At 39.7% G+C, this 115,343-nt stretch carries 117 protein-coding genes, 2 tRNA genes and 1 pseudogene (2 of these 120 cut by a window edge); 108 read left to right on the top strand and 12 right to left on the bottom strand.

Annotation, left to right across the window (positions count from 1 at the left end; genetic code table 11):
* Positions 1–470, top strand: partial view of a GGGtGRT protein gene (locus AC27EF_RS01740; protein WP_487108448.1) — the 3' end only. 541 nt of this gene lie to the left of the window's left edge; 470 of the gene's 1,011 nt are visible here — the last part of the coding sequence; its start codon lies beyond the left edge, outside the window; it ends in the stop codon at positions 468–470.
* 476 nt (positions 471–946) lie between these two features.
* Here AC27EF_RS01740 and AC27EF_RS01735 read toward each other — a convergent pair whose 3' ends face one another.
* From AC27EF_RS01735 to AC27EF_RS01725, 3 genes are read right to left on the bottom strand one after another with little or no spacing between them, the layout of a single operon-like run.
* On the bottom strand, positions 947–1,471 hold the full coding sequence (locus AC27EF_RS01735; RefSeq protein ID WP_487108447.1) for a hypothetical protein: 525 nt from the start codon (positions 1,469–1,471) through the stop codon (positions 947–949).
* The gene (locus tag AC27EF_RS01730) at positions 1,461–2,507 is read right to left on the bottom strand and encodes a site-specific integrase (protein ID WP_487108446.1); all 1,047 of its coding nucleotides are present in this window, start codon (positions 2,505–2,507) and stop codon (positions 1,461–1,463) included. Before AC27EF_RS01730 ends, AC27EF_RS01735 begins: the two co-directional genes overlap by 11 nt.
* Positions 2,504–3,643 (bottom strand): tyrosine-type recombinase/integrase, encoded by a 1,140-nt coding sequence (locus AC27EF_RS01725; protein WP_487108445.1) that lies wholly within the window; start codon positions 3,641–3,643, stop codon positions 2,504–2,506. Before AC27EF_RS01725 ends, AC27EF_RS01730 begins: the two co-directional genes overlap by 4 nt.
* Positions 3,644–4,306: 663 nt before the next feature.
* Between AC27EF_RS01725 and AC27EF_RS01720 the strand changes: the two genes are divergently transcribed.
* From AC27EF_RS01720 to AC27EF_RS01670, 11 genes are all read left to right on the top strand, one after another.
* A complete protein-coding gene (locus tag AC27EF_RS01720) occupies positions 4,307–4,480 on the top strand; it encodes a hypothetical protein (RefSeq protein WP_487108444.1) in 174 nt (57 codons plus the stop codon).
* 817 nt (positions 4,481–5,297) lie between these two features.
* A complete protein-coding gene (locus AC27EF_RS01715) occupies positions 5,298–5,888 on the top strand; it encodes a hypothetical protein (protein WP_487108443.1) in 591 nt (196 codons plus the stop codon).
* 218 nt (positions 5,889–6,106) lie between these two features.
* Complete coding sequence (locus AC27EF_RS01710) at positions 6,107–7,675, top strand: hypothetical protein (RefSeq protein ID WP_487108442.1); 1,569 nt, start codon at positions 6,107–6,109, stop codon at positions 7,673–7,675.
* A 194-nt stretch (positions 7,676–7,869) separates the two neighbouring features.
* On the top strand, positions 7,870–9,792 hold the full coding sequence (locus tag AC27EF_RS01705) for a hypothetical protein (protein ID WP_487108441.1): 1,923 nt from the start codon (positions 7,870–7,872) through the stop codon (positions 9,790–9,792).
* Complete coding sequence (locus AC27EF_RS01700) at positions 9,789–10,517, top strand: hypothetical protein (protein ID WP_487108440.1); 729 nt, start codon at positions 9,789–9,791, stop codon at positions 10,515–10,517. Before AC27EF_RS01705 ends, AC27EF_RS01700 begins: the two co-directional genes overlap by 4 nt.
* Positions 10,518–10,631: 114 nt before the next feature.
* Positions 10,632–11,084, top strand: a complete 453-nt coding sequence (locus AC27EF_RS01695) for a hypothetical protein (protein ID WP_487108439.1) — start codon at positions 10,632–10,634, stop codon at positions 11,082–11,084.
* 19 nt (positions 11,085–11,103) lie between these two features.
* Positions 11,104–12,039, top strand: coding sequence for a hypothetical protein (locus tag AC27EF_RS01690; protein WP_487108438.1), 936 nt, complete (start codon positions 11,104–11,106; stop codon positions 12,037–12,039).
* Between the two features lie 42 nt (positions 12,040–12,081).
* On the top strand, positions 12,082–12,846 hold the full coding sequence (locus tag AC27EF_RS01685) for a hypothetical protein (protein WP_487108437.1): 765 nt from the start codon (positions 12,082–12,084) through the stop codon (positions 12,844–12,846).
* 66 nt (positions 12,847–12,912) lie between these two features.
* A complete protein-coding gene (locus tag AC27EF_RS01680) occupies positions 12,913–13,407 on the top strand; it encodes a hypothetical protein (protein ID WP_487108436.1) in 495 nt (164 codons plus the stop codon).
* A 50-nt stretch (positions 13,408–13,457) separates the two neighbouring features.
* A complete protein-coding gene (locus AC27EF_RS01675; protein ID WP_487108435.1) occupies positions 13,458–13,847 on the top strand; it encodes an HD-GYP domain-containing protein in 390 nt (129 codons plus the stop codon).
* A 21-nt stretch (positions 13,848–13,868) separates the two neighbouring features.
* Entirely contained in the window at positions 13,869–14,564 is a 696-nt protein-coding gene (locus AC27EF_RS01670) for a hypothetical protein (RefSeq protein ID WP_487108434.1), read from the top strand.
* A gap of 54 nt (positions 14,565–14,618) precedes the next feature.
* Here the strand turns inward: AC27EF_RS01670 and AC27EF_RS01665 are convergent, their stop codons facing one another.
* Complete coding sequence (locus tag AC27EF_RS01665) at positions 14,619–14,831, bottom strand: helix-turn-helix domain-containing protein (RefSeq protein ID WP_487108433.1); 213 nt, start codon at positions 14,829–14,831, stop codon at positions 14,619–14,621.
* A gap of 117 nt (positions 14,832–14,948) precedes the next feature.
* On the opposite strand from AC27EF_RS01665, the gene AC27EF_RS01660 reads away from it, so the two are divergent.
* The 50 genes and pseudogenes from AC27EF_RS01660 to AC27EF_RS01415 all read left to right on the top strand — a co-directional run bounded on the left by AC27EF_RS01660 (position 14,949) and on the right by AC27EF_RS01415 (position 57,194).
* On the top strand, positions 14,949–15,215 hold the full coding sequence (locus AC27EF_RS01660) for a hypothetical protein (protein WP_487108432.1): 267 nt from the start codon (positions 14,949–14,951) through the stop codon (positions 15,213–15,215).
* Positions 15,216–15,355: 140 nt separating this feature from the next.
* Positions 15,356–15,613, top strand: a complete 258-nt coding sequence (locus tag AC27EF_RS01655) for a hypothetical protein (RefSeq protein ID WP_487108431.1) — start codon at positions 15,356–15,358, stop codon at positions 15,611–15,613.
* A gap of 151 nt (positions 15,614–15,764) precedes the next feature.
* Positions 15,765–17,105, top strand: a complete 1,341-nt coding sequence (locus AC27EF_RS01650; RefSeq protein WP_487108430.1) for a PIN domain-containing protein — start codon at positions 15,765–15,767, stop codon at positions 17,103–17,105.
* A gap of 22 nt (positions 17,106–17,127) precedes the next feature.
* Positions 17,128–17,340 carry a hypothetical protein gene (locus AC27EF_RS01645; RefSeq protein ID WP_487108429.1) on the top strand — a complete coding sequence of 71 codons (213 nt, stop codon included), beginning with the start codon at positions 17,128–17,130 and terminating at the stop codon, positions 17,338–17,340.
* Between the two features lie 12 nt (positions 17,341–17,352).
* On the top strand, positions 17,353–17,859 hold the full coding sequence (locus AC27EF_RS01640) for a J domain-containing protein (protein ID WP_487108428.1): 507 nt from the start codon (positions 17,353–17,355) through the stop codon (positions 17,857–17,859).
* A 261-nt stretch (positions 17,860–18,120) separates the two neighbouring features.
* Positions 18,121–18,501 carry a hypothetical protein gene (locus AC27EF_RS01635; RefSeq protein WP_487108427.1) on the top strand — a complete coding sequence of 127 codons (381 nt, stop codon included), beginning with the start codon at positions 18,121–18,123 and terminating at the stop codon, positions 18,499–18,501.
* A 1-nt stretch (position 18,502) separates the two neighbouring features.
* Positions 18,503–19,027: a hypothetical protein gene (locus AC27EF_RS01630; protein WP_487108426.1), complete on the top strand. Its 525-nt coding sequence runs from the start codon at positions 18,503–18,505 to the stop codon at positions 19,025–19,027.
* Positions 19,028–19,282: 255 nt separating this feature from the next.
* A complete protein-coding gene (locus AC27EF_RS01625; protein ID WP_487108425.1) occupies positions 19,283–19,750 on the top strand; it encodes a JAB domain-containing protein in 468 nt (155 codons plus the stop codon).
* A gap of 183 nt (positions 19,751–19,933) precedes the next feature.
* On the top strand, positions 19,934–20,434 hold the full coding sequence (locus AC27EF_RS01620) for a hypothetical protein (protein ID WP_487108424.1): 501 nt from the start codon (positions 19,934–19,936) through the stop codon (positions 20,432–20,434).
* Positions 20,431–20,589: a hypothetical protein gene (locus AC27EF_RS01615; protein ID WP_487108423.1), complete on the top strand. Its 159-nt coding sequence runs from the start codon at positions 20,431–20,433 to the stop codon at positions 20,587–20,589. Before AC27EF_RS01620 ends, AC27EF_RS01615 begins: the two co-directional genes overlap by 4 nt.
* A gap of 44 nt (positions 20,590–20,633) precedes the next feature.
* Positions 20,634–20,843, top strand: coding sequence for a hypothetical protein (locus AC27EF_RS01610; RefSeq protein ID WP_487108422.1), 210 nt, complete (start codon positions 20,634–20,636; stop codon positions 20,841–20,843).
* A 415-nt stretch (positions 20,844–21,258) separates the two neighbouring features.
* Entirely contained in the window at positions 21,259–21,591 is a 333-nt protein-coding gene (locus AC27EF_RS01605; protein ID WP_487108421.1) for a hypothetical protein, read from the top strand.
* A gap of 14 nt (positions 21,592–21,605) precedes the next feature.
* Complete coding sequence (locus tag AC27EF_RS01600) at positions 21,606–22,019, top strand: YgiT-type zinc finger protein (protein ID WP_487108420.1); 414 nt, start codon at positions 21,606–21,608, stop codon at positions 22,017–22,019.
* Positions 22,020–22,112: 93 nt separating this feature from the next.
* On the top strand, positions 22,113–22,364 hold the full coding sequence (locus tag AC27EF_RS01595; RefSeq protein WP_487108419.1) for a phosphoribosylformylglycinamidine synthase: 252 nt from the start codon (positions 22,113–22,115) through the stop codon (positions 22,362–22,364).
* Between the two features lie 171 nt (positions 22,365–22,535).
* A complete protein-coding gene (locus AC27EF_RS01590; RefSeq protein WP_487108418.1) occupies positions 22,536–22,727 on the top strand; it encodes a hypothetical protein in 192 nt (63 codons plus the stop codon).
* A gap of 24 nt (positions 22,728–22,751) precedes the next feature.
* Positions 22,752–23,636 (top strand): AAA family ATPase, encoded by an 885-nt coding sequence (locus AC27EF_RS01585; RefSeq protein ID WP_487108417.1) that lies wholly within the window; start codon positions 22,752–22,754, stop codon positions 23,634–23,636.
* Positions 23,637–23,794: 158 nt separating this feature from the next.
* Positions 23,795–24,400 (top strand): hypothetical protein, encoded by a 606-nt coding sequence (locus AC27EF_RS01580; RefSeq protein ID WP_487108416.1) that lies wholly within the window; start codon positions 23,795–23,797, stop codon positions 24,398–24,400.
* Between the two features lie 221 nt (positions 24,401–24,621).
* Positions 24,622–26,037: a hypothetical protein gene (locus AC27EF_RS01575; protein WP_487108415.1), complete on the top strand. Its 1,416-nt coding sequence runs from the start codon at positions 24,622–24,624 to the stop codon at positions 26,035–26,037.
* A gap of 264 nt (positions 26,038–26,301) precedes the next feature.
* Positions 26,302–26,765, top strand: a pseudogene (locus tag AC27EF_RS01570) (DUF5688 family protein).
* 684 nt (positions 26,766–27,449) lie between these two features.
* Positions 27,450–28,175: a reverse transcriptase domain-containing protein gene (locus AC27EF_RS01565; RefSeq protein ID WP_487108414.1), complete on the top strand. Its 726-nt coding sequence runs from the start codon at positions 27,450–27,452 to the stop codon at positions 28,173–28,175.
* Positions 28,172–28,834, top strand: a complete 663-nt coding sequence (locus AC27EF_RS01560; protein ID WP_487108413.1) for a group II intron maturase-specific domain-containing protein — start codon at positions 28,172–28,174, stop codon at positions 28,832–28,834. Before AC27EF_RS01565 ends, AC27EF_RS01560 begins: the two co-directional genes overlap by 4 nt.
* A 151-nt stretch (positions 28,835–28,985) precedes the next feature.
* Positions 28,986–29,861, top strand: a complete 876-nt coding sequence (locus AC27EF_RS01555; RefSeq protein ID WP_487108412.1) for an RNA-dependent RNA polymerase family protein — start codon at positions 28,986–28,988, stop codon at positions 29,859–29,861.
* 374 nt (positions 29,862–30,235) lie between these two features.
* Positions 30,236–31,381, top strand: a complete 1,146-nt coding sequence (locus AC27EF_RS01550) for a glucosaminidase domain-containing protein (protein ID WP_487108411.1) — start codon at positions 30,236–30,238, stop codon at positions 31,379–31,381.
* A gap of 9 nt (positions 31,382–31,390) precedes the next feature.
* Positions 31,391–32,899, top strand: coding sequence for a C39 family peptidase (locus AC27EF_RS01545; RefSeq protein ID WP_487108410.1), 1,509 nt, complete (start codon positions 31,391–31,393; stop codon positions 32,897–32,899).
* A gap of 178 nt (positions 32,900–33,077) precedes the next feature.
* Entirely contained in the window at positions 33,078–35,021 is a 1,944-nt protein-coding gene (locus AC27EF_RS01540) for a SpaH/EbpB family LPXTG-anchored major pilin (protein WP_487108409.1), read from the top strand.
* A complete protein-coding gene (locus tag AC27EF_RS01535; RefSeq protein ID WP_487108408.1) occupies positions 35,022–35,900 on the top strand; it encodes a class C sortase in 879 nt (292 codons plus the stop codon).
* A gap of 4 nt (positions 35,901–35,904) precedes the next feature.
* The gene (locus AC27EF_RS01530) at positions 35,905–36,732 is read left to right on the top strand and encodes a class C sortase (protein WP_487108407.1); all 828 of its coding nucleotides are present in this window, start codon (positions 35,905–35,907) and stop codon (positions 36,730–36,732) included.
* The gene (locus AC27EF_RS01525) at positions 36,729–38,213 is read left to right on the top strand and encodes an InlB B-repeat-containing protein (RefSeq protein ID WP_487108406.1); all 1,485 of its coding nucleotides are present in this window, start codon (positions 36,729–36,731) and stop codon (positions 38,211–38,213) included. Before AC27EF_RS01530 ends, AC27EF_RS01525 begins: the two co-directional genes overlap by 4 nt.
* Before the next feature lie 12 nt (positions 38,214–38,225).
* Positions 38,226–44,657, top strand: a complete 6,432-nt coding sequence (locus AC27EF_RS01520; RefSeq protein WP_487108405.1) for a SpaA isopeptide-forming pilin-related protein — start codon at positions 38,226–38,228, stop codon at positions 44,655–44,657.
* A 43-nt stretch (positions 44,658–44,700) separates the two neighbouring features.
* Complete coding sequence (locus tag AC27EF_RS01515) at positions 44,701–44,862, top strand: hypothetical protein (protein ID WP_487108404.1); 162 nt, start codon at positions 44,701–44,703, stop codon at positions 44,860–44,862.
* Positions 44,863–45,067: 205 nt separating this feature from the next.
* On the top strand, positions 45,068–45,406 hold the full coding sequence (locus AC27EF_RS01510; RefSeq protein WP_487108403.1) for an STAS-like domain-containing protein: 339 nt from the start codon (positions 45,068–45,070) through the stop codon (positions 45,404–45,406).
* A gap of 132 nt (positions 45,407–45,538) precedes the next feature.
* Positions 45,539–48,535 carry an Ig-like domain-containing protein gene (locus tag AC27EF_RS01505; RefSeq protein WP_487108402.1) on the top strand — a complete coding sequence of 999 codons (2,997 nt, stop codon included), beginning with the start codon at positions 45,539–45,541 and terminating at the stop codon, positions 48,533–48,535.
* A gap of 111 nt (positions 48,536–48,646) precedes the next feature.
* Positions 48,647–49,594, top strand: a complete 948-nt coding sequence (locus tag AC27EF_RS01500; protein WP_487108401.1) for a DNA adenine methylase — start codon at positions 48,647–48,649, stop codon at positions 49,592–49,594.
* A 164-nt stretch (positions 49,595–49,758) separates the two neighbouring features.
* A complete protein-coding gene (locus tag AC27EF_RS01495; protein WP_487108400.1) occupies positions 49,759–50,388 on the top strand; it encodes a single-stranded DNA-binding protein in 630 nt (209 codons plus the stop codon).
* A gap of 5 nt (positions 50,389–50,393) precedes the next feature.
* On the top strand, positions 50,394–50,903 hold the full coding sequence (locus tag AC27EF_RS01490; RefSeq protein WP_487108399.1) for a Holliday junction resolvase RecU: 510 nt from the start codon (positions 50,394–50,396) through the stop codon (positions 50,901–50,903).
* A gap of 167 nt (positions 50,904–51,070) precedes the next feature.
* Positions 51,071–52,069, top strand: coding sequence for a nucleoid-associated protein (locus AC27EF_RS01485; protein WP_487108398.1), 999 nt, complete (start codon positions 51,071–51,073; stop codon positions 52,067–52,069).
* A gap of 85 nt (positions 52,070–52,154) precedes the next feature.
* Positions 52,155–52,229 (top strand) — tRNA-Ile (locus AC27EF_RS01480).
* 4 nt (positions 52,230–52,233) lie between these two features.
* Positions 52,234–52,305 (top strand) — tRNA-Gln (locus tag AC27EF_RS01475).
* A 249-nt stretch (positions 52,306–52,554) separates the two neighbouring features.
* The gene (locus AC27EF_RS01470) at positions 52,555–52,842 is read left to right on the top strand and encodes a type II toxin-antitoxin system HicB family antitoxin (RefSeq protein WP_487108397.1); all 288 of its coding nucleotides are present in this window, start codon (positions 52,555–52,557) and stop codon (positions 52,840–52,842) included.
* Positions 52,843–52,963: 121 nt separating this feature from the next.
* Positions 52,964–53,221 carry a hypothetical protein gene (locus AC27EF_RS01465; RefSeq protein ID WP_487108396.1) on the top strand — a complete coding sequence of 86 codons (258 nt, stop codon included), beginning with the start codon at positions 52,964–52,966 and terminating at the stop codon, positions 53,219–53,221.
* A gap of 9 nt (positions 53,222–53,230) precedes the next feature.
* The gene (locus AC27EF_RS01460; RefSeq protein ID WP_487108395.1) at positions 53,231–53,410 is read left to right on the top strand and encodes a hypothetical protein; all 180 of its coding nucleotides are present in this window, start codon (positions 53,231–53,233) and stop codon (positions 53,408–53,410) included.
* A 20-nt stretch (positions 53,411–53,430) separates the two neighbouring features.
* Positions 53,431–54,093, top strand: coding sequence for a hypothetical protein (locus tag AC27EF_RS01455; protein WP_487108394.1), 663 nt, complete (start codon positions 53,431–53,433; stop codon positions 54,091–54,093).
* Positions 54,094–54,115: 22 nt separating this feature from the next.
* Positions 54,116–54,424 (top strand): hypothetical protein, encoded by a 309-nt coding sequence (locus AC27EF_RS01450; RefSeq protein ID WP_487108393.1) that lies wholly within the window; start codon positions 54,116–54,118, stop codon positions 54,422–54,424.
* Positions 54,421–54,627 (top strand): hypothetical protein, encoded by a 207-nt coding sequence (locus tag AC27EF_RS01445; RefSeq protein ID WP_487108392.1) that lies wholly within the window; start codon positions 54,421–54,423, stop codon positions 54,625–54,627. Before AC27EF_RS01450 ends, AC27EF_RS01445 begins: the two co-directional genes overlap by 4 nt.
* 3 nt (positions 54,628–54,630) lie before the next feature.
* Entirely contained in the window at positions 54,631–55,212 is a 582-nt protein-coding gene (locus tag AC27EF_RS01440) for a hypothetical protein (protein ID WP_487108391.1), read from the top strand.
* A gap of 43 nt (positions 55,213–55,255) precedes the next feature.
* A complete protein-coding gene (locus AC27EF_RS01435; RefSeq protein ID WP_487108390.1) occupies positions 55,256–55,924 on the top strand; it encodes a DUF488 family protein, N3 subclade in 669 nt (222 codons plus the stop codon).
* Between the two features lie 26 nt (positions 55,925–55,950).
* Positions 55,951–56,121: a hypothetical protein gene (locus AC27EF_RS01430; protein WP_487108389.1), complete on the top strand. Its 171-nt coding sequence runs from the start codon at positions 55,951–55,953 to the stop codon at positions 56,119–56,121.
* Positions 56,122–56,324: 203 nt separating this feature from the next.
* Positions 56,325–56,654: a DUF551 domain-containing protein gene (locus AC27EF_RS01425; RefSeq protein ID WP_487108388.1), complete on the top strand. Its 330-nt coding sequence runs from the start codon at positions 56,325–56,327 to the stop codon at positions 56,652–56,654.
* 18 nt (positions 56,655–56,672) lie between these two features.
* Positions 56,673–56,897: a hypothetical protein gene (locus tag AC27EF_RS01420; RefSeq protein WP_487108387.1), complete on the top strand. Its 225-nt coding sequence runs from the start codon at positions 56,673–56,675 to the stop codon at positions 56,895–56,897.
* Between the two features lie 126 nt (positions 56,898–57,023).
* The gene (locus AC27EF_RS01415) at positions 57,024–57,194 is read left to right on the top strand and encodes a hypothetical protein (RefSeq protein ID WP_487108386.1); all 171 of its coding nucleotides are present in this window, start codon (positions 57,024–57,026) and stop codon (positions 57,192–57,194) included.
* Positions 57,195–57,341: 147 nt separating this feature from the next.
* Here AC27EF_RS01415 and AC27EF_RS01410 read toward each other — a convergent pair whose 3' ends face one another.
* Positions 57,342–58,622 carry a hypothetical protein gene (locus tag AC27EF_RS01410; RefSeq protein WP_487108385.1) on the bottom strand — a complete coding sequence of 427 codons (1,281 nt, stop codon included), beginning with the start codon at positions 58,620–58,622 and terminating at the stop codon, positions 57,342–57,344.
* A gap of 517 nt (positions 58,623–59,139) precedes the next feature.
* Between AC27EF_RS01410 and AC27EF_RS01405 the strand changes: the two genes are divergently transcribed.
* The 6 genes from AC27EF_RS01405 (at position 59,140) to AC27EF_RS01380 (ending at position 64,947) form a co-directional block, all read left to right on the top strand.
* Positions 59,140–59,706, top strand: coding sequence for a spermidine synthase family protein (locus AC27EF_RS01405; protein WP_487108384.1), 567 nt, complete (start codon positions 59,140–59,142; stop codon positions 59,704–59,706).
* Between the two features lie 50 nt (positions 59,707–59,756).
* Entirely contained in the window at positions 59,757–60,971 is a 1,215-nt protein-coding gene (locus AC27EF_RS01400) for an RtcB family protein (RefSeq protein WP_487108383.1), read from the top strand.
* 110 nt (positions 60,972–61,081) lie between these two features.
* The gene (gene srtB, locus AC27EF_RS01395; RefSeq protein ID WP_487108382.1) at positions 61,082–61,807 is read left to right on the top strand and encodes a class B sortase; all 726 of its coding nucleotides are present in this window, start codon (positions 61,082–61,084) and stop codon (positions 61,805–61,807) included.
* 160 nt (positions 61,808–61,967) lie between these two features.
* Entirely contained in the window at positions 61,968–63,581 is a 1,614-nt protein-coding gene (locus AC27EF_RS01390; protein WP_487108381.1) for a hypothetical protein, read from the top strand.
* Positions 63,582–63,762: 181 nt separating this feature from the next.
* Positions 63,763–64,176: a hypothetical protein gene (locus AC27EF_RS01385; protein ID WP_487108380.1), complete on the top strand. Its 414-nt coding sequence runs from the start codon at positions 63,763–63,765 to the stop codon at positions 64,174–64,176.
* Between the two features lie 51 nt (positions 64,177–64,227).
* Positions 64,228–64,947 (top strand): 3D domain-containing protein, encoded by a 720-nt coding sequence (locus tag AC27EF_RS01380; RefSeq protein WP_487108379.1) that lies wholly within the window; start codon positions 64,228–64,230, stop codon positions 64,945–64,947.
* Positions 64,948–65,080: 133 nt separating this feature from the next.
* Here AC27EF_RS01380 and AC27EF_RS01375 read toward each other — a convergent pair whose 3' ends face one another.
* Positions 65,081–65,206: a hypothetical protein gene (locus tag AC27EF_RS01375; RefSeq protein WP_487108378.1), complete on the bottom strand. Its 126-nt coding sequence runs from the start codon at positions 65,204–65,206 to the stop codon at positions 65,081–65,083.
* Between the two features lie 387 nt (positions 65,207–65,593).
* Between AC27EF_RS01375 and AC27EF_RS01370 the strand changes: the two genes are divergently transcribed.
* Positions 65,594–66,178, top strand: a complete 585-nt coding sequence (locus AC27EF_RS01370) for a hypothetical protein (RefSeq protein ID WP_487108377.1) — start codon at positions 65,594–65,596, stop codon at positions 66,176–66,178.
* Between the two features lie 41 nt (positions 66,179–66,219).
* Here the strand turns inward: AC27EF_RS01370 and AC27EF_RS01365 are convergent, their stop codons facing one another.
* Genes AC27EF_RS01365 through AC27EF_RS01355 form a run of 3 tightly spaced genes read right to left on the bottom strand, consistent with a single transcriptional unit; the run spans position 66,220 to position 68,249 of the window.
* Positions 66,220–66,492, bottom strand: a complete 273-nt coding sequence (locus AC27EF_RS01365) for a hypothetical protein (RefSeq protein WP_487108376.1) — start codon at positions 66,490–66,492, stop codon at positions 66,220–66,222.
* A gap of 14 nt (positions 66,493–66,506) precedes the next feature.
* Positions 66,507–67,031: a hypothetical protein gene (locus AC27EF_RS01360; protein WP_487108375.1), complete on the bottom strand. Its 525-nt coding sequence runs from the start codon at positions 67,029–67,031 to the stop codon at positions 66,507–66,509.
* 57 nt (positions 67,032–67,088) lie between these two features.
* Positions 67,089–68,249, bottom strand: coding sequence for a ParM/StbA family protein (locus AC27EF_RS01355; protein ID WP_487108374.1), 1,161 nt, complete (start codon positions 68,247–68,249; stop codon positions 67,089–67,091).
* Positions 68,250–68,416: 167 nt separating this feature from the next.
* On the opposite strand from AC27EF_RS01355, the gene AC27EF_RS01350 reads away from it, so the two are divergent.
* From AC27EF_RS01350 to AC27EF_RS01330, 5 genes are all read left to right on the top strand, one after another.
* Positions 68,417–68,806 carry a hypothetical protein gene (locus AC27EF_RS01350; protein ID WP_487108373.1) on the top strand — a complete coding sequence of 130 codons (390 nt, stop codon included), beginning with the start codon at positions 68,417–68,419 and terminating at the stop codon, positions 68,804–68,806.
* The gene (locus tag AC27EF_RS01345) at positions 68,788–69,543 is read left to right on the top strand and encodes a CHC2 zinc finger domain-containing protein (protein ID WP_487108372.1); all 756 of its coding nucleotides are present in this window, start codon (positions 68,788–68,790) and stop codon (positions 69,541–69,543) included. The genes AC27EF_RS01350 and AC27EF_RS01345 overlap by 19 nt, the downstream gene beginning before the upstream one ends.
* Before the next feature lie 69 nt (positions 69,544–69,612).
* The gene (locus AC27EF_RS01340) at positions 69,613–70,392 is read left to right on the top strand and encodes a hypothetical protein (RefSeq protein ID WP_487108371.1); all 780 of its coding nucleotides are present in this window, start codon (positions 69,613–69,615) and stop codon (positions 70,390–70,392) included.
* 60 nt (positions 70,393–70,452) lie between these two features.
* Positions 70,453–71,571, top strand: a complete 1,119-nt coding sequence (gene clpX / locus AC27EF_RS01335) for an ATP-dependent Clp protease ATP-binding subunit ClpX (protein WP_487108370.1) — start codon at positions 70,453–70,455, stop codon at positions 71,569–71,571.
* Positions 71,572–71,672: 101 nt separating this feature from the next.
* A complete protein-coding gene (locus AC27EF_RS01330) occupies positions 71,673–72,257 on the top strand; it encodes a hypothetical protein (RefSeq protein WP_487108369.1) in 585 nt (194 codons plus the stop codon).
* A gap of 32 nt (positions 72,258–72,289) precedes the next feature.
* Here the strand turns inward: AC27EF_RS01330 and AC27EF_RS01325 are convergent, their stop codons facing one another.
* A complete protein-coding gene (locus AC27EF_RS01325) occupies positions 72,290–73,204 on the bottom strand; it encodes a sigma-70 family RNA polymerase sigma factor (protein WP_487108368.1) in 915 nt (304 codons plus the stop codon).
* 99 nt (positions 73,205–73,303) lie between these two features.
* Positions 73,304–73,555, bottom strand: coding sequence for a hypothetical protein (locus AC27EF_RS01320; protein ID WP_487108367.1), 252 nt, complete (start codon positions 73,553–73,555; stop codon positions 73,304–73,306).
* A 253-nt stretch (positions 73,556–73,808) separates the two neighbouring features.
* On the opposite strand from AC27EF_RS01320, the gene AC27EF_RS01315 reads away from it, so the two are divergent.
* The 29 genes from AC27EF_RS01315 (at position 73,809) to AC27EF_RS01175 (ending at position 107,647) form a co-directional block, all read left to right on the top strand.
* Positions 73,809–74,609: a hypothetical protein gene (locus AC27EF_RS01315; RefSeq protein WP_487108366.1), complete on the top strand. Its 801-nt coding sequence runs from the start codon at positions 73,809–73,811 to the stop codon at positions 74,607–74,609.
* Positions 74,596–75,708: an FKBP-type peptidyl-prolyl cis-trans isomerase gene (locus AC27EF_RS01310; protein ID WP_487108365.1), complete on the top strand. Its 1,113-nt coding sequence runs from the start codon at positions 74,596–74,598 to the stop codon at positions 75,706–75,708. The genes AC27EF_RS01315 and AC27EF_RS01310 overlap by 14 nt, the downstream gene beginning before the upstream one ends.
* A gap of 99 nt (positions 75,709–75,807) precedes the next feature.
* Positions 75,808–77,982 (top strand): SF1B family DNA helicase RecD2, encoded by a 2,175-nt coding sequence (gene recD2, locus AC27EF_RS01305; RefSeq protein WP_487108364.1) that lies wholly within the window; start codon positions 75,808–75,810, stop codon positions 77,980–77,982.
* Positions 77,983–77,994: 12 nt separating this feature from the next.
* Positions 77,995–80,217, top strand: coding sequence for an SF1B family DNA helicase RecD2 (recD2, locus tag AC27EF_RS01300; RefSeq protein ID WP_487108363.1), 2,223 nt, complete (start codon positions 77,995–77,997; stop codon positions 80,215–80,217).
* Positions 80,218–80,283: 66 nt separating this feature from the next.
* A complete protein-coding gene (locus AC27EF_RS01295; protein WP_487108362.1) occupies positions 80,284–81,585 on the top strand; it encodes a hypothetical protein in 1,302 nt (433 codons plus the stop codon).
* 87 nt (positions 81,586–81,672) lie between these two features.
* The gene (locus AC27EF_RS01290; RefSeq protein WP_487108361.1) at positions 81,673–85,713 is read left to right on the top strand and encodes a DNA polymerase III subunit alpha; all 4,041 of its coding nucleotides are present in this window, start codon (positions 81,673–81,675) and stop codon (positions 85,711–85,713) included.
* Positions 85,714–85,847: 134 nt separating this feature from the next.
* The gene (locus AC27EF_RS01285) at positions 85,848–86,357 is read left to right on the top strand and encodes a hypothetical protein (RefSeq protein WP_487108360.1); all 510 of its coding nucleotides are present in this window, start codon (positions 85,848–85,850) and stop codon (positions 86,355–86,357) included.
* Positions 86,358–86,373: 16 nt separating this feature from the next.
* Positions 86,374–87,168, top strand: coding sequence for a single-stranded DNA-binding protein (locus tag AC27EF_RS01280; RefSeq protein ID WP_487108359.1), 795 nt, complete (start codon positions 86,374–86,376; stop codon positions 87,166–87,168).
* A 9-nt stretch (positions 87,169–87,177) separates the two neighbouring features.
* Complete coding sequence (locus tag AC27EF_RS01275; RefSeq protein WP_487108358.1) at positions 87,178–87,993, top strand: HAD family hydrolase; 816 nt, start codon at positions 87,178–87,180, stop codon at positions 87,991–87,993.
* Positions 87,994–88,005: 12 nt separating this feature from the next.
* Positions 88,006–89,493, top strand: a complete 1,488-nt coding sequence (locus AC27EF_RS01270; RefSeq protein ID WP_487108357.1) for a hypothetical protein — start codon at positions 88,006–88,008, stop codon at positions 89,491–89,493.
* A 47-nt stretch (positions 89,494–89,540) separates the two neighbouring features.
* A complete protein-coding gene (locus tag AC27EF_RS01265; RefSeq protein WP_487108356.1) occupies positions 89,541–89,720 on the top strand; it encodes a hypothetical protein in 180 nt (59 codons plus the stop codon).
* 15 nt (positions 89,721–89,735) lie between these two features.
* Positions 89,736–90,284 (top strand): hypothetical protein, encoded by a 549-nt coding sequence (locus AC27EF_RS01260; RefSeq protein WP_487108355.1) that lies wholly within the window; start codon positions 89,736–89,738, stop codon positions 90,282–90,284.
* Between the two features lie 96 nt (positions 90,285–90,380).
* Positions 90,381–94,343, top strand: coding sequence for a serine-rich protein (locus AC27EF_RS01255; RefSeq protein ID WP_487108354.1), 3,963 nt, complete (start codon positions 90,381–90,383; stop codon positions 94,341–94,343).
* Positions 94,344–94,439: 96 nt separating this feature from the next.
* On the top strand, positions 94,440–95,141 hold the full coding sequence (locus AC27EF_RS01250) for a CpaB family protein (RefSeq protein WP_487108353.1): 702 nt from the start codon (positions 94,440–94,442) through the stop codon (positions 95,139–95,141).
* Between the two features lie 12 nt (positions 95,142–95,153).
* Positions 95,154–96,920 carry a CpaE/TadZ family protein gene (locus AC27EF_RS01245; RefSeq protein WP_487108352.1) on the top strand — a complete coding sequence of 589 codons (1,767 nt, stop codon included), beginning with the start codon at positions 95,154–95,156 and terminating at the stop codon, positions 96,918–96,920.
* A 1-nt stretch (position 96,921) separates the two neighbouring features.
* Positions 96,922–98,247 (top strand): TadA family conjugal transfer-associated ATPase, encoded by a 1,326-nt coding sequence (locus AC27EF_RS01240; protein ID WP_487108351.1) that lies wholly within the window; start codon positions 96,922–96,924, stop codon positions 98,245–98,247.
* A complete protein-coding gene (locus AC27EF_RS01235; RefSeq protein ID WP_487108350.1) occupies positions 98,248–99,129 on the top strand; it encodes a type II secretion system F family protein in 882 nt (293 codons plus the stop codon).
* 15 nt (positions 99,130–99,144) lie between these two features.
* Complete coding sequence (locus tag AC27EF_RS01230; protein WP_487108349.1) at positions 99,145–100,011, top strand: type II secretion system F family protein; 867 nt, start codon at positions 99,145–99,147, stop codon at positions 100,009–100,011.
* A gap of 32 nt (positions 100,012–100,043) precedes the next feature.
* A complete protein-coding gene (locus AC27EF_RS01225) occupies positions 100,044–100,241 on the top strand; it encodes a Flp family type IVb pilin (RefSeq protein ID WP_487108348.1) in 198 nt (65 codons plus the stop codon).
* A gap of 17 nt (positions 100,242–100,258) precedes the next feature.
* Entirely contained in the window at positions 100,259–100,768 is a 510-nt protein-coding gene (locus AC27EF_RS01220) for a prepilin peptidase (RefSeq protein WP_487108347.1), read from the top strand.
* The gene (locus AC27EF_RS01215) at positions 100,761–101,210 is read left to right on the top strand and encodes a TadE/TadG family type IV pilus assembly protein (protein ID WP_487108346.1); all 450 of its coding nucleotides are present in this window, start codon (positions 100,761–100,763) and stop codon (positions 101,208–101,210) included. Before AC27EF_RS01220 ends, AC27EF_RS01215 begins: the two co-directional genes overlap by 8 nt.
* An 8-nt stretch (positions 101,211–101,218) precedes the next feature.
* Complete coding sequence (locus AC27EF_RS01210; protein WP_487108345.1) at positions 101,219–102,154, top strand: hypothetical protein; 936 nt, start codon at positions 101,219–101,221, stop codon at positions 102,152–102,154.
* Positions 102,155–102,259: 105 nt separating this feature from the next.
* The gene (locus tag AC27EF_RS01205; RefSeq protein ID WP_487108344.1) at positions 102,260–102,463 is read left to right on the top strand and encodes a hypothetical protein; all 204 of its coding nucleotides are present in this window, start codon (positions 102,260–102,262) and stop codon (positions 102,461–102,463) included.
* Positions 102,464–102,485: 22 nt separating this feature from the next.
* Positions 102,486–103,715, top strand: a complete 1,230-nt coding sequence (locus tag AC27EF_RS01200; protein ID WP_487108343.1) for a hypothetical protein — start codon at positions 102,486–102,488, stop codon at positions 103,713–103,715.
* Positions 103,716–103,742: 27 nt separating this feature from the next.
* Entirely contained in the window at positions 103,743–104,459 is a 717-nt protein-coding gene (locus AC27EF_RS01195; protein WP_487108342.1) for a hypothetical protein, read from the top strand.
* A gap of 27 nt (positions 104,460–104,486) precedes the next feature.
* Entirely contained in the window at positions 104,487–105,167 is a 681-nt protein-coding gene (locus tag AC27EF_RS01190) for a hypothetical protein (protein WP_487108341.1), read from the top strand.
* A 12-nt stretch (positions 105,168–105,179) separates the two neighbouring features.
* Positions 105,180–106,055, top strand: a complete 876-nt coding sequence (locus tag AC27EF_RS01185) for a 3'-5' exonuclease (RefSeq protein ID WP_487108340.1) — start codon at positions 105,180–105,182, stop codon at positions 106,053–106,055.
* A gap of 86 nt (positions 106,056–106,141) precedes the next feature.
* Complete coding sequence (locus tag AC27EF_RS01180; RefSeq protein ID WP_487108339.1) at positions 106,142–106,576, top strand: prepilin peptidase; 435 nt, start codon at positions 106,142–106,144, stop codon at positions 106,574–106,576.
* Positions 106,577–106,591: 15 nt separating this feature from the next.
* Positions 106,592–107,647 carry a hypothetical protein gene (locus AC27EF_RS01175; protein ID WP_487108338.1) on the top strand — a complete coding sequence of 352 codons (1,056 nt, stop codon included), beginning with the start codon at positions 106,592–106,594 and terminating at the stop codon, positions 107,645–107,647.
* A 23-nt stretch (positions 107,648–107,670) separates the two neighbouring features.
* Here the strand turns inward: AC27EF_RS01175 and AC27EF_RS01170 are convergent, their stop codons facing one another.
* The gene (locus AC27EF_RS01170) at positions 107,671–108,018 is read right to left on the bottom strand and encodes a hypothetical protein (RefSeq protein ID WP_487108337.1); all 348 of its coding nucleotides are present in this window, start codon (positions 108,016–108,018) and stop codon (positions 107,671–107,673) included.
* 112 nt (positions 108,019–108,130) lie between these two features.
* On the opposite strand from AC27EF_RS01170, the gene AC27EF_RS01165 reads away from it, so the two are divergent.
* The 5 genes from AC27EF_RS01165 to AC27EF_RS01145 form a co-directional block, all read left to right on the top strand.
* Positions 108,131–111,823, top strand: coding sequence for a putative sodium/potassium/calcium exchanger (locus AC27EF_RS01165; protein ID WP_487108336.1), 3,693 nt, complete (start codon positions 108,131–108,133; stop codon positions 111,821–111,823).
* Positions 111,824–111,838: 15 nt separating this feature from the next.
* Positions 111,839–112,228 carry a hypothetical protein gene (locus AC27EF_RS01160; RefSeq protein ID WP_487108335.1) on the top strand — a complete coding sequence of 130 codons (390 nt, stop codon included), beginning with the start codon at positions 111,839–111,841 and terminating at the stop codon, positions 112,226–112,228.
* Positions 112,229–112,355: 127 nt separating this feature from the next.
* Entirely contained in the window at positions 112,356–114,170 is a 1,815-nt protein-coding gene (locus AC27EF_RS01155; protein ID WP_487108334.1) for an AAA family ATPase, read from the top strand.
* 91 nt (positions 114,171–114,261) lie between these two features.
* Positions 114,262–114,894: a hypothetical protein gene (locus AC27EF_RS01150; RefSeq protein WP_487108333.1), complete on the top strand. Its 633-nt coding sequence runs from the start codon at positions 114,262–114,264 to the stop codon at positions 114,892–114,894.
* A 121-nt stretch (positions 114,895–115,015) separates the two neighbouring features.
* Positions 115,016–115,343, top strand: partial view of a single-stranded-DNA-specific exonuclease RecJ gene (locus AC27EF_RS01145; protein ID WP_487108332.1) — the 5' portion only. It continues 1,157 nt past the right edge of the window; 328 of the gene's 1,485 nt are visible here — the first part of the coding sequence; the start codon lies at positions 115,016–115,018; its stop codon lies off the right edge, out of view.

The following is a 115,343-nucleotide window of genomic DNA, read 5'->3' as shown; positions in this document are numbered from 1 at the left end:
CAGGAGAAGTCAAAGAAGTTTTCAGAAAATCTTATTCTGAAGGTTTGAGAGCTAAGGTTAACTGTTACGGTGCAAATGATGTAACAGAGGGTGTTGCAATTATGCATAAAGAAGGGGTTGATGTTTCCATCACAGGAAACTCCACAAACCCGACTCGTTTCCAGCATCCTGTTGCAGGTACCTATAAGAAAGAATGTATGGAGCAGGGTAAAAAATACTTTTCTGTAGCTTCCGGCGGAGGTACAGGACGTACACTTCATCCGGATAATATGGCAGCAGGACCAGCTTCTTATGGTATGACAGATACTATGGGACGTATGCATAGTGATGCACAGTTTGCAGGATCTTCTTCTGTGCCGGCCCATGTAGAAATGATGGGATTAATCGGTATGGGAAATAACCCAATGGTAGGTGCTACGGTAGCTGTAGCAGTTAGTTTAGAGGAGAGCGCCAAAGAAGGTAAGTTCTAAATAAAAGATTCAAAAAGTATCAAGAAATGGCTTAAAACCGTGGGTTTTGGGCCATTTCTTTTTTGCGTAAATATATGGAAATAGCATATAAGAATCAGTAAAAATATATACGTTGGTTACACGTTGGTTACAAATTGGTTACCAAAATTGGTTACCATAAAACAGAAGCGTGTCCTTCTGCCAGATTTTTTCGCCGAAATATAGGGATACAAATGGTTTTTTGGAATGTGTATCCCGAAGAGTAAATAATGAGCCTTCTGTATCCCTTAAGGTAAATTCTGCTTTCTTTTTGTATCCCTGATTGAACGAATTATGAATTTTGTGTATCCCTAAATAAGGAAAGCAGTTAAGGGAGGTCTAAAGAAGCCTAAAATGCAATAAAAAAAGGAACACCACGTTTCTTGCGGTGTTCCATATATTTTTTATTGCATTAAAAAAACTGTAAGTTTCCTTACATTGTAATGAAGAGGAGTAAGTTAAGATTGGATCAGCGCTTTCAATGAAATGTCTCTGATCATGTTCATTGCTATGTAAAAGTGATCATAAGCAAAATCAAAAAGGTTGTTAAAGCATGATTTTACTTTTTCTCTTGCTGCACTGCTGATATAGATTAGGTTCCCTTTTTCCCCTGTGCGGGTGCCGTTAAGCAGTATATTTTTTATATCACACAAGGTCATAGAAGAAACATCCTTGCCCCAGTATTGTCTGCTAAATTCATACCCGGACTCATATATCCGATAGCTTTTCTCTGGAAAATGATGCTTAAAGTGTTTTTTAAATAAACGGAACAGCTCTTTCAGAGAAATGACTCTGGGCTTTTGATCGCGAAGGTAATCGTCTAAATACTTTTTGGCCTGTTCCTTCTTTTCAAAACAGCCAAGATGAATCCGAATTCTGGATCCATCATGCTTTTTCTTAGAGATAACTACCTGCCATGGTTTTTTTCTGTTTTTTCCGATAAACCGGATGCATCCAGTTCCTTTCTTTCTTCTATTTATCATAAGTTTCTCCTATGTAAAGTATCGCGTTTTTCATCTTTTCCTTTATGCTTTCGTCATAAACTAACGGCTGTCTTCTTCGGTCGTGGACCTCTAAGAAATGCTTTAAAATATACGGGTCTATCTTGCTTTTCTCAGCGGCGTTAAGAAACGTGTTTTTCATATCTCCGATAGCGTGAGGGCAGGAAAGTTTGTTTAGAACTTTTTGATATCTCCCTCGGAAAACGTCGTAGGTCATCTCATTTCCAAACTCATCCGGAAACAGAGAATCAGACTTGGAGTTCAAAGAAGGCTCCGTAACGATTGCATATAGTTTTGGATGAACTGGAATCGGGTGTATATATTCCCCGCATGTATCAATCGGAACGGAAATGGTTCTATCAAAATGTAGATCCGTTTTCTTGACCCGCACAATCTGGCTGCCGGATATTCCATGATACAGACACATTAATACGGGAATTGCAATGTATGAAGTATATGGATTGTCAACTTGTTCCCAAAGGATTTTTATCTCGTCCTTAGAAAATCTCTGTATACGACCGCTCTGCTTCTCGGAGAAATTAAAAGGAATATCTCTTGCGATATTCTCCTTTATGATTCCTTTAAGGACTGCGTGATCAAAGATCCTGTTAAAAAAAGATTTCATCTTTTGTTTCGTATTGGAAGACGCATGTACCTTCTTTCCGGCAGCATCGACCTTATGGGCTGAATTGATACATCGTACTATGTCCTTTTTTGATATGCAGACAACTCTTTTCTGATGCAGTGAAGAGCAGTAAGAGTAGACATAAGGATCATTTCTCAACATGTCCACCTCGTCTGCCCAGGCTTCATAAAGCTGCTCAAACGTCATGAAGGAAAAGGCTGCTGGATTTCTTTTAAAACCCTCAATCGCATCATTAGCAGCACGTTTCGATGGATAAACTCCTAAAGAGAGGCGGTGCTGGTTATTCAAAGGAGATAACGCTTGATAACATATCTTTCCATTCTTTCTGATTTCACGGATAGTGCCGTCTCCGTTCTTTCTCCTTATCATCATTCTTTCTCTCCATCGTAATTAAATTTTCCCATTTGTTCTACGTACCATTGAAAATCAGGATCAATGTAACAGTCCTCAGTGACATCGTTTTTGGTGGAATGTCCCATGATCTTTTTTATTGCAAAAGCATCTATACCGGATGTCTTTGCTATTGTGGCAAAGGTGGTTCTCGAATCATGCGGAGTATGGGAGTCTAATCCTAAATGCGCCATGGCTTTGCTAAACCGATATCTGTAGTTAGAGTAGCTTAAATGTTTCGCTGTTGTACTGTGCCTTGAAATGTAAGGATCATTAAACAAATATGGGCTGTTCAGTTCTTTTGCGAGGTCGTAATATGATCTTATGATATTTTTAATAGACGGATGGATTGGAACGGTTCTCATATACCCGTTCTCGGTCTTTTTTCCTCCAATGACATACCCCTCCTCAAGGAACGTGTTCTCAGTTAAAATTTCAACCAGCTCTCCCGGCCGCCATCCCATGAAAATGCTGATGTAGATGAAGTCTACGAAAGGGTAATCAAGCCTTGATTTTATGATTTCCCTTTCTTCTTTTGAAAAAGGAACATGACGCTTATGCTGCTGTTTATATTCTCTTTTGACCTTTTTGCTTATTTTAAAGTTTCTCGCAAGATTGACAGGGAGGATGCTTTCAGCAGTCACCAAATCGTACATCTGATTTAGGAGTGATTTGATTCGCATGATTGTATTTGGGGAAGCATACTTTTTATTTCCGCTGTCATCTATATAGAATGGAGGACTGTTTAGAAATCTCATTAAATGTACGGTTTGTAAGCTCGTTATTTTTTCATTTTTAATCTGGTCGCAGTACCTCCAATGATACTTTAGATCATCTGCATAATCAGGATTTGTCTCATAAATGATTTCGTGCAGTTTTAAAAATACCTCATTGAGTACCATATCTTTATTTAGGAATTCATAGGGATTTCTTTGATAATTGTCTATAGCTCTTTGTGCTTCTGATTCTGTTTTGTAAACACCCAGGCTTTTTCTGATTTGAATAACGGTATCTTTTTTTTCATCATATTGATATCCAGTTACGACCCGTGCCCATTTCTTTTTACGCCTTTTTCCTTTTAGAGTAGATATACTTCCCTGTCCATTTGCTCTCTTCAATATACTTCTCCTCACTTGTACAGTATGATACAGAAACAACGGATGCATCAGCGCTTCAGCGATAATACCTCCATCAATAGTATGTTTGAAATGATTCTGGAAAAATAAGAAGCATGGTGAATTTCCTGGATTTGATATAAACCATAGTAATAGGCTTTAAGAAAATAATGATGTACTCATAAAACGTGAGTGACATAGAAGTTTTGCCGTATTTCGCCACCAGGATGGCAAAAACCTGCATATTTTAGCTTTATTATACATGTAGAAGTATACCATACTTTGAATTTTTTTCAATATATTTTTTACTTACACAAACCCTGATTTAGAGGTTCTTCTTTTTTTACATACTATTATAGGAAAATATTACGGACGAATCGGAGCAGACATATCAATACTTCGATTCGTTTCTCATTGCAAAAAAAGGAGGAAGTTCATTTGAAGAAAATACTCATACGATACATAACAGAGTACGCAAACAATGAAGTATTCGAAAAGAAGGTCAATGAAAGGATTTCATTAATCTTTCGATTTTGTATGTGTTCCTTGTTGTTTTATTACCTCATTATACGAATGAGGGCTGGTTTGTTGGATCTATCGACGCTTTGTACTATAGGTGGCGTCGTCTTAATACTTGCATTTATAAAACTATAAGGGAAAAGAAACATGTTTGAAACAATCGAAACAATTGAGGAAGGAATGAACTATTTAAGAGAAGTAGTCGTGCAGCGAGAAAAATATAAGAGCCTGGACTTATTTGACAAAGGGTGTCAAATATATGTGCAGCTTGTTCAGCTCGGTGCTAATCCAAAAGAAGTATTGGATGTATTATTACCTTAAAAGAGAGCGGAGGCTCTCTTTTTCTTTTAAAAAAACAGGGTCTTATTTATCAATTTGATGATAATAATTATGTTATCAGCTTATTGATAAAAATATATATGGGATAAAACTGTAGAAATACGGAAGAAAAGTCATTGAAAGTGTTCTGTTTGCAGTTTTCAAAAACTGCTCTTCTTTAGAAACATACATGAAACACCCAAATAAATATTACCCTTTCCGCCCTTTTCCTATCCCTTTTTTACCGATAAAACTACCTTTTCTATAATATTTTGCAAGAATTCATCCAGATAATGCGAAAATCCGTCTCAAAGCCTTTCCCTTCTCCTTTCCTCCAAAAAATCATCAGCCCAAATTCAGCTTATCAGTAAGTTGATAACTTATTTCCATCATAAATTTACTACTAAGTTGATAACGAAAAAATTCTTTCATAATTTATCACCAAGCTGATAACGAAAAAGGCAGAAGAACACACCTTTCTTTTGTTGTTTTTCGTTTATCATAAAATTGATAAAAAGGGAATTTCCTCCACACAAAACCTTTTATCATAAAGCTGATAAACCCCATGGGCAGAGCACCGCCCTAAAAAGGAATTATGACAGATTCCATTAAGAGATTCCGCCTGGTCCTTTTAGAAAGACTTACCTGCTTCCTTGATCAAGGATCGTAACCCATCTGTCCAAATGAGGATTTCCTCATAGAAAAGCGTTCCCTCATTCCCCGCTATCAGCTCTATAAGTTTCAGCATACTATTTACGAACCAATTACTGATGAAAAGGAGATCTTATTTCATCTCTATGTGAAAGGAGAAACACCCATTATGAAAGAAAATGTACATGTATTTATCATCAATGGTTACCCGCGGAGCGGAAAGGACACCTTTATAAGGCTATGCATGAAAATAGCCAATGAACATAACCAAAAGAGTGATTCCTATATCTTGATCGGGTCCCATTCGACAATTGATACGATCAAGCAAATATATCGGATCTTCGGCTGGGATGGGAAAAAGAATCCAATTGACAGGAAGCGCCTATCCGATTGCAAGCAGTTTTTGACAAGAAAATTTGACTTGCCATTTCAAGAATGCCTGCATTACGTTCAATCTTATGATAAAAAATTTGATCCATTTATTAAGAAAAAATATGGACACCATGAAATACAGCATATTTTATTCCTTCAGGTAAGAGAGCCAGAAGAAATCCAGAGACTCCAAGACACTTTTGGAGCAAAAACCATCTACATGGATCCCGGAAAACGCATCAAAAAAACTCAACAGAGCAACATGGGCGATGCGAACGTCGAGCAATTTGATTATGACCTCTACATTTCAAACGATGGATCACTCCATGATTTGGAGAAGAAAGCAGAGGATTTTGTCGAAAAAGCGATCTCACATATAGTGGAATAAAAGTAAAAAGAAAGAGCTTCCTTATCCGAGGAGGCTCTTTTTGAAAATAATTTTAAAATCTCTCATGGGCTTTCTATCTTCCGAAATCCCCGGAAACCGCATATTTAGGTGATTTTTCATGATAAAGCAGTCTGCGCGATGCTCCCTCTCTAAAAAAGACTTTTATCATACTATCATTAGAAATGTTATTGCCGGAAGATAGGGAGGAGATCGCGACAATGAGAATTCCATTCAAAGAAGATCAAAGAAGCCTTATTTATAAAAATTCCTGTCAGAAGTTTTCTTTATCAGATGAGGAATTTTATCTATTGCATATTTACCTCATGGACATCCTTCATGGGGAATCCGGAAAAAGCCTGTTAAAGCTTTGGAACATCGGAAAAGAGGGAAATTCCTGTGTTATAAGCAGCGGAAGAATCTTTCAGACGAAAATCTTAAAAGATATCTTAACAAAGAAAGATGCTGCGAACCTGTCAATTACAATGAATACATATAAAAAAGAATCGGAACGTTTTTCGAAAAGGAACCTTCATGCAATCAAAACATTTGCCATTGATATTGATTACCGGCAGAACGATTCATTAAAAGATAAAGATCCGCAAATAATCAAGCAATGGCTTATAGACGAAAATTTTGCAGGGCTCCCATGGCCAAACTGGATCGAGACGGGACATCAGCTGCGCTTAATTTATGTCCTGTATCAGCCGGTCTTCAATCAGAAGCGAAAAAGGAATCTCTTTGTCCTTATCGAAAGAATCATGAAGATCATGTGCCAGAAGCTCAACGAAGAATTTGATCTATATGCAGAGCCGCAAAAGCTCACTTCGTTTCTTCGCCTGCCGGGAAGTATTAATACCAAAGGAATGGAGACCGTTTCCGTCGAAAGAATCAGCACAAAAAAATTTGCGCTTGATTACTACGTCCAAGAGGTTCTTCCAGATTTACCGGTATGGTATGAAAGCTGGAAAAAGAAGAAAAAAAGCAAGAGAAAAAGAAAAGCAGCCGCAAAAAATATAGAACTGCACAACCGTCAGGTTTTAAAGGATCTGAGGGCTTATCAAGCATACCTAAATAAACATCGTATTGTAAAGGGGCATAGAGAGGTCATGTGTTGGATCTACTGCAAATATTGCTATCTGCTTTCTGGCGATCAAAAGGAAGCTGTTGAACAGGCCGTAAAGTTCAATGAGGGATTTTTATGCCCACTCATAGAAAGACAACTTCGATTTGATATCCGCACAACGGATAACATTCCAATGCGGAACCAGACAATCTTAGAACAGCTGGGGATAGACGATGAAATCAAAAAAGAAGCAGGAATAACGATTGGACAAAGCATAGGAAAGAGGAGCCGCCAAAAACACTACGAAAGCAAACGACGGAAGAAAAAATTCAAAAAGGGAGAATATAAATGCCAGAAAATGAAAGAGCAAAAGGAAAAGATCTACACTCTATATAACAGTGGTCTTACGCAGACTGCCATTGGAGAAAAACTTGGAATCAGCAGAAGAACGGTATACAACTACCTTCGCATGAAAAAAGAAGAATTAAGAAAAGAAGAAGAGATGATGAAATGCCTTCAAAGGGCTTTACGGGGAAAAAAAGCCGGCCGGCAGAGTGCTGCTGACCAGCTTAACAAGTATGCTCAAATATATGAAAAATGGTTGCAACGATTAGAAGCACTGGCATGCCGATTTAGAGAATGGGAATCAAAACCATATTTTCGATTCAAAAACAAAAAGTATAGAGAAATAACACGCTGGCGGCCTAAGATTTACTACTGGTGAAAGTGGGAAAAAACCGTCTGACCCTATATGGCACTATATATGGATGGGAACGGCGTGAGCATCCTATGGGTAAGGGAGATGGATCTTTTTCTGTAATCGGGGATGAAGATCCTTGAAAAAACCGGGAAGATCCCAAAGCTCTGTCATTCGATATCCTAAAGCGGCAAATAAACAAGTGAAAGGAGAAAAATTATATGAGGAAAACGCAGGAAAGGCTTTATAAGAGGCTTGAGAATTCTGGAGTTTCGAAAGATAAGTTGTCGTATTTTAAAAACCTTGAATTGCCAATCGCCGATCTGAAATGCATTGTTTATATTTTCCAGGAGTTCAACCTTGAGACTGCGGATGCTATTCGTTTGTTCGATCGAATCAGATCTCTTTCAAACAAATCCATACCCTGGAAAAAGACTGCAGCTTTATGTTTGATGGAAGCTAAGTGGGATAGGCTGGTTGAAAGCTATGTGTGGAGGATACTGAACAGCGATATCGACTGGGTTCCCGCTCTACCAATGTATAAGGTTATTTGTTTTTATAAAAAGAATGGAGATGCTGTCAGAGCTCGCGAATTTTTTGGCGAGTTATCAACCCCCGGAAAAGATATAGAGAAAATCTTACGGTCAGAATTATTTATTGTCGATAAATGGGGTGAAAAACCTCTTTCAAATTCGCAAGAGTGTGCCTTGAAAGATTATCTTGCCTATGTGGTACATACTGAAAATTCGGCAGATCCACAAATTTTACGAAAAGATATTTTGGGGTTTATGATGACACATGATTCAGAAATGTGGTCCGTTTGGAAAGACTATAAGAATTTTTATGAATTGCTCCAAAAAGAGAATCCTTATTTAGGAGAATTAAAGAAATTCTTTCAAGGAAAAACCGGTTATTCAACAATTCCCGAAGAGGAGATCCGCAAAAACTATCCGATGGAAGCCAAAGATGAATACATCATCAGGAGAGAAAACATGAAAGCATATTTCAATATCAAGAAGGGAAGTGCCGAACTTAACTTTTGCATCTATCGGGGGATCCGTATTCGTACTGGACAGGAAGATGAAAAGATCTCCGGATACTATATGCAAAACAGGCGAAAGATCATTTTTTTCTTCAGTGATGCCAGTGTTTATTACGAGGCAGGAAATCACAGTCTTTACCCGCTCTCGATTCAAAAGCTTTTGGAGATCCGGAGGACCTTTGGAGATCTTAATGCAGTCTTTGAGTGTATCTTGTCAAGTTTGTATAACAGCGGAGGATTTGGGCGGAGCGTTACGAATTTGATTACCAGTGAGTCTTGTCTTCTTAAGATAAAGCTATCTGATGTTATGAAATATCGTTCCTTTGAACATTATTTTGTCAATACCTATAAAGGAACGGGACTTCTAAAGTCAAAAATGGCGGAGGGAGATACGATCAATCGGCATCATCCAGAATATTTTTATATGCTTCTAAGGGTAATGAAGAAAATTCAAGAATTGGATCTTAAAAGACTTCTTTCCCTACGGGACCGCAAAACAGAGGAACAGATTGTTGAGGACTTCAAACAGCGGAAGGAGAAGATTGTTATGGACTTCAAGCAGCGAATAGACTTGGATGAGATGCTGTGTTCCATCTTCCGCGGCGTTAATCCATGGACAAAGAAGAGCGGCTACATGGAAGTGACTTTCTTAGAAAACTGCCAGTGGGCGAAAAATGCTCATCAAAAGGTCAGGGTTTTTTATCCAGGGAAGCAGGCACTTTACGACGAAGCGGATCGCATGGAAAACCTGGCCCGATGCAGAGCAATGAAAGTTATCAAGATCCCCAGAGATTCTGTGTTTCATAAGCTTAACAAAGCTCTTCCAAAAGATTTTATGAGAATCCGAACCAGAAAAGCACTGAAAGAAATCTGTTTTCTTTATTGTGGAATAGCAGGGGAGCGGTATGACGATGAAATCAACCAGGATAAAGCAGCACTTTTTTGGCAGGCACCTTTTCTTTATGTTTTCGTAAACAAAGATACAGACTATGAGGTGGAAGCGATTTATGAAAAGGAGAAGAGGCTAAAGAAAAGTTCTCTAAAGTTTCAGAAGCTATTGGAGCAGATCCAACCGTATATGGCGAAAGGAGACGAAGAATGAAAGTAAACGAAATGATACTTGCTGAGATACAAAAAGAAAAGGAGATGCTCAGTGAAATAAGCCGGCAGGTGGAAACTATGAAATCCGGGCTTGACCTTCGTAAGCTGGAAGGGATCATGCAAAATCATAATTTTGCTTATCTCGATTGGCCGGAATTTATGCGGGCTATATTAGAAGAATCTCTGACAGATGAACTTTTTCATACGATGGACGTTACGGTTACTCCATCCTGTATCCGGTACCAGAATCAAAAGTTCCATATCCTGTTTCCGGCGGGTTTTCCGGCAATAGCTGATCAAAAAAAGATTGTCATAAGGTTTGAGGGATCAGGCATAGTACTCAAACCGTCACCGATTCATCCGGAACTAAAAAAGGGAAGAGATCTTGCAAAGCAGTATGAAAAGCAAAAAGGAATTCATGCGTTTTTAGAATTATTGGATTTTTACTATGTAAAGCCTACGAAAAATCCAATAAAGTTTCTGAGGCGCTGCCGCAGAATTCGGAATGTCTTACATGACGGGATTTTACAGCGTTTGAATGAGGAAATCGACAGAGCAGAAAGAGCAGATTCTGAATATCCAGAAAAGAAGCGGATTTATGATGAGGAACAGGCGTATGCGAAAACGATGACAGAAAGACTTTCTATAGGGTTAAAACCTTTTACGGATGCAGGATGGAATGTCGATGTCCGTGGCATAGAAAAGGATGGGGTCTTTTACGGGTAAAGAAGTCGTTTTCATCCACTGCTTTATTAGCATACTATCTATGAAACATTTTCATAGAAGGAAAGGAGAAGAAAGATTTAAGATGCAGATTGTGGATGAAAAGGAGTGTGTGCTATGGAACGTCAAAACAAGTGTCATACAAAGGCACAGATGCTTAGAAATGCATTTGTCAATGGAATCAATGAAATGGATCTTAATAATGGCGATCAATTGAATGAAGAAGAAAAGGCCGATTTGATACATACAGTTGACAAAATGATTGAAAGGGAATGCGGAGAACTGTCCATTCATTCCGACAAAGATATTGTAACTAGTTGTATCCGACTTATGCAGTCGCTCGTAGATGCATTTGCGGAATATCTTAGATGGGTAGAGTTTGAACCAGATTCTGAAGAAGAAATTTTCTCATACGGATTTTATTATAGTGAAATTGTAAACTCGCTGTTATTATCGAACACCTGGCACTCCGGCGGGACATCAACCAGAAGAAAGTGCAATCAACTTGGACTTGATGGTACGAAAGAGATTAAGTTTACCGTTTTGGAAGATGAAGCTGAGTTAGATTAGAGTTCAAGGAGGAAGTATTATGAAAACGATCATAAATGCTGGATTGAAGTTCAAAGAAAAGCACTCTCTTTGTAAAAAATATTATTTATACAACTTGAGTAGCCTGGGAGATTTGGATTTTTCTTCTTTCATTAAAAATATTCAATATGCTTTGAATATTGAATGTTATGATGTCTATTCCGTTAATGTGGGAGGAAAAGATGATTTACAATTACGGGATTATATTCCAGCTTCACATTTTAGTATGGAGCAGCCGTTTCTGTATATTGTTGACTCTTTGAATTTATTGGCTAATGATCAATTATGGTTCAGACTACGCAAGAACTTGCATGATATTGTAATTGATACAAATGGTCATTTTCTTACACAGAACGAATGGAGCCAAAAGCTCCAATCTTTTAATTTGGCTGAAGCGAAAAAATTATGGATTGAATTGGAGGACATCTCCATGAATCCCGAGAATGAATGTGAAGCAACACTAGATCCAATGTTTAATGAACAAGACATCGCCAGTTCGTTGTGCGGAATAATTGATCTTAAATCGGAAGCAATTAAAAGATTAGAAACAGAAAGAGATCAATGGATGTTCAAAAAGTCTCGATGCAAGAGAGTAAAAAAGTTCATAGAACATAAGTCAGTTGTAGAGGATTATGAAATTGAGATAGCAAAAGCTTTAACAGGTATAAAAGCTAAAAGTGTTACTGTTGAATTTGAAGTGAATGGGAAGAAAGCGTCTATTAAAATAAATCTTGATGTTGTTATGAGAATAATGGTTCATAAGGGTTATTTTTCATCAAGTTGCTGGGTAAGCCGAAAATGCGGGGAGGAACTTATAAGAGAATTAGGTGCTGCTAAGTCTCCTTACCATCTTTCTGAGGAAGGGAAAAAGGTGCTTACTTGTGAGCATATTACAAAGATTACATATAAAAAGAAAAATTTATATGTAAGAAATTAAAAAATCACGTTGTTGAGCGGGTTGAATTGGAGGAAAAGAAGTATGGGAAAAAGGAAGATTATCTGCAGAAACACATCCTGCAAATTTCATCAAAACAAAGATGAATGCAGTGAATTTGTCTCTATAGATGAAGATGGTAAATGTGAAACTTTTGAAAAGGGATTTAGTTATTATTTTCACATCGTCTGGGGTGTTTTAAGCGGAAAAAACTATATTGATGCATGTGAGTTGAATGCGGATCTAAGGATCGGAATGTTCTATGTCATGGAATGTTATGGGTTAAATTTTAGTATTCAAGAATTTGGTGCTTGTCGCATGTTTCTTCTCTGTGATGATGATAATAAAGGGCTGAAGTACGAAGATATTGTAAGTCGAGAAATAAACGAAGAGAAGTTTGGTTTACACTACCGAAACTTTATGAATGGAATAATGCCGAATGGCTCTAAGACAGAACAATCAGATGTCAAGAAATCTGAAACAAAACCATTCGGATGGCTTTCGCCGTCTGGAACTTTTTGTGAAGCTGACTTTGGAACTCATGAGGAATCAGCAGAGAAGATCTGCAAAGAAAAAAGGTTTCAGCGGGATGAATGGGTAATAGACGAGAAGCGTAACCCCATGAAAATGATTCTATACCGTGATTTCTTAATCTATGAAAAAGGATATGCTTTAATCCATAACCCTACAGGTAATGGAGGGTATATCGTATCCCATCAAAAACCACTTACGAAAAAGCAGAAAGACTTTTTGTATGGTTATTTTATTGATATGGGAGATAGATTTAAAGCTGAACAGTTTGTGAAATAATCAATTTACAAATTAACAAACCCGATTATTTTTTCGATTGGATACATAGAAGAAGGAGAAGAAATCATGGAAACATTTAATCTATTGAAGATATTACAAGTCTTAAAAAAGATTAATACCGAGGAATTTATGCGGCAGAAAAATTGGCTTTACCAACAGATAACAATTTCTCCTCAGGCCAGCAGGATGCCAGAGGGAATTTTAAATTTGCTGGATCACATCCAGGACATCTGCGAAGAAACACTTCAGATGGAATTCTCTGCTATAAAGGAATCTATAAAGGATGAGTCGGTCTATACAAAGATACAGCAAACAGATTCAATCGGATATGCAGATGTCATAAAGATTGTATTTGATCAAAGCTGTATTACTAAATATGTAGAAGACAGAGATGTATTAAAGATTACCTTCAAAGACGTGTTATGCATGGCGAAGGCAAGCGGATATCAAGATAGTGTCTTAATGCTAATCGCCGAAAGTCCGCTATCCGGTAAAATTTTTGTATACAACAATTATGGCCCTTTCTGGGTAGAACATGGAACAACAAAAGGGTATGTATAAAATATTAAATGGGGGTTTCACAACAATTCTTAATCATAAGGAGAAAGATTATGGATAGTACAACAAGTCGCTTTCTTGCGGCAGAATGGCAATCGCACTGTACAAATGTGTCACTTCTATGCAAAAAGATCGCTTCTTATCTGGGGGTCAATAAAGGTGAGACAAAAGTCTTATCTGAAGCTGCGGGAGTACATGACATCGGAAAATATTACATCCCGGATTATGTACTGAATGCAAAGCGACCATTAACTTTTATGGAACGCATGGTCGTTGATATGCATGCCTATTATGGGTATATGCAACTCATGGAACTAGGATACCCTGATGTTGTCTGCCAGATGGTATTGATGCATCATGGGGAGAAGAAATATCGACCAGATGGAATTCAACTTAGTCCTGTTGTATGGGAATTGTATCCCATATTAATGGCTCTCAAATAAAAAGCAAGAGAAGGAGTGTTTATGGAAAAAACAAGAAATCTTATAGAGCAGTGGGAAGAAATTCAAAAGGGACAGACAAAATTGAATGCGAGGGTGAAACGGTTTCAGGAATGGGCAAGTTTTATTACCGAAAAAGATCTGTCTAAAATCCCTTTAGAAGAAGTAGAGTCCTTTATAAAATACGTCCGCTGCGGCGTTAGTGAAGAGCAATATAAAAAATGGACAGCAATCTATGAAAAGCGATTGCGAAAAGAAGCACCGGAAAAAGAAGAGTTGTGCTTTCCGGAACTTCGAAAGATTAGCTATTTATCGAAAGAACAAATCTTGGCGATCGACAGGCATCTTTCTCGTATAAGAAAAAGGGGATTTTTGTTCTATGGCCCACTGAATATCCATACAAAACTATCCTACACTCTATACGAAAGGCTTCTTAGCGATCTTAAAAAAGCGGGTATCATAGAATTCCTTTATCGGTGGGATTGTCCACGCGGGGAGCAGACCGCAATAGTCAGTGAGCAAGAATATGTACATGCAATGGAATCAGAAAAAGCGTATAAACAAGAGGACTTTCAGGGGAGGGTCCTCAATGATACCTGTGACCTTTGTGACTGGGAGGATCTTTGCGAAGATGGAGAAAATATCAGGAGGGCGACAAATCGAAAAGAGTTTCAAAAGATTTTTCGAAGTTCAGAACGCATTGGCAGGATGATCAGGTGAAAACAGGCGGCCCTTGTGGTTGCCTTTATCATTTCAGTAACAGGTACCTATTGCTTAGAAGTGATTATCATCATGGACATGTTCCGCTATATCACTGAGATCGCATTGTAGAATATTACAAAGCCGATCCAGGGTATTCGTCTGTACGTTTTGGTTGTGTTTCAGCCGATTGATCTGACTGCGGCTGACATTGTGATGCGTATACAAATCATAAACTGATATCCCCTGCTTTGACATTGTCATCCATAGTTTATCGAATTTTATCATTTTTTTTCCTTTCTTATCGAAAATTGCAGGACGATATTTGTTGTACTATTCTTATTATCCAATTAAAATGAAAATAGAAATAGTGTCCGTATATAGACACTAAAACGGAGGATAAAAATGAGATTAGACGAAATGAAAGTCATTGCAGACAAGATGCGGGAACCAGTAATACAGACCTTACTATTAAAAGATGAAGCTTATCAAAAAGAATGTGAATCCGAACAGAAATCCGAACAAGAATACCTTTCATTAAACCTTACGGATGAGGAACGAGCGATCTGTGATTCTTTGCTTAGAAGTCTCGATGCGAGGTGGATGGAGTATACATCAGACTCTTATCTTGCAGGAATGATGAATGCGTTATCTTTGCATCAACACATTTGATAAAGGGGCCCTGGGGTCCCTTTTTAGTTTTTCTTTTTAAGTCTCTTTTATACTCAGAATAGGAATTTCATGAGAGAAAAATAGGAGCAGCATACTATTTATGAAAAAGAGTAAAAGGATTTACAAAAGGGGGCTATGCTATGATGGAGTTAGAAAAAAGATCATTTGAAGTGTATATCGAAAGACCTAGTACAAAAGAAGTAAGAGATACTTCAGATAAATTTGAAGTTTATGTGTCTGCTTTAAATCTTTCTGATGAAGAGAGAAGGAGGGTTTCTGATTTAAAGTCCGATCATGGTGCAGCCTGCAAAAAAGAAGGTTTTCTAAGCGGCCATCGTGCAGCCTGGGAGCTGCTTAAACAGATAATGTTCCTTTGCTTTCGAAACGGGGGAGGATGATTATTATGGCAAAATAATGATTAGGGTAAACAATGTTTACACCCTTGATAAATCAAAATGTCAAGAAGCTGCTTTGCGGCTTCTTTTTCTTATGAGAGAAAATTTATACTTCTCATACTATGAATAAGATAATAGAGAAAGGAGAATTTTTATGCAAGATTACTTAAATGATTTTTTGAACCCCAAATTTGACATTGTGTCAAAAGTAGGATACCTGATAGGAGTTGAAAGGCATTGGTTTGGAGAATCAGGATTAGGTTTAGACATTGAGAAGTTTGAGGAGTTAGATACAAAAAAGGAAGCAAGGATTATCCGGAATTTATGCTTTATCCGAACCATGTTGTTTCGGAATTACATGAAAATATCAACGGCAATGACATATGACTTAAAAAATATTGATTCTTTCCCGGATCTAATACCAAATCAGACTCTAGTCCAGCTAAATGAAGATGGGATTGAAATTTGGCATTCGAACTGGCGGATAGATCAGTATCTGCTGTTTATCAATGATGAAATTCAAAAACACATTTCGGATTGCAGAGACATGTTTCCAATCTGGATCGAATGGGAGTACATAAAAGATTTATTTGTAATTCCGAAGTTAAAAAGAGAACAGCAAATTAAAGAATTTGGGAAAATATATCAAACCAATCTGTCCTGCTATCCATTTCAAATGTACATTCACTGGCAGCCAAAAGATTTGGGGAATATCTTGTACAATGATGAAAAATTTCTTGTACAGACAATTTATCCAATGCATGAAAAGGACTTTTGTGATATATCAAAAGTTCGGGATATTAGTGATCAGACGAAAAATAAAATTTATACATTTATGGAAACTGCAAAAAAGGTTGATATTGTTGTTGATTGTGAAAACGCAAATCCTTTTAAATTATATGCGATGTTTTCTTCGCTATCAGACGATGTTTTGGAGAAGATTCACAAAGTCATTTTATATAATGACGTCCATGCATCAACGGCGTGGAAGCTTTTAAACCAGTTCGTAACCGGAATTGAGCACCGCATGATCAATCGTGTGAAAGAAGACAAGTCCCTCGTAGACATCAGCCTTTGTGTTGGCACATGCAGAGAACACTATGAACAGAACGTAGATGCTTTCATCCTGGTTTCCTCTGATTCAGACTATTGGGGAATGATACAGGGGATGCCGCAATGTCAATTTCTTGTGGTAGTTGAAATGGGGCATACGAGTCCCACCATTATCAAGGCCATGGATGAAAACAAGATCTCTTATGTGTTCATTGATCAATTCTGTACTGGAAATTTAGGAAAAATGCAATCAGAAACCATTTTGTCCCAGCTCCATTCGTATCTTAAACATTATGAGATTAATATGGATGCTCTGTGTAAACAGGCGATGGAACAGACAAGGGCTCATTTATCTGATCAAGAGATGGAAAATTTGAAAAAAAGTTTTATAAAGAAATTAAAGATTGTTCCGGAGGGCGGAACGATAAAGTTCGATATCTAAAAATTTAATTAGGAGAAATGTTATGGAGAAATCAAAAAAAGATTGTGTTAACTTATATCTAACTCTTCTAAAAGAAGCAATGAAAGAAGAGGGATTGATCTTTGGAATTGCGGTAGATAAAAAAGATCCGGATGCTTCGAAACTTGTTTTTCTTGATCGAGAGGCATATTTATCAAAGCAAAAAACGGATGGTATCACCGTTGATTTAAGAGAATTAAATAAGGGGTTGATCTAAGGAGGAAGCGATATGGGAGCCAAGAAAATCTATCAATCACCAGAATTTTACGAAAAAAAGCTTTCCTGTGTCATGGAACGGCTTCAGATCTCATCTTACGAATACGACTGGACCAGAAAGACTGCATATGTAAAATTTCAATATAAAGGAGAGTGGTATCAATTTGATCATTCAGTAGAGAAAGCAAATGCTGCAGGCAAAACTCCCTTATCATATGGAACGGATGTCTTTGCGCAGCTGGTCCTTGCTTTAGAAGACTTGGCCCGTATGGTAGAGAGAGGTATTTATGATCTTTCCCGATGGATTGGAGAAATGAAATATCTGCCGCCAGATAGGGAGCTCCCGCAGTGTTTTAGAAAAATGGGGTTTATGGGAAGTGAATTACCATCACAACAGGATATTAGAGTGAGGTATCGGAACTTAGCAAAGAAGATGCATCCTGATGGCAATGGATCAGACAGATCTTTTGAAGAGCTGCGGCAGTGGAGAGAGGAGTGTCTCGAGTTCCTGAAGATGTGATATAACCTGTCATATTTTTCTAAGCGGGCTGATATAAAAATAAAAACCTGCTACACAGTTTTTGTGTAGCAGTGATATATATCTTCCCTATGTAGAATCAAAAGAAAGGATTTCCCTTTCTTTTTTTATGCGTATCTGTTTTCTCATACTATCAATAGAAAGGATTCACAGAGGAAGGGAGGCGGATGTATTGAGATCCAATGAATAGAATTTGTGTGAAACGATTAGAGGATAAACTGGACGCTAAAAAGGAGATGGAAGATGGAAGTTACATTAAGTATTGCGGGAGACTATCTTACAGAAACGGCGAGGGATTGGTTTTACAAAGAGGGAAAAACGTATGATAAATGTATTCGTTTTTTGGCAAATCGTTTTTCAGCTATAAACCAGTCAAAAGAGCAATCAATAAAACTTGCAGAAGATATTCTATTACTAAAAGCAAGAATTGAAAATTCCCGTGAGAGCGGTATCTGTCAGATAAAATATGGCTTTGATGAATACGACTTGAGGGCATATATGCCAGAAAGTATCGATAAGTCAAGCTGGCCTAAATATCTATCTGGATATATGGAATACAAGAAGAGAAACCCGAAGAATGAAAATAATTTCTATTCTTACATGAAAGAAGGAAAGGGTAATTGATATGTATAAAAGAGAAAATAAGAAGGTTTGTAAAGAATGTGGCGGCAAATGCTGTCTCGGTGGTCCCTGTACCTATAGTCCCAAAGATATCCGTCCTTTTACTGCGGAACATATCTTATCCCTTATCAGGTATAAGGGAGTCGTGCTTAGCTATGAACAGTTTGGGAGAGTTGCTTTATTACGTCCCAGAAGGGAGGGAGAGCCGGAGACGACTTACGACAAACAAACTGATGAAAAAAAATTTGGCACCTGCATTCACTTAACGAAGCAGGGATGTGAACTTCCTTATAAAGACAGACCGAAAGAAGGAAGGGCATTAAAAGTAAAGAGAGGGGGCGGCCGCGGTCGGGAACGGAGTTGCCGATATCCTGCCAATTTTCGAGAACGCCTAATCAATGAGTGGGCAAATCCAAAGTATCAGATTGTTTTGGATAATGTTCTTATAGAATTAAATCCAGAAGCCTTCGTTCGAAGGGTGCAGATAAAGGAAGAAATTAATCAAATTCCAATAAGAAAAAAGAGGTAATAGTTCCATCAAAATGACAGGAGAGTGAAGGAGAAAAATGAATTATGAAACCTATTTTTGATTTTCCAAAGACATTTGGGCTTTGTGCGAAGTGTTCTTTTCGCAAGAAAAGAATGTGTGCTGCTTATCATGAAAAGTGCCGGAAAGTGCGTGATTGTTGCTGTTATGATGTATCAGCAATAGTGCTTCGGAGGGCATTAATTAGAATGTTGAAATATTAAAACTCAGAAATAGGAGTTACGTAAGGAGGAAGTTATGAGAATTAATCAGTATCGGACAGAACTTTCAAGTGATAGGATCAATATCTTGGTGAAAGAATCTGCCTGTAATTATCCTGCAAAAGATTTAAAAAATCCAAAAGCTATTGTTCAAATGCTGAACGATGTTTTTTCCCTTCAGGATCTGGCGGAAGAATATTTGTATCTAATTGCGTTTTCCACCAAGTTGAAGCCGCTTGGGGTTTTCGAGATAAGCCATGGAGGCGTGAATGCTAGCTATTGCAGAGCAAGAAAAATTTTTATAAAGGCTTTGCTTTGTGGGGCAGCAAGTATTGTGCTTGCGCATAATCATCCCAGTGGAGATCCCTCTCCGAGCGAAGCAGATATCAAAGTAACACAACAAATCAAAGAGGCAGGAGTATTATTGGGCGTTCCTCTTGTAGATAATATAATTGTAGGAGAGTCATCCTATTACTCATTTTGTGAAGAAAATTTATGCTACTAAACACACAAAGACTTATATTGGAAATACATCATCAATACGGCCTGTAAGATTTCATCTTACGGGCTTTTCTTTGTAAACGATGGACCTCCCGTAAGACAGGACCTCTATGAGAGAAAATTAAAATTTCTCATACTATGATTGAAAGAAATTTTTTTATTAACACAATGAAAAGGAGAAAATAAAATGATAGATTTCATCGGCGGTATCATGATGCTGTTAATATTCATATGCAAAGGCGGAATAACAAAGAAAAGGGAAAAAGAAGGAGAATACTGCATTAGAGAACGTGGGTTGTTTTCTTTGGCAATCATACTCATGTTTAGCTATGGCATCATTGGAATCTACTTCTATCATCGTATGATGGTGTTGTTTGTAGTGTTGATGATAATGGTTATTTGTTTTATGATGCTCGCCGTTTCGGCCGTCCTAAAAACTTATTGGATAAGTACTGAAGGGATTAAACTTTCTCGTTTGATAAGACGCAAGACAATCCCCTTTACGGGAGTAGATAAGGTGGAAATTGAACAATATGATGACGGTATTTATTGTATATGGGTTCATTACGACAATCATTCTTTTGTGATCCATTCATTGATGAAGAACGCTCCACACTTTATAGAAACATTGAAAGAGAAAGGGGTGTCAGTTAATTATTTTAAAGAAGGAAAGAAGGTGCGATTATGAGAACAGGGAGAAAACTTGTAGCAATGATCGAAAAAATCAATGATGTAATGCCAAAAGTCACGATTGAGGACGATGATTTTGAGATTGCAGAAACGAAAGAAGGGGAGATTTGTATAGTGTATAAAAAATCAGAGGGGTACTATGCGTTGGACTAGAATCTCCCATTATGAAGAAATTTGTCAGCAGAAGGAGGAATTTTATGAAGTTTGAGACATGTAAAACTATATTAGATACTGAGAATAAAGAAGTCTTTAAGTTGGGAGATATTGTAACGGTTATCTTTCATAACGGAGGGGGATGTGGGGGTTGCAAAATAACTAAAATAACAGACACGGGTTTTCATTATACCCAAGGTGGTAGGAGCAATAAAAGTATCCAGTATAAGGATATTGCGGAGATATACTTCTAAGGCCGTAAACTACCCTGAAAAGCCGTTTTGGATGATTCCAACGGCTTTTTTTAACCGGTTCTTTTTTCATACTATGGATAGAAGCTATTCAAAGAAGAAAGGAGATATTATATGCATGTATTAACATTAAATGATGGAACAACCATCTGCCCGGGAGATTTAAAGGATGTTATCGAAATTGTAGGAGAAAAACTCAAAAAAGAGGAATTGGAGTTAGGAGAATGAAACGATGGAATTTCATAAAAAAGAATGAAACGATATGTCTTATGGGAAAACGATATGGATTTGTTATCCAGCTTTCACTCCGTGCTCCATGGTGGATTCCTCATAAGGAAATCCACCATTATGGAAACGGAAATCTATATTTATATGGTTGGGTATTCTTTTACATTGGATTTGTAAGGAAGGTGGACTTATGAAACGAAGGGAGAGGAGAACTCTATATCAAAGTCATTACTGTGCTGTAGTGGAATGCATTAATGATTTTGGAGAGGTCTGGGTCTTAGATACAGACCGCCGGGTAATTGGCAGTTACATATATCATAATCATGAAGAACTAGAGGATTTTCTTCATGAAATATCAAAGAGATGTAGAGAAAAGAACGAAGAGGCAGCGGCATCTTATTTATTAGAGAAAATGGGAGGACGTGAGACGCGTGAATTTGCAGATTTCGGTTCTCTGGAACAGATTTTTGGGAAAGACCGTGTTTACCGTATTGGAAAGAGTGCCATAATTACGGACAATTAGCGAAGGAGGCTCTAATGAGAAAGTATTGTGATAAATGTGGAAAAGAGGTTGAAACAAAAATAATAAAGCAAAAGGAGACATACGACGTCTGCGGTGAGGCCATTGAGGTGGATGCACGGGTACAGGTATGCGTGGATTGTGGAGAGGAATTCTTTTCGGAAGAACTGGATAATGCCACGCTGCTTTCTGCACGTAATGAATATCTGAGGAAACATAAGTTTCTACTTCCGGAAAAAATAACTCAAAAATATCCTTTGATAAAAGCTTTAGAAGCAATCAAGGAGACTTGTGAGAGTTATGTGAGTGATTGCACTAAATGTCCTTTATGTTTTCCATATGGGAGTTGTGCGGTCACTGATCTGAATCCAGATAATTGGAAAATCAACAAGGAATATAAGCCCTGTAAGGATTCTAAGGCATTATTGTGAGGGAAATATTGTAATTATGTCGCTGACTTTAGAGAAGACGCAGTTATGTATTGAGAAAAAAATGAAGATAATTAAGATTTATAGGAGGATGACATGGAAGAGAAGATAGACTTTTTCTATATGGTCTCTAAAGAGGCAGGATTGGCAAAAGATGAAGATGGAAATCCGTCAGAGTGTTACGTAAAGTTAGAATTTACGTTAACAAATCAAATGATTGAAAATATTGAAGCTGAAAGGGAAAAGATGAAGGATGGTGCTTTAAAGTATGCTGCCAGGTCATTTAATATACATCATTCACTTTTAACAATGGTTACTGAAGAAGAATATCAAAATGGTGTTGAATAATTGAAATGTATCATGACATGTCTTGCTTATATGCCACATTATTGGCACAACTTTAGAATTTTCCGGTATATGGGGGGATCCGAGCCAATTTCAATACAGTTTGGATGGTCCAGTAACGATGCAACGCATTGGATGTCATTGCCGGATAAACCAGAATAATTAGGAGGGCGTATGAAAAAATTGAAGTGTTGTAAATGCGGGAACAATAAAAAATTTTACCGTGATATTAGTGTTACGGCGAAATTAAGAGTAAATGCAAAAGGGGAAGATCTTAAAACAGTGTTTTCCATAAATAAGAGAATAATAGACGGGTATTATAATCCGATCTATTGCTGTGAATGTGGAGAACAAGTAAGTGAGTAAAGAGAAGAAAGAGAGGATGATGAAATGGCGGGATTGGATAATTGTTCATTGGCTCTTATTAGAGCTTTGGCGGAAAACAGAATACAGGACGCAAAAAAGGTGGCAATAGAGTGCTGCATTAATGACAATACGAAAAAAAATGAAGGAGAAGTCCGTTATTATAAAAAACTACTTGAAAATGGCAGCACATTTGAACTTCCCGTTCCCGCAAATTTAAAAGGAATGTTAGATTTGCAGGATGTTTCAGATTTTAATGAATCAAGATATTTTGTTGGAAAGCAGCAAAAGAAACTATTCTCAGAGATTGAAGTGGGAGTAAAGGTGACTGCGAAACTACTAGAATACGGGGTGCCGTATACGAACAGCACACTTATATATGGGGAACCCGGGACCGGTAAAACAGAGTTTGCGAAATATGTTGCATTTAAACTCGGGCTTCCATATGCATATGTTAATTTCTCGTATTTGATTGAATCATATATGGGAAAAACTTCACAGAATCTACAGCGTATTTTTGACTATTGCAAAGGACAGAAATGCGTATTGATGCTTGATGAAGTGGATTGTATTGGGATCGCTCGAGGAGACGACAGCGGATGTAATGGTGAACTCGGAAGAACGGTTATCTCATTAATGCAGGCATTAGACAGTCTTGTAGATGGACAAATCGTTATGGCTGCTACAAATAGACAAGATAGACTGGATAAGGCTCTGTTAAGACGATTCCAAAGACAAATGGAATTTAAAAGATATGAGAGAAAAGAACAAATTGTAATGATAAGTCAATATGTAAAGAGTATTGATGAAAATTTTCTTACAGAAGAAATGATTACATATGCAGATAATTCTCATACACAGTCAGAGACGGTTTCGTATCTTATCGAAAAAATCGCAGAAATAATAGTTTAAATAAGATTTAGAGAGGTGCCAAAATGAGCAGAATACTACCAATTTTACAATATGGCTGGGATACGAACCCCTGGACGTGGGTTGTTGAATTTAAAAGGATAGAGTTCCACGCATTTGGATTCGCATCACCAGCAAGCAAATAAAAGAGGAGGGGTACAATGACTCAATTCAGGGTAATTCAAGGAAAAGCAAGCTATAAGCTTTATCAATTATGTAAAACTGGTTGGACTGTTATCATCATGTCATTAATATGGCAGGTGCTAGAAATGATATTTTATGGTGAAATACAGAGTCGTAAAGTAGATACCATTATGATAATACTGTTCACCCCTTTTATATGGAAGTTTTTTTCTAATAAAAAAATTAAGATGCTGCCGGCTGCTGGGCGCCGGAGAAAAGAGGATGATATGGGTACGATAAGAAATCGGATGGTGATAGTCCATCATTATAATAGGAATATTATTGAGATCATGAGGAAGGATGCGATAGAACATTTTCAGAAACTTGTAATGGAAGATAATCCGGATGCCAATTATAAAGTATCAGAGTCTATGGTAAGTCCGGTGTTATCAAGTCCTATAAATTCAGAGTATTCTTTTGTTGTAATGGGTGATTGTTCAAAATTAGGATGGGAAACATCGGAAATCTTTCAAAGAGGTAGATCCGAATGGGTGAGACGTTGGAGAGAAAATGCCGATTCCTTGATTGTAGTAGATTTTGGAGAGGATTACGATCCTTTTATTGAATCAGATAATTGCATTTAAGGAGGATGAGGGATGAAAAGAGTATTGGATGCCTGCTGTGGTAGCAGAATGTTTTACTTCAATAAACAAAATCCAGAGCCGACAACAGGGAGTTGGAAACAACTCTTTGTGATGGGTGTACTCTGATGATAAAACCAGATGTGAGAATGGATTTTAGGGACATGCCATACAAAGAGGAAGTTTCGAAGGATGGATTTATAATTAAATAGAGGAGGTTTGTTGTGAAAAAATTCCACTTATCAGACATATTTACGGTGTCAAAAAAAGAAGATATCGCAGAGGTTCTTAAGGTAAGCCCAACGGCACTTGAAGAATTCGAAAAAGCATATAAGGAGAAGGTATTAGACCAAACTCCTTCAGATAACTTTTTTGAAATTAACACAAAACAAGCGGCGGAGATGAAAGAGGGAATCATTGCAGAAGAAACGAAGGCAGATCTCGATGATATCATAGCTCGTATTGTGAAAGAATTGCTACATCAAACTCCCAGCTGGTCATTTGATGGCCAACGGGTACACAGAAGAGATTGCCGTGATGATATAATGCTGGTTACAAATGAAGAGTTAATGGAGCTGCCGGAAAAACTTCGACCGGATTTCACGGGAAACCTGGCGAAAGTTGATATTGAAAAGCCTTCTTACATACAGTTGGTAGATTATTATAAAAAGTATTTAAAAGAAAATAATCCAAAAAAGAAAAAGATGTTTTATGATTATTTCAGGCAGGGTCTGGATATCCTTGATTTGGATTCGATTACTTATCAAATGATTGGGACGAATCCGAATTCTATGGGTCATTGGCTGCCACAGCTTGTTCATGCGGCTTCACGAAAAGGGTTTTTTAAAGTTCCAAAGACGACAATCATTCGTGTGCCTTTGCCCATGCTGCAATTGACGCGTTTGGAGTACATGTCGTTGACCAGAACGACTCTGGATATTGTTGATATGTTTTGTAGGGAGATCTTTAACCTGGAGGAAGATAAGGAGTATTTCATTAAAACAGGAACTTATTCTTCGAAATTTGATTTCCGGAATGCTCATGTACATGGAGTGAAGGAGGTAAGAGAATTAGGAGAATACCTATTGTTCATTCATCTTCAGGCCTGTCAGATGGCATCACCGTTAAATAATATATCTATTTACGGTGTTTCCACAACAAACGAGTGGGTTGTAAGGGAGTTCATCCGGGATAAAGAAAACAATCCTTGCATCTATAAAGGGCTTCCGCTCCATACAGAATATCGTGTATTTGTAGATCTGGATTCAAAAGAAGTATTGGGAATAAATCCATACTGGGATCCGAAGGTTATGAAACAGCGATTTGGTCATGAAGGAGATAAAGACAGTCCACATAACATGCATGATTTTGCAGTATATTCCATGCATGAAGAAACGCTTATGAAGCGGTATCATGAGAATAAGTCACAGATACTAAAACAGGTGGAGCTGTTAATAAGTGATATAGAGGGATTGTCTGGTCAGTGGTCTATAGACATAATGCAAAACGGAAAAGAGTTCTGGCTGATTGATATGGCTCTTGCTGCAACTTCTGCATTAAAGGAATGTGTTCCAGCGGGAAAAATCAAATCTTTAAGTGAGAATTGGATTCCTGCATTGGAAAAACTGAGAAACAACTGATAATGTTGCCCGGTTTTCCCGAGCAACAAAAAATGATTGACAATATTATGGAAAACATATAATTGAAATTATTTTATATTTAACTTGTTATTATAAAAAAGTCTTTAGTATTTTACTAGGGACTTTTTTAAATGTTTTTTGACTACATCACTGATTTGCATACTATATAAGAACCATATTTATTGAAGCATTGGAGAAACGAATTAATCTCAGACAGTGCTTTTTTTATGTTCAAAAGGAGGTGCATTCAGGGATGTATTTGGAATGAAAAGGATTATATTTCAATTAATCAACACAAAGCAGAACAGAGAGCTGTTAGAGAAGGTGCCAAATAGGCGCTTTCATGATCTGTCAATCGTGTATCGTTATGTTAAAGATAAAGATAAAAGAAGTATGATGATTCAGAAAACGATTGCAGATAAAATGAATCTGACAGAAGAACAGTTGTTTGAAGCAGCGGTGAAAAATACGAGACGTATCTTTCCCCGCTGATAAAAACTTTAAATGACATCATGAAGGGTTTTGCGTCAGGATCAGGAGAAGATTTTATTCCTACTACAGAACAGAAAAATGTGATATTTTTCATCGAAAACGAGGAGAACTGGAACGGAGCAGTAGTGCTGCTCTATCAAGATATCCTTCATGAGCTTACGGAAAGGCTAAATGAGGGGGATGTTTATATCCTGCCTTCATCTATCCATGAAAGTGCGACCCGTTTCGCCGCATAAATAAACAAAGGGCGAGGGTTGCAATTAGTTATTCTAGTTGTAACAACAACTTATTTTCCGAGAGGTGGAATGATTGGGTAACGCCTTGAAACGCCTCCTTTAATACTCCGAATAGCGTCTTGCTATTGCATTAGCAAGAGGTTATAAGCTCGGTGAAGTCGGCTGAGAGCCATCCTAACGTGTAATGACGAGGAAATGCGAACCAGAGGTGGTCGAGTGGATGATAGGCCGGAAGTCTATAAAGTATCTATGGCGAGAATGTTGTCTATACAGGGGCAACTGGCGAACTCTTGAATGAAAGGGTCTATAGTATCGGGTATGCAGAAATGCATATATGACGTAGCGTCAGGTAAGTGTGGGTGAGTAAAACATTCGTTATGAAAGTCCATGTAGTGTTACAGGCACTAGCAAGCTTACAGGCTCAAAGAGAGCGCCTAAGGATACATGTACAGATAGGGAAATAGGAACGGGGAAAGCTGACAACGAGTAGGGAATGCAATCCCATTGAGACGGTCTGTGGTAACACAGTTTATGTCAGTGAGAGTAGGGGCACAGTACCTATGAAGCGGTGATAATAAACCGTGGAGGGATAGCCCCAAGTCAAGTTAATTCATTAAAACTTAATATGGTAAAAAGTGTTTTGGGTTCGAGTATGACTAAGAGAAGAAATCTTCTGTAAAGGAGATGACTGACCAAACGGCAAAGAAACGAGAAAACAAGGTTTTAAGGCGTAATGAATACTACGCAATTCAAGATGTGTTTGATGGCTTATATGCCAAAAGTAAAGAAGGTGCAATATTTACTGACCTAATGTCGCTGATAGCAAGTCCGCAGAATATAGCACTTGCCTATAGACGAATTAAGCGAAATAAGGGAAGCAGAACACCTGGCACAAATATGGGTACAATTCAAAACATAGCGGAACAGGGAAATGATGTATTGGTAGATTATGTTCAGCGAAGGCTAAACAACTATAAACCGCATGCGGTAAGAAGAGTCATGATTCCCAAAGACAATGGAAAAGAAAGACCATTAGGAATACCAACCATTGAAGACCGTTTAATTCAGCAATGTATTCTACAAGTAATGGAGCCAATATGTGAAGCAAAGTTTCATAAGCATAGCTATGGCTTCAGACCAAACCGCAACACTCATCACGCAATCAGCAGATTCAGATTTCTAGCATTCACAGTTAAGTTAGAATATGTCGTAGACATCGATATAAAGGGTTTCTTTGATAATGTAGACCATGCAAAACTGCTAAAGCAGATATGGTCGCTGGGTATCCATGACAAAAATCTGATATGTGTGATTAGTAAACTTCTAAAAGCACCTATACAGGGAGAAGGGATACCCACAAAGGGAACACCGCAAGGTGGCTTATGCCTAGCTCGACATAAGGCGGGGTGATAAGCCCAGTATTGGCGAACCTGTTCCTGCACTATGTGTTCGATGATTTCATGGTAAAAGAATTTCCGACGATACCGTGGGCAAGATATGCTGATGATGGGATAGCGCACTGCGTCTCCCAGAAACAGGCGAAATACCTGCGGAGAAGGTTGGAACAGAGGTTCCAGAGTTATGGTTTGGAACTGAACCAGGAGAAGACAAGGATAGTGTACTGCAAAGACGATGACCGGAGAGGGAATCATGAGAATACTTCCTTTGATTTTCTGGGATACACATTCCGTCCAAGACATGCAAAGAACAGGTACGGGAAGTTCTTTACAAACTTCCTTCCGGCAATCAGTGAGAAAGCAAAGAAAGCCATACGCAAAGAGGTAAGAGGATGGAAACTGCAATTAAAATCGGACAAAGACCTCTACGATATAGCAAACATGTTCAACCGTCAGATACAGGGATGGATTAATTACTACACGCATTTCTATAAATCAGAAATATATGATGTGCTGAGGTACATCAATGGATGTCTGGTGAAATGGGTGCGGAGGAAGTATAAGAAGCGCAAGGCTAGACGAAAGGCGGAACACTGGCTCGGAGAGATAGCAAAGCGTGACAGGAACCTGTTTGCACACTGGAAATTTGGGATACTGCCAGCGGCTGGATGATGGGAGCCGTATGAGCTGAGAGGTTCACGTACGGTTCTGAGAGAGACTTGAGGGGAGGTTCCTCAGGTCTACTTACTTCAAGATTTTCTGCAGAAACAGGAAGGATGCGGAACGGATTAAAATAGCTGTCGAGAAGTGGCTGAAGGAAAGATTGCATCTTGAAACGAGTCCGGAAAAGAGTAAGATAACAAATCTGTGTAGGCACTATTCAGAGTTCTTAGGATTTAAACTAAAACTAGAGGAAAGACCAAAACAGAATGTAATTGTCTCTCACATGGCGGACAAATCGAAAAAGAAGGTTATAGCGAAGTTACGAAAAGCTATTTGGGATGCCCAAGGCAACGAGGACAGAGCTCGTAACCTAAACATGGTTATTCGGGGTATGCATAATTACTACTGTGTAGCTACAAGAATAAGCAATGATTTTTGGGAGATTTACTATCTACTACTCCCATCCCTAAAACACATGACACGGTCTAATGGCAAAAAAGGACCACCACTGTCAGAATTTCAAAAACGTAAGTATGCAACCTATCATGGTAAAAGATTTACTGTGGGTTCGGTGACGATAGACCCTATATTTGCGGTAAGATTTGTTATTCCGTATGGGTTCAATCAGAAAACGTGCAACTATACAGAGGAAGGAAGACAGTTAATTCATCAAAGGCTTACGCACCTAGAAGTTATCTTTAGATATTTAGCGGAACATCCGCTTGAGCATGAGTCAATAGAGCTTAATGACAATCGGATTTCGAGAGTCTCTGCTCAGAAGGGCAAATGTGCTATCACAAAGAAACAACTCACAGTGTATGATATGCGAGTCCACAAAATATATCCGAACGGTGGGGACGGTTATAGAAATATAGACATTGTATCCAGAGATGGATATGAGCTAATCCACACTAAGGATATGGGACGAGCAAAGGAATTAATTACAAAGCTGATTAGTGAAGGGTTGTGGAACGACAAAGCGCTTAAAAAGACCAATAATTATCGAATCTTAGTCGGTAATGCCATTATTGAGTAAATAGGTTTAATTTGATGGAGCGCCGTATGAGGTGAAAGTCTCACGTACGGTGTGGAGCGGGGGAAAAGGTGGAAAGTAGAGTTAGTCTTCTACTCAGACCTTACCTATCGCTATTGTTGGTTGTCCCAGCAATCAGTTTTGACCCAGGTTATTTAATACAGACGGTGCGACAAATCAATATGACAACAATCGCTCCGGAAGAAAGATTGTCTAATCAAATCTATCATTATAGTAGACAATTAAAAACACTGTTTCCTATAACCTTATAAGAACATAAAAAGCTGTCAAACCGAAAAAGAAAACAAAGAATAGAAACTTTGTTTTCTTTTTTTGTATTTATCATACTAAAATTGAAAGGAGGTTTTTATTTAAAATTGAAACAAGATAAAAAAGTTGTCATTTGTCTTTTCCTTATGAGTGTTCTTTTGCTCCCCGCTTCTGCTGTATATGCCAGTCCGGATGAAGTGTTTTCTGTTGAAGAAAGCACAACGGATGTAAGGCAAGAAAGGGTCATTCACATCAGCAAGAAAGACGTTGATGATGTGAAAAGACAGAAAGCAGAAGAAACCAGCCAGGCAAAAAAAATCAAAGCACCATCCGAAGTCAGGACAGTCGTAGATGAAAATGCCGGGAAAAGGAAAGCGGCAATCAAAAAGGAGATTGCTGAAATCAAAAAAACCAGGAAACGATATAAGGAAAGTAAGAAACTAAAAGAAACCGTAGAAACTTTTTACAAAAAAATCGGGACAGATGAAAAAAGTGTCGCTCAAGCTTTATCTGCAAAAAAGAAAACAGGAAAGGAATTAGAATCCATAGCAGAAGACGAAAGGATGAAGGAATTGCTTCTTCATTTATCAAAAGAAGTGGATGATCCTTATATTGCGGAAGTCGCGAACACCTACACTTTTCATGTGGAATTGTATGCGAAGAAGGCTGTGGAACGAGTCGAACTACTCGATCTTAAGAACTACCTTGACAAGTACCGCAGACTATCAAAAAATGATACAAGAAGTATCGCGAAGCTTCAAAAGGAAGCCTCTTCCTTGAGTGAGATACGAAGATTCAATCCGAAAAACTTGCTCATAAAGAGTAATGTAACGAAAGATGAGATGAAAAGGATTCTATCTGGCACCGAGCTTTCTGACTGTGCTCCATATTTTGTAGAATGCGAAGAGACCTATGGGGTAAATGCTCTTTTTATTGCGGGGATTGCCATTCACGAGAGCGGATGGGGAACCAGCCGCAGGGCAAGAGAGGATAACAACTTAACCGGATATGGGGTAACTTCGGATGGAGCAAAAGGCATTAATGAAAAGACAAGAAGACAGGGGCTTCTTCGGACGGCAAAATGTTTAAAGGAAAGCTATCTGACAAAAGGGGCGAAGTTTTATCATGGGACATCTGTTTCCGCAGTCAACGTAACATATTGCGTTGGAGACACCTGGGCGTCATCAGTGACAAAGGCTGGTTATGAGTTGATGGATCGCATCGGGGAGCTAAGCGGCTATCAAAAGAAATAGGAGGGAACAATGGAAAAGGTTATATACAAGTATCCCTTTTGCTTTCATGGAAAAATTCATGAATTGGGGATTGGAAGAAAGAGACATTGCATCTTCCTGGACGGACAGGAGATTCAAATGAGTCGGAAAGACGGGCAGAGATTTAGGCGTTTTCGAACCATACGTGAGGTCCCTATTTCGTTAGATGGGCGGGACCTTATCCTTGTGATTGATAAAGGAAAAGAGCAACGAGTCGATCTCATAGAGCAGGGCCGGTCCGTCATTGCAAAGGAAGATCAAAAGAAAAAAGAGAGGAAGAAGGCGGCGAGAACAATAAAGTTTTCTGCGTGCTTGCTGATGTTCGCGCTTTCAGCCGGAACCATATCGGTACCGGCAAATGAATCGGGGACAACACAAACTTCCACTGAAACGGAGGCCTCTACGCAGGTTTCCACATCCACCGAAACAGCATCAACAGAGCAAACAAAAGAAGATGTACATCCAAAAAAGAAACATCAGAAAAAACCCAAAAAGAAATCAAATAAGAAATCAAATGGGCAAAAGAAAAAGAGGGCGCAGCCCTCCAAAGTAAAGAAACTTAAGAAATCAAAAAAGAAAGAGAAGAAGGTACACATAAAGATCCGGCCGCAGATATCAACGTCTTATAAAGAAGAATCTTTGAAGATGAAGGAAAATAAAGAATACATTAAACATTATATTTATTTCAATCAGGGTGATGCAGAATGGAATCACAACGGATACGGAATTCATGCGGCGGGATGCGGTCCCACTTCCATGGCTGTATGCATTACAAATTTGACCAAAAAATGGGTGACACCTGTGGATACGACAAAATGGGCTTATGAAAATGGTTATTATTCCAGCGAGGGAAGTGTCCATTCTGCGATTTCGGCCATGGCGGCCCATTGGGGACTTGAATGCGAAAGACTTGGAAAGGAAGAACAATTGATCCGAAAATCGTTAAAGAAAGGGCACCCCGTTGTTGCCTTAATGGGTCCTGGATACTTCACATCAGGGGGACATTTTATGGTCCTGATTGACATTGATCAAAATGATAACGTAACCATCGCAGATGTTGGAAGCAGAAGGCGCAGTCAATATAAATATCCTCTAAGGGATGTAATAGGACAGTCCAAAACGGCAGATGCCGGAGGTCCATTTTGGTCTGTGTATTTAAAAAGATCATATGAAAAGGATATGAAAATACCTGCAAAACATAAAAAAAAGGTGCAAAAAAAGCAGATGGAGCGACAAAAAACGATTCAAGAGTTTTATTCCGGGATCGAGGAAAATAAGATTCTCATAGGACATAAAAGAATGGTTGGAGAGAAGCTGACTGGAACCGGAAGGTTTCTTCAAAATCGGATCTTGAATTTAGCAGAAAAACTCGGGGATAAGAAGGTCAAAGATATTGCAAACACCTATACGTTTGATTCTATGATCATTGGAGATGAGAAGGGGCTTTTAAGCAGTCCAGCCGGTTTTAACTTGAATAAATATTTAGAAAAGATGTATTAAAAAGAAAGGGAGACTCCTATTACCGTTTAAATGGGGGTCTCTTTTTTTAGGATAAAAGTAAAAAGTATGGCAAACACGAAGCACTTTTCTTTTCCTCATACTATAAGTGAAAGGATAAAACATAAAAAACATAACAAATTAGAAAGGAGGGGGATGGTAGCGAGCCATCCTAAAAAGTATGAAACAGAAAAGTATATGTATTCTCATGACGCTTATGATAGCAGTGTGTGTGTTGGCCAGTCATTTATCGGGGGTAAGGGCGGCAAACTCCGATATCATTGATACATCCAAAACAGGAAGTATCACAATTCATAAATATGATATGACTGCCGCGAGTGCAAAAGGAATCGATTTTAGCAAATTTACTTCATCAGGAAAGCAAGATGCATCAGCAGAAGAAACTCTGAAAGGTTTTGCAATCAAAGGTGTTGAATTCTCCTGTCTACGGGTGGGAGATGTGGAGCAAATAAGTGAGGACGGAAAGGTAAAACTAGTTTATGAAGTTCCTTCAGAATTGCAGACCATTTTAGGACTATCAGCATCAGATGCGGTAAAAGCATCCGGAAACAAACGCTACTTTACCAGCCAGCAGATCAATGACAAATTGGCTGAGGCATTAGCGGATAATACTGTGACAAAAGATAAATTAGAAGATTATATAGGAAAAGACGGAACGGCCATGGACCTTACGGGAGCAAATGGTGTTACAAAAAAAGATAACTTGGAGTTAGGCCTTTATCTGATCGTTGAGACAAAGGTACCGGAGGATGTCACCTATACAACCAATCCGTTCTTTGTACAGCTTCCGATGACAGATTCGGAAGGCGGTGACTGGTTTTATGATGTTATCTGTTATCCTAAAAACCAGACCGGAGTTCCGACGTTAGAGAAAAAAGTTCGAAATAACCCGGATCAGGCAAATGTCATTACGAGTAAAGAAGGGACGCTTGCAGATTTTACTTCTGCAAGAGAGGAATACGCTTATGCAGACACGGTAACTGCAAGCGAAAGTGAAACCCTTGATTATGAATTAATTTCTAAGCTTCCGCACATTACATCAAAGTCTACATACTTAACAACGTATACCTTTGATGATGTATTAAAGAAGGGAATTACATACGGAAAAGATACGGTTGTTGCCATCTATAACGATAAAAAGACAGTGGCAGCAACAAACACGAACAATGTAAACGACAGCGGAGCGCTGGCCGTATGGAAAGCATCTGACGCAGACCCAAAAATCAAAGCGGATTACGGGAAACAGCCGAGTGGGGATGCAACCATGAAGATTTCCTTTACCACATCTGGATTAGAAGAGATAAACAAAAAATATTCCGATAAATATATCGCAGTTTACTATACCGCAAAAGTAAATTCTAACGAAACAGCGGTACTTGGCGATCAGGGAAACCAAAACGACGTATCCTTAACCTGGAAGCGTACCAGCACAAGCTATTATGACATCTTAAACGATCGCTGTATCGTGTATACATACGGTCTGAATGTAACAAAGAAGTTTACAGATGGCAAGGGAGATCCTACCAAAGTAAATTTTATAGCAGAAAATACTGCAGATGGATATTTTCTTAAGGCAACGGGAAGCAATGGTGTTTACTATGTAACGGGAAAATCTGCAACGGAAGATGGGGCGGCCAAGTTCAGTCCGGCAGCGGATGGAACCCTAAAAGTTAACGGAGCAGAAGCCGATACTTATGCTTTCACAGAAACCCATTCCGATTCGGGATACAGTCTGCTAAAACAACCAGTGATTGTAAAGATCACTTCCACAAAGGCAGATATTACACCGACGCAGGCAAATATCACTGGAACTCAGAGCAAGTCAGGGAATGCATCCGGAGCGAACGACGGAAACGTACAGGGAAATGCTCTGGCAGATCAGGTGGCGATCCAAACCACCCATGCATCTGCAGTTATTGATGAAAAAGCAGCCACTATGATTGCATCTGGAGAATCAAAAAATGCACTGGTCAACATGGAGATAACAAACAGCAAGGGATTTTTATTACCCCAGACTGGCGGAAGAGGAATTTATCTCGTAACAATCGCCGGAATTATTATTGCAGCTACTGGCTGTTACATTATGAGGCATAAGAAAAAGTAGATGAAAGAGAAAAAAAAGGATAGCAAAGAGTCATCCTATCTATTTCAGAGAAGGATTTTTCCGGTATTGATCATCTGTATGGGATTGTTCCTGTGTGCTTATCCATGGATCAATAATTTCTTCTATGAAAGAAGCGCAGATTCTCTCGTAAAAAGCTATCATCAACAATCCAGAAATCTTTCTAAAGAAAAGATAGATAAACTGCTATTTCAAGCAGAAAAATATAACCGGGAGCTGTCAGTTTCAAAAGTGAAGCTGACAGACCCATTTTCTGTCAAGCAAAAGAAAAATGAGTTGAACTATAACGAAATGCTTACAACGGATGCTTCTGGCATCATGGGCGTCGTTGAGATTCCAAATATAGGCGTGAAACTGCCAATTTACCACGGAACAACACCGAGTGTTCTGGAAAAAGGAGCAGGACACTTGTTTGGAACCTCCCTGCCGATTGGAGGGAAAAGCACTCATTGTGTTTTGACTGGTCATACCGGACTTAGTTCGGCAAAAATGTTCACCGATTTGGCTGAAATAAAGAGGGGGGATCTTTTTTACCTTTCAGTGCTTTCAAAGACGCTTGCTTATCAGGTGGACCAGATTTCTGTTGTTAAACCGGAGGATACAAAAAGACTTCAGATTATCCATGGGGAGGATCACGTAACTCTCGTAACATGCACCCCATATGGAATCAATGATCATCGATTATTGATTCGGGGAACCAGAACGAAGTATGTGAGAGATCAAAATCATTTCGATATCAGAAAACAGAATTCTCAATGGATGAGGACTTATCAAAAGGCAATTGTTGCAGGTATTGTGCTCATTTCAGGATTATGGGTGGCTGGAAAGCTGATGAAAAGGCTTCGGAGGAAAGGAAGGTAGTGTTATGAGAGGAAAAATGTTAGGCTTCGTAGGAATCCTTTTTCTGTTGACTGGCAGTCTAATATTTCTTCTTCCGGACCTTACTGCCTTTAGACAAAAACTAGTAGTGAAGAAAGAAATCAAGAAATTCCAAAAGGTCAAACGAAAATCAAAAAACGACTCTGAGTATCAGAAAGCAAAACAATATAACCGATCCATTTACAAAACCAATCAGTCAGGACTTGTAGATGCATGGAGTTATGAGAATGTCCCTGTTTCGCTAAAAGGGATCCGCGGGACCTTTGGATATATTAGAATTCCTGCAATGGATGTGGAGCTGCCGCTTTATTTAGGAGCAGACGAAGGAAACATGAAAAAAGGAGCTGCTATTTTAGGGCAGACGTCTTTGCCGATTGGAGAAAAGAATAGCAATTGCGTGATCGCAGCACATCGGGGATACCAGGGGATTCCTTATTTCCGGGAGATTGAGCGACTGAAAATCAACGATCAGGTCGTTGTAGCAAATTCATGGGAAACACTCACTTATCGTGTGGAAGCTATAAAGGTCATCAAGCCGGCGGATGTAAAAAAGGTCAAGATTCAGCCGGGGAAAGAGATGGTCACACTTTTGACCTGCCATCCGTATCGGACACATCGGTATCGGTACGTCGTGTACTGCGTTAGGGATCAGGGAGTAGAACTTAAAGATGGTCCGAATAAAGACGCTGGGAAAGCTGATATAAAGTCCTCAATGGAGGAAATCTTGTTTGAAAAAAATTTAAGAATCATTTGTATGATAATCCTTATGGTGCTTTCATGGTTCACGATAAGAGGAAGGGAGAAAGATCAATGAAAAAAAGAACAAAGACGAAAAAGTTGATTTCCGTTTTTTTGATTATGAGCATGATCGCAGGATATGGTATCTGGGATAAGATGGTTCATGCATATGAATCCTCGACAGCTACAAAATCAAGGACTTATACAAACGGGTATTACGATATCATAATAAGCGGTCCTAGCGGTACGGAACGAATGAATCTCTATTTCACATACTCCGGGAGTCAGATGACGCAGGCAGACTTTAATAATGCGTCAAGGACTATTGGGATTAAAAGAGGGTATATGCAAAATGGAAGTTTTGTTTCAGAAGGATCAGGTGTTTACGGAGCGAAACTTGTAACTTCCAGCGCGAAGACTACAAAGAACAGTAATGGGAATTATACAAGACTAAAATTTAACATCACCTTTAGCCAGCCGGCTCATCAGCAATACTCTTCAACAAGCGGGGAGAAAATCAATATTTTGTCAACAACCGGAAATACGGGGAATTTAAATTATTCTGCCTCAACCGGGGCTCACGGCACCTCTGCTAAAACGGTCACTGTAGCGTGTGATATATCCATTTATGCAGCAGGGATTGTGACATATTATTCCGGAGGGACATATCATCGATTTTGGAATTCCTTTGCACAATGCAATTTAAAAAGAAATAATTACACCCTCTCCTTTAATGGAAACGGAGGAAGCGTAAGCCAGGCATCACGTACCGTTGCATGTGGTGCCCAGGTTGGAACCCTGCCAACAGCTTCACGGACCGGATACAGCCATCGAGGTTGGGCCTGGGGAGCCGGTGATGCGAATCCAAATGCGTGGAACACTTCTTATATTTGTGCCAATACAACGTTCTATGCACTGTGGTCCGCAAACCAGTACACCATTACCTATCATGGAAATGGTGAAGACTCAGGAAGCATGGCAAATACTACGGCAACTTTCGATTCAAACGTCACCCTAAGAGGGAACGCATTCACAAGAAAAGGTTATACTTTCCTTGGATGGAGCACCAGTGCGAGCGCAGGAAGCCCGTCTTATACCAATGGCCAAACTTTTCAATGGAAGAATACTGGGAATCTAACTCTCTATGCGGTTTGGAAAAGATCTAGTTTTGAGGTGAAATTGGATGGAAACGGAAATGGGCAAACAAAAACTGTGGAAATCTCGGTTAGCAACCAGTACCTGCCTGCCAATGATTTTAAGCGCTCCGGCTATACCTTTATGGGATGGAGTGACCATGCGGAGTCTGAAAAGGTACTTTTTAAAGATCAAGGAAACGTCGGATTAGATACAGACAATACAACTCTGTATGCCGTCTGGAAAAAAACTGACGGAAGTTTTCTTCTTGATAATCTGATCCATGATGACAAGATGTTCTTGGGAGACATTTATCTGGTAGGCGGAAATGGTACGGGGTATGATCCTTCGTCCATAGATTCAAAGTATGCTAGAACAGATAAAAACGATCAACAGGGATATTTTACAAAGAAAGAATATTAGGGAGGAACCGATATGAAACCAATGTTAAAGAAAACAGTAGTCTTTTGGCTTATATTTCTCCTTATCTGCACTTCTTTCTTTTGTAACGGGGGAGGAACTCTAGCCGAGAAGAGTGTGAAAGCAGCAAGTGAAAGGGTAAACTTAAGCAAAATACTTTCCAGTAATAAGATCAATGAGTTGGATCGGCCGTCATCCGAGGGACTATGGAAGATTACAGCAGGAGGGAAAGAAAGCTTCTGTTTAAACTCTGGAAAATCGATGTGCTCCGGGGATACCGTCAAGGATAAGACCTATTATGGGGCTACCTATAGCCATAAAGCGATTGCCAAGGCTTTGACATATTATTATAAAACCCTGGGTGGAAATGCAGGTACAAAAAAGTTTGCCCTGGTGCAGGCATATATTTGGGCTTGTGGCAAAGGTGTTTCCAAGCAGACAACCGTTTATCAGGCAGGCAGGAATATAGATAAAGGATGGTCAAACGCTGATGCAAAAAAATTTTGTGATAAGATTGCAGATACTGACCCAGAAGGAACGATCCATTACTATACCGTTACAAAGTGTGTTAGAGGAAAAAAGCTTAATGCACATCAGGTCCTTTATGGATGGTCTAAGAAGAATCCGGCAGTGGAAAAAGAGAAGCTTTCTTTAAGTGACCATACGACAGCAAAAGAAAATGTAAAACTGTCTGTTAAAAAGAAGGATGCTGAGACAGGTTCCGGTCTTGCCGGCGCAACGTATCAAGTGAAATGTGATGGAAAATCTATCACTTCTGCTACAACGGACGCAAATGGAAATGCGACCTATACTTATCAGAGGAATTACACAAGCAAAACCTATAGTTCTACCAAGAACTATGTGAAAAACTGGAACGAACTGGCGGAAAGCCAGAAGAAAGATCTTACCAAGAACGGCTACTATGCCAGCAAAGCGAAAGCGCAAGCTGCTGCCAAAGCAGAGATTAAAAATAAAGCAGATGCAGATATTGCACAGCAGAAAAAGGGAAAACACACCTGGGAGGTTATAGAAAGCAGTGCACCATTCGGACACTTCCTTGCGTCAGATGCGGCAAAATTTGCTATTGAACAGCCGGGGAAGAAAAACTTTACCTTCACATTTATCAATGCAGGGAAGACCCTGGATTTGGAACTGAGCAAAAAAAGCGCAGAAAGTGATTCAGGTGTGGAAGCGACAACCATTGGAGCAAAGTATGGGCTTTATGCTGGGAATACCATTTATAAATCCGATTTAAAAACCCCGGTTTATCAAAAAGACCAGTTGGTAGGCACTTTGATCACCGGTACGAATTCTAAAGCGAAGCTTACTGGATTGTATCCGGGATATTACTATCTAAAAGAACTTTCTCCTCCAAAAGGATTTCAAAAGGATCAAGCAAGCACGGAGGTCGATCTGTCTGCATCCAGTCAGACCGTTACGCTCAAGGATCATGTTATACAAGGAAAGATCAAACTAAAAAAGACCTTCGGAGGAGAGAAAAATCCAGAAGGATCTGCGGAGTTTGAAGTATATAACGCCAAAGATCAGAAGGTGGACACCATAATCACTGATGAAGACGGAATGGCGGAAAGCAAAACACTTCCTTATGGACACTACCGGCTTCACCAGACGAAGGGAACAAAAGGGTATTCTTTTGTACAGGATATGATTGTAACTGTGGACGGGAGCGAGGAAGACAGGGTTTATGACGTAGAGGCGGATGACGAAGAGGAATACGCCTGTATTGCCTTGACCAAAACAAAGACCATTGATGATACAGAGACCAAAAGGTATGAGAAGAGTCCGGAATCTGATGCGGAGTTTGATATCTTAGATTCTGATGGAGAAAATATAGAAACCCTGGTCTTAAATCAATATGGTACGGCAAAATCCAGGGAATTAGAACCTGGAACCTATACCATCCACCAATCAAAGGCATCCAAAAATTTTGCAAAAGTCAAAGATTTTACGGTAGAAATCAAAGAAGAGGAAAAGTACGTCCATGAGTATCAATTAGATAATCCATATAATGGAAACAAAATCCGAATTCATAAAACAAAAACTAAGAATGGCAAGACGAGCGCAGAAGAAGGAGCAGTATTTACGGTCCTTGACGCTGCTTATTGTAAGAAGATCGGGACCACCGATTTAGAAACTGCAGAGCAAAGAGCTGCTTACATAGATACACTGGATGAGAAAGAAGCTTTCTTAGGGCAGATTTCCACAGATTCTGATGGGAATGCGGCGCTGCTTCTTGATGATTTTACAGGAGATGCAGGATTTATTGTGTTACAGACGGCCGGAACCAAAGCCTATGCTCTTGCGGATCCTTACTATTCATATAAGCATCAGCCGAAGGTGGAAGACGGCATCTCCGTTTATACCTTTGATGCAGATGACCCCTTTGACGATTATGCAGTATTAAAAATCAAAAAGACGATGCAGATCTCTGAGACAGAAACCGCTCCGGAAGAAGGGGCGCAGTTTCAAATCAAAGACGCACAGGGAACGATAGTAGATACGGTGACTATCAACGAAAATGGAGAAGCCAAAAGTATCCGATTAAGCTTTGGGCTATACACAATTCATCAGAGTAAGGGTGAAAACACCCATCTTTGGATGGATGATACCGAGGTGGTCCTTACAAAAGAAAACAAGCATAAGGTTGTGACTTTCGAAGCAAACGATCAAGAGAAACAGATTCAGTTTACTCTGACAAAAAAGTCCGCGGAAACAGGAATGCTATTGGATGGAGCTATTTATGGCCTTTATAACGGGGAAGATGAACTGGTGACAAAGCTTGTGACCGGGGCAGATGGAGACAAGGGAAAGGCCGTTACAGATCTTTCTTACGGAAGTTACTACATCAAAGAGATCACGGCGCCAGACGGCTATAACAAGAGTGACGCAACAAAAGAGTTTACTTTGGACTTAAAATCTGTGGATTATGATAAGGATGGGAACGGGACCTATTCTTATACAGATACGGACACTCCGGTCTATGGAGACATCTCGATTGACAAAAGCGGCGAAGTTTTGACCGGCTATTCCGACGGGGAACAAGGATTTACTTATGAGACAGCGTCGATACCTGGAGCTGTTTATGGGCTCTACGCTAAGGAAGACATTAAAAAAGATGATGGAACCGTGGTATGGAAAGCTGGAGACAAGATAGTTGAAAAAACGACCGATGAAGAAGGGACGATTACATTTACCAGAACCGGGAATGATGGAAAAGAAACAAAAAATTTCTATTTGGGAACTTATTATGTAAAAGAACTTTCCGCACCGTATGGCTATACGGTGGATCCAGAGGAACATGAAGTAACCCTTACTTGGGATATTAAGCCGGGTGACATGAACGGAACGAACCATGAGGATAACATCAAGGACCAGGAAGATCCGATTGGAAACAATACTCCGTATCCCAATTCCGGTATCTATGTATTGGAGCAGGGAGAAAAGTTCAATGAAGAGGTAAAGAATGCAGAACGTATTACCTTTACATGGAAAGAAGTACCGAAAGGGGTAGCGGCCACAGATGTATCCGCGAATGGGGATGGAAGTGTTGTCTTGTGGAAAGAAGATGGAGATTATTATGTATCCAGCCAGAAGGCAGGCCAAGTGATCTACTTAAATGCTGACAGCAGCAGGATGTTTGCGGGATGTGTAAAACTTACGGAAATTAAATTTCTGAATAACGATACGGCTTCCGTTGTGGATATGTCAGAAATGTTTTCCGGGGATGAAGCGTTAACGAAACTGGATTTATCCAGCTTTAATACAAACAATGTAGAAAACATGTCCAAGATGTTCTATGGGTGTACCGGTCTTGAGACTGTGGAAACCCTGGATCAGGAACTGAAAAAGGAAGAAGAAAAGTACGAAGATGCCAAGCCGGTCTATATTGAAGCATTGCCGAAAAATGAGTTCACTATTGGCGATGAGTTGAAAGCAGAGGACTTTACCTGGCGTTATACGTACGATGATGACGGAGAGACGGAAATTAAAGTTACAAATGCCGATGTGGAATTTAACCCGTCAACGGCAAACAAGAATGGAAAGATGAAAGTCCAGATCAGCTTTAAATCTACAAGTGCTTATGCAAAGTATCAAACGATTGAGAGTGAAATCATGGTAATCGACCCGGATGCGGAAGATGTGGCCTTACATACGACAAAGCAGGCAAGCGTTCAACTGGACGATACAGACCAGTTACAAAAGTATGCCATTCATGTGATCAAGAAGGATCAGGATGGGAATCTTTTAGAAGGCGCAACGTTCGCCTTAAAGGCAGCCTGTGAGATTGTGAATCATAAAGGAGATACGGTATTTAAAGAAGGGGATATAATATCAACTGCAGTGTCTCCGGATGACCAGTTTGGATATCTTGAATTTTTTGGATTGCCAAGCGATCTATATGCAAAAGATGGAAAAGGAATAGATATGTTTATGGTGGAAGAGACTGTTCCGCCAGATGGATACAAAAAATCGGATGAAATTTTGACCTTTAAAGGAGAGGCGGCAAACCAAGATACTGCAGCCTTCATCCATGATGTCACATCAGAGGGGAATGTAAGTGACAGTGAAACGACTTACGTTCATGATTCCAAAGAAGTGATAAATCCAAAGATTCCATATATAAGCATTAAGAAGAATTGGGATGATAACAACAATGAGGCCGGAAAGCGTCCGGTTGCGGTCACGGTAACAGCGATCAATAAAGATACCAAAGAGACTCTTACTTATACACTCAACAAAGAGAATAACTGGACGGCGGTTACGAAGATTGCAAAAGAGGATAAGGAGCAATATACATTTTCCGAATCCTGTACTGCGACAGGTTACGAACAGGTTGGAGAACTGGGCGGCACCTGGGATGACGAAACATATGTCATTTGCTTTACAAATCAATATAAGGATAAAGTCAACAAAGTAAATATTTCCGTAGAGAAAAAATGGGAAGACAACAACAATCAAGATGGAATTCGTCCTACAAGTGTGACGGTAAATATATATAAAAATGGATCTGTATTTGATTCAGCCGCTTTAAAGGCAGGCAACAACTGGTCATATGAATGGACAGGTCTGGATGCTTTAGATTCTGCCGGAGAAGAAATCGAATATGAAGTCAGGGAAGTTAATAAAGGAACGATCACTGGAGATGCCAAGACTGGTTACGCAGTGGAATATGAACCTAAAGTGAATGAATCAGAGACGGAAAAGAATATTACATGGAACATCGTAAACACGCACAATCCAGAAACTTCAAAAAAATCTATCAAGAAAGTATGGAAAGACGAAGAAAATAAAGATGCCATTCGCCCGGATTCCATTAAAGTAAATTTGCTTGCTAATGGAATCATTCAGGATACTTATACTTTGAATCCTGATAACTCATGGAAGGCAGAAACCGGAGTGCTTCCAGTATATCAAAATGGAAGCAAGGTTCATTATACGTGGGAAGAACCTGAAGAAGAATGGATTACGGGAGAATCCTTAGTTGGGTATGAGCCGTCCTACTCTACGGATACCGATGACAGTAATAAGACGATTCTTACGAATACCCATAATCCGGATGCGCAGAAAGGAGACATCGTTCTTTATAAGGAAGTGGATCCAGCAGAGATTGTAAATCTTGGAGACCTGACCTTTACATTGAAGCTGTCGGGTACTGACGTGTATGGAAAGGACTATTCAGAAACCAAGGACGTTACATTTAAGGCAGAAGATTTTAAAAAATATGCAAAGGAACATCCGGGAGAAAAGATGAAGCTTGCAGCGGTCTTTTCTGATTTGAACTACGGAACTTATACAGCCACCGAATATGGCATTGAGAAGTATTTCAAACTTGGAGATGTTACAAGTACCAGCAAGAATGTACAGATTTCTAAAACGCAGGATTCCTTTAAGGTGCAGATAAAAATCGGCCCGGACAGTGCCAGCGAAAAGCAGGCACTCAACGGAGATGTTACTTTCTTTAATGAGCTTCAAAAAGGCAGCTTAAAGATAAAAAAAATAGATGAATCCGGGAATGTCATTGCTGGTGCGAAATTTACATTGAAGGACGAAGATGGAAATGAATTATCCCAGAAGGAAAGCGGAGAAGATGGAACTCTCGTATTTAGTGAACTTACACCGGTAACTTACACAGTGACTGAAAATAAGACGAAAGGAGGACATAACTTATTAAAGAAACCATTTACAGTAACCGTACCTTTAGCTATGAGCAGTGAAGAGGCTGAAAGACAAAAAGTTGATACTTCAGATGCTGTTAAGGTTGGAGACACCTATTACTTCTATGATATGACATATGAGGTTGGAAATGGTGCCATGCTGGATCTTCCAACGACAGGGGCTTTTGGTCAGCCGTATCTTCTGCTGGTAGCAGGGTTCCTTTTGATTTTAGCAGGGGGAATCGCTTGGAAAAAGAAACGAAACGTATAAACTGGCGGGTCTTTATGACCCGCATTTTGAAAGGAAAAGATTTATGGATAAGGAAAATATCATTGAAAATAGGGCAAATTTGGAGGATAATAAAATAAAAGATCACACAGAATGCGAGGAATGTACCGAAGATTATTTGTTTTTTATGAAAGATCAGAAACACGAGTTTTCTATTGGATTAAAGACAATCCTTGCGTGCTTGTAATTGTGGAAGGGAAGGAAGCCATTTATGAAAAAGAGATTGAGGTGGAGAAAGACTATTTAGATAAGTTGAAATTCAGCTGGAAAGACAGTGAAAGAAATAAAAAGTTAAGGGATTTGGCCCAAACAGTATTGTAAAAAGCCTATGAAAGAAAATAAAGTGGCCTCATATTATTTTTAGAAGAGGTTGGTTCCATAAGGAGGTCAATATGAAGACAGTTACATTAGTGGATTTTACCCATGAAGCTGCGTCAAAGACAAAAGGATTGATTCTAAAACATAAAATGCAAAAAGAATTAGAAAAAGGAAACGAAATCTTAATTGATTTTTCTGGTATCACGAAGTATGCTCCACCCTTTTTCCATCACAGTTTTTCGGCTTTAGCTATGGTTTATGGGATGGAAGCCATAAAAAAGATTCAAAGGACGAACATGTCTGAGAATGGTAATTATGTTTTTCATGCTTCGCTTGATCATGTTGAGTTTCTTGTGAAAAATAAGAACATTAGGAAACAAGTAGAAAAAATCATAAATGATGCAGTGGAATAAAATAAGTAGATAGGTATATTCAAATAGTTCTTCTGGTTTTTTGGACACGAGGAAATAGAAGTAGAAAGGGATGATTTTTTTTGAAGGAATTGGTCTGATATAACTAAAGAGCAGATTTTGAGGAGATTGGTTATGAAAAATAAGATAAAAAGAGTAGTTACGATTTGTATCGTAATGGTACTGGGTATCATACAGACACTAGGAGCGTTGCCGGATCATGTAGTTTTTGCTGCAGAAAAGATTTCTTCTGGGGTTGAGGGGTTTTATTATTATACTGATGATTATGGGACAGTCCATTGTACAAGAGAAGATAGAATTGTTTATGAATCCTACGATGCTGCGGTAAAAGGAATTGCTGAGGTATCAAGGAAAATATTTGTAGAAAGAAAACATCAGACTTATGATTTGGAGATTCCGGTAGAAATAAAATGTGAACGGACCGATGCGATCAGCACGAACTATGCAGAAGAATTTGAGCAATCAATTCAAAAAGAGACATTTAAAGAAACAGGAAATCTGGATGAAGGTCGTACATTGGAATGGTTTACACTTAATAAAGGAAATCTTTATGCAGATAATCCAGGGGATGAAATCGCATATGTAGATGGTGCATATAAGGGGAAGTTTTGTTATGACAGTGCCGGCTATTATGACGTTTCCAATGAGAGATACGAGAAAGCCAAAGCGAAAGCGGAGAGCGCAATAGAAAGTTTGGATCTCGCTGGAAAGTCAGATTATGAAAAATGCGAAGCAATCATGCGTTGGATCAGTGAAAACGTAAAGTATGATTTTCATTATAATGGAACGAAAGAAGAGGAGGAGGCCCCAGCAAAGACAGAATATCCTTATGATATGACGGGACCGCTTTTAGACGGATATGGTGTCTGTGAGGGATACGCCAAAACCTTTTATTATTTTGCAACTGCGGCGGGCATGAATGTCCTTTATGAAAATGGGGACAATCATGCATGGAACTTAATTGAGATCGATGGAACCTACTATTATATTGATCCAACGAATACGCATTTTAAAGACGGAGAACCAACAGTAGAATTTCTTTATGGAAAAGAAAGTATGCAATATAGGTTCAAGCCGTACAAAGATGATATTGAAAATACATATCAGAATATTTCTAATGATGACTATTCAAAAGAACATTCTATATGTAAAGGAAATCATCATCTTGAGTATTCTGGAGAAAGATATGCAACATGTTCCCAGGGGGGATATAGGCATTCTGATTGCATAAATAATGGATGCTTTTATGAGGAAAAAGTCAAAACAACGGAAGCCCTGGGCCATTCATGGGAGTTGGTATCAGTAACACAGCAGCAAAGTTGTACGAAAGCAGAAATCACAACGTATAAATGTGCAAGGTGTGGTGAGACCAAAGCAGAAGAGACAAAACCGTCTCTTGGCGGCCATAAATGGGATGAAGGGAAGGTTACTACAGAACCTACCTGTACAAAACCTGGAGAACGAACCTGTACCTGCAGTGTCTGTCAGGAGACGAAGACAGAAGAAATAGAAAAAACAGGTCATAACTATGAGAAAACATCAACAACTGCCACCTGTACGACGTCTGGAGTAGCTATATATACCTGTAACAATTGCGGAGGGACGGTAAGGAGATCTGATCCAGCAACCGGACATCTTCATACGGAAGTGCGTAACGCAACAGAAGCCACGTGCTCTAAAACGGGATATACCGGAGATATATACTGCGTAGATTGCGGTAAGAAGCTTTCATCCGGAACAACCATAGAAAAAATGGATCATGAATGGATACAGCAGGAAACAACTCCGGCTACCTGTATCAAAGGAGAGATCCAAAACTTTAAATGTGAAAAGTGTGGAGAAACAAAACAGGTTCCAATTGGTAACCCACTCGGACATTCTTTTGGAGGCTGGGAGGTCACGAAGTCTCCTACCTGCACGAAAAATGGTGTGAAAAAACGTATTTGTATCCGTCCCGGATGTGATGAATTCGAAATAGATACCATAGAGCCGACGGGGCACCAACATACGGAACTGACAAACGCAAAGGAACCATCTTGTGAAACAGCCGGATATACTGGAGACACTTACTGCAAAGACTGTGATGTGGTAGTAAAAGCGGGGAAAGATGTTGCGGCAACCAGTCATGACTGGGATAATGGAAAAGTCACGAAAGAACCCACAAATAAGGAAAATGGAGTTAAAACCTATACCTGCAAAAAATGTAATCAAACAAAATCAGAAGTTATCCCCAAAAATCAGCATCACTGGGATACGGGAAAAGTCACGAAAGAACCTACCTGTACCGAAAATGGAGAAAAGAGGTTTTCGTGCACAGATCAGGGATGCGATGAAACCTATACGACAGTCGTCCCGGCAGCTGGTCATCAGCATACTGTGGTTCATAATAAAAAGGATCCAACATGCACAAAGGACGGTTATACAGGAGATACTTATTGCAAAGACTGCAAACAGCTTATGAAAGCGGGAGATATGATAAAAGCGACGGGACACAGTTTTTCTCGCTGGATGCTGAATTCCGCTGCTACTGTTTTCGTACCAGGAAAACAGAAACGAACCTGTTCTAAGTGTGGGCAATCAGAGACAAGGACTTATGGTAGCAAATTGAAAGCAACGATGAAAACAAATGCTTCGTCTTTAAAGCTAAAGAAGAAGCAGAGTACGAAGAAATTCATTGTAATGGAATTATCAAAAGGCGATTTCGTAAAATCATGGACCACAAGCAACAAAAAAATAGTGACAGTATCCGGAAAGAACAGTGGAAGCTGTACCATTAAGGCAGGATCTAAAACCGGGACAGCAAAGATCACGATCACATTGGCATCCGGTTTAAAAAAGACCATCACGGTCAAAGTTCAAAAGGGAGCCGTGGCCTGCACATCAATCAAGGATGTACCGAAAAAACTTACGATAAAACGAAAGAAGAGTTATCAGTTAAGACCCATTGTCAATCCGATCACATGTACATACGGGCTAAAGTATAAGTCTTCCAATAAAAAAATTGCAAAGGTAAACTCTAAAGGGAAAATAACAGCAGTAAAAAAGGGGAAAGCTAAGATTACAATCACCGTTGGAAAAAAGAAAATCATATGCAATGTTACAGTTAAATAATTCAGGATATGGGCAGGGAGTATTCTCTGCCTTCTTTTTTTTTTGCAATTTTCCCATACTATAAATGATTTCTTTATTGATGCACTGGAGAGTACAGTTAGGAGGCGGCGTATGAGGAATATGAGATGTGAATATTGTGGATATGAAGGTAATGATTTTGAGGAAGATTTTTTTCATCAAAAAGGAGCATGGTGCCCTGTTTGTGAAGGTTTCCAATACTATTTAGGGGAAGAAAATCATGTACCATTTCATGTACTGTTAGAAAGGAAAAACTCGGGAGTTGGAGATATCCATAGGCAGACGAGACTTAAAAAGAGAATTTCTCCTTTACGATATCCCGGAGGAAAGAGCAAAGCAATTGACATGATCTATCCTTTCCTTTCTAAGAGTAATGTGTTCGTGGAGCCATTTTGTGGAGGGGCATCAGTGGGATTAGCTATGCTGGATGCAGGACGGATCAGTGAATTGGTCTTAAATGATATGGACCAGGATCTCTACGCATTCTGGAAGACAGTCTGTGGAAATCAATATCTTGAGCTTATTGAACGAATTCAGGATTATCAACCTACAAGAGAAGATTATTTTAAGTTTCGAGAAGCATTAAAGAATCCATGTTTACAGGATGTTTTGCGTGCATTTTATTTTTTCGTCATCAACAGGTGCAGTTTTTCAGGAATTAAAATGTCAAATCCGAAAGCAGATGTCATGGATCGATGGAATGCAGAAGCTTTGATCAAAAGAATTGATCACATCCATGAGATGGCTGATGCAATCAGCGTTTTCCATCAAGATGCACTTACGATTATTGAGGAGTACTATTGGAGTTCAGATGCTTGTCTCTTTATTGATCCTCCATATGTAAAAAAGGGAGATATGTTGTATCCAGAGAAGTTTACAAGACATAAAGAGCTTTCTTGGCTGCTTACGGACCTCATAAAAGAGGTCCCAGGATGTGCCAGCATCGTTTTGACTTACGATGACGAAGAGATGATTCGAGATTTGTATGATTTTCCAAATATAGAAATCCATTTTGTAAATCGAAGATACAGCTGCGCATAAGAGTCGTAATTAGTTCGTGAGACTCAATGAAAAAGGGCCGGGGATAAGGTCCTTTTTTTATGTAACAGTGATAAACATATGAGTCCTATGAGGGAATTTTTTCTTTCATCATACTATTCATGAAAGGGTGGTTTTCCCGAACGCATATTGAAAGGAGAAAAGTAATGAAACATGGAGTAAACGTTGCAATCGCAATCGGAACTATTAAAGAGTTGGAGTTCTTCCAGCAAAACAACGATAAAAGGTTTTATCAAGGATACTTATCTTGCGAGAGACGAAGCGGAACCGTTGATGAGATCCTATTTATCATAGAAGAAAAGGTTTTGCTCGAGATGGACGAAGATGTTGATCACAAAGGAAAGCGGGTTCAAATAAGAGGCCAATACTTATCTTATAATGAGCATATTGAGGGAGCGGAAAAGAGGCATCTGAAATTGTTTGTATCCGTTCAAAATATCATAGAGGTAGATGTATCCACACCTGCAAAAAATGAACTTATTTTAGAAGGGAATATCTGTAAGAATCCAATTTTAAGAGAGACACCAAGGGGAGTCAAAATCTGTGACCTTATGATGGCAGTCAATCGCGAGGTACATGGGAAAATAATTCCATCCTATATTCCGTGCATCTGCTTTGGTGGTGTCGCCGAAGATATAGGAGAGCAGGCGATTGGAAGTGAATTGACCATCTGGGGGCGGATACAAAGCAGGATTTATACGAAGTACACAAAAAAGGGCGCCATCGAAAGAACGGCATATGAGATTGCGGTTGCATCTTATCAGATGCAGGTATAAAAATAATGTCTTATAATCAAAACAAAAATTTCGGAAACACCTTCGAGGATCTAATTAATCGAGGGTGTGATTACTATCGTAAACAAAGGGTTGGCTGTATTCTAAAGACGCCGGAACCCTTTCGGGCAATCCAAAAAACAAGTGGAGGGAGGGTTGTCGGCTTTTATGAAAAGAAGGCTCAGCCGGATTATAAGGGAACCTTATATAATGGGCAGTGTATTATTTTTGAAGCAAAATCGACGATCAAAGACCGGATCTGCCAGAACGCCGTCACAAAAGCACAAACAGACTGTTTGAATGAACATCAGGTATATCATGCAATGTGCTTCGTGATGGTGAGTATAAAAGGGCAATATTTTTTCCGTGTTCCATGGCATCAATGGAGTAAGATGAAAGAAATCTATGGAAGAAAATATATGTGCCTTGAAGAATTGCGGCCGTTCTCGATAAAAGAAAAAAATAACGTTCTGCTTTTTTTAGAGGGAATCTTCGTTCGTGAACTGGTGAAAGGATAATAACATGAAAAAATTGGTTTGCAGTAGAAAAGATTGTTTCCGCAAAGGGACTCTTTGTTGTGCAGTCTGTAAAGAAAACGATTTGTGCGAAGGGCGTTGCGCAAACGCAAAAGAAAAGGAATGTGCTTATCGCATGCGTAAAAACAGGAAACAGGAGGATATTACAAATGGAAATAATAAGAAAAGATGATATTACGATAGGAGAAGCGATTTTACATCTGTTAAACAGCCAAATAGGAGAGATCAAACTTTCCAGTGATTTATTTGAGCTTACTACAGATATGGAAGACTATCTGAAAGGGCAGCTTTTAAAGATCCTGTCCGGTGATGATGTCAAAGAGGCAATCCTTAATCAGGAAAGTGAGGTGCCGAACCTTCTGCTTTCTATTGATGAAGCAAAAGATGAGAGTTTTATTGAAACAAGTCGCATAGCGGCAGAAACTCTTTACGATATTATGTGTGAAAGCTTTATGATCCCGGCGGCCTGCTTTATGATGTTTCGTTTTTCTTATCAGCAGGATCTTTATTATGCACTTTTTAAGATCCCTCTGGAAGAAGTTTTAAAAGCGGATTTTAAAGAATCCATAGACGGGATGGATGTGGGAATGTCAAGAAGTATGGCGCTTAAGAAAAACGGGAAGTTGAAAGAAGCAATCGTCGTAAAACCCAAAGATCAAAAAGCGTGGATGTATGAAAAGAAATATGAAATGCAAAATGGAGATAAGATCTTCTATTTGTCGGAGCGGTTCTTAGAATCCATTACACAGATACCGGTCAGGCGAAAGATTGCTATCCTTGCAAAAGCCGTTAATGCAGCCTGTCAAAATATGAACCTTAAAGACCAGATAAAGTGCAGGGAAAAGGTCATAGAATCTATGGAAAAGGAGGGGTGCTTTAACATAGAAAAGATTAGCCAGGAGCTTTTTAAAAATGAATCGGAGGCAAAACGGTATTTTGACGAGAGGATGGAGCGGCATGACATGATGTACGATACGTTCATCCATAAAGAAGAGGAGAGTTTAAAACCTTTCTTATTTCATACGGTGACAACAGATCTGGGGATAGAATTAAAGATCCCAGCCAGTCTGACTGCAGGTGACATTGATTTCCGGGAACATGATGAGTCTATCATATTGACCGGGATCAAGCAGATGACTTTAAAATAAAGAAAGGAATGTGGCATAACAACAAACCGCCCTTAGAGCCTTTGGATCTAAAGAGGGATTAACCGGGCGCTATTTAGCGCCTTAAGGAAGTCTAGCTCAGTTGGGTTAGAGCACCCGGCTCATAACCGGGCGGTCGAGAGTTCGAGTCTCTTGGCTTCCACTAATGGGATATGGCCAAGTGGTAAGGCACAGCACTTTGACTGCTGTATTCGCTGGTTCGAATCCAGTTATCCCAGTTCTTCTATTCAAAATTAAATAATTGAATAGAGATACCCTTCTTTTATTGAGTGGAGTGATGCTTCCAGCTTCCATAGGTCAATTTATGATTAAAAAACGGTTAGTTAAGCAAAGAGACTAACAGCATTTCGGCGTAGAAAGTCAGCATCTTTGAACACGAGATGGACTGGGGAGTTTTCAAGAAATGCAAATGCAGAAATAATGAAAATGGTTGACTATTGTTATATAAAAAATGGAGGAAGTTCAAAATGAAAATTTTTCCTATATTTATGATGCGGGACAACAAAAACTTTCTTGTGTATATTCCGGATCTTGATGGGTATACCCAGGGAAACAGCCTGGAAGACGGTCTGTGTATGGCGAAGGAATATATTATGCTTTTGGTGAAGGAGGGAAAACGTCCCAAACCAAGCAGCGATGCGGCAGCGTTTCGGCTGGCGAAAAAAGCGGCTAAAAAGAAGATAGATTTTACCAAGGGGAAGATGTATCACATCATGGTTTCAATAAAAAAAGATAAGAAAGATAGATCTATGTGATCTGTCTTTTTTTGTGTAGCTTTTTATTTGCCATACTATGATTAGAAACTATTATTGACGCAATGGAGAATAAAAAATTTAAAATTTAGATTGCGTGCGTTTATGAAAGGAGATTGTAAATATGGGAGATACGCGAGGAAGAGCAAACCATTGGAACCAGTCCGTGATAGTCGAAGGGAACAATGTTCGCATCGTCACACATTGTTTAGTATGCGATACGGATCACGTTGTCAAACTGACACTAGATCAGTACAAAAGGCTTGTTGATTCAAGAAACGGTCAAGTGCATATACAAAAAGCACTGCCGGAACTTGATGCAGCAACAAGAGAGTTGCTGATCACGGGAATCTGTCCGGAATGTTTTTCGACGCTGCTATAGGAGGTGCCTATGATTTGTATACAGAAAACAGGCAAAGAAGAGTTTCTTCTTTACGATGATAAAAGAATTGATAAGGAGACCGTAGAGGAACTTATCAATGAAGATATCTATGGGTGGTCTGAAAAGGTTATTATATGCAGCAAAAGAGAAGCGGCCGAGTTATCAAAAAAGTTACAGTTTCTGTTATAGGGATATAAGGAGGATGCATTATGTCATACGAAGATAAATATGAGAAACACCCAATTACAAAAAGTGAAATTGAATTTCTCAAGAACCTGCAAACAGAGATGAATACTCAAGATCACGTAGGTCAGGCAGATCCAAGGTTCTGGGTTATCAAAGGAACCAGAAAAAAATATGGGATTGCAGATGGATACGAAGACGGTACACATCTTATCTATAATGCAGAAGTTGTTGCAGAAACACTCGAGGAAGCAGTGGATTACATAAAAGAAAACTTTCTTGAGGAACTTATGCAAGAATGGGAGGTTCTAACAATAAGGATGAGCAATGGAGCATTCTTTCCCCAGGCTATTGTAAAATGGCAAAATGGAAAAGAAAAGGCCCTAACCGACCTAACCGATCTCGTCGAATGGCTTGAAGGAATGGGGTATGACGACTTTGAGACAGCCAACTATACAGTAGAGGAAATTATATATCAGGATCTTCTTTTTCTTACATTAAAAGAGGCTCAACTGCATCTGAAACAAAATTACTATCATTATTCTAAAGACGCCCATCCTTATGCAATGACTGCTTGGAGAAGCCCAGAAGTTGAAAAACTTTATGGAATTCTTCATAAGGTAGATTTTGATGACTTGCTGCGGATAAGTGAAAAAAACAATGACTTAGTTAATCGAGAGGGGAAATAATCGTTATTAAAGGGGAGGTTTTATGCTGTACATCGACGCAGAAACACTTGTTGTTGAATCGGCAAACGCGGATATTCTGCAATGGGCCGACGCAGAACACTGTCATATAGCAATATACCACAAGGAAGGTGATGCCTATCATCCGGAGGGGTGGTATGCAGATAGCCTAGAAGAGGTCGTACAGTCTGTGAAAGAAAATAAGCATGTGCAAAACATTCTGCTTTCTAAACTCCATCAAAAGGGTATTCATCCGAAGCAGTTTGATATTAAGAGCTGGAATCGGAATTGCAGGATTTTTGGAGTTTTGGAAGAGGAAGGAGAGATTGAATGAAAATGAAAAAGGGTGATTATGTTATGACTCCAAGATTTTGTACCGTCATAATCAAAGAGATACTTAGTGCGAGCGAGGCTCAAGAAAAGGGATATACCGAGCCAACACACTACAGGAGTTCCGAGTATGATATTTGTGGAAAGCATATCGGTCTAAATCGAATGGAATTTGCGGCAATCAGGAAAGAAAGGAAAGGTGAATGAGAAATGATAAACATAACAAGTTTAAAAACGCTTGTACAGAAAACCAATAATTACGATGTTAAAAATCGTGCATTTGTACAACTTATCAAGCTGGTCCCGCAAGAAGACATTACTTATCTTGCTTCTGAAAACAATTTACTTAAAAATTGTAGTCGCCTAAGTGAGAGAGGGAATGAATATTGGGTCAGAGACACCTATTATGACCTGATCCGCATAAAAGGAGCTGGAGTTATCCCAGTTCCGATTTTGAAAGAAGAACTAGGAAGTGAATATAGAAAATATTGTAAAGGAATAAGGTCACAATATCGAAAAGAATATTGTGACTTCGACGAATTAGAATATTGTCTCTGCAAATTAGCAGAAGATATTCCATATCAACAGGAAAAACCAACACAAAAAGAATTGTTTCATCAATTCTATAAAATTTTTCGTCAATTTGAGAAGGAGTATATCCTTCCATTTGATGAATTACCGTTTGTGTGGAATTGGTTTAAAGAAAAAGTCTGCAACAATCATCCTCTACCTCAGATCGCATCCCCGGCGATGCGAATTAAACTCTTGAAGAGATATGAAGGATTTTTATGAAAGAGATGAGAAGATAGAATATAAGGAAGGGAGATAAGGAGAGATGAAGAGATCGCTTAAAAAGGATACAAAAGATTTTCAGATGTTTCAAGAATACTGGAAGATCTACCAGTATTTTTATGACGTGGAAGATACGGACGCTTATTGGAACGAACTCATCACTGCTTTAGAGGGGTTCTCTAAAAAATATGGTAAATTCGCATATGGAATTGCCAAAGAATACTTGGACATAAAAAGTGAAGAGTATGATTTGTCATTCCAGAAGATTGGATTTACTAATAAGGAGCCGAGGATAGATGTGACTGAAAAGAAAAATGAGGGATATCGAAACAATCTTCAGCCTATGTGTGGAGTAATTTATACAAGCTATTTTGCAAAGTTAAGGTCTTTACCGGAAAATATTGTCCCCATATCCATCTGTGGCAAGGCACCTAGCTGGTATAAAGGATTACAGTACAAAAAACTGGCTCCAAAATATAACTTTTTCAAAAAATGGAAAGAAAATCACGATAATGCTTATTATACAGAACACTTCAAAGAAGAGGTTTTAGATGAACTGGATGTTTCAAAAGTTATTTATGATTTGTTGAATTTATCAAATAACAAAACAATCGCTCTTATCTGTTACGAGAAACCGTTAGATTTTTGCCATAGACACCTAGTTTCTAGGTGGCTAAATGAAAATGGTTTTAAGTCCGAGGAATGGGGGTGATTAACTTAGAATTTAAGGAGGAAAAGATGAAATATACAGTGCACTATGAGAGCGAACCGGGAATGTGGGAATTATATAACGGCACAGAAAATATTGAGGCGGAAAGTGAAGAAGAGGCTATTGAAAAAGTGTACAGGCTTATTCACAGAGTTTTTCCAAACCGCCCACGGTGGGGATGGTATTTTACTGTAAATTAAAATTTTATGATGGCAAAAAATAGATGGTATACAGAAAGCAGACAACATACTCTTGCGGCAATAAAATTGTGTGAGTTGTATTATGCAATTAATAAAAAGTAACCTGGTATTTACTCAGCAGAGTTTATATATCACACGCAACAAGAAAACATTTAGGCATCCTGTTTTACAGCCCGCTTCGGCGGGCAGGAAGGAGGGAAGATATGACACTTAATGAAGCTATAGAGCACAGCATTGAAATAGCAAATTCCGATTGTTCAGAATGCGCCAAACAACATAAACAACTTGCTGGATGGCTGAAAGAATTGAAGGGTAGAAGAAAGTGGAGTTGGATTCCGACATCTGAAAGGTTGCCAAACAAAAACGAATACTGCAAAAATGACGGACGGTTCATTGTGACAGATGGAAACAGGGTTGAGCAAGGATTATTCGATATTTACGCAGATGGACAGAATGACCCTTACTGGCCATATCAAAGTTGCAGTCCGATAGCATGGATGCCTCTGCCGGAGCCATGCAGACCAGAAAATTAGCATTTAGGAGGGAAAAGCATGGAAATAAAATATGGAGATAACGTAACACTCAACATCAATATTACAGACAAAATGATAGAAGACTGGAAAGATCACTGCGAGCAGGCAAGTATAGTCAGGGGAAGCGGGAAAGACTGCAGTACTTGCAGTCTTGATATAGACATCGGTGACGGGTACGGAATATGTGAGCTTTCAGAAGTCAGGAAAGAGCTTAACCGTCTTGCGGGTCTTGCGGACAATTAGTATTTAAACGGGAGGAAGACAAAATATTAAAGGCCACAGGCATGAAATATGAGGAATGTTTTACAACCGCTGAATTTTATTAAAGAGAGGGTTTGGCTTCCTCGACTTTAGGATTGGAGTGATGGCATGGCGACAAGCAGTATATTAAGAGGTGTAAATATTAGAAAGAAAAAAAGTGGTAAAAGATTTTTGAGAGCTTTGGAAAAATCTAAAAAAGAAACAGGAAAAAGAAAGCTTAATATGGATAAGCCTTATAGAGAAGTCTCTGGTGATTCTATAAGAGAATTATTTAAATAATAATCTCTCGGAATCCTGAGTGATTATTATCGGCAACAGCCGAGAAACGTACTTTGAAAAGTAAATATTATTTAAAACAGAAAAAAGAACATAGAAAATAGACATAACTGTCGCTATGCCTGAAAAATGGTGTATAATAGTAAAGGATTATGCCACATCTAAAATCAACTTTCTGAGGGTGGATTCATAGGGCAAATCCCAAGCATCCAAGTGCTGCAGCATAAGGATGTGATATAGGCGGCAGTACCACATCTTAGTTGAGCGGTGCCTGCCGCTTTCTAATTGAAAGTCTATTTTCTCACGTTTATTCGAACGTTCAGCTGAAGTTCTGGCATTGTATTCCAGTTTCCATTCTTTACTGTCACGAGGCGGGAAATTGATGAATCTTGGATTATCTTTCATTGCAAGATGGACGGTTCTCCCATATTTGGAGTCTGAGCAGGGGGTACTGCAGGAGCATCCGTATTTACGGCTGGCAAGTGGACAGCGAAATTTTAACCTTGCTTTCGATGGCTCAGAACCATCATGGTTCATTTTTCGCCCAGCTTTGCAAATAGGAATTCCATCTTTTGCAATGGTAAAATCATCCTTATATTTCATGCTGATTCCGCGTTTTTCATTTAAGTCGATAAAAGGCTGTATGCCGTTTTCACGGCAATACTGATAATACGGCATGGCATCATGAGCAGAATCCAAAAGCCATTTGCTGATATGAAAATCAGGAAGAAAGGCTCTGAAACGAAAGTAAGTTTCCAAAAAACCATGAGAATCATGTTTTGAGGCAGGATTGAGTAAAGGGAATAAAGGCAGATCACTTTCCGAGTTGGATGCAACCAGCATATATAAATCGTAGCCATGATAAAAACAGTCTCGAGAAGAATCATATCCGACATCACAATCGGGCTGGGAAAAGTAGCGGTCGCAATCACAGGAAGTGATACCATTTTCGGAACACTTACAGATACGGTGTTTCCGTTCACGTGCAGATGTAACAACAGGCATACCGTCACCGGCAATGGAAAGATTGGAGGTATCAATCAATCCTTTGGAGATGGAAACGGTTAAAAATTCATGGTTGTAAATCTTGAAAAGAGAAGCATATGGTTGGTCATCAATAGAAAAAGAAGAAGATTCCATGGATTTAAAAAGTTGTTCCACTGTGATTTTTTCAATAGATTCTGCTTTTTCTCCCTTCTGTTTTGGCTTTTGCACTTTTTTCTTTTTTAAAGGATGTATATGGGGAGAAAGATTATCAGAATCGGAATCCCAAAGCCTGTTAAGAAAGTCATAGAAAGTGCCGACTCCAGGAGTGTCACCAAAGTGAAACCCACTGAGGATTGCATAGAGTGGATTGATTTTCAATTGAGCAGCCCAGTCGGTAAGTGAATGAACTTTAAAATCAATGGAGAGAAGATAAGAACGCTGCATACAGGAAGGAGTCCTTGGTTTTGGACCAAAGACAGAATATTTGCTGCGGAGCAGTTCGTCGGTATAAGAAAGATCAAGATTCCAGAAACGTTCGATGATATCCCACGTTGATTTAGAAAAAACAGTGGGATCAGGATAATATTTACGAAGGTTTTCAAGTAAAAAAGTCTGATAGGCGGTATGACCGCCGGAATAAACAGGTAACATAAAAATCGCCCTCCAGTCGATAAAAATAAAATATATTTAATCGGCTTCGCCGCAAATTTTGAGCGATTTGTCAAGTCTTTTTTGACAAAAAAGTGGGGGATTTTAATAAAATGGAATCTACAAGCCTTGATTTTACTGGGCTGAAGATTCCGAGAGATTATAAATAGAGACAAGGAGGAGTAATCAAAGACACTGTCACACAACTAATCATATGTGATAAAATTATTTAAACCTGTTTCTGTGATGAGATTATTTATTTGGAAGATAGTTATATTTAGGGCTTAAATGATATAGATAAGGAGAATTATACATGTATAGAGATCTTACGAAATTATTGAATGATGGAAAATGTGGAACTTTTGAGTTGTCACATTTTGAGATAAAACCAGATGACATGTATGCATTATTTCATAATATACCATGTGGTAGATTTGTGCGACTGCTTCGTAACGGTGAGGTAGTTATGTCTGACACAGAAATGGAAAGGCGTACGAACAGAGAATTTGTGCAAACGGTACATGGAGATGTCCTGATTGGAGGATTAGGAATCGGAATGATACTTCTGGCTATACAGGAAAAGCAGGAGGTTAGGAGTGTTACTGTATTAGAGAAATATCGTGATGTTATCGAACTGGTGGGTAATCAGCTTCCATTAAATGATAAAGTTAAAATTATCCAAGCTGATGTATTTGATTATGATCCAAAGGAGTTCTATGATGTTATTTATATGGACATCTGGAATTATATTAATGAGGACATTTATTACAATCAAATGCTTCCGTTAATGGGAAAGTATCAAGAATTTCTTGTTCCGAAAGAAAAAAGTTTTATTGACTGTTGGTGTAGAAAAGAAGCTATGTGCGGAGAAAAGATTTAGAAAATAAAAGAATAGTCATGATTGAATAATAAGTTGAAAGGGAAACCATAATGATAGAAATAAAAGGGAAATATAATTCATGTAAAGTATTCACCGACGAAATAGACAACGAAACTATTGGCCAATTAATAGAGCTCACGAATCAAAAAAGTGTTACCGATTTACAGATTCGTATCATGCCTGACTGTCATGCTGGCGCAGGGTGTGTCATCGGTACTACCATGACACTTCAAGACAAGGTGATTCCAAATTTAGTTGGTGTTGATATTGGATGCGGAATACTTGCCGTTAAATTGAAAGAAACCAATATTAACTTGGTTGAATTGGATCGTATTATTCATAAATACATACCGGCGGGATTTGCTGTTCATGACACGGCAATCACGACATCCAATATTAAAAACGTGATCGCTCCTGTTGATTTAGAGTATGCCTATAGGAGTCTTGGAACACTGGGTGGCGGAAACCATTTTATTGAAGTGGATAAGGACTCTGATAACAACTTATGGCTGGTTATCCATACGGGTTCCAGACACATTGGAATTGAGATTTGTAAGTATTATCAGGATGTGGCATATCAGCAGTTAAAGGAGCGGGCTTTGGGTGGATCTTTAAAAAGACTTACAGAGGAACTTATTAAACAACTAAAAGCGGAGAACCGTCACAGAGATATTCATAAAGAAATAGAACGATTAAAAGAAAAATACCGTAAATCAAATACATCTATTCCAAAAGAACTGGCTTACGTTACGAAACATCAATTTAATAATTATCTACATGATATGAAATTAGCACAGGAATACGCATGTAATAATCGCAAGATAATCGCTGATACTATTCTCAGAAAGGCGGAATTGCATGCCGTAGATTCGTTCCAGACTATCCACAATTACATTGATATAGATAGCAAAATACTACGAAAAGGCGCTGTTTCAGCTAAAAAAGGCGAAACGTTGATTATCCCCATGAACATGCGGGATGGTTCTCTAATTTGTATTGGAAAAGGTGAGTTAGATTGGAATGAATCGGCTCCTCATGGAGCTGGTCGGATCATGTCTCGCGCTAAGGCAAAAGAGAGAATCTCCATGTCGGATTATAAGAGTAGTATGAAAGATATTTATACTACATCTGTAAATGAGTTTACAATTGATGAAAGTCCATTTGCTTATAAATCAATGCAAAGCATAATAGATAATATTCAGGATACTGTGGAGATTGTAGATATCATCCGACCAATTTACAACTTCAAAGCTAGTAAAAAATAATGATCATGTGGGAAAAGAAGCAATCTAAATTTAATAGAAAAAGCGTCGCGGGAGTTACCGCGGCGTTTTCTTTTTTTAAATTATCATACTATGGACGAAAGGAGAAACGTATGATGAAGAAAATTATAATAAAAGTGTTTATGTTCTTGTGTGCACTTGCCGTTTTTCTCAGTGGATATTTTTTGTATCAACGGCACGCATCAGACAAAGAAGCGAAAGAAGAATATGAAGCTATTAAAGAAGCTGTGAGATCATCTAACAAAAAAGGGAAGCAAATCAACTGGAAGAAACTCAAAAGAATGAATCCGGATGTAGTCGGGTGGGTCTATATCCCGAAAACAGAAATTGATTACCCTGTAGTCCAGGGAGGGGATAATGAGGAGTATCTGCATAAGACCTTCCAGGGGAATTACAATGCATCTGGTGCTATTTTCTTAGATTACAAATGTAAACAAGATTTTACTTCCGGTAATAACGTTTTGTATGGCCATCATATGAGAAATGGAAGTATGTTCGCAGGTCTTACGAAGTTTCGAAATCAATCTTATGTCAAAAAGCATTCTTATATCTATATTTACACCCCAAATCGAACCCTTCGATTAAAGGTATTTAGTGCGTATGTCAAATCAGGATATCACGCAAATGTCCCAATTGAATTTAAAGATGAAGGGGAAAAGGATGCTTATTTCGATCAGATTTTTTCATTCAGTGATATCTCCCAGGGGAAAGCGAATAGCATGACGGCCTATCAAGCATCCAATATCTTTACATTTATCACCTGCAGCTATGAACAACGTAATAATCGAACCTTTGTGCATGCGATTGTAGATTTCTAGTAAAAAGTTAGGCATCATCTATTTTTACATACTATTAATGAAACGATTCATAGATGATACGTCTGATAGGAGACAGGAGGGTAAAAGTAAATATTCAGACAGTAAGGATTTATAGTACGCATAGGAAGTACGCATAGGAATTTACGTATAGGAGGCAATTATGGCTGAATTATTAGGAGTTAAGAAATTGGTCTGTAGCCAAAAATCAGGAATATGCCGTATGGCATTTCCATATGAAAAATACGATACTCCCCTATTCTTTTATGAAAAAGAAAATGGGGTTCTTGTTACGAAAAACGAAATAAAAGGACAGCTATTGAAAAAAAGGAAAGTCGGGAGGTTGCGAAATCAAAATGGGTTTAATACCTATATTAACATGAAAAATGTCGTGAAGGAAGAAGCAGCTTACTACAGCATCTTCCTGGACGATAACGTAAAAGGAGGGTATTTTATAAGAGAAAGTGATGAAACCGAATGCGCTTTGTCTTATCAAAGTGTTTACAGAAGCAAGAAAGATAAGGGATATATTGCAAGTAGTTATTCCATTCGGAGGTTTTCTATACCTACTTGGATGGATTTAAAGCTTCGAGGAAACGAGGGGAAGCCATATCTTGTTTGTACGTTGTCTTTTAAAGATAAACGATTTATGAGACTGACTCCTGTGGAAACGCTGGAGGGGATTCCATCGGAATATGAAGCGGCGCAGCCATTTGGAGGGTTAAGTTATTTCCATTATGCTACAAAGCCTGTAGTGTTTCAGTACTGTGCAAAACAAAAACACGGTATGACGAACCATCTATACAGGATTCCCATATCTTTTTATCGTGCCGCAGGATTCCAAGAAGGAGATGACATTCACCTTGAATTTTTAGAAGATGGATCTCTCGTCATGGCTCCAAAAATCAACTGTGAAATCTGCAGAGATACTATTGGTTCTTCATCTATTCATGTAACAAGGGAAATTCAGAAAAGGCTACCGAACATTAGAAAATCAAAGACAAATGAAATGGTACCTTATTTTCGGTATAGGGGTCTTCATTTGGGTTGGAAATTTGATGGCTTTGTAAAAATTATTTGTAAAAGGGAGGGATTCTATATTAAAAATATCGAGTCTAAAGAAGAGGGATTTATCCGGAAAGTTAGATGTTCGAGAGTCACGCTCCCTGAAAATGTGTTAACTGCATATGGATATGACCCAATAAAAGATACGTTAATGGTACAGCAATGTTTTGGAAGTTTGGGAAAGGAGACTTTTATAATTGGGCGTAAACAAATTACATCAAAAGAAAAACTAAAACCTTATCCCGGATCAAAATTACACGGAGATCATCGAATAGAAGATCTCAAATTAAATTTTGAATTAGTAACAGGAAAATTTGTTTCCAGTAATTATAATATCAAAATCCCTGTGAAATATCAAAATCCCCAAAAGGTGACCTTGTGTTTGAAAAAAGACAGGGAATTTATAATGATTGAAAAGGCAACAAGAGTAGACTTGGCTCGCTATTATACAATGGAAAGTTTAAAGAGCGAATTAGGAAGAAATCTTCAGCATTTTGCGGGAGAAGAGCTTATATATATCCAATATATGAAAAGTACAGACTTTTTGATTCCTCGTTTATTCCGAGACAGGACAGGGATTAAAACCGGGGAAAAAATACAGGAGATTCCGATTGACGACAAAAGGCTCCTTATTGCAAAAATGTCTTTGATTTGTGACATCTCAGGAGAATCCATTCAACCTGTTCAGCAGACAGGAAGAGAGGCCCGTTAACGGGCACCCGGAGAACGAAGTGTGGTTGGCGGACCGGATCAGAGCATCTTTAGATGCAAGACAAGTAACGGTCCCTTATAGGGACAGGACAAACTACCGGCTGAGCCGGTAGTCCTGATTTGGAAAGTTTCTTCATACTATTACTGAAAAGCAATCGTTCCCATATAAAAAGGAGGAAATTATGAGAAGAATACGAATTGGATGTTTCATTATATTTTTGGCAATTGCTATGGCCGGTCTCGGTGGAATTGGATATCTGATCCTTAAGTTTCATAGACAAATGGATGGAAGTACCGTTTCAGCCTGCGTTGAACAGGTAAAAGTCGATGAAAACGGGCAGCCGGTGTTAAATGAAAAAACATTGCAAGAGGTAATAGAATACAAGGTAAAGTTACGAAATGGAAAAACGCTTCTTTCAGAAACGAAGCATTCAGTTGATACCATATATGAGGGTGACAGAGATATTATTGAGAAAGAAAAAAGGCGTATGATAACAAAATCCGGCATCCTGTTGTTCGTTTCCGTATTCTTCATGATTTTATGTTTGATGATTCCGTTAGAAAAAGAAGAAGCGAAAGAGCCATTGAGGCTTTAGGGTAACGGACTTTTCTCATACTATATATGAAACTTAGAAAGGGGAATCATAATGAACAAAATAAAGCAATTATCTATTATCCTCTCCGTTATCGTGCTGGCATCTGCACAAATCCCTGTATGGGCAGAGAATAAGACCAGCGTAGAGATTACGGATGAAGGATTTAAAGTCGGATATAAAGATGGAGAAACAAGAACCAGCCCAAAAACAGTCAGCCTGAAAAAGAAAGACAAGTCTGCACCAAGTATTAAGATCAAAAAGAATTACACAAATAAGAAAAGAAAAGTGCGTATTTATGCAAAAGACAAAAGTGGGGTTGCCGTCTTGAAACTGTACCGAGGCAAGATCACATTAAAGAAATCTGCAAAATGGAAAAAAGCCAGGAAAATCAAGAGTGGAAAGAGTTATACATTAAAGAAAAACTGTGTCTATTCTGTCTATGCAAAAGATACGGCAGGAAATATCCGGATTAAGAGATTCTCTTCTGCAAAGAGAAAAACATTTCGTGTTACGGCATATTGCGGCTGTCGGCTTTGTAACGGAAGGTGGTATGGGGAACCCACGAAATCTGGACGGAGAGCCGTTGCGGGGAAAACACTGGCAGTAGATCCTAATGTCATAGATTTGGGGGATCACGTAAAAATCAAGGGGCATACTTTTCGCGCAGACGATACTGGAAGTGCGATTAAAAGATATCGGATCGATATGTTTTTTAAATCCCACATTGCAGGGAACCGATGGGGAGTCAAATATTTAAAAGTGTCTTATTAAAAGAGAGAGGGAGCGACCCCTCTCTTTTGTGTGTGTTTTAGTCCGCAAAGCTTTTCGTGTGTAGAGTTATCTGTTGCAAAGTTATCTATGTGTCTTCTTACTGCCTGGCGGACTCCGTTCTCTTATCATAAAATCACTCCCTTTCAATCTGTAATTGAACCCGGTTGCGAAGAACTTCCATTTCATTATTTTCATGGATACCACGAATGCCATCCGAAATCGGCATAAATCCATCAGCATAGATTAAAAATAATGTCAAAATTCCTCCTAAAAACAAGGTTATAATAAATATTTTAAATTTTTTCATCAAAATCCCCCTTTTTTACGGAAAAATAAACTCTTCTTTTGCATACTATTAATGAGAAAGGGAACGGACGGCAAAAGATTTATTGTTTGCCAAACCATTTTCTAAGCTTTTAACCTGCCTTTGTGCAGGTGCGTTTCCTTTGTGATAATTTTTAAAGTAGGGGGAGCGGATGATAAAAGGAAGAAAGGATGGGATGACGTTTGAGTCCAAATAGATTTAGGTTTACTGATACTGTGGCTTTTTACCCATTGCCTCATTGGAATGATTCAGTAACAATCTACCCGTTTTATCTAATCTTCGCACAAGCATCCCTCCCCCGTCCATCTATTTGGAGGAATTATGTATTTTAAAAAGATCGAAGAAAAATATTATAAGTATTTATCAATAAACCGTCCTGTTGTAGTAAGACTGGATGCTGTGGGCGTTACAAGCACACATCAATATCACCTGGTTCCTTGCGACCGTCACACGGACAGCTTTATGGATGCACTGATTCAGACCGCACAGAGGATATCAGAAAAGCGTAACTGTACCTCTTTTGCTGGAACAGATGAAGTGAACTTTATTTTTCCGATTGCACCGGTCGGGACGCGGCAAAAACGATTAAATTCTCAAAAAGTGTCCAGCGTTATCGCTCAGGAAGTCTTTTTAGAATTCAATGAAGCTTTTGACGGAACGGAGCCTATTTTCTTTGCCGCAAAGGCATTTCATATCCCGCAGGCAAAGGAAGAGGATTACATACAATATCGGAAAAAAAGCTGCGAAAACACGGCAATCCAGTATCTTACGAAAGATTATTTTTCAGCCAAAAAACGTGCTCATAAAACGCTTCCCGAACTTCGGGAAATGCTCATTGATAATGATATCCCGATTCCAGGATACGCCGTTAATGGGCGAACTTTTGTCAATGGGATGCGAAAATAAATTACGAGAGAGTGGACTGCAAAATGCAGTCCCTCTTTTTTTTATAAGTCTACATACTCAATCGTCTCCAATTCTCTTGGAGCAACGGTCTTAAATCCGTTGGCTACGTTTAGGTATTTGATAAAGTCATCCTGCTGAAGCTTCATTCCAAGCTGTGTGGGAGTGACGGCTTCTTTTACATAGATCGTTGTGTCTTCCTGATCGGCTAATGCCGCTACAATGAAGACTGGAATTCCCTTTTTTCTGCATAAGTTCAAAACTTCATCTACTTTTTCTTTGATTTCTTTACTATAAATCTCTTCTTTGTTTTCCATGGGTTTCTCCTTTTTTATAAATGATCAAACATATCCATAAAGGATTCTAAGTCCTCTTCTGTCTGTTTAACTGGTTGAAGGGTGTCTGTGTCTGCCTTCCTGAGCCCGCTAAGTGCCTCAAAATCGGGTTTTGTGGTTTCAGGTGATAAGTTCTCTGCCTTAGGATTTAAAACCGGTTTAGGGACTTTTGGCGGCTTTTCTTTTGGCTTCCTTTTCTGTTTTGGTTTTGGAGGAGCCTCCGCCGTATCTAAGTTCCAAGAAATAAACGGATCAATAAATGCATAAGCAAGGGATTCCCGATACAGGATCTTAAGAGTATCGTTAATCCGGTTTTTCATAATAGAGCTTAAGAATTCCAGGACCATGAAGTCTTCTTCATCTTCTGTATCAAATAGAAGATGAATTTGATGACTTTTTTTTGTGACCTGGTATGCCTTAAAATTTGCAGGCGGATAAATCTTAAAATCCTGGCGGTGCAGGTATGCTTTTATTGCACCTGCCATATCTTCTTTAAATTTTGCGGCATCCAGAAGATACATCTGTATAAGATCCAGATCTCTTGGAAAATACAGGCGGATTGGTATATGCCGTCGCATTTATGCCTTCTTTCGGCGCATGTTTGTAACCAGAAACAAGTAGTACCCGCGTACATTGGAAAAGATATTTGAGAGGTCTGGGTCATTCTGGTTGCCAGATAGCACCTCCAAACCTTCCATGTCCTTAAAGTAGTCGATGATCATACCTCTCCAGGCGGCTCCGGTTCCTCCGGTCACGAGAAAATAATCAAAGTCCATGAAATAATTAAAAGTCGGTTTAATTTGATCCAGAGCGTCAAAACAAACCTCTTTTGTGTACTTCATAAGAATGTTGTCAAAAGGAAGCGTCGTGCGCTGCATGGTGCGCTTGTCAAACTTAATAAATTTTCCGTCAGCAAGATATTTCTGCAGTGCATGAATCTGAAGTTTGACTCCATAGGTATCATAGATATCACGGGTTGTTCGAAGAAAAACTTCTTTCATTCCCAGATTATCAAATGTTTGTTTGTATTCCGTACTTCCAGCTCGGATACTGAAAATATCCAGTGTGTTAAATCCGGGATCGAATACCAAAGTGTTTTTTGAAAGGTAATTTTTAGCATCCGGGACTGGAGTGCCGTTGTTTTTAACACTTACTCCAAACATTGATCCTTTGGGCTGTTCCATGACTCTGATATTCTCCCGCTCCAGGGTGAAATCAAAATCTCTCCAGGAATCAGTGCCGATCTTTAATGAGAATACGTGATGCCCGCATAAAGCATCTTTTAAATCCAAGGAATCTGTTTCCAGATACTCCGTAGGCAGACCGGTCTGCAAACAAAGAGGCTTTCCGTTTGGACCTCCATAGGTATTCTTTGTTAAAGAGATGCCCAGAGCAACCTTTGCGATTACCTTAAACATTGGCTGGAAATACCGGTTCCTGCCGTATAGGATCTCTGCAAAATCTCCTGTTTCAATGTCGTTGATCATTTTATTTGCCTTTTCTCCAACACACCATGTTCCATCCTCTCCACGGTAAAGAATATCTGTTTCCGATGGAGATGCAACAATGGAATCTAAATTGATTTCACGAGCATAAGACGGAAACGCAAAAACCTTATTCGGAGACATTCCTTTGACGGCAGAATATCCGATATCAATGGCAGTTGGCCACGCCTCCTCGACCGAGATATTCTTACGGTCCATAAATAATGTTTTTGTTTTAAAATCTCTTGTATTCATAAAAAACTCCTTTCTTAATTACCATTTCAATTATAGTATGACAACGTAAGATTTCTCTCATGGAGACCTTTATTTTTTTTGATCAAAGGTTTTTTTGCATACTATTTATAGATCATTTTTATTTGACGATGTGGAGAAAAAAGGACGCATCCAGAAAGGAGAGTAATATGAGAATCTTAATATATCAAAATTTTTTAAAGGCATATCAGGCTTTTCCAGATAAAGCTGATATTGCTACAAAGAAGGTTGCGGAGGCAATGCGTATGCAATGGGACTTTCTTGGAAGAAGAATTCCCGAAAATGAGGAGGTAAAAGCAGATGAGGCAAGGATACAGAGGGATCGAGCCGTAAAAAAGGCTGTGGAGCTGCTGCTTGCATTTAACCGGCAGGCAAAGTCCTGCGGATGTCCTTTTTTAAAGGAATTTGTAAGAAAAGAGGATATTATGAGTTGTTTGAAGTTATTGAATGAAGTTATAGAAGCAACCATGATTTCTTTTACTGCTCTGGATGCGAAATATACAACGAAGGGGGTGTCAGCTTGTATGATATCAGCCTGATTCTTCAGGAACTTGAAGTATCAACGATCTTAAGTTTTTACGATATCCCATTTCGTAAGATGGGAGATCGTTATGATGTCTACTGCCCCGACCCGGAGCATTATGACCATCATTTCGGTAACTGTAAAATGAGAATGGATGGTGAATATTACTGCTTTGCCTGTAATAAAGGCGGCAGCATCTTTGATTTTTTCATGAATCTGTTTCAGTGTTCGTTTCCAAGAGCAGCTGAAATGATTACGGAGGCTCTTGGAGGACCAGAAGCCTTTCGGACAGCCACACCCTATCAGGGATCTTTTGATGAATATGGTCTTCCAGAACCTATTTCAAATGAAGATAAGGACCTTTTAGGACTTAAGAAGGGAAAATCGTGCCCTAAAGTACCAAAAGGCTTTTCCTACGAAAAACCAGAAAACGGTGAGTTTCGAACAGCTTACCAAATGTTTCATAATGAAGAGTTAAAAGGATATGTCATTATGAAAAAATCAAAGGAAATATTCTCCTTGAAATCGCTTTATAATGAGGATCGGGAGGCGTATGACTTTTTAGTTTTAGGGAAAGCAAAAGAGCAAATGATTAGAAACCTTTTTTTGCTTTATTTAAACCCTTACAATAAAAAAGCCAAAAAGGATTTTTACAGATGCCGGGACATTTATCTTGAACATGGAGGAATACTGGAAACGAAAAAGAAAGCAAAGAGTCCGTTTCGAGACATTCCCATCGTAACCAATTTTTAGCCCCGATGTTTCGGGGTTTTCCTTTATAAAAGGCTGCCGATATCACAAAAAATCATATGAGGTGGACTTATGAACTTTAACCTGTATATAGAAGAAAAATTTGTGGAGATCCTGGAGGTTCCATTATTCTTGCATAAGACATCCCTAAAAGATGTTTTTGGAAAGCAGAGGATACATATTCAATACGACGGCAGGAAGACAGGAATTCAATATTTTGATAAGAGTAGGATTGTATGCATTGGAGCGCTTGAGGGGCTTTACAATGAAGAATGTATCATCCAGTTCCTGTATGAGGCTTCAAGAGCCTATGCAGATCCAGAAGAGACAAAGATATTTGATGTCCTTTTAAATGGGGCTTTTTTGCTTGGGATGCTTTCTGTCTGTGATTATGATGCGGGGCGGTATAAACTTCCGATTCAAAGACCCCTTTGGATATCTAAGGAACTCTGGAGCAAAGAAGAACCAAAACGCAGTCCCAGAGTTCAGGTCATGTTAAAGGATGCTTATTCCTGCCGAAAAGCCTTAAAGGATGACGGGTTTTTCTATCATCCGATCGAAAAGGCATGGATGAAGGAATTCCATCAAAATCATATTGCAGAGCTTAAAAAGAAGTATTGCGAAAAAGGAGAAATCCTTATATTTGGCAGCAGTAAATTCCTTTTTCGAAGCCACATGAAGATCCTCTTAAAAGGGGAAACATTTTTGTTTCGCAAGGTACTTACAAAACTGGGGTATTCTTATGACCCGAAGGGAAAATGTTTTCAAAAAGAAGTTTTGCAAAAGGATCTGGGATTTGAAGTTTCGCAGCTAAATTTTCCGGGGCATATCGTAGAAATACATTTCCTTTAGATATCTCTTGTTTTTCATAATATGAATAGAGATATTAAATGATGAAAAGGAGAAAATGAAATGAGTGAAAATAAGAAATGCATTATATGCAATAGAAAAATCCACGGCAACGAAATTTCTATTCGTGTGGAGGAAGAAGAAACAGACGATTTTTGGATCTGTTCACAATGTATTGAAAAGGCTCATAGTCTAATTGCGAAAGCAATGGAAGGTCACAATGAGGAAGGGGAGATGGTTTCTCCTATGGATGTCTACGAACATCTTGAAAAAAATATCATTGCACAGGAGAGGGCAAAGAAGACATTGTCTGTCGCAGTTAGCAATCATTACAAAAGGATCGCCCATCCGGAACTTAAAATTGAAAAGTCCAACATTCTTCTAATAGGACCGACTGGATGCGGAAAGACGGAGTTTGCAAGGGGAATTGCATCTTATCTTCAAGTGCCGTTTACGATTGTGGACGCTACTTCTTTAACGGAAGCTGGATATGTCGGAAGCGACGTAACGGATATCCTAAAACGGTTGATTACAGCGGCAAATGGGGATATTTTAAAAGCCCAAAAGGGTATTGTCTATATTGATGAGATAGACAAGCTGGCATCGAACGAAGGAACAAACTCTATGGTAAAGAGAGAGGGGGTTCAACAGGCATTGCTAAAAATGCTTGAGGGAAGCCGGATAGTCATAGACGAAAAGCATTCGATAGAAATTGACACGACCAATATTCTGTTTATCTGCGGAGGGGCATTTCCAGATCTTTATGAAAAAAAGAAAATGCATCCCATAGGATTTGAGAGTCGTGAGACTGCTTTAAAAAAGGAATCATTCATTTTCGAAAGGCTTAAGGACGTCGGTCTTCTGCCAGAGCTAATTGGAAGGCTCTCTGTTCCTGTGATGTTAGAGAGCCTTGACGAAAAGGACTTCAAGCGTATCCTTACGGAGCCCGAAAATTCTATCATTAGCCAATATCAGAAATTAATGGCTATTGATGGAATCTCTCTGGAGTTTTCTGACGAAGCGATAGAGCGTATCGCCAATAAGGCCATTCAGCTTGGAATAGGAGCACGAGGGCTTCGGACTGTATTAGAACAAACCATGCTTGATGCGATGTTTTATTCCAAACCTGACTGTAAATTAAAAATAACGGAAGAAACAGTCGATTCTGCATGCAGCTTATAAAGAAAAGCACCAATTCGGTGCTTTTTCTTTTTGGGGAATGAGGTTTTGTGTAAAACTCTTTTTGACATACTATAAATGATAAAAGAAACGGAGGGGATTATATGAATAAAAGAAAAATCTCGTTAATCTGCCTGTCTTTTTGTTTGATGATTGGAGGGCTTAGTGGATGCAGAGAGGCATTCCAAGAAACGGAGCTTCCGAAAAAAGAAACAGTGGCAGACGCACGAAAAAACCGCATCCATGACATTTCAGCAGATGCACTGGAGCAGGAGCAAAAGGAGAATCAGTCAAAAGCGTATAAAACATATCAGGAGGGGTTAGCAGCTGCAAGGAGTCATCTGTCTGATACGTCTTATATACCCGCAGATGACCTAGAAGCGATGGCATCCATTGTAAAGAAGAATCAGATACTTAAATCTGTCATCGGAAAGCGGGCTGACTATTTTAACACGAACTTTTGTCAGACAATGCCTGCTGGTCAGATTGAATCTTTCAAAATGCTGGAATTTTATGAAGGGCTTCTAAGTGCTGCACAATCAAAAGCTCAGATTCAGAAAAATACAACGGAGATGCAGTCCATTTATGATTCCGTGACAGGAAGAAAGGAAGCACCAAAAACACATGATGCTACAGAAAAATCAGCATCAGAGGCACTGGGAGAAGCAAAAGATGCTCTAAAACAGTAGATCCTCGGAGAACAAATCCCCGAGGATCTAAATTAAAAAGCAATCTCCTGATATTCTTCGGTGTCAAAACCATCGACAAATGTGTCAAACATTTTGTCCGCTTCATCCAGTGGAACCAGTGATATCTCAATGGACTGCATTTTAGACTCAACGTCCCCAATGTAGTCCGGGAAGGCGTTTTTGAGTGCCTTATGATTGCGAAGCCTGGCGAGGGCAGAATTAAGAAGTTTTCGAACCTCATCAATGTGGAGACCAAGGTTATTCGCAATCTCTGAAAGGGTAAGCTGATGATTGTCGTTTCCAATTCCGAATCTGCTCTCAACCACGTACCGGGATGTATCGTCTAAAAATTGAAGAGCTACACTCAAGGCATCCTGTTTTTCCACCTCATCAAAATATTCTTCCGGACACATCACAGAAGGATCGGTTAAGGAGTTTGCAATTTCGTTGTTTTCATCCAGATATACTGTATTCATGGCGGTTCTTGCAACCATTGCTTTTCGCACGGTTTCATATCGCATATGTGAAGTTTCACATATGTCTGCGATGGATGGATTGGAAATACCCTCAAGCTCTAATAGGTCTATTGTCATGTTTATTTTTTTTATTTGGTTTGCGTGATGAGAAGACATGTGGTAAATATTTTGCGAAACATATTCCACAAGCTCGTGTCGAATGTAATTTGTACAGAACGTAATAAAACGTCCTTTTTCAGGATCAAATTTTTCTAATGCCAGAATAATTCCAATGACACCACTGTTTAATAGGTCATGATAATGATTCTCCATAAAGGAAGGATACCCGCGTTTTATCAGGGCTCCAACGAATGGAGTGTGTGTCATTACAAAGTATTCAATGGCTTCTTTTTGTAATGTCTCATTGCCAGAATGATACTTTTCCATGTAAAAAATTTCTTCCTGTTTTTTACTCTTAATATCTTGATTCATGAATATCTCCCCCTTAAATAATTCAAGAGAGAAAACCTAAGAAGGGGATGCCCTTCGTAAGAAGTGTATGCAGATTCAGCTTTCTCAATTATATTCGCCTTATATTCCGTCCATTTTTGCGGCTGCACTTAAAGATGGAATTGGAACACGAAGCATGTTGATCAGATAATCCTTCGTCCACATTGCAAGTTCCCCATCTGAAATCGTAATGCCGGACCAAGCGGCCCATTTATTAAAAATATCAATGTCCGACAATTTCTCGTGATTTTCTGCCGCAATATCTGACAAGCAGTATTTTGCGACACTGCGAATGACGCGCATTCGTTCTTTGTCGATCTTCGTCTTATCCACTGCAGATCCCCCCTTTTTTCATATACTATTATAATACCACTAAAATATGGAAACACAAGAGAAAGAATTTGCAAAAAATTGTACCCGTTTTGCCAAAAGCTGCAAAAATCCAGTGTTTATGCGGTTTTCTTAACCTTCAGAATGATTTTTGTTTTGGAAAAAATTTTGAAAAAGCTATGAGAGAATCCATTTCTGTCATTTTTCTTTGTCATACTATAATTGAAACGCAAATTAAAGAAAGGAGTTATGGTAAATGCAATTAATCGGATACAAAATGAGGGGGCAAGATCTTTTATCAATTCAAACGACAATAGATGAAATGAAAAAACGTTCCCTAATAAAGTTGAAACAGTATTATCAACAGCTGCTTCGTGATGAAATTGAATCTATTTTCGACGAGACAGCCTTATCCATGATAGAGAGAGCGGATATCTCTATTCTTGCGGCTGCACAGCGGTCTTTAAATGAAAAGATTTATCGTGCCAGCAGCTTGAACTGTTCGACATTCTATAATTTTTTGATTTCTGCGCACTTGTTTCCTTTTGAGGGGGATTCTTATTTTCAAATCCACGCAAATGGCAAATGGATGCTCGAGAATTCTTTTTCAAACATCTCAGGATTCCGGCCATATCATGTAAGGTCCGCAGCGGATGTTGAGTTGGAAAAGTGCTGGCAGAAGATCATGAAGCACGGTGAGGAGCATGAACCGCTTGGAGTTACGATTTTTCGTCCAGAGACAATCTTGGAATTTGATGTGAAAAAAATGATGGGATTCATGAAATTCCACAGCCGTTCTGAACGCGCAAAGGTACGCGCAAGGCATCAGGTCATGAATTCAATTCTGGGAAATATTTCTGGAGGGAATATTTCAAATTATAAATTGATGCCATATATGGATCTTGTAATTGAATGCTTGCAAGAGGACCACGCAAAAGAACAGATTCAAGAGGCAGAGTCCCGGCTGTTGCAGATCCTTCCTGAAATAAAACAGGAAGATATCTTGAGAGACCCGATGCAAACCCCAAAAAAGGAGGATCATAATGAAAAAAAGTAAAAAAATTATCCTGATTATCGTAAGCGTTGTTTTGTTAGTCTCATTAGGAATTGGTGCATATAAAATAGCAACCTATTATCTATATGGGATTCATACAGAGGAAATCGACCTTAACAGCTATCGAAAACTCGAAGCTGTGTGTCAGAAAAAAACAAAGATCACGGATGAGATCATCCAAAACGCAATGGAATATGAGTTAAGGTTAAGTGAAAATAAACCTTTTACAAAGGAAATGAAAAAGAAGGTCAAAAAGGGGGATACCGTAAATATTGACTATACAGGAACCGTAGATGGGAAGGAATTCAAAGGAGGAAGCGCCAAGGGATATGACTTAGAAATTGGATCCGGGACCTTTGTGGATGGCTTTGAAACGGGACTGATTGGAAGAAAGCCAGGCGAAAACCTGACGATGAATCTAAAATTTCCATCTGATTATTACGAATCAGGCCTTGCAAAAAAGGATGTTGTCTTCCGGGTCAAAATCAATTTCGTAAAGAAGATTGTAGATGTCAAAGAGGGATCTTATCAAGATGACGCCTTTCTAAAGAAATACACAAAGTATCAAAGTGCAACCGATTTTAAAAAACAGATCATATCTCAACTTGAAAAGGAAGAGAATACAACATTTGAACAAAACAAGAGAGAAGCAGCATGGATGGCCATCATGAAAAGAATTGAGGTCAAGAAGCTTTCCCAGAAAAAAATTCAAGAAGAAATTGATCAGACAGATGAATATTATAAACAATATGCTAAATATATGAATCTGTCCATGGACAAATTCTTGGAGCAATACATCGGAACGACGAAGGAGGCGTATGATAATCAAAATAAAAAATACGCTAAAGAGACTGTCATTGAAAATATCCTTGTAGAAGAACTTGCTAAAAAGAAAGATATCAAAGTTTCCGAGGCAGATTATCAAAAAATGCTTCAGGAATATTACAGTACTTACCGCTATGATACCGCAGAGGCATTTGAAAAAAACGTCGGAAAGAAAGAACTTAAAAAACTGTTTCTTAAACTCAAAGTACAGGATTTTGTAACAAAACAAACAACTTTCATGTACCAAACAGAGGAAAAGATCAATAAAGACAATTAAAAGATAAGAACCGTTTGACATACTATAAATGAAGCATAAAAGAAGAAGAGGAGAAAAAGAAAAACTCCTCTTTTTGCGTGTCGAAAGGAGGATAAAATCATGAAAGTGGAAATCGAAGGGATTTACCACCGAGTTATTGATCGGGATGAGGAAAGTGGATTTACGATTTTTAAACTGCTTGTAAAGAAAGGGGAATCCATAAAACTTGATTCCCGTGGATGTATCACGGTAAAGGCGGACTGTATTCCTTATTATCAGCCGGGTTTTCCTCTGAAAATAGAGGGAGAATACCTTTTAGATGACCAGGGATACGGACCAGCCATTCTCCATCCGTCAATTACAGAAAAATCGGTGGATGAAGTTGTAATGTCAGAGTATATTGCTGGTGTCTGCCGCGGAATTGGAATTTCAACTGCGCAGAAGATCATCAGGGAGAGCGGACACGGAACCGATGTATTTAAATTGGCATGCAGTACGGATGCCGATGATATCTTAAAAAGAATTGGCATCGCAAAAAATGTCAGAACTGAGTTTATCAAGAATGTCAAGCGGACTGTGGAGGAGCGTAAGCTTCTGGAGTGGCTGCATCAGTATAATGTAAATTATGCCGCTGTTGTAAAGTTGCGTGAAACTTACGGAGATGAAGCGAGGAGCCGACTGGAAAAGAATCCCTATACAGTGGGAAAGATCATTGGACTTTCTTTCGACAAGATGGATTTGATTGCCAAGAAGTCAGGAGTAGATTGTGCGGATTATGACAGGGTTATTTCTGCGGTCAAGGGAGCTCTTTTGAATAACGAGTCAAAGGGGCATACTTACGGGCTGCAAGATGACGTGATCAATGCAACTCAGAAACTGCTTCGAACACCGGCTTATCCATTTATTGTCCCAGCTACAACCATAGTGGGTCATATGGACCGGTGCCGGGAAATTGTAAGGGAGTTGGCGAAAAAACCCAGAGTTTATTTAAGAAGTACGTATGATGATGAAGTAAATATCGTACGTCAAATCTCAAGACTCAAGGATTCGTCGATCAAGACTCCTTTTGTTCATGAAATCATTGATGACGTTGCCGCCCAAACCGGTATGTCGTATGCTGCACAGCAACGTAACTCTTTTGGCCTTTTAAAGAGCACTGGGCTGAAAATCTTGACCGGAGGGCCGGGGACCGGAAAAACAACAACGATCCTTGGCTTAATTGCGGGATATCAACGGATGTACCCCAAGGCGGTTATCAAAATCTGTGCACCGACTGGAAGGGCGGCACAAAGGGCATCAGAAAGCACGGGGATGGAGGCTGTTACAATTCATCGGCTGCTGGAATATTGCCCTTATGGAGACAATGATGCCGCTATGAAGGATCAAAACGACCCGATCGAAGCAGACTTCGTTATTTGTGACGAGGCCTCAATGGTAGACAATTATTTAATGAGTAGGCTGCTTAGTGCCGTGAAATCCGGAGCCATTGTTATGCTGGTAGGGGATATCAATCAGCTGCCCTCCGTAAAATGCGGAGATGTTTTACACGATCTGATATATAGCGGAAAAATTGATGTATGTCAGCTGACCGAAGTTTACCGCCAGGCGGCAGATTCTACGATCGTTAAAAATTCTACCAAGATTAATCTTGGGGAAACGGATTTGATCGAAGATGAGTACTTTGAAATCATACACTGCACCAATCAGGAAGAAATGGTAACAGAAATTTCTAAACTGGAGCAGCAATATCACAAAGTGGATGACAAATATTACGTGCAGACGTTGGCTCCGGCTCATAAACCATTGGCAGGAGTTGAGAACTTAAACCGTATCCTTCAGGGAGAAATAAACGGAGCAAACAAAGCAGAAAGCCTCCGTTTCGGAAAGAAACGGTTCTTTTTGCATGACAAGATCATTATGCTTCAGAACAATTACAATATTGGCTATTATAACGGCGATATCGGGGAAGTAATTTCTCTGGAAGGCGGAGTCTTAACGGTTTCGATCCGTGGTGAGACATTTGTAATCACAAGAGACTTGGTTTCAAAAGACATTGATCTTGCTTACTGTAAGACCATCCATAAGTCACAGGGCTCAGAATACCCTATCGTCATTATTTCTTTGCCTCATTGCATGAATCTGCAAAAGAGTATCCTGTATACCGGAGTTACCAGAGCAAAGGAAAAAATAGTGATTATTGAAGAAGAAGGGGCATTAAACCACGCAATTTCAAAGGATCAAACAGGGCAGAGAAAAACTCTGTTAATGGAACGTATACTGAGAATATTCAAATAAACAGGAGGAGTTATGGGTAATATCATTATTTACGGGAAGATCACAAAGGTATTTGCCTCCAATTTAAATTGGGCATCCATCCTTATAGAAATGGACGATAAATGCTTTCAGAGTCCTGAAGTTCAGGCGTTAAACCTAAGAGATCATGTCATACGGGCTGCAGGAACCGCCATCAGCGCCACGCAGGAATGCAATATTGCTGCAACGGGATATATAAAAATGGATCCCAAATACGGGATGCAGTTTCAAATGACTGAGAGCAAAATCCAAGAACCCCAGGAAGAAGAATCCATCAAAAAATTCTTGATAAAATTCATTGATGGAGTAGGATCTGTTACAGCAAAAGCAATTCTAAATGCTTTTGGAACGGGGACACTTGAGATTATCAAGAATCATCCGGAAAGGCTTGTGAAAGCGGGGATAGGAGAAAAGAAAGCAAAAAAAATTCATGAATCCTATTTGAATAATAGAATTTATGAAGAGATTACAACTTTTTTTCATGGCGATATTGCACAAAATCAGGTCGTAAAGATATATGAAGTATTCGGAAAAGACTCCATAAAACAGTTAAAAAAGAATGTGTATTCTTTGATTACAGAGTTAGACGGGTTTGGATTTAAAAAGGTCGATAAACTTGCTTTGGCATCCGGAATTAAGAGGGATTCCGAAGTGCGAATAAACGCAGCAATCACAGAAATTTTGAAGCAAAATGAGCTTCGCGGTAACTGTTATTGTGAAGTCGATGCATTTGAATCGTTATCAAGCGACTTTTTAAAAGAGAATCAGGTCAACATGCAAATCGTAGCAAAAAGCTTGAAAAATCAACAGGCGTTAAATAACATTATTATTTCAGAAAATAAAATATATCGGAAAACGGTGTATGAGGCAGAAAATACTGTGGCAGAGAAGATCGTCCAGTTGTGCAAACGAAAAAGAGATTTTTTTGAGTTGCGTGATGTTCAGAATGCTTATGCAAAATTATCACGAAAACTTCCTTATCCATTAGATGGGATCCAAGAGAAAGCGATTTTTCGGTCTTTACGAAATGGACTCAGCATCATTCATGGAGGACCAGGAAAGGGGAAGACGTCCATTGTCCAAATGTGCTGCGATATTTGGGAATACTTAGCAGATCAACCCAAATATCAAACAAGTCACGGAAATATCGTCTTATTGGCTCCGACTGGAAGGGCCGCTCAGCGGCTTTCCGAAAGTGCCGGAAGACCCGCAATGACGATTCATCGGTTTATGGAGAAGATGAAGAATCCAGCGGGAGCGGGTCGAGAAATTGATAAAAAAACACTCTGCGTAATTGATGAGTGTTCTATGTGCGATATTCTTTTATTATCACGATTGTTTCGGGAAAAGAAATTAAACCATTGCATAATGGTGGGAGACAGCAACCAGATCCCTTCTATAGGGCCCGGGAAGGTTTTGTGGGATATGATCAGTTCAAAACTTATTCCGACAACAAAACTGGAAACAAGCTATCGGTTTGCGGGGAATATTTCCTCAAATTCCGATATGGTCTTAGAGGGAAATGCAGATAAAATTCTGTCTGGAAACGCAGACGGAACTGATTTTTCTACTTATCTCCATACAGATGCAGTGGAGATCAAAAAAGAGGTTTTGCACCGCTTTAAGATGCGTTGTGATACCTTTGGATTACGTGAGACGATGTGTATCGTTGCAAACCGGAAGAAAACCGGGGGGCCGCTTGCATCCGAAAATCTGAATATTGAATTACAGGAATTTATCAATCCAATGGGAGAAAAAATTCCCGGGACGAAATTTAGGGTTGGCGATCGTGTCATGCATACCCACAACGATTATCACAGGGAGTGCATTGACTCTAATGGAAATATATCCATGGGGGTATTTAACGGTGATTTGGGTATCATAAAATCCTATTCAGAGGAGTCTGTTTGGATTTCTTTTGATGATGGCAGGTCTTCTGAATTTAAGATCAGTTATTTAAGCAGCATTACACTGGCCTATGCTATGTCAATACATAAAGCACAGGGAAGTGAAGCAGATGCGGTCATCTTAGCCCTTTCCAACCGAGAAATTTATAATTTTAACCGGAACCTGTTATACACAGGGATTACAAGGGCAAGGAAACACCTTGACCTTCTTGGAACAAAGAAGGCGTTAAAGATCGCCATTTACAAGATAGAGAGTATCAACCGGACTACGACATTAGTCCAGAGGATCCACTTCTACATGAAACAGTAAAAAGGGGCATTTGCTCCTTTTTTCTTGTTCCCATACTATAAATAGAGGAAGAAAGGAGGGCTTTTTTTGTTTGGAAGAAGAAGGCTGCCCCGTTATGATGCTAGGGGACGAAGAGTAAGGAAATTACCTGAAATTCATATTGGAAAAAGAGGAAAGATCGTTCTGCTTATTTTGGTGATTGTTCTTATCATTTATGCACCGGGTGCCATTTACGAAAAACTCCCGCAAAAAACGCAGCAGGATCATGCGGTGCTTGCAATTGACAAGGATTCCATATCAAAAGCAAACACTCACGCAAAAGAGTCGGGAGCTGATGACTTTGATGGCGATGGTCTTACCAATGCACAGGAAGAGGAACAGGGAACAAATCCATGGAATCCGGATACCGATGGAGACGGAGTGTTTGATGGGGCAGAAATAAAGCGGGGAACGAACCCCTTAAAAGAGGAAGATACGCTCCTGATTGAAACAAAAACCGGGGATAAAAAGAACGAAAAATCCTACGATACGCCATTTAAAGTCAATGGAATTATTTTATGGGCAAAAGACTATGAATCAAAAGCCTATGGGGGAGTTGTGTCAACGCTGTCTGGATATCGGTTTCATAAATTTTCTGGATGGGCGCAGTTTCCTAAAAAATACTGTTATGAGGTGCTTACGAATGGAGATCATGCTGAATTAAAGAAAAGGGAAGCAGAAAATGTTTTCCAGATTAGAAATGACCATGAAATCATAAACACCGACACAAAACAGACGATGGTAAATCAGTTTACATTTTTCTTCTTAAAAAGTGTGTATTTAAAGGAGGGATCTATCGCAAATAAACTTGCGGATCTTCTCCCTGATTTTGGAATCCTCTCAGGGAGAAGGATCTTTTTGTCTGATACTCAGCCGGATGCGAATAAAACGACGAAGGCGAAAATTCAACAAATAGATGTCACGGATACAGAAAAACTCCGTTTTGGAGCTCTGAAGAATTCACTGGAAGATCTGTCTAGTGTCTATGCTAAGATACAGGAGGGAGGGTGTGTTGCCGTTTCTTTATTATCTCAGAGTAAAGGAGAGAGCATCGGCATTGTCTATGGATACGATGAATACGGGAATCTTCTGGTAGCCGATTCTGAAACCATGAAATATTCCGGAAAGATCTATATCAAAGTTCAGGCGGGTAAATGCATTAACCAGGAGAATAAGATCGTTCAGCGTTCCTGGATCAATTTTGACGGCTTTGGGTTTCATTATGAGGAAGGGGATCAAATTAATTTCTTCTTGTCGCAGTCAGCTGATTATGCAAAACCACTAAAGGAAACGCAGGATGTTTCTGATTTTACGAGCGATGATGTTAAAGCCGGGACAAAACATCAATAGTTTTACCATACTATTGATAGAATCATTGGGTGAAGAAAGGAGTCATGTGATTCCTATCTTCTTTTTGGAAGAAGGGAGATATATAAGATGAGTGTAAAGCATGGATTACTGCATAATCATACGTATTATTCTTTGAATGACGGCGCTATGTCAGTAAAAGCTTTGGTAGAGCGTGCAAAGGAATTGGGTGCTCCAGCTGTTGCTTTGACGGATCACGGCACCTTAACTGGTGCGCTTGAATTTGTCAAGACATGCGAAAAGGAGGGAATCCGGGCGATTCCCGGTGTTGAGACTTACGTCCTGAACGAAGTTACAGGGCAGGCGTCTCATTTAGTCCTGATGGCGAGAAACTATGAAGGGCTTAAATCTATCATGAAAGCAGTTACAGAATCTTACAGAGATATTGGGGATATCAGAAGCCCTCGTATGTCAAAAGAAATCATTGAGAAATTTTTTTCAGGAAATGACAATGTGATTGCCACCAGTGCCTGCATTGGCGGAATCTTAGGTTCTGTCTTAAAACAGAACGAAAAACTTGAGAATGAAATCAGGAAATTAAAGAAGCGTCAGAAAAAATATTCAAATCCCCAAACAAGCACAGTTCCTAAAAATCAGGAACTGCTAAAGAAAGAAAAAGAAGAACTTGACAATCTGCTTAAAGACAGAAAGGAGATTGTCAAGCTTTCAAAGAGAAAGTTTGCAGTAAAGGAACGCACGTTAAAGAAACTTGAAGGAAAGGAAAAAGAAGCTTTTTATGAAAAGCTTCAAAAAGAAAAGAAAGAAACTTCTATGGCAAAAGAAGTTCTTCCAGAAGTAAAAACCCGCATCAATAAGAAAAGAGCGCAGATCCGTCTTTTAGAAAAGCGGATCAGGGAAGAATCTGCATCCAATGATAATTATCGGATGTTAGATGAAAAAATACTGGGGATTCAAAAGAAAATAAAGACAGAGGAAAGTCTTTATAACAGGATGAAAGAAGAGCTCCATTATTATCAAACGGTCTTTCCTCATTTTTACGTGGAACTCCAAAATCATGGTTATCCAGAAGAAAAAGTGGTTTTTTCAGCACTTGCAAAAGCAGCAAAAGAAGAGGGTGTTCCGGTTGTTGCGGCCAACGATGCACATATGGCAGAAAATACAGAAGATAACTTTTTACGAAGACAATTAAGCGTTTCTTTACGTTTTGGAAAGTGGAATTTTCTTTCGGATCACGACAGGGAGCTTTATCTAAAAACAGATGAAGAACTTAAGGAATCATTGTGTGATATTCTGCCGGAAGATATTGTAGAAGAAGCCATGGAAAACGTGGGAAAGATTACATCATGCTGTTTGGTAGAGATACCAAAAGAAAAGCATTATCCGGTCTTTCCGGATGCTAAAAACAAGCTGTTCGAACTTTCGATGAAAGGAAAGGAGGCCCGGTTCCCCAATGGAAAAGGGTGGAATGAACAATACGAACGGCGATTAAACCACGAACTGGAAATCATTGATAAGCTTGGCTACAATGATTACTTATGCTGTATAGAAGACATCCTATCGGTCGGGCGCAAACTTGGTCATTTGAAAGATGAAGATCTTGAGGTCTTAAACGAGACCATGGATCAAATGATAGATATTGAGGTTCATGAGTTCCTTGATGAGCATCAAACACAGGTGGGATATACAGTTGGACCCGGAAGGGGATCCGGAGCAGGTTCTCTGATCAATTATTTGGTTGGAATCACAAATCTTGATCCAATCCAATATGGGTTAATTTTTGAGCGTTTCTTAAATCCAGATAGAGTCAGTCCGCCGGATATCGACTCTGATATTGCAAAAAAAGTCCGTGATACCTTAATTCGTTATATCCGTGTAAAATATGGAAAGGATGCAGTGTGTGGTATCTATACAAAAGGTACCAGGGCGGCCAAGAAGTCCGTTGATGACGCAGCCAGGATGCTGGCGGCCCGTTATGATGATGCTTCCTATTATGCGGAAGCAGAAAAGGTGAAATTAGAAATCGGGGATGAACTCGGAACCACGATCAATCCTGGAAAGAAAAGCTGCGGAGAAAGACTGCGGGAAACATTGAAAGAAAATGAAAAAGCAGTCGAAATCATACATGATGCATCTTTGCTTGAGGATACGATTGCAAGTCATGGACTGCATGCTGCCGGAGTAATCATTTCTGATACGGAGAGCGTATCAGATTATATCCCGCTGGAATACAACTCTATTAAGGGAACATGGGCGTCGCAGACAGATAAGATAGAGTCTGAAGAGCTTGGACTCTTGAAGATGGATTTGCTGGGTCTTAAAACTCTGGATATTTTAACGGATTGCCAAAGGAGGGTCTTTCGGCGCTATGGAATTAGCGTTGATTATGACCAATTACCTCTTGAAGAAGAAGTATTATCAGAAATTTTTGCAAAAGGAAATACCTTTGGTGTCTTTCAATTCGAAAGTGATGGTATGAAGAAAATGCTCCGGGAGTTTAAGCCAACAAGCTTTGAAGATATTATTTTATTAATAGCGTGCTACCGACCGGGTCCTATGAGTTTTATTCCGGGAATCATCGAAGTAAAAAATGGGCGTAAGAAGGCATCTTATCTAACGCCGGAACTGGAGCCAATTTTAAAGGGAACTTATGCAGCCATTGTCTATCAGGAGCAGGTTATGGAAATTTTTATGCAGCTTGCGGGGTATACATTTGGGCAGGCAGACCTTGTACGAAGAGCCATGTCAAAAAAGAAGGAAGACGTTTTAAATGCAGAACGGACATCGTTTGTTCATGGGGATCCCAAACGGGGAATTGTCGGCTGTGTAGCCAGAGGAATTTCCAAGGAAGTTGCTGACCAGTTATTTGATCAGATGACTGACTTTGCAAAATATGCATTTAATCGTTCCCATGCGGCAGCCTATGCCAAAACTTCTTATCTAACGGCATGGGCCAAGTACCATTATCCAACGGAATTTTTGACCGCACTTTTGAACATTGCAGATAAACAGGAAAAGATAACAGAAATTGTTGAGGAGTGCAAAAGGATTGGAATTAAAATTCTTCCTCCAGACATTAATCGTTCTGGAATTGATTTTATTGATCTTAAGGATCGTGAGATTCTATATGGTCTCAAAGCGGTCCGAAATGTAAAATCAGCTGCGGAGACGATTCTTGCGGCAAGAGATGAAAAACCATTTCAGAGTTTTAAAGATTTCTTTCTTCGAGGCGTCGATAAAAAGGACGTCGTGGAAAACCTGATTTATTCCGGAGCATTTGACGGTTTCATAGAAAATAGAATGGCCCTGTTAAAGGGTTTTGAAGAAATGGGGAAACTGGCAAAGAAACTTCGGTCTAAGAGCGAAGATTTAAAAACAAAAGAAGCAGAATTACGCAGGATGGAAGGAGATGGGCAGTATAAAATAGATAAAGCGGTCATGAAAAAACATGATACGCTTTTAGATGCCATCAAGCGGGCGAAAAAGGCTTTAGAACTTCTTAAGGAATCGTTTGATGCCTATACATTTCAACAGCATCTTCCGGAAAGCTTAAGGTTCAAGCTGGAGAACGAGAAGTCTTCCATAGGGGCCTATTTATCTGGGCACCCCATGGATGAATACCCGGATCGTAAAAAAGTCGGTGCCACAGCGATTTGTCAAGTGATTTTTCACTCTGAGTCAAAAATCAGGGTGATGGGAATTGTTCAAAATCTGGTGTTTCGAAAGCGAAAAGCCGACGGAGCGCCAATGGCGTTCTTTGACTTAAATGATGAAACCGGATCCATCCCCTGTTGCTGCTTCACAAAAGCATTTGCCCAATATGGTGAGTTTCTTGTAGAGGGGGAAGCTTTAATGGTAAATGGAAAGATGATGACAGAGGACGATGAACATATGAAGATCAGCGTTTTTGATCTAAAAGAGATCGTGCCAGAAAAAAAGCCGATCATTATATCCATGCCGGACCTTGTTACCTGGCAGCTTGAGTTATATCCTATGCTGAAAAAATTCATGGATGAAAAGGGACATCCACTCATCTTGTATGATAGATTTTTTGGGCAGTTCCGGCAGGCTTCATTTCGAGTGTCCGCAGAAATACTGACAAAAGATCTATACGAGGAGTGCTTTTACTTAAAAACTGCATCTTCTTGTTAAAAAAGACTTCCCCTGGGGCCATACGGCTTTAGGGGAAGTTTTTTCTGTATGGGAATCAGCTTTTCTTGGATACAAAAAGAGCCGGTTTTGTGTTCGTCATACTATTTATGAAGTATAAGAGGAGGAACAAAAGTATGATAGAGAAAAAAAGGAGCGCGGGAATCATCTTTGTGCTACTGATTGGAGCGGCTTCCGTGTTTGGATGTTCGAAAGAAGGAGAAATCAAGCCTCAGGATGCTGCAAAGGGGAAGTATGCTACATTGACCGCCATGCCGGCTCATGAATATACCGTTTTTATGGCCAAAGAAGTGAATGTTGCTGTCAATGAGCTGGAAAGCAGAATCATTGATGCAAGAAATGTAGAAAAAGGAAACTATCCAAAAAAAGACGCCGTAAAGAACGTAACAGCATCTCTAAAGAGAATGGAAGATGTAATTAATGAAGTTGACATAACGATGCCGGCAAAGACTTATGAGGACGATCGAAAAGATTGTCTGCGTCTGCTTAAAAATGGATGCGAAAGCATGAGGGAGTTTCAGCAGGCACTGGAAAAATCAAACACTTCCGACATTACGAAAGCGAAAAAGATCATGATGAGTGACATAAATTCGCTGACAGGTGTGGCGAACGTATTTTATCAGTAAGAAAGGAAGTGATTTTATGGCAAAAGAAAATTATGTCATTTTATACGGGCAAGTCCGGCAGAATCCTAAAGTCTTTATCTCTCCCAAAGACGGAGAGTACAATGGAGCGGTCTTTCAATTAAAGGTTTTACGGAGACTACGCAACCGGGACGCAGAGCTTCGAATTGATCTTCCGGTTATTTTAACAAAGAATCCAAAACTCTCCAGACAGATTGCGGATATCCGCCAGGGTGACATGGTGGAAGTGAGGGGTGTTTTAACAACGAGTGAGGTTTTAAAAGCATCTCTCTGCCCGCATTGCGGAGGCGATAACCGCAAGGCGGGTGTTAATGTTCATGTAACGCCTATTTTTTTGAATCCGCAAGAGAAGGCGAGATCTGAGGAAGAAGGACTGGAGCTTTTAAAAAGAAAATGTGAAATCAGCAATATTTTCATGGGAATCGGGACACTGTGCCGGGAACCCGAATATTACGAACATACAGAAGACAACCATCATGTAATAAAAACGTGTGCTTATCAAATTGCAATGAACCGAAAATTCTTTATAAGAGAGGACCCGCAGGAATTAAAAACCGATTATCCCTGGATCAAGAGTTTTGGGCCCCTTGCGGAAAAAGATCGGGATCATTTAAAAATAAATTCCCTCATATATGTCTCCGGGAGCCTGCAGACAAGATCCTTTGCGAAGAATGCCGTCTGCGCTCATTGTGACGAAACCTATGAGTGGAATGACGTTGCTATGGAAATTGTTCCGTATAATACCGAATATTTATCGGACTATATAAGGACCGAAACCGAGAAAGAAGAATAGGAGGGTATCATGGGATTATTGGATGAAAGACTTCATCAGGAAGCGCAGCCCTCAAAAGGAAAAAAGAACGAAATCAAGCAGACAGTAAAAAATAAGGCTGTGCGGACAAAAAGAAGAGCCGTGGCCAAAGGTTATGAAAAGGGGGAGGAACGGAGAAGAAAGGAACTGGAATCATCTCCAATAAAAATGGACCTTAAGCCAAAAAACTCCCGAAGCGTAACAGTAAAAATGGGGTGCATGATCATGGCGTGTCTTTATATGATCTTCCTTATATACGGTGTCTTCGTGACGGATTATCAATACTCCAATAAAAATGGAAAAGTGGAAGCAACGAAAATGTCTTTATCGGACATTCAACAGCTGAAAGAGTATAATTCCTATCTTCAGTACTATCAGTCTGCGAGAACTCTTTATGAAAAGTGTCTGGCACTTGATTATCGGATTGCTCAGGGAGTAGAGGATTCTAAGACGGTAGCACCGGAATATACCGATCTTTTAGATGATATTTCTACTCTTTCCGTTAAGATTGATGCAGCAGAGTTTTCATCAAAATATACGCAGTTAAAGGCGGCGCTTTTATCCTGGGTTAAGACGGATATCGCTGTGTATTGTCAAAATATCTCTGCATCAATCCTTCAGGACAACGAAACAAAAGCACAACAGGCATTGTCCGGAAGGGAGACCATGTACAATGATTTTTCTATGATCACGGGTAATCTTGTGTCCATGGGAAATGCAATTCATGGGGCACAAATACAGAATATCAAGGATTGGTCTCCGGAGGGTTATGTGGAAGACCACATAAAGAGCAACCAGGGAAAGTAAGGAGGAGAAAAGATGGCATATGACAATATTGAAATTATACAGGAAATGTATCACCGCCAGATCGCAGAGACAAAAGATTTAAGAGAGCAGATAAAGGAAAAAGAGGTGGCGTGGAGCAAAAAGGAAAAAGATTACAAAAAAACAGAAGTACTTGTCCGGGAGCTTTGCGAAGATATTCTTGCAAAAGACCGGGCAGAGATGCGTCTGGGAGAGGAATACAGCTGGTCTCGTGTCCCAATCGACAAATTGATTCAGAAAACAAAGAAGACTTTTGTTGAATATAATGAGGAACGTACAAAGATCTTAAATAAAGTCCTTGATAACCTGGAGGAACGCCGGGATGAGGTAGAAAGCCTGGAAAATCAAATCGAACGTATGTACAATCAGGGTATTTCAAAAAAGGAGACGCCTGTATCAATCGAAGAAATCAAAGATGAAATGGAAGAAGAAAAAAGACAAAAAGATGCTGTCAGTCAGATTGCGGATAAAAATGTAAGGGAAGCAGCCCTAAATGGAAAAATTGATGCTGTAGTAACGGAAGAAACAGATTCTCTTGAGGAACTTGATTTGGTTAATCAATTGATCGAAGATAGCGGAATGCAGATACCGATGGAGAATTCTATTCCGGTAACACCTCAAAAGGAAATTGCTGATACGATCCGGAAGAAAAAACAGGCACAGAAAAAGAAATCATATCGTATTAATTTAGGGGATTATGAAAAAAAGATGTCAACAATTTCATGGAGGATCATGGAGTTAATCGGAATAGACGGAATCTCAACTTATTCCCAGATCGAAGAAGCTGTCATTACAGAAAGCAACGGAGACATTACAAAGAGCCGGCTTAGAATGACGGTCCGAGGGCTGACATCCATGGGAATTATTCGGGATGAAAAGGTGAACATTCCATTGAAACCCAAAATGATGGTGTATTATCTAACCGATATGGGAAACGCTCTTTTTGAAGAGAAGTATGGGAAAGCCCCTGTTTTGTCGGAAGCAGAAAAAATTATTGCAGAACATGATAATTTAATCCATGGATATGGAATCAAGACGCTTGCAGATCTAATACGGAGCTTTGGCATCTATAAAGAGGTTCTTGATTATAACCGCAAAAATCCCATTAAACTATCCGATGGAAACAGCTATATTCCGGACATCATTGGATCCTATGGGAAGCAGAAGGACTATTTTGAATACGAGAGAGGACACCATACACAAACGGACTTTAACCGAAAGTGTAATAAGATGACTAAGGTATCAAGGTTTTTAAATTTTATTGTACCGAATAAGGATGTCATGGAACATCTGATAAAGCAGGTACAGGCGTGGATTAAATCAAGGGGGATCAACACCTTAAAAAATGTAAAGATCCGCATCACTACCGTTCCGGCGCTAAAAGGTCTTGACGGCGTAAAAGAGATTAATTTAAGGAATGATAAAACCTGGCAGGCGGTGTTTGACTTAAATAAGGGAGACACGCCAATTTCTAAGGTATGAGTATTTCTTCCATACTATGACCAGAAAAAGAGAAAGGGGGATTTTTTATGGGAAACTTACTGGATTCTTTTCTTGCGTTCCATATCAATGGATGGAACAATCTGCTCTATATTATGACATCGAACGGATGGTTCTTTCTCATAGGATTTGGAGTTGTTGCGATTGTTTTAATGTCAATGAAACAGGTAATTGATCACACTGTAAGAGAAAGACAGAATATTATCTAAAAAGGAGGACGCTTTATGAATAAACAATTTGAATCTACAAATTTGACCTATGAAACAAAAATGGATGCTGCAGAACTTATGAGGTACATGAAAGCTATCTGCATGCCTTTGGCGGTTTTTTTAATCACCATGTATACGATTGCAAAATTTGCGGGCTTTGGGACAAAGCTTCTGGCGCCGCTTTATGGGACGATGTGGGCGGCCGGCGCTGTTTGTGCGATGATAATGCCATCCCACAGAACGGATGTTATAAAAGAAACTCTGGCAACCTGCGGCGGGTACGGATTGGCTCTCGTGGGTCTTCATAAGCTCATGGGCGTGACCTCCGGCGTTTCCGGACAGATGATTGCGGCATCCTATGATACGGCGATCACGTCTGTTTTTGGCAATACGATGCTTGGATATATCAACAACTTTATATGGATGATCTCCATCATCGTACCGATTACTTTTTTAGCGATGCAGGCCAAGCGAATCATGCAGTTTCGTAAGAATAAAGACAAAAACAAGTTTTACGAGCAAGTGCGGGATGTTCGAGGAGAGAACAAAGCACATATGCGATAACCAAAAGATAAGAGGAAAACCGACTTCGGTGCCCTCTTATTTTTTTGTCTTCTTTTCCTTTCTTCATACTATATACGAAACGAAAGGAGGAAGATCATGTCCTTATTATCTTTATATGACATCAAGAACATCCTGCATCCGCCCATCAACTCAATGCCGGAAGATGATTTTCGGATCATAGACAGCTGGGCAGAATATGAGGAAGCTCCGTCACCAAGTGAACGCCCGTTAAAATATCTATGTTATGAGTTGGAGACCATGGATCCTATAACAGGAGAAGCCTACCGGTTTTATAAGGCACTGAAATTTGTACGTGTTGCCAGAATCCCGAAAGGGGCAAAACAGTCAGAGGCGTTCATGGATATGCATGCACAGGTACTATCTGCGCTTTATAGCAGTAACTGCAATTTTATCACGGTCATTGGAAATGTATTAAAGCCAGTGGCACTTGGCCTTTTGTACCTTTATGGGGTGCAGGGAGTATCAAAAAGCTTAAAAGCAGCAAAAGAGATCGCACATAATAATTTTTATGGAATGGTAGGCAGCCTTCAGGGAACTTATCGGGTCCTGCACCTTCGTGTTGTCAATGCACAGGAAACCGAATGGCTTCGTGAAAAAATGTACGGCATGGATTATATGACCATGGTCCGGGGGATTCCAAAAGCTGGACGCGGCGGCGAAGATGCGGGCAACAAAGGATTTGGAGGAAAAAACTTAAATCCAGATTCCCAGGGAACCTTAGAAGAGATTATCACCGGTATGGCAGATTATGAATACATCTTAGAAATCCTATCAACCCCGGTCTATGCGGAGACGCTCAGAGGATGGAACCACAGGACGCAGGATGACATGACACGGTGGTATTCACAACTCCAGGGACAGACAAATCTGTCTATGAACATTTCCATCCCAATGATGTATATGGCAAATGCGTCTCAAAGCCAAGGGTATTCCAAGGCTTATACAGATGCAGACAGCGTTACTTATTCGCAAAATGAAAGTTTTTCTGTAGGGCAGGGGCAGTCCGTAGGAGAATCTTTAAGTCAAAGCCTTGGAGAAAGCTACGGAAAGAGCCACGGAACAAGTGTAACGGATTCAGTATCCCAAAGCCATAGCATCAGCAATGGAGTAAGTCTTGGACAGTCCTTTGGGCAATCCATTGGAACCAGTCAGGGATCGAATCTGGGGGTATCACAAAATGTTGGGGAGAACGCAAGTCTTAGCCAGGGAGCCAGCTTAAATCACTCTGACAGCACAAATGCCAGTTATTCTGAGGGGCAAAATCAGGGGACCAGTTACAATCTGTCGCAGGGACAAAATGTAAGCTCCAGTCACAATGTCGGGGTAAATCACAGCGTTGGTTATGGAACCAACGAAAGTTACAGCATTGGAAGTAATGAAAGCTATGGGGCAAGCCAGAATACAAGTCATGGAACAAATCAGAGCCATGGGACCAATTCTAACAGCGGAACGAATTCAGGCTGGAATCAGGGACAAAGTCAAGGAACCTCTACTGGAAGTTCCCAAAGCGTTGGCGGAAGCGAAAGTAGCACGAAAGGCTGGAATGGAGGGGTAAAAATCGGGCTTATTTCTGGCGGTGTTAATCATAGTGATTCCAGCGGAACAAATTGGTCTAATGGAAGTTCAAGCTCCGTAAGTGACAGTTCGTCTACAGGCATAAGCGGGGGATCCAGTGCGTCTAATGGATTCAGCAACAGTTATGGCAGCAGTTCATCTGTCGGCTATGGAAGTAGCCACAGCGTCGGAACCAGCCTTGGATATTCCCAGGGGTTTTCACAAAATGAATCTTATGGGACAAGTGAATCTTATGGGGTTTCCACTGGGCAATCCCTATCCCAGAGTTATGGAGCAAGTTCCGGTACTTCCCAATCTGTCAGCAACGGAAGCGGATCATCCGATGGATGGGGAAAGAATATTGGAATGTCCTCTGGGAACTCTTATTCTTCAGGATTGAGTCAGGGGTTATCAAGCGGGCAGAATGCCGGCCAGAGTGCATCTGTAAATACGGGGCAGAGCTTCAGTGAAAGTCTTGGTGTGACTACGGGACGTTCCGTTGGAGAAAGTTCCTCAGAATCCTATACGCAGAGTATTTCCAATGGATACGGAAAATCCTACAGCCAAAACATCAGCAGTTCTCAAGGAACCGGATATGGAAAAAGTACAGGAGAGAGCCAAAGCGTTTCCAATGGAACTTCCGGTGCCATCAGTTCTGGTATGTCTTCCAGCATGGGATTTGGACCATCTATTGGCTATGGAAAATCTTACCAGTGGCTTGATCAAACGGTACAAGATATCCTAGAATTGCTCCAGTTCCAAAATGAACGACTAAAACGGGCGATGCGAAGCGGCGCATTTTATACCTACGTCTACATTGCATGTTCCTCAATGGATGCATTGTCAACGGCGCAGACTGTTGCAAAATCAACCTGGCAGAATGACTTTGCTTTAACAAGTCCTCTGCAGGTACTAAACCTTTCCGAAGAAGAGCAAAAGCATCTCTTGTATCACTTTTCGGCGTTTTCTGCAGATCCAACGCGGGAAAATTTCTATGGGGTGAATGAATATAAATACACGACAGTTCTTCTTCCGGAAGAGTTCGTTGCTTACACGCATCTTCCAAGAATCAATGAAGGTGGAGTTTCAGCAGAACCCGGAGATGTACCGAAGTTTGCGGTTCCTTCCATGATGAAGGGAGAGGTCTACATGGGAACCGTTCTCTCTTCAGAGCGATACACCTTAAACAATGGATACCTCACCAACTTTGATTACCGTCTTGATGAAGCATCCCTCATGCATGGGTTCTTTACCGGCGCATCCCGGTCAGGAAAAACAGTGGCGGCAACCAGATTCATTGCGGAGTTATCTAAGGTCCGCAGAAGTAAGACTGGAAAAAGGCTTCGGATTGTATGTATGGATCCGAAACAGGACTGGAGGGTCCTTGCAAGATTTATCGAACCAGAACGGTTTAAGTTTTACAGTCTTGGGAACATGAATTTCCGCCCGATTCATCTAAACGTATGTAAAATACCACGCAACGTGCAGCCTCAGCACTGGATAGATGGACTGATTGATATCTACTGCAGGGCTTATGGCTTGTTAGAGCGGGGGAAACAGATGATGGCAGAAGTTTTCTATGAGATCTATGAGGAAGCCGGTGTGTTTGAAGCGTGCAAGCACGATGATTGGGCGGAACGGGTTCCGGATCTATCATCAAAAGTAACTTTTACAAAGGTCTGCCAAAGAATGCGGAAACATAAGGCGGATGCAGAGGATCCTACGAATCCGGCAGGGCGGATCGGAAACGATACCAGAGATGCTTATGCAAGGCTTTTAGACCGCCTGCAGGCATTTGACCGTCCTTATTCTATTGAAGCTGTCTTATATGGAGGAGAAGACGGCATCGGAATTGATGATCTGATCGGAGATGATGATGTCGTCATACTAGAGTCGAAGGGGTTAGAAAAAACATTTAAGAACTTTATCTTCGGAATGGTAACCAGTGGATTTTATCGATATGCACTTGGACATGAAGGAGGTTATCTGGCGGAAGACCAATATGAAACGGTCTTGGTCATCGAAGAGGCGAATGAGGTCTTAACTGGAAACGATAATGCGGGATCCGGAGGAGGACAAACAATCAGCCTTTCCGGGGAATCAGAATTTGAGGAAATAATTGATCAGGCAGCTGGATATGGCTTATTTATCTTTGCTATTACACAAAAAATAGCAGATATGCCATCCTCTATAATTGCAAACAGTGGAATGAAATTCATTGGAAGATTGGCAAGGACGGAGGACGTTAATGTTGCGATCCGATCCATAGCAAGAGAGGAACGGTATGAAGACCGTGATCTTGTAAAGTGGTTTCCAAGGTCTCCGATTGGGTGGTTTGTGTGTCAATCCTCCAGGGGATTTGACTTTATCAGTGCGGAGCCAATCCTAGTAAAAATTTCACAACTCAACCTAAAACCGCCGACAAATCGGGAAATTGATGAGATTCTTACCAGCGCAGAGGCCGCAAAGGCAATGGAAGCGTAGACGAAAATCTCTAAGAAAAAGAGAGGGATGCCTCTCTTTTTTTGCCGTTTATCATACTAATAATGAAAATGATTTTAAAATTGAAAGGAGTATTTTATGAGAGATAAGACAGCGAAACTAAAAAAGACAACCAAAGATCGGAAAATCATCGTGACAATCGGAGCCGCAGTCGTTCTCACGCTTCTATTTGGGGTATTGCTGGTTCAGTTTCTGGCACCCCGGCGGACGACGGTTTATGTTTTTAAATCCAGCTACAATGCTGGCACGGCTTTGAGTGAAGAGATGATCTCGCCAATGCAGGTTGATTCCAAAATCGTTATTGCCGGGAACCGGTATGATGCCGGAAATCAGTATGTGACAGCAGCAGAGATGAACAAGATTCTAAAAAAAGGAGACTCTCTGCGCGTAGAGGTTTCAAAAGGCATGACCTTAACAACCAGTATGTTGACAACAGCCGGAGGAACCTCGGTAGAGGCAAATATGAACAAAAGTTCGATTGCTGTTACGGTTCCGGTCACCAACACCACTGGAGTTACAAAAGAGATCAAAGCGGGTACCTACGTGAATGTCTATGTGTCAACAGAGGTGGGCACGTCTCTGTTGTATGAAAAGATGCGTGTTTTAGAGGTCTATAAATCCAATGGAGATCTTACTGGTGTTTCATTGGAAACCACCAACCAGGAACAATCCATGAAAATGATCTATTCAGCAAAATATGGAGAGATCCATTTAGGCATTGTGGATGGCTCCGGTTATCAGTTTAATGAGGGACAAAATGTTTATAAGCCAGGAAATTAAGGAGGAGTGTTTATGAAATATCGAAAACTTATTGTTGCAGATAGAAGGGCCAGATTCCTTGCGGATTTACAAACCGCAGGAATCATGATGGGAAATGGGGATTTTGAAATCGTAAAGACGGTATCAAACCTTGATGATATCCACAATGATATCGCAAGAGAAGAAGCCACGGAACTGGCAGTCAGTGAAAACGTCCTGCAGGCATGCAGGCAGGATGGGATTGATGAGTCTTTCTTTGATTTTGATATCCCGGTTGGAGTCTTTACGTTTACTGGAAAGGGAATTGATTATGTCAGAGAATTTGGTCTCCTGTTTTATGGAGAAGCAAAAAATGCAAGAAATTTATATCAGTTGTTAGAGGAGCCTCCTTACAGTCTGGAAGAGGAATACGAAGAAATTGACGAAGAAGAGGAAGCGGACATCGAAGAAGACAAAGAACAAGATGCTGCTTATGAAGAAGAAGCGGGAGATCCGTCTTATCAGGCAGATAAAAGGTCAAACTTATCCAGAGAAGATATCCTATCACAAAGGAGAGGGGCTCGCAGGCGTCCGGCTTCCGGCGGCAAAAAGCCGGAGGTTTCAAAGAAAACAGAGAGGGAAACACCAGCAGAAGTTCATCGTCCTTCTGCAAAGCGGCCGCACGCAGAAAGAGTCAGACCGGTAAAACTGGAGCGAGAGTATCCCGTAGATGTGTATGACGAGGAAGAGGATGAAGAAGAAATAACAGAAGAAGTCGAATATGAAGAAGTCGATCATCCGAGGGAGATTCCGAAGAAAAAAGTCAACAGACCAACTCAGAGTACGGCAGACCTTCGCAGAGCTTCCGCAAGAAGAGAGGCCAAAGAAAAACAGAAAGCCGTCCGTAAAGAAGAGAGAAGGAGAAAGAATCCTCCAAAGCAAAGAGCAAAGGTATATACCTTTTATGCAGGAAAGGGCGGTGTTGGTAAAACGACGATGGTTACGGAAGTCGCAACGTACCTTTCTTTAACAGAAAAAGGGAGAGGAACCAATGAAGTATGTATCGTAGATTACAACATTGATTTTTCGGATGTTGGAACGGTATTAAGCCTGGAAAATGACAGCAGCATGGTTTACTGGGCTGATGATATTAAAGAACGGATTGAGAAAGGAGAAGATCCTGAAACAATGCGGTATTCCAGAGAAGACATTCGAAGCTTTCTAGTTCAAATGCCGGATACAAGCCTTTACTGTCTCCTTGGTCCGGAATCGAACCTGGATTCCTATGACATTAATGAGGTCGAGTTAAAGGTCATGCTCCGAAACATCGTTGAAAACGGAGGATTCGATTTTGTCTTATGTGATTCAGGAAATAATACGAGAGACTGTTCCACGATCGCATTACAAATGGCCGATGACGTGTTCCTGATCACAACGCAGGAGGTTACCACAGCGAAGTGCAATGTTTCTGCACTGGATGCTTTAGAGGAAATTGGATTTGATACATCAAAAGTCAAGATTCTTATTAATAAGGTGACTTCGAAGAAGATTGCCGGAATCTCTGCAGAAGAAATCGAAGATTTCTTTAAGGATTACGAATGCGCTGCACATATCCGTGACAATCCAGACGTAACAAAAGCCAATAATAAGGGAAATCCGCTTGTTTTTTCTGCCAATCATTCTTTTACCAAAGAAATTGGCCAGCTTGTGGAGTGTATCCTGAATGATTCCATGGTTTATGCGATTCCAAAAGCTAACGAGCGCAAAAAGAAACAGAAAAAACCGGGATTCCTGAAAAGACTGTTCGGAAGGGGGCATTAGCATGCCGCTTGTAAAAGATGTCGTTGAGCAGAAGAAACGCCGACAAAAAAAGATCAGAAACGACATAAAAGCACATAATATCCAGCCTACCAAAGAAGAAAAGCAGATTGTTGACTTGATTATCCAAAATATATCAAGTGCCTTCCGCCGACAAATTTCTACCCAAAGTGTCATCAGCGAAAACACCAAAGAGGCAATTAAGAAGAGAATTCAACTGGAAGTTGAAAAATACGAAGATCTGTCGTTTGAAAGCCGTGTGCGCATTGAGAAAGCAACAATTGTCAGTATCATCGGGCTGGGACCCATTGATGCCTATATGGAAGACGATGATGTAACTGAGATTATCGTTCAAAGGTTTGACAATATCATGATCGAACGGAACGGCATCACAGAAAAAACAGATGCCAAATTTATAGATGAAGCTCACCTTCAAAATATCATTAACCGGATCATTCTTCCGGCAGGGCAGGAAATCAATCTAAATAGTCCTGATGTCGATGCCACGCTTCCGGATGGATCAAGAATTCATGCAACGATTCCGCCGTTTACCCCGGATGGAGCAACGTTAACTGTAAGGAAATTTCAAAATTACAAAATGAACCAAAGGGATTATTTAAGACTTGGAGCCATTAATGAGGACATTCTTTCATTCCTTGGAAGCTGTGTACAGGGGAAAACAAGTATTTTAATCTCCGGGGGAACCGGCACTGGAAAAACCACGTTTTTAAACATGTTATCCGGTTTTGTTCCAGAAAATGAGCTGATCATTACAGTGGAGGATACACTTGAACTTCAGCTCAAACATAAAAATGTCAGGCGGCTTTTAACGAGGAAGACAGGAAACCCGATTACGTTTGCGGATGCCGTAAAAAGCACACTTCGTATGAGACCTGACCGTATTATCGTCGGAGAGGTTCGGGATGGGGCCATCGTAGATTTATTATCTGCGATGTCCACGGGTCATGAGGGGTCTATGTCCACAGTCCATGCGAACAGCCCCAAGAATTTAATTGATTCTAGAATGCGAATTTTATTTCAAATGGGAGATGCATCCTTTACGGAATCTGCGCAAAACTACCTGTTTGGAGAGGCTGTTGATCTCATCGTTCAGTTAAAAAGGTATCCAAATGGGGCAAGAAGGATCTGCGAGGTTGCAGAAGTGACGGGAGCAGACAAAAACGGAGTCAGCTTTGAAACCGTCTTTTGTTACGATGAGGCGCAGGAAGACTTCGTTTCAACCGGATATCTTCCAAAACAATTGATAGAGCGGCTTTCCTGTCAGGGGATCGTCATTAACGAAGAGATTTTTCGAAAAGGAGGGAATTAAATGCAGGATATCATTCATCTTTATATCATCGCCATTCTTATTGCTGTGATCCTTGTTTCTCTTGTCATTTATAAAATTCATCAGGAAGAGAGTCAACTGACTCAGGAAAAAGACTTCATTTCCCGGTTGATGGATCGTCTTGAGAGAAAGCTTCGGAGAGAAAACAGTCGTTTTCATGCAAGGACATACTTGCTTTTTATTGCGGGTCTTTACATCATGATCGGCACGGTATCCTGGTTTTTCACGGGGAACAGCATTATGAGCGTTTTACTGGGCTTTATTGGAGCCGCCGTGCCAAAAGTTTATCAAAATTTGATGGATTTAAAAAAGAAAGAAACGTTTGAAAAAGAGTATGTGCAGGCGTTAACGCAGCTTTCTGCTTCCTTACGAGCGGGACTCACGATAGAGCAGGCAATTGACGCTTTATGTACCAATTACTTTCTGCCGGCAGAGATACGAGAACGGTTTTCTCAAGTCAGTGCTGATATGAAAATCGGAATTCCCATCTCACAGGCATTTTTGACTTTTGCAAAGGAGGCAGGCAGTGAGGATGCCTATGATGTTGCATCGGCCATTTCCATGCAGACAGAAGTCGGGGGACAGGAATCCTTGTTGCTCGACAGTATCATTAAAAACATTCATGCAAGGATATCGGTAAGAAAAGAAATTAAGGCAGAACTTACGGAAACCGATATGATGGTTAACTTCTTTGAGGTTATTCCCATCGTTATCATGATCGGGATCTGTACCATGATGCCGGATTTTATTCTTTCATTTTTCAGTTCTGCTGGAATGACCATGATCTTTGTTTTATTGGTTCTGCTTGTCATCATTGGTACTTTTATCAACAAAAGAATGCTTATCAATGCAAAACGATTTTAACGAAAGGAGAAGTTTATGAATATGACAACATTGATAGGAGTCGGCTGTTTATGGATTTTAACTATGACAGTGCTGTTCCAGATTCTGCGTTTTGAAAAAGAGAAAAAACTGCAGGCGGGGACCAGGAATGATGCGTGGCTGTTTTCCAACTTTAACTATAAGATCTATCGGGAACTTTTTCGTGATAAGAAACCCGAACAGGTCGCTCCATCATTTCGAATCAATGTAGTGCAATACTACAAAGATTGCGGGATCTGCGGAAAGGTGCCGGATTTAATGAATGTGATCGTATTTCGTATCTTTGGACTTACTGCTTTATTTGCCGGGGCGATTCTTTCTTTTATTGACCTTTATTTTGCATGTTTGTTCATTCTGTATGCGGTGATTATGATTCTTTATCCAACATCACGAATGCATTCAGGAGCAGAAGAAAAGAAGAACGAGTTTGAATCCTGTCTTCCAAGATATTTAGACCTTTTACAGGCTGCCCTGGAGGTTCATATGCCAATTGAGCAGGCTATCCGACAGAGTGCAGAAAAAATTGACTCAATTTTGTCGAGAGAGCTTTTGGATGCTTTTGGAGACGTTACGCTTGGAGCCAGCAACTGGAGGGAAGCAATGGAGGACATCGCACGGCGTTATCAGGTCGATATGTTCTCCGACTTGGTTCTTGATATGAATACAGCCTATGAGAAGGGAATTGATATTTTGGAGCCAATTAAACGCAGGAAGAATGAATATATGAAAACGTATCTTCAACAAAAGAAAGAGAAAATGATGAAAATAAAATCAAGAATTCTTTTTCCGATTGTTGTCTTTAAGATTCTTCCGATCCTTGGGTTTTTACTTGTCCCGGTTATTGCGCAGCTTCGAAATTTTTAATCATCATACTATTCATGAAAGGAGATTTTAATATGAAAAAATTTGTAAAACGATTTGTAAAGGAAGAAGAAGGGGCGGAAATGATCGAAATTGTAATCGGGATCGCCATTGCAGCGCTAATCGTAGGAGTCTTCATTAAGGTTATTGTGCCAACCATCACTCAGAAAATTGGCGATTCAAAAAATGCCATTGACAGTATCAAAGTTGATACCGGTAACACGGCAGAATAGGCAGAGGGGAGAAGATTATGAAACTATGGATTGGATATATTGCGGTAGAAGTGCTTTTGCTTGTTTGTGCTTATACAGACATAAGGTACCAAAAGATATATAACTTCCTTACGCTGCCAGCAATTAGTTTTGGAATTCTTTATCAATGTCTGTTCCTTTGGCACGGAGATACCGCAAGAATATGCTTTTGCATGGTTTCCATTGCCATAATTCTTGGCATGAGTTATCTCGATATGATCGGAGGAATGGGAGATGCAAAGCTTTTCATCGTATTGTTTTTGTTTCTTCCGCCCTCATTTTGTTGGGAACTGCTCTTTGTTTCATGCGTGTTGTTTCTGAGAACTGCGATTTTAAAGAATCGGAAAGAGGTTCGGACATCGATTGCAAACTTTGTGGCAGCGGTTTATCAGGGAGATGTCCGGTTTCTCCATCTTGGCAGGAAGCGTCCCTTTGCTCCGTATGTATGCGTGTCATACCATCTTTTTTTAGCTTATGCACTATGGAAAGGGGGAATTGCCTTTGGTTAAAAGAAAAGCAAGAGAAATCAATTGGAAAAAGGGATCAGGGGAAATTGTTGGATTTACAATGATTCTTCCTGTCATTACCTTTATTTTCTGTGCCATGGTAGCGGTCGCTCAGGTTGGACTTATCCGGCAGAAACTGGAATATACTGCCTACACTGCCGGAAGGGCAGCCGTTGTATCAGATACGAAAAGCCGGGCGAAAGAACGGGCAGCTAAGATTGCGAAAGAATCATTGAAAGGCACCGGCGGAGGACTAAAAGATAACTCTATCAAAACATCCGTTGTTATTCTGGATTCCAATAAGAAATGGGAAAAGGGAAAGTTTGTCAGAATCAAAGTAGAGGCTTATGTAAGGGCTGTTATGCCTTTTACCTCTGGAAAGAGAGAATCTACGATCGTCATGATGATCGAACGGCCGGCAACGGATGACGGCAACGTTGAATAGGAGGAACCATGAAACACATATTTTGGAAAAAGGGAAATGGTTCTTTGCTCATTGGAACAATCCTATGTCTTTTGGGAACTGTGATCATGATCATGTTCTTAGAATACATCAACATTTATTTTACCAATGCCTATACACAGACCCGCGCAGACGTTCTGGCAGATGCGGGTGCCGTATATGCAAATGACGGGTTTCAGATTAACAAAGAAAAGCTTACTGATATCGAAGACAAGCTTCTTAAAACAATGTACCAGGAGGAACAGACAGCATCGAACTACGAGGTGAGAATTTCCGAAAAAGATCTGGCAGCAGGGACAGACAATGTTGCTTTGACGCTTCGCACAACAAGAAGGTTCCTTGCCCCAACTTTTCAGGAGGGAAGAAACTTTCAAGTGGTAAAAAAAGCGACGACCCATGTGGTATTCCCGTCTTATACATCAGGAGCACCGGATCCTGTTAGATTTCCGATCAACTTTGGACTTCCGTGTAAACCTTACATAAAGAATACAAAAGGAAGCAGGAGTGCAAGGGCCTATCTGGCTGTCGTTGGACAATTTGCCATTGACACAAATCCTCGTTATACGCCAAGAGACGGAATGACATTTTGTAACATTTTTATGCAGGATGTTCTGGCGGCTCTTGATGTTCCGTTCGTTTATCAATGCGCCAATGATCATTATGCATGGTTTGCATCAACAGGGAAAAGCTGCGGCTGGAAAGAAGTATCCATGAAAGAAGCCGGAAAGCGGGCTCAGGAGGGATATCCAACAATTGCGGTCTTACGCCGATCTGGCCATGGGCACGTCAGAGTGATCATTCCAAGAAAAACAACGGATATTAAGAAATACAAGCTTGCCTACGCTCAAGCTGGCAGCAGCTGCTATAGCTACCGTGCTGTAAATGGATTTGAAGAATCCGGATATAGGCTCTATACGCATGATTAAAATATTGTGATGCTATTCTTTATCATACTATAAGTGAAAACATTTTAATGAAGCAGAGGAGTTTTAAAATACCTCTGTTTCTTTTTATAGGAGAAAGGAGGTCATATGACTAATTCAGTTGAAATTGCAATGCATCATTTTCAAACAATTTCATCTCTATATCAGAGATGTTTAATTGATGAAGATGATAGAAGAGAATTAACAAAACTTACGATGTTTGGGAAAGAAAAACAGGACTTTCACCTGTTAAAACAGAAAGTGGAAGAACTAAATCTTCCCCAAAATGAAAAACTTCGCTTCGATGTATGAGGCTGATGAAAGGAGAATAGGGATGCAGGAAAAATTTCTGTTAGATTCATGGGAGGCTACTGGAGATAATTTAGAAAGTTTCAAAGAAACGATAAAGGAAATGAGTAATTCAACAAAATACATGAAGGCACGGTTAAATCAGTTAAGTGTTCTTCATGTAATGGAAGTGCAAGATCTAATGAACCCAAAGTCATTACGATTCTTTCGGTTTGGAATACCAACCGAAGAGGGTTGCGCCAACGTAAAGATAGGCGGATTCACGGAAAAAAGCCTATCTGAAAAGGGGGCAGACGACCTTGTAATGGAGGCAAAGAGAAGTAACAATACAATTTTTCGTTTCAATGGTTCAACATATTTTACGGATTACTATGCTTTCCGAACGCTCGGACAGATGATGGATCGTGGAAAGGAATTTTTGGAGCCAAGGTTCTCCAGAGACTATGCCATGTCCATCGACATGCGGGGCCGTTATGGACAAAAAGAAGTAACCCTTGTCGTGCGGAAAGCAAGGCAGTTATCCAAAATATTTGCGGTTCACAGCGGACAGTATGTTCCGTTTAAACAAACTACTTTGATCATGGTTATCGAAAAGTTGTCCGAACTTTTCGGGGAAATAAAAGTGAATTGGTGGCAAATCAATCATCAGTTTTCTACAGCGATCCTTACTTTTCCGGAAAAAGGAAAAGAGATCGCTGACTTTTATCAGCTTCCGGATGATTTTGTGCCAGGTATCCGTATCTGTAATTCAGATACCGGCAGAAGTTCTTTGACGGTCGAAGGTAACTGGCAGATACAGGGCATGTCATACAGCCGCACAAGGCGGTGCTCGAAGAAGCACGCAGGAAAAGGCGATGAATCAGCATTAATCAAAAGTTTTATTTCAGATGCTGAACAGCAAATCTTTTCAGAATTTGCAGCCCTGCCAAAACAGCTTTCGGAGTTACTCAATATAGATGTTGAGGATCCAGCTGCGACAATCGAAAAGATTATAAAAGAAATAGGAATGGGACACGATAAACAGCTTGGGATCAAGATAACGAAGCAAATCAAAGAACAATTGATTGCTTCTATCAACCCAAAATTGCGATATAGCGCATATGATGTCACCATGATGTTTTTGACGCTTCCGTCTTGCATCCACGGACTGAAAGAAAGTGCGGTAGAAAAATTAGAACGACTAACATCAAAAGTCCCATGGGCCGACTTTGATGTGACCGATACTGATGAAGATGATGTATTAATCGTTTGTTAACATATTCTTAATTTGGGAGGAAAAACTATGATTTTCAGAAAAAGCAATGTAATCGGCGGAACGGTAGAATCCGTAAACCCTATTGATGACAAAACAACAGAAGTGATGTTAAAATCCCAAGAATGGGACAGAAATGTAGGAGCTGAATACGATATCGAATATCGTATCTTGTTTCATAATAATCTGGCAAAAAATGTATTAAAGAGCAAAAATGTCGCACCGGGGAAATTTATTTCCGTAAGTGTAAAATCAGCTGCGGAAATACCATACGAGGGAACCTCTTTTCATACAACTGCGGTATATAAGGCGCAGGAAATGGGAGATAATGGAGAAACAAAAGAAACAACTATTACCCACGGAATCATCCGAAGGGTATCTGAGCGAGTTTCAATGGATGGTACCAACTGGTACCGGGTAGACATTCCAATTGACACTTATAACCCAAAAACGAAACAATACGATACCACATGGTATGGTATCAGTTTCAATGATAAGTTCGATTCTTTGGATAAAGTAAAGAGAGCCTTAACCAAAGGCACTCACGTTATGATTAGAGGTGGTCGGGTTAATATAAACAAGACCGATGATGGCCGCACATATCATAATATCCTTGGATTTAGTTTTCGGCTGTGTCCGAAAATTGTAAAAAACGATAAGGGAACGCCGGTGGGGGCGCCAAATGGCGGTGAACCTGATATTACCGGAGGAGAGCCTAATATCACTGGAGAGCCAGCGATCAATTAATTGTGCTTTTTTAGGGAGGAATAAAGGATGAATATTTACAGTAAATTATTGAACAAAGAGATTTCCATTGATTCTTTTCAAGGAGATGATGGAAAAGAAGTGCTGTCCAAAAACTCTCTTTTGGATTTCTATTTAAATGAACTTCCAAAAGAGATGCCAGATGTACACAGAAAGAAGACGTTCGATCCCATCAAAACGGATCAGAACCATTGTTTATGCAAGGTTACGATCGTGGATTCGAAAGGTCGCCATGTAGAAGAATGCGGCGAGTCAAATAACCTCACATTAAAAAGTGAGGTTGATAAAGAGAATCCGTTTGGTACGGCATTTAACCGCGCCAGTGATAAGGCGATCCGGCGTTACCTGGGACTTCCTCAGAATGTTTATAGTTCTTCAGAACTTCCTTCCGCATCCGGAAATGGAGCGGCGACAAATCCGGGAACTGGAGATCAAAAGTCATCACAGGGCACACAGAGCACCACTCAGAGTACACAGAGTGCCCCTCAGAGCACATATGATTATGGGGACATTGTCATCAATCTAGGAGCTTTCTCAAAGGGCCCTAAAAATGTAAGGGACGTCGTAACTAATAATCTTGATTGGGCAAAATGGGCAATCGCTCAAAATCCCCTCTCATTTGGGAGAAACGATGCGGGAGCTCAAATTGACGCAATTAAGACTTACATGAAGCTTCATAATATTTCATAGGAGGAAAACGGTATGTGGAGAAACTCTGGAGACAGAAGAGAGCAGTTACTTCAAGCTCTCGATCACGGGAACATTATGATTCTGTTCGATACGGAAACTACAGGCCTCAAAAAAGACGACCGAATCGTCGAACTTGCGGCAAAGAAATATCGCATAGAAAAAGACGCAAATGGCATCTATGAATTTTTGGAAACAGATACGTTTCATGCTTATATCAAACCTCCCTTTGCAATGGATAGCGGGGTTATCGCTATCCATGGGATTACCAATGAGTTTTTGGAAGATAAATTTTCTGAGGAAGAAATTAGTCCTCAGATTGAAGCTTTTTTTGGAGGCGCAGATCTTTTGTGCGCCTATAACATCAATTTTGATGTTAAGATGATGATGCGATTGTATGAAAGGATGGGGATGCCGATTCCTTCCGTTCTTTCTGAAGCAGAAAAGCAGCTAGACGTGCTGATCTATGCAAGAGATTTGGTTTCCTCAAAAGAGACAAAGTCCCATAAACAGGAAGACGTATGCAAAGCAATGGGTTTGGAAGATGGCGTTAAATTTCATAGCGCCATTGATGATATTGAGGCTTGTTTCCGCCTTTTTAAGGTGTTTGTAAAGCAATACCAGGACATGGAAATGCCTGATTATTCGAAGCTGCCAACACCTGTTATTTATCAAGATGGGATTGCCTATTGGGAAAGGGGCAGAATCAAGAGAATCTACTTAAACACCGATAGGGGTGGATTCTACTATGATATCATGAAGAAGGAGTGGAACATCAAAGACCCCTCTGATGATATCAGGAATTACAACATTCCTGCATTGATTAAGGCGGCCTTCGGGGTCGTCGGCGTTTCTGATGAAGAGGCGTTTGTAAAGGCGGTTATAAATTAGCAGTTTATGAATTAGCATATGAAGAGGAAAGAGACGGTATTCGCCGTCTTTTTTCTTTTGTCATACTAACTATAAAGGAGGTTCTTATGTTTGATGTATTCTTATATCTAATGTTGTTATGCATTCTGCTTGTCTCTTCCATAAGTGACGTGAAGACAAAACTGCTTCCGATCCGTGCTATGATACTTTTTACCGTTATTTTTTCTGTAATCGGGTTTCTGTATGCTCCGGAGGGATTGTTTGTGCATCTCATGTCATTGTTCTTTGGCGGGGCTTATGGCTTTTTTGTGTTTTTTATTATGGCTAAGTATTTTGGCGGGGGAGGAGGCGATGCCGTTTATATGGGATGTGTCGGTCTTCTTATGGGTTTTAGAGTCCTGCCAATCATTATTCTTTCCTCTTTATGTTATCTGGCTTACAGAGCACTTTTGAAAAAGAAGAAAGAAAAGGGAGAAATTGCTTATATTCCTTGTGTATTTGCAGCCATGGTCATTTATTTACCAATGTATCTTTATTTTTAACGAAAGGAGCTTCTTATGAATCCATTACGAAGAGTTGATCCAAATCAGGATCATGGAAAGAAAATGATATTTTTTATTCTCTTTTCCCTGTTTTTTTTAACGGCGATCATGACAAAATGTCAAAGGAATAAAGTGCTTCCTGCGTTTATAAAAGAAGACAATGTTGCAACACAGGCAACGACAGAGACTGAATCCAAAGTATTCCCAATGAAGGACTATACGGATCAGTCGAATCATTTTTCCATAAAAGTCCCAAAGGATTGGAAGCAGGTCACAAAAGATGGTTCTCCGATGTTTGTTGATGCGAAAACAAATTCATCTATTCATATAAAAGTCACAACACTTGATGTTTCAAAAGCGACGATGAATTCTGACACGCAAAATACAAAAATAACAGCGGATGGAGGGACTTTTGTGGAGTTGAGAACCATAAGCAACACAAGCAACATGCTGCTTTACAAAAAGCAAAGCGGCAGTACAATCTTTGATTATGTAGAGTTAAATTCGTGGAGTATGGATCGAAACATTACAATAGAATGCATTATAGATGATGCGTATTATAAAGATGTTGGTCCAAAGATAGAGAAAACTCTGGATTCTTTGGATTGGACGAAGGATAATCCGGTAACAGAGAACTGTTCCATTGCCGCAAATGAAACGGCGGGTATCTGTTATGCGATTCCCGCGAAATGGACCTATTCTACTTCTCAAAATGCACTTTCAGGTACAGACGCAAATTCCGGAGCTGCCATCAACGTTGTATCTACACAGAACAAAGATGATTTCAGCGGACTAACCCAGTCCCAGTATGCCCAGGGAATCGCAGGAAACCGAACGGGATTTGTTATCAGCAGATATGAAGCAACAAAGGAGCGTATAACTGCAGAAGCGATTTACATGCAGGATGGTACGAAAATGGGGATGATGCAGACGGCCATTGCGACGGGGTCATATCAATCTATTGTAACGTATGAATATCCATACGATAATTTCGATGAAGAAATGAAGAAGATGATGGAAGAGTCTCTGGGGCAGTTAAAGAAGATCCCGGTTGTAAAACATATCTCTTAGAAAATAAGGAGCCCTTAGGCTCCTCATTTTCTCATTGCAGTGACATTTAAAACACTTAGAGTAATCTTGTCGTTTGCGTGCTGCAAGACCTTACATTGAATCCCCTTATACTTAAATGTATAATTCGTAAGATTAGATTCCAGTCCGGACATAAAGTCCTCGTAAACTTTGTCCATTAATTTGGAAACAATTTTTTCGTAATCAATCAGATTTAATCGGTTATTACAGGCACGTTCGCCTTTCTGTCGATTTTCTTCGCGGTATTTTGGACAGGCATAAAAGGGCGAATGCGGCCCTTGTACAATTTCCAGTTTTACATCAGGATGATTTCCACAGACAAACACAACGCTTCCCCATATATTTTTGATCATAATAACTCCTTTCAGGCAACAAAAATATCCTATATCCATAGTATGCAAAATTGTGATGTTACTTTATGTTCTAATCTTTCATACTATTTACGAAAAAGTAAAGGAGAGTTCTATGAATCGTATTGATATATTAAACGGGATTGATCGTGGATGTGAAAGTTCTGGATTCTTTCACAAATCATATGTCCCTTTCGAGTTGGAGCAGGATACCTTTAAAGAGGGGGTAGAAAGCATTCGAAATTATAATCCAGGATTTGCCCGCGTATGCGGTGCCGATATGACAAGAGATCCGATGATTGGACAGATTGGAAATGATGAGGTTAAAATCTGGAATGCAGGATTTTCAAAGATTGGAAGCGTTACAACCAGCCCATTTAAAATCATGGAGATGGATGGCGGTCTTGACAAAGAAACAATCACGGAACGCTATTTAACGGATTTTGAGGGAAATGTCATATCAAAGTTTCAAGACGGAGATACGAGATTTGAAATCGGAGATCGTATTACGACAACATTAACAGCGAAAGATGAAGAATTCTTTCATGGAAAAGCAGAACGGCTCAACATGACGTATGAAGAATTTAAAGGCGATATCATCGGTGAGGGAATGAAAAACTATGCCGGTCGTCTGGATCGGCAGTCTGGCAGTGAGTCGAAGTATTTAGAGAGTAAAATATCCGATCTTGATGATGCTCTGTCAAGGTACGAAACGACAATAGAAAAAATTGACATTGCGGCAACGGGGCTTTATCAGTCTTTAGAAAAAGAGAATGTCGCAGACAAAGTCAAAACTCTTTCCAGAGAAGCTTATGGAATCGAAAATTTAAAAGCAGTTTACTCCTATTCGATCGACCGATTAAAAGAAGAACGCCAGGATGTCACATCCTACAAAGATAAGATTGATTCTTATTTAAGTGATGCCAAGGAACAGAAGTTTACCCTGCAGGAAAAATTTGAGACTTATCTGGAAAAGGAAAAGCATGCTGCCGGAAAGCAATTCTTTGTTCACTCTCTGGCAGACCGTTACGAAGGAGTTGCTGAGAAGTTCCTCGAAAAAAAGGAAACGGAGATAAAGGATTTCATTGAAAAATATAATGAATCTCATGAAGAAAAGTTAAGCATTGGAGAAGATAAAAAAATATACAATGAGTATGGTATTTCCAGTGATGGGCGATATGACAGTGATATGGCCAATCCCGAAAAATTTGAAAACGGCATTCCCATTCGTGATGATGATAAGGACGGCATTCAGGAATTAAAAGAAAGCTGTGCTTCCAGGGGATTCGATGAATTTAAGGATTTTAAAGAGGCATCCTATGACCGCGAAGCTATGTTTGATAAAGTTGAAGCAAATGTCAGCGGAGAGATTAAGGAAGCTATTACCGATAACATCTTAAGGGATGCCTTTGATACGGTCTATATTGAAAGGGGACCGGAAGAAATTGAAAAAATGTACATTGAATCCTTGGAAGAATCCGGGGATCCAGAGCAGGCGGCTTTGAATTTCGCAGATAAGATCATAGCTGCTCAGGAGGAAATCTTTGATCAAAAGGAGAAAATAGAATCTTCTGAGTCTTCCCGCAGTGCGAATGTAAAAACAGCAGAGGAAAAGTACAAAGCGACCGTGGATTACTTTGGAATCTTCGTTAAAGGAGGACAGAATACCTATATTCTTGCTGCAAGGGCAGAGATGATAAAAGCGTATCGGGATGCAGGAATTGATTACCGTGGACGCCCTGTTACAAAATATGATGTCTTTATGGCGTACTATCGCGTATTAGACAGCGACCCTATCTCATCCTTCATTACGAAGGTTATAATTGATAAGCTTGTTATGCCGAAAGCAGAGCGTATCGAGAAAGAAAGAGAAAAAGAAGCTGAGACTGAAAAAGCAAAGGAAGACCGGGCAGCAGAAGTCGAAGAAAGAGAAGGAGAACGAAAAGATCCAATCGATCAGTTTATAAATGATTTGGCAAAGGACGATTTAGAAAAACCAGAGGATGATAAGGTCGAAAAACCGGAAGATGATAAAGCAGAAAAGCCAGAGACCGATAAGGAGTCTTTTGAAAACTCTGATCAGGATTTAATCGAGAGAAAAGAAGCGGATCCCATAGAAACTGACCATGGGGAAGAGGATCTCGACAAAGATGGACAGCCGGAGGATGAAAAAGAGGGAACAAATGAGGTAGAAAACAAGGAGGAACCGGAAGTTGATTTATCGGACAATGAACCGGAAGTTGATTTAGGGACTGATTCAGAAGAAAAAGCAGATTACCTTGAGAACGACGATATTTATAAGACTGAAGACGAACAGCCACCCGAAGCCGAAACAGAAGATTCTGTCGAAAAGGAACCAGGGGATTTAGAAGAATCTGAAAAAGAAGAGGACCCAGACATTGACTCCCAGGATCAAAAAGAGGAAGAGATCGAAAATGCAGAGGAAGAGGATCAAAAGGAGGATGAGATTGAAAACACCGGGGATGATGCAGATCGTCCGGAGGATGTAGAAAAAGAGGATGTCAAAGAGGAAGAGGATCAAAAGGAAGACATTGAAGAATCAAAAAATGATCAGGCGGATGTCGCTGAATCCGTAGAAAGCAAGGAAAAAATTGAAGATTCAAAGAAAGAAAAAGATGAAGATAACGAGGAAGCCGTCACCGATGATGATGTTGATCGCGATTCAAAAGAAGAGCAGCGGGAAGATGGTGAATCTTCTTTGGACAATCGTGACTATGAAAATATCCTAAATGAGTATCTTGATGAGACTGGAAAAAATCTTGGAGATATTCTTTATGACTTATCGGATGATTCTGGGGATATTGATGAAGAAAAACTTGTTGACGCTTTTTCTAACATCTTATTGGAGAAAGAGGACGGATTTACAAATGAATCGGCAACGGGTGTTGTTGACTTTATTGTAGATATGGCTTCTACGGGCGGAGAATATGGTTTTATTGGATTTATTGATGGGGTCATGGAAGCAGCAGTTGAGAAGATGGGGACGCAGGAACTATCAAGAGAGGATATGATAGATTTCATTAAAACATATTATGATGCCATTGCTGACAGCATCGACTATAAAACCGAAGTTGGAGACTTTGACCGGGTTCAGCACTCTTGGGATGAGAATGAACCGGATTATTCTTATATATTTGAGGATATCCTGGTACAAGTGGATGAAAACACTCTGGAAATGACCTACACTCCGCTGAATGAAGCAGCGGCAGATCGACTGGAAGATATGGAAGATTTGGTGGATGTTGCAGATTCTGTGGAGGCAGCTGTCCATGAGGGATTTGAACGCCTTTTTGGAGAAGAAATCGCAGATAAGATTGACTACATTGCAGAATATTTATACGTCGGCCTGAATGAACAACTGGGCAGGGATGAGTACGACCTGGAAGATGGACTCAGGCTGGTGTGCGATAATATAAGTGATGTCCTTGGAGCGATCTTCAGCGACTATTCTTCTTATTCCGAAGACGTGTTGGATGTTGCACAGGGGGCTTCTGAATTTGAAACCTATCAGGATGCATTTGAGCATCAACACGAACAGACGCCTGAGGAAGTCGGATTGGATGCGATTGCCAATGATTTATTGGAAAAGTATCCTATTGCGGAAGCCATGCCGGAATTCGGAAAAGAAGAAGAGATGGATATAGATGAGGACCTCGCGCGTCAACTTGTGATTGAATCGGCCGAAGAAGATGCAGCCCTCCTTAATGAGCCAGCGGATCTGGAGTACGATTTATCTCAAGAGGAAATAGATGCGCTAAATGAAGACTTCGTGGATTGGGAAGAATAAAAGAAAGGATCAATTATGGAAATATACAGTTTTATCATACAATTTTTCACTATGCTACTTGGCATCTTTTTCGGAATCTGCGCAGCCTTTATCCTCATAAAATACACACGGATCCTAAGGGAAAAACACAATAGGGAGGGGCAGTCAGTTTCTAAGGAAATTCAGGAAAATCAGCCCGACTCAAAAGTTACTAGCAAAAGGAAAGAAAAAAAGATCTCCAGAGGTAAAAGGACAGAGATTTCTCTAAAGGACCGTATCAGACGTCAGAATTCCGTAAAATCAGAAAACTGCTATCTTGACGGGCTTGATGATCTTGACTATGAAAAAGAACTTAAAATAGGGAAGCAAAAAGAGGAGGAAGCATACCGCTATATCGACAGGGAACGGAAAAATATAAATAAATAAAGAGACCTAAACATCTTCTGCTGTAATTTCATAGCAGGAGGTGTTGTTTTATACAGATATTTTAAGAGCATTCTTTTTTTACATACTATTTATAGAAACCCGTTCATAGATGAAAGGAGAAAGATTTATGGAAATGAAGATGATTAAGATTCAGGGATTTGAGGGTATTGTGCAAAAAACAATCTATCCTAAGAAGATCAATCTGTTTCTTGGAGAAAACGGAACAGGGAAAAGCAGTACCTTAAGGGCTCTTCGTTATGCTCTCACTGGAGAACATCAGGAAGACTTCATACATATGAACTCAACATCCTGCTTTGTGGAAATTGAGTTTGTAAACGGTATCACCATCTCAAGGGAGACGGCTCCAAATGCTAAAGGGGCGTTTGTAACAAAATGTAAGATGAATGGGAAAACAACTACAGCAAAATCTATTACGGAATATCTCTCCCAGAATGGATGCGATCATACCTCCTTAAAGCTGATAACTGCCGGTGATATTGCGAATGCCCTGCCGGATAATGAGGGCCTTGCAGAGTACATTTTATCTCAGCTCAACATGCAACTTTCTTTTGAAAGCATTGAGGCTCATGCTGGGCAGCTTTCTTCGGAAGCGGTAGAACTTATGCGAAAATATTTTGGTAAAGGAGGGTTTGACATTGATGAGATCACAAAAGTACATGATGAAATCAGGGCAGAACGAACCATCCTTAATCGAAAGCTGAAAGAGCATCAAGCAAAATCAATTTTTCGCGGAACAACGCCGGGGCGCACAGATACCCAAATTCAAAAGGATTTGGATGAAATTCTGAAGAAGGAAGCTTCTAAAGATGCGTTAAAGGAAGCAAACACCTCTTATCAGCAGGCATTAGCAGCAAGAAATAAAATTCTTGACGAAATTGATACACAACAGAACGCATACGATGCCATGGACGCAAAACGTCCAAATCCAAAACTGAAGGAAGATGCGACAATGCAAATAGAAGCCCTTAAGGAGCAGGCGACGAATTTGTCGCGCATGGAAACAACCTTACTTGAGAATATAAAGATGTATAAAAAAACGTTAGAGAATCTGTCGTCTACCCATTGTCCGTTATCGGAGAAACTGATATGCAAAACAGATAAGACCAAAATCCGAAAAGAACTCGAAGATCTAAACCAGAGAAATAAAGATGAATTGAATCTGATCTATGATTCTATTTCATCTAATAAGGAAAAGATCAAAGAGGAAGAGCAGAAGTTGGAGGCATATAAAAAAGCAGAGGAAGAATACCAAAAGAAAGTCAATGTTTTATCAAAAATTAATCTATTGAAATCGAATCTTCCGCAGGTGCCGACCAAGCCGACTGAACTATCAGGTGAATCGGAAGACTTCTCCTCAAAAAAGGAGATTCTGAAAAGAGAAAGAAAAAATCTAATGGAGTTTGAAGAAGCAAAAAAAGAACAAAGCATTGCAGACAATCTTCAAAGAGAAATAAAAAACTATACAGATGCTATTTCTTTTCTGTCACCAAAAGAAAAAGGCGGTATCAAAGAAAAAATTCTGCTCTCAGCCTTATCCGTTTTTCTTACCCACTGCCAGGACCGCGCAAGGGAGTTAAACTTCCCATTTACACTTCAGCTTTATTGTAAAAAGGGGCTGGAGTTTTATTGCGAAGATGCCAATGGAAATTCTATTCCTGTAAGAAAGGCATCAGAAGGAGAACAAATCCATCTGATGTTTCTTATACTTGATATGATCAACCGGCTTGCCGGAACGAAATATCTAGTAATTGATAATTTCAATCATATGGATCAAAAGAATTTCGAGTCATTACTAAAACTTCTTCAGAAAAAAGAAGTTTTGAATGAATATGAGCACATTTTTATTGCTCAACTTCCGCATCAGGAAGTCAAAGATTATATTAGTAAAAATTCTACAAGCATAAACGTCATTTCCATGTAAAAAAGAAAAGGATGGGTGTTCCCCATCCTTTTTCTTATGAAAATTTACTTTTCTCATACTATTCATGAAAGGGAAAATAGGAGGAAATGATATGGTATTAAAAGAAGAAATGATCAATCAGAATTGTGGCACATTTGCAGGAAGGATTGCAAAGCTTAAGAGGAGGGAGAAAGATGCATTCGTTGTATTGGCGATCAGTCGTGGTAACTTCACGAACTTTCCAGTATTCTTTACGAATGACATGGATGTCGTTGATAAGTTCCGTGTTGGAGAATATGTTCAGATAAATGGGCGTGTTAAAACCGGGTTTATCCCCCGGCCGCATCGAGAGGGAGAAGACAAGTTTTATTTTCAAAAATTCATTGCGACCGATATCAGAAGGCCGCAAAGCAGACTGAAGAAGCTGGGACTTAATTCTCAGTCCGAACAGGCATTGGAAGCCGACGAAAATCGGATCCTTCTTTCCGGAAAAGTTACCTACTTAAATCGGGTTAAAACCGGAGGGTATGATCTCGTTCGAATCCGCATTGAGGAAGAAGCGGATGAGGTGACTGGAAGAAGAAAGTATCAGGCTCCGGCAATTCTCTTTTATAAAGAGAAGAAAAAATGGCTTGATGAAATTAAGGAAGGAGATCATATTTGTGTTCAGGCGGAAATCCAGACTTCCATAGAGCAAAACCGAAAGATTGCCAGAATCGTATGTAACGATATGGCGGTGCTATAAGCAAACGGCGTATCCGAGAGGGTGCGCCATTTTTGCATCAGGGCTCGTTTTGCATACTACATATAGAACTATTAAAGATGTCACGGAGAAAATTTAAGATTCTCCAGAAAGGAGTCCGGAAATGAAAATGAAATGGAAGTCAAGGGAACTGACAAGCCTTGAGGATGTTATACTTAAAAATCATCCAAAAATAACATCTATAGATGAATTTCTAAAGCCAAAGCCCTATTACTTCATTAAGAATTTGGATCAAATGGCAGAATTTATCACAAGAGGAATTACAAATAAAAAAACATTTCACATCATAGGAGACTATGATGCGGATGGCGTATGTTCTACCTATGAGCTTTGGCTGCTGTTAAAGGAGTTGGGTGCAGAAAGTATCGTCATTCGGCTGCCAAGAAGATTCAGTGAAGGATATGGATTAAATCCGTCCATCATTGAAGAAA

The sequence above is a fragment of the Anaerostipes stercorihominis genome, assembly GCF_057535655.1.
This window is presented reverse-complemented; position numbering and strand designations above follow the sequence as displayed.

Coding starts and splice junctions, on each gene's coding strand:
- AC27EF_RS01510 (WP_487108403.1), top strand. CDS start 45,068: ATGAAGACAGTTACATTAGTGGATTTTACCCATGAAGCTGCGTCAAAG.
- AC27EF_RS01150 (WP_487108333.1), top strand. CDS start 114,262: ATGGTATTAAAAGAAGAAATGATCAATCAGAATTGTGGCACATTTGCA.
- AC27EF_RS01610 (WP_487108422.1), top strand. CDS start 20,634: ATGAAGTTTGAGACATGTAAAACTATATTAGATACTGAGAATAAAGAA.
- AC27EF_RS01235 (WP_487108350.1), top strand. CDS start 98,248: ATGCAGGATATCATTCATCTTTATATCATCGCCATTCTTATTGCTGTG.
- AC27EF_RS01350 (WP_487108373.1), top strand. CDS start 68,417: ATGAGAATCTTAATATATCAAAATTTTTTAAAGGCATATCAGGCTTTT.
- AC27EF_RS01620 (WP_487108424.1), top strand. CDS start 19,934: ATGATAGATTTCATCGGCGGTATCATGATGCTGTTAATATTCATATGC.
- AC27EF_RS01420 (WP_487108387.1), top strand. CDS start 56,673: ATGGAAATAAAATATGGAGATAACGTAACACTCAACATCAATATTACA.
- AC27EF_RS01585 (WP_487108417.1), top strand. CDS start 22,752: ATGGCGGGATTGGATAATTGTTCATTGGCTCTTATTAGAGCTTTGGCG.
- AC27EF_RS01615 (WP_487108423.1), top strand. CDS start 20,431: ATGAGAACAGGGAGAAAACTTGTAGCAATGATCGAAAAAATCAATGAT.
- AC27EF_RS01660 (WP_487108432.1), top strand. CDS start 14,949: ATGAGATTAGACGAAATGAAAGTCATTGCAGACAAGATGCGGGAACCA.
- recD2 (WP_487108363.1), top strand. CDS start 77,995: ATGGGTAATATCATTATTTACGGGAAGATCACAAAGGTATTTGCCTCC.
- AC27EF_RS01170 (WP_487108337.1), bottom strand. CDS start 108,018: ATGATCAAAAATATATGGGGAAGCGTTGTGTTTGTCTGTGGAAATCAT.
- AC27EF_RS01490 (WP_487108399.1), top strand. CDS start 50,394: ATGTCTTATAATCAAAACAAAAATTTCGGAAACACCTTCGAGGATCTA.
- AC27EF_RS01310 (WP_487108365.1), top strand. CDS start 74,596: ATGAAAAAAAGTAAAAAAATTATCCTGATTATCGTAAGCGTTGTTTTG.
- AC27EF_RS01635 (WP_487108427.1), top strand. CDS start 18,121: ATGGAAGTTACATTAAGTATTGCGGGAGACTATCTTACAGAAACGGCG.
- AC27EF_RS01565 (WP_487108414.1), top strand. CDS start 27,450: ATGACTGACCAAACGGCAAAGAAACGAGAAAACAAGGTTTTAAGGCGT.
- AC27EF_RS01460 (WP_487108395.1), top strand. CDS start 53,231: ATGATTTGTATACAGAAAACAGGCAAAGAAGAGTTTCTTCTTTACGAT.
- AC27EF_RS01500 (WP_487108401.1), top strand. CDS start 48,647: ATGAGGAATATGAGATGTGAATATTGTGGATATGAAGGTAATGATTTT.
- AC27EF_RS01450 (WP_487108393.1), top strand. CDS start 54,116: ATGCTGTACATCGACGCAGAAACACTTGTTGTTGAATCGGCAAACGCG.
- AC27EF_RS01230 (WP_487108349.1), top strand. CDS start 99,145: ATGAATATGACAACATTGATAGGAGTCGGCTGTTTATGGATTTTAACT.
- AC27EF_RS01250 (WP_487108353.1), top strand. CDS start 94,440: ATGAGAGATAAGACAGCGAAACTAAAAAAGACAACCAAAGATCGGAAA.
- AC27EF_RS01190 (WP_487108341.1), top strand. CDS start 104,487: ATGAATATTTACAGTAAATTATTGAACAAAGAGATTTCCATTGATTCT.
- AC27EF_RS01595 (WP_487108419.1), top strand. CDS start 22,113: ATGGAAGAGAAGATAGACTTTTTCTATATGGTCTCTAAAGAGGCAGGA.
- AC27EF_RS01285 (WP_487108360.1), top strand. CDS start 85,848: ATGATAGAGAAAAAAAGGAGCGCGGGAATCATCTTTGTGCTACTGATT.
- AC27EF_RS01515 (WP_487108404.1), top strand. CDS start 44,701: ATGGATAAGGAAAATATCATTGAAAATAGGGCAAATTTGGAGGATAAT.
- AC27EF_RS01205 (WP_487108344.1), top strand. CDS start 102,260: ATGACTAATTCAGTTGAAATTGCAATGCATCATTTTCAAACAATTTCA.
- AC27EF_RS01715 (WP_487108443.1), top strand. CDS start 5,298: ATGAAAGAAAATGTACATGTATTTATCATCAATGGTTACCCGCGGAGC.
- AC27EF_RS01200 (WP_487108343.1), top strand. CDS start 102,486: ATGCAGGAAAAATTTCTGTTAGATTCATGGGAGGCTACTGGAGATAAT.
- AC27EF_RS01640 (WP_487108428.1), top strand. CDS start 17,353: ATGGGAGCCAAGAAAATCTATCAATCACCAGAATTTTACGAAAAAAAG.
- AC27EF_RS01160 (WP_487108335.1), top strand. CDS start 111,839: ATGGAAATATACAGTTTTATCATACAATTTTTCACTATGCTACTTGGC.
- AC27EF_RS01275 (WP_487108358.1), top strand. CDS start 87,178: ATGGGATTATTGGATGAAAGACTTCATCAGGAAGCGCAGCCCTCAAAA.
- AC27EF_RS01600 (WP_487108420.1), top strand. CDS start 21,606: ATGAGAAAGTATTGTGATAAATGTGGAAAAGAGGTTGAAACAAAAATA.
- AC27EF_RS01605 (WP_487108421.1), top strand. CDS start 21,259: ATGAAACGAAGGGAGAGGAGAACTCTATATCAAAGTCATTACTGTGCT.
- AC27EF_RS01340 (WP_487108371.1), top strand. CDS start 69,613: ATGAACTTTAACCTGTATATAGAAGAAAAATTTGTGGAGATCCTGGAG.
- srtB (WP_487108382.1), top strand. CDS start 61,082: ATGATGAAGAAAATTATAATAAAAGTGTTTATGTTCTTGTGTGCACTT.
- AC27EF_RS01270 (WP_487108357.1), top strand. CDS start 88,006: ATGGCATATGACAATATTGAAATTATACAGGAAATGTATCACCGCCAG.
- AC27EF_RS01225 (WP_487108348.1), top strand. CDS start 100,044: ATGAAAAAATTTGTAAAACGATTTGTAAAGGAAGAAGAAGGGGCGGAA.
- AC27EF_RS01455 (WP_487108394.1), top strand. CDS start 53,431: ATGTCATACGAAGATAAATATGAGAAACACCCAATTACAAAAAGTGAA.
- clpX (WP_487108370.1), top strand. CDS start 70,453: ATGAGTGAAAATAAGAAATGCATTATATGCAATAGAAAAATCCACGGC.
- AC27EF_RS01325 (WP_487108368.1), bottom strand. CDS start 73,204: ATGAATCAAGATATTAAGAGTAAAAAACAGGAAGAAATTTTTTACATG.
- AC27EF_RS01700 (WP_487108440.1), top strand. CDS start 9,789: ATGAAAGTAAACGAAATGATACTTGCTGAGATACAAAAAGAAAAGGAG.
- AC27EF_RS01655 (WP_487108431.1), top strand. CDS start 15,356: ATGATGGAGTTAGAAAAAAGATCATTTGAAGTGTATATCGAAAGACCT.
- AC27EF_RS01540 (WP_487108409.1), top strand. CDS start 33,078: ATGAAACAGAAAAGTATATGTATTCTCATGACGCTTATGATAGCAGTG.
- AC27EF_RS01155 (WP_487108334.1), top strand. CDS start 112,356: ATGGAAATGAAGATGATTAAGATTCAGGGATTTGAGGGTATTGTGCAA.
- recD2 (WP_487108364.1), top strand. CDS start 75,808: ATGAAAGTGGAAATCGAAGGGATTTACCACCGAGTTATTGATCGGGAT.
- AC27EF_RS01465 (WP_487108396.1), top strand. CDS start 52,964: ATGGGAGATACGCGAGGAAGAGCAAACCATTGGAACCAGTCCGTGATA.
- AC27EF_RS01380 (WP_487108379.1), top strand. CDS start 64,228: ATGAACAAAATAAAGCAATTATCTATTATCCTCTCCGTTATCGTGCTG.
- AC27EF_RS01260 (WP_487108355.1), top strand. CDS start 89,736: ATGAATAAACAATTTGAATCTACAAATTTGACCTATGAAACAAAAATG.
- AC27EF_RS01645 (WP_487108429.1), top strand. CDS start 17,128: ATGGAGAAATCAAAAAAAGATTGTGTTAACTTATATCTAACTCTTCTA.
- AC27EF_RS01545 (WP_487108410.1), top strand. CDS start 31,391: ATGGAAAAGGTTATATACAAGTATCCCTTTTGCTTTCATGGAAAAATT.
- AC27EF_RS01630 (WP_487108426.1), top strand. CDS start 18,503: ATGTATAAAAGAGAAAATAAGAAGGTTTGTAAAGAATGTGGCGGCAAA.
- AC27EF_RS01425 (WP_487108388.1), top strand. CDS start 56,325: ATGACACTTAATGAAGCTATAGAGCACAGCATTGAAATAGCAAATTCC.
- AC27EF_RS01440 (WP_487108391.1), top strand. CDS start 54,631: ATGATAAACATAACAAGTTTAAAAACGCTTGTACAGAAAACCAATAAT.
- AC27EF_RS01245 (WP_487108352.1), top strand. CDS start 95,154: ATGAAATATCGAAAACTTATTGTTGCAGATAGAAGGGCCAGATTCCTT.
- AC27EF_RS01430 (WP_487108389.1), top strand. CDS start 55,951: ATGAAATATACAGTGCACTATGAGAGCGAACCGGGAATGTGGGAATTA.
- AC27EF_RS01625 (WP_487108425.1), top strand. CDS start 19,283: ATGAGAATTAATCAGTATCGGACAGAACTTTCAAGTGATAGGATCAAT.
- AC27EF_RS01185 (WP_487108340.1), top strand. CDS start 105,180: ATGTGGAGAAACTCTGGAGACAGAAGAGAGCAGTTACTTCAAGCTCTC.
- AC27EF_RS01290 (WP_487108361.1), top strand. CDS start 81,673: ATGAGTGTAAAGCATGGATTACTGCATAATCATACGTATTATTCTTTG.
- AC27EF_RS01370 (WP_487108377.1), top strand. CDS start 65,594: ATGTATTTTAAAAAGATCGAAGAAAAATATTATAAGTATTTATCAATA.
- AC27EF_RS01665 (WP_487108433.1), bottom strand. CDS start 14,831: ATGATAAAATTCGATAAACTATGGATGACAATGTCAAAGCAGGGGATA.
- AC27EF_RS01705 (WP_487108441.1), top strand. CDS start 7,870: ATGAGGAAAACGCAGGAAAGGCTTTATAAGAGGCTTGAGAATTCTGGA.
- AC27EF_RS01435 (WP_487108390.1), top strand. CDS start 55,256: ATGAAGAGATCGCTTAAAAAGGATACAAAAGATTTTCAGATGTTTCAA.
- AC27EF_RS01265 (WP_487108356.1), top strand. CDS start 89,541: ATGGGAAACTTACTGGATTCTTTTCTTGCGTTCCATATCAATGGATGG.
- AC27EF_RS01580 (WP_487108416.1), top strand. CDS start 23,795: ATGACTCAATTCAGGGTAATTCAAGGAAAAGCAAGCTATAAGCTTTAT.
- AC27EF_RS01730 (WP_487108446.1), bottom strand. CDS start 2,507: ATGATGATAAGGAGAAAGAACGGAGACGGCACTATCCGTGAAATCAGA.
- AC27EF_RS01525 (WP_487108406.1), top strand. CDS start 36,729: ATGAAAAAAAGAACAAAGACGAAAAAGTTGATTTCCGTTTTTTTGATT.
- AC27EF_RS01695 (WP_487108439.1), top strand. CDS start 10,632: ATGGAACGTCAAAACAAGTGTCATACAAAGGCACAGATGCTTAGAAAT.
- AC27EF_RS01530 (WP_487108407.1), top strand. CDS start 35,905: ATGAGAGGAAAAATGTTAGGCTTCGTAGGAATCCTTTTTCTGTTGACT.
- AC27EF_RS01315 (WP_487108366.1), top strand. CDS start 73,809: ATGCAATTAATCGGATACAAAATGAGGGGGCAAGATCTTTTATCAATT.
- AC27EF_RS01520 (WP_487108405.1), top strand. CDS start 38,226: ATGAAACCAATGTTAAAGAAAACAGTAGTCTTTTGGCTTATATTTCTC.
- AC27EF_RS01400 (WP_487108383.1), top strand. CDS start 59,757: ATGATAGAAATAAAAGGGAAATATAATTCATGTAAAGTATTCACCGAC.
- AC27EF_RS01670 (WP_487108434.1), top strand. CDS start 13,869: ATGGAAAAAACAAGAAATCTTATAGAGCAGTGGGAAGAAATTCAAAAG.
- AC27EF_RS01650 (WP_487108430.1), top strand. CDS start 15,765: ATGCAAGATTACTTAAATGATTTTTTGAACCCCAAATTTGACATTGTG.
- AC27EF_RS01690 (WP_487108438.1), top strand. CDS start 11,104: ATGAAAACGATCATAAATGCTGGATTGAAGTTCAAAGAAAAGCACTCT.
- AC27EF_RS01330 (WP_487108369.1), top strand. CDS start 71,673: ATGAATAAAAGAAAAATCTCGTTAATCTGCCTGTCTTTTTGTTTGATG.
- AC27EF_RS01710 (WP_487108442.1), top strand. CDS start 6,107: ATGAGAATTCCATTCAAAGAAGATCAAAGAAGCCTTATTTATAAAAAT.
- AC27EF_RS01410 (WP_487108385.1), bottom strand. CDS start 58,622: ATGCAGCGTTCTTATCTTCTCTCCATTGATTTTAAAGTTCATTCACTT.
- AC27EF_RS01590 (WP_487108418.1), top strand. CDS start 22,536: ATGAAAAAATTGAAGTGTTGTAAATGCGGGAACAATAAAAAATTTTAC.
- AC27EF_RS01220 (WP_487108347.1), top strand. CDS start 100,259: ATGAAACTATGGATTGGATATATTGCGGTAGAAGTGCTTTTGCTTGTT.
- AC27EF_RS01240 (WP_487108351.1), top strand. CDS start 96,922: ATGCCGCTTGTAAAAGATGTCGTTGAGCAGAAGAAACGCCGACAAAAA.
- AC27EF_RS01385 (WP_487108380.1), top strand. CDS start 63,763: ATGAGAAGAATACGAATTGGATGTTTCATTATATTTTTGGCAATTGCT.
- AC27EF_RS01685 (WP_487108437.1), top strand. CDS start 12,082: ATGGGAAAAAGGAAGATTATCTGCAGAAACACATCCTGCAAATTTCAT.
- AC27EF_RS01470 (WP_487108397.1), top strand. CDS start 52,555: ATGAAAATTTTTCCTATATTTATGATGCGGGACAACAAAAACTTTCTT.
- AC27EF_RS01415 (WP_487108386.1), top strand. CDS start 57,024: ATGGCGACAAGCAGTATATTAAGAGGTGTAAATATTAGAAAGAAAAAA.
- AC27EF_RS01195 (WP_487108342.1), top strand. CDS start 103,743: ATGATTTTCAGAAAAAGCAATGTAATCGGCGGAACGGTAGAATCCGTA.
- AC27EF_RS01405 (WP_487108384.1), top strand. CDS start 59,140: ATGTATAGAGATCTTACGAAATTATTGAATGATGGAAAATGTGGAACT.
- AC27EF_RS01355 (WP_487108374.1), bottom strand. CDS start 68,249: ATGAATACAAGAGATTTTAAAACAAAAACATTATTTATGGACCGTAAG.
- AC27EF_RS01445 (WP_487108392.1), top strand. CDS start 54,421: ATGAAAATGAAAAAGGGTGATTATGTTATGACTCCAAGATTTTGTACC.
- AC27EF_RS01680 (WP_487108436.1), top strand. CDS start 12,913: ATGGAAACATTTAATCTATTGAAGATATTACAAGTCTTAAAAAAGATT.
- AC27EF_RS01485 (WP_487108398.1), top strand. CDS start 51,071: ATGGAAATAATAAGAAAAGATGATATTACGATAGGAGAAGCGATTTTA.
- AC27EF_RS01180 (WP_487108339.1), top strand. CDS start 106,142: ATGTTTGATGTATTCTTATATCTAATGTTGTTATGCATTCTGCTTGTC.
- AC27EF_RS01675 (WP_487108435.1), top strand. CDS start 13,458: ATGGATAGTACAACAAGTCGCTTTCTTGCGGCAGAATGGCAATCGCAC.
- AC27EF_RS01175 (WP_487108338.1), top strand. CDS start 106,592: ATGAATCCATTACGAAGAGTTGATCCAAATCAGGATCATGGAAAGAAA.
- AC27EF_RS01505 (WP_487108402.1), top strand. CDS start 45,539: ATGAAAAATAAGATAAAAAGAGTAGTTACGATTTGTATCGTAATGGTA.
- AC27EF_RS01535 (WP_487108408.1), top strand. CDS start 35,022: ATGAAAGAGAAAAAAAAGGATAGCAAAGAGTCATCCTATCTATTTCAG.
- AC27EF_RS01280 (WP_487108359.1), top strand. CDS start 86,374: ATGGCAAAAGAAAATTATGTCATTTTATACGGGCAAGTCCGGCAGAAT.
- AC27EF_RS01720 (WP_487108444.1), top strand. CDS start 4,307: ATGTTTGAAACAATCGAAACAATTGAGGAAGGAATGAACTATTTAAGA.
- AC27EF_RS01210 (WP_487108345.1), top strand. CDS start 101,219: ATGAAACACATATTTTGGAAAAAGGGAAATGGTTCTTTGCTCATTGGA.
- AC27EF_RS01365 (WP_487108376.1), bottom strand. CDS start 66,492: ATGGAAAACAAAGAAGAGATTTATAGTAAAGAAATCAAAGAAAAAGTA.
- AC27EF_RS01735 (WP_487108447.1), bottom strand. CDS start 1,471: ATGATAAATAGAAGAAAGAAAGGAACTGGATGCATCCGGTTTATCGGA.
- AC27EF_RS01495 (WP_487108400.1), top strand. CDS start 49,759: ATGAAACATGGAGTAAACGTTGCAATCGCAATCGGAACTATTAAAGAG.
- AC27EF_RS01165 (WP_487108336.1), top strand. CDS start 108,131: ATGAATCGTATTGATATATTAAACGGGATTGATCGTGGATGTGAAAGT.
- AC27EF_RS01255 (WP_487108354.1), top strand. CDS start 90,381: ATGTCCTTATTATCTTTATATGACATCAAGAACATCCTGCATCCGCCC.
- AC27EF_RS01360 (WP_487108375.1), bottom strand. CDS start 67,031: ATGTATCTTCTGGATGCCGCAAAATTTAAAGAAGATATGGCAGGTGCA.
- AC27EF_RS01390 (WP_487108381.1), top strand. CDS start 61,968: ATGGCTGAATTATTAGGAGTTAAGAAATTGGTCTGTAGCCAAAAATCA.